This window comes from Nocardia sp. NPDC059236 (genome assembly GCF_042754085.1).
Lineage (GTDB): Bacteria > Actinomycetota > Actinomycetes > Mycobacteriales > Mycobacteriaceae > Nocardia.
This window is the reverse complement of the sequence record NZ_JBHZAF010000007.1, coordinates 374,894-461,693: the sequence shown is the minus strand read 5'-3', so window position 1 is coordinate 461,693 and position 86,800 is coordinate 374,894. Positions and strand designations below refer to the sequence as shown.

Annotated in this window: 77 protein-coding genes, 4 pseudogenes and 1 riboswitch (1 of these 82 only partly in view); of the genes and pseudogenes, 33 read left to right on the top strand and 48 right to left on the bottom strand. The window is 68.4% G+C overall.

Features of this window, described 5'->3' with window-relative positions; all coding sequences use genetic code 11:
• The 3 genes and pseudogenes from ACFXIV_RS21450 to ACFXIV_RS21440 all read right to left on the bottom strand — a co-directional run.
• Window positions 1-202: pseudogene (locus ACFXIV_RS21450) on the bottom strand (long-chain fatty acid--CoA ligase); the annotation flags it as partial.
• 58 nt (window positions 203-260) lie between these two features.
• Window positions 261-1,409, bottom strand: coding sequence for a serine hydrolase domain-containing protein (locus ACFXIV_RS21445; protein ID WP_379394327.1), 1,149 nt, complete (start codon window positions 1,407-1,409; stop codon window positions 261-263).
• A 15-nt stretch (window positions 1,410-1,424) separates the two neighbouring features.
• Window positions 1,425-2,777, bottom strand: coding sequence for a flavin-containing monooxygenase (locus ACFXIV_RS21440; RefSeq protein ID WP_379394325.1), 1,353 nt, complete (start codon window positions 2,775-2,777; stop codon window positions 1,425-1,427).
• 146 nt (window positions 2,778-2,923) lie between these two features.
• On the opposite strand from ACFXIV_RS21440, the gene ACFXIV_RS21435 reads away from it, so the two are divergent.
• The gene (locus tag ACFXIV_RS21435) at window positions 2,924-3,580 is read left to right on the top strand and encodes a TetR/AcrR family transcriptional regulator (RefSeq protein WP_379379487.1); all 657 of its coding nucleotides are present in this window, start codon (window positions 2,924-2,926) and stop codon (window positions 3,578-3,580) included.
• Window positions 3,581-3,593: 13 nt separating this feature from the next.
• Here ACFXIV_RS21435 and ACFXIV_RS21430 read toward each other — a convergent pair whose 3' ends face one another.
• From ACFXIV_RS21430 to ACFXIV_RS21395, 8 genes and pseudogenes are all read right to left on the bottom strand, one after another.
• Window positions 3,594-4,001, bottom strand: coding sequence for a nuclear transport factor 2 family protein (locus ACFXIV_RS21430; protein ID WP_379394323.1), 408 nt, complete (start codon window positions 3,999-4,001; stop codon window positions 3,594-3,596).
• A gap of 201 nt (window positions 4,002-4,202) precedes the next feature.
• Complete coding sequence (locus ACFXIV_RS21425; RefSeq protein WP_379379491.1) at window positions 4,203-4,415, bottom strand: hypothetical protein; 213 nt, start codon at window positions 4,413-4,415, stop codon at window positions 4,203-4,205.
• Between the two features lie 155 nt (window positions 4,416-4,570).
• The gene (locus tag ACFXIV_RS21420) at window positions 4,571-5,383 is read right to left on the bottom strand and encodes a CbiX/SirB N-terminal domain-containing protein (protein WP_354834034.1); all 813 of its coding nucleotides are present in this window, start codon (window positions 5,381-5,383) and stop codon (window positions 4,571-4,573) included.
• Window positions 5,384-5,640: 257 nt separating this feature from the next.
• Window positions 5,641-6,786: pseudogene (locus ACFXIV_RS21415) on the bottom strand (uroporphyrinogen-III synthase); the annotation flags it as partial.
• Window positions 6,783-7,178, bottom strand: coding sequence for a nitrite reductase small subunit NirD (gene nirD / locus ACFXIV_RS21410; protein ID WP_379394321.1), 396 nt, complete (start codon window positions 7,176-7,178; stop codon window positions 6,783-6,785). The gene nirD and the pseudogene ACFXIV_RS21415, both read right to left, overlap by 4 nt.
• Window positions 7,179-7,242: 64 nt before the next feature.
• Window positions 7,243-9,807: a nitrite reductase large subunit NirB gene (nirB, locus tag ACFXIV_RS21405; protein WP_379394319.1), complete on the bottom strand. Its 2,565-nt coding sequence runs from the start codon at window positions 9,805-9,807 to the stop codon at window positions 7,243-7,245.
• A gap of 24 nt (window positions 9,808-9,831) precedes the next feature.
• Window positions 9,832-11,322, bottom strand: a complete 1,491-nt coding sequence (locus ACFXIV_RS21400; protein WP_379394317.1) for a nitrate/nitrite transporter — start codon at window positions 11,320-11,322, stop codon at window positions 9,832-9,834.
• Window positions 11,323-11,591: 269 nt separating this feature from the next.
• Window positions 11,592-12,881: an MFS transporter gene (locus ACFXIV_RS21395; RefSeq protein WP_379394315.1), complete on the bottom strand. Its 1,290-nt coding sequence runs from the start codon at window positions 12,879-12,881 to the stop codon at window positions 11,592-11,594.
• Window positions 12,882-12,946: 65 nt separating this feature from the next.
• Between ACFXIV_RS21395 and ACFXIV_RS21390 the strand changes: the two genes are divergently transcribed.
• Together ACFXIV_RS21390 and ACFXIV_RS21385 are read left to right on the top strand one after the other, a co-directional pair.
• Window positions 12,947-13,630 (top strand): FadR/GntR family transcriptional regulator, encoded by a 684-nt coding sequence (locus ACFXIV_RS21390; protein WP_354834026.1) that lies wholly within the window; start codon window positions 12,947-12,949, stop codon window positions 13,628-13,630.
• Between the two features lie 305 nt (window positions 13,631-13,935).
• Window positions 13,936-15,264, top strand: a complete 1,329-nt coding sequence (locus ACFXIV_RS21385; protein ID WP_379394313.1) for an MFS transporter — start codon at window positions 13,936-13,938, stop codon at window positions 15,262-15,264.
• Between the two features lie 122 nt (window positions 15,265-15,386).
• Here ACFXIV_RS21385 and ACFXIV_RS21380 read toward each other — a convergent pair whose 3' ends face one another.
• From ACFXIV_RS21380 to ACFXIV_RS21370, 3 genes are all read right to left on the bottom strand, one after another.
• The gene (locus tag ACFXIV_RS21380; protein ID WP_379394383.1) at window positions 15,387-16,238 is read right to left on the bottom strand and encodes a TIGR02569 family protein; all 852 of its coding nucleotides are present in this window, start codon (window positions 16,236-16,238) and stop codon (window positions 15,387-15,389) included.
• Window positions 16,239-16,416: 178 nt separating this feature from the next.
• Window positions 16,417-17,601, bottom strand: coding sequence for an adenylyltransferase/sulfurtransferase MoeZ (gene moeZ / locus ACFXIV_RS21375; protein WP_379379507.1), 1,185 nt, complete (start codon window positions 17,599-17,601; stop codon window positions 16,417-16,419).
• A gap of 96 nt (window positions 17,602-17,697) precedes the next feature.
• Complete coding sequence (locus tag ACFXIV_RS21370) at window positions 17,698-18,648, bottom strand: sigma-70 family RNA polymerase sigma factor (protein ID WP_379394309.1); 951 nt, start codon at window positions 18,646-18,648, stop codon at window positions 17,698-17,700.
• Window positions 18,649-18,775: 127 nt separating this feature from the next.
• Between ACFXIV_RS21370 and ACFXIV_RS21365 the strand changes: the two genes are divergently transcribed.
• The gene (locus tag ACFXIV_RS21365) at window positions 18,776-20,194 is read left to right on the top strand and encodes a DHA2 family efflux MFS transporter permease subunit (RefSeq protein WP_379394307.1); all 1,419 of its coding nucleotides are present in this window, start codon (window positions 18,776-18,778) and stop codon (window positions 20,192-20,194) included.
• Here ACFXIV_RS21365 and ACFXIV_RS21360 read toward each other — a convergent pair.
• Window positions 20,179-21,138: a DUF3152 domain-containing protein gene (locus ACFXIV_RS21360; RefSeq protein ID WP_379394381.1), complete on the bottom strand. Its 960-nt coding sequence runs from the start codon at window positions 21,136-21,138 to the stop codon at window positions 20,179-20,181. The genes ACFXIV_RS21365 and ACFXIV_RS21360 overlap by 16 nt on opposite strands.
• A gap of 532 nt (window positions 21,139-21,670) precedes the next feature.
• Between ACFXIV_RS21360 and ACFXIV_RS21355 the strand changes: the two genes are divergently transcribed.
• Window positions 21,671-22,336, top strand: a complete 666-nt coding sequence (locus tag ACFXIV_RS21355) for a TetR/AcrR family transcriptional regulator (protein ID WP_379394305.1) — start codon at window positions 21,671-21,673, stop codon at window positions 22,334-22,336.
• Between the two features lie 103 nt (window positions 22,337-22,439).
• Here ACFXIV_RS21355 and ACFXIV_RS21350 read toward each other — a convergent pair whose 3' ends face one another.
• The 3 genes from ACFXIV_RS21350 to ACFXIV_RS21340 all read right to left on the bottom strand — a co-directional run bounded on the left by ACFXIV_RS21350 (window position 22,440) and on the right by ACFXIV_RS21340 (window position 24,680).
• The gene (locus tag ACFXIV_RS21350; protein WP_379379513.1) at window positions 22,440-22,667 is read right to left on the bottom strand and encodes a DUF3107 domain-containing protein; all 228 of its coding nucleotides are present in this window, start codon (window positions 22,665-22,667) and stop codon (window positions 22,440-22,442) included.
• A 148-nt stretch (window positions 22,668-22,815) separates the two neighbouring features.
• On the bottom strand, window positions 22,816-23,541 hold the full coding sequence (locus ACFXIV_RS21345) for a ferritin-like fold-containing protein (RefSeq protein ID WP_379394303.1): 726 nt from the start codon (window positions 23,539-23,541) through the stop codon (window positions 22,816-22,818).
• Window positions 23,542-23,645: 104 nt separating this feature from the next.
• Window positions 23,646-24,680, bottom strand: a complete 1,035-nt coding sequence (locus ACFXIV_RS21340; protein ID WP_379394301.1) for an alpha/beta fold hydrolase — start codon at window positions 24,678-24,680, stop codon at window positions 23,646-23,648.
• 480 nt (window positions 24,681-25,160) lie between these two features.
• On the opposite strand from ACFXIV_RS21340, the pseudogene ACFXIV_RS21335 reads away from it, so the two are divergent.
• The 4 genes and pseudogenes from ACFXIV_RS21335 to ACFXIV_RS21320 all read left to right on the top strand — a co-directional run.
• Window positions 25,161-26,660 (top strand): annotated as a pseudogene (locus tag ACFXIV_RS21335) (DEAD/DEAH box helicase); the annotation flags it as partial.
• A 1,119-nt stretch (window positions 26,661-27,779) separates the two neighbouring features.
• On the top strand, window positions 27,780-29,003 hold the full coding sequence (locus ACFXIV_RS21330) for a hypothetical protein (protein WP_379394299.1): 1,224 nt from the start codon (window positions 27,780-27,782) through the stop codon (window positions 29,001-29,003).
• A 72-nt stretch (window positions 29,004-29,075) separates the two neighbouring features.
• On the top strand, window positions 29,076-29,687 hold the full coding sequence (locus ACFXIV_RS21325) for an acid phosphatase (RefSeq protein ID WP_379394297.1): 612 nt from the start codon (window positions 29,076-29,078) through the stop codon (window positions 29,685-29,687).
• A 14-nt stretch (window positions 29,688-29,701) separates the two neighbouring features.
• Complete coding sequence (locus ACFXIV_RS21320) at window positions 29,702-30,181, top strand: GNAT family N-acetyltransferase (RefSeq protein ID WP_364607563.1); 480 nt, start codon at window positions 29,702-29,704, stop codon at window positions 30,179-30,181.
• A 134-nt stretch (window positions 30,182-30,315) separates the two neighbouring features.
• Here the strand turns inward: ACFXIV_RS21320 and ACFXIV_RS21315 are convergent, their stop codons facing one another.
• Window positions 30,316-30,753, bottom strand: a complete 438-nt coding sequence (locus tag ACFXIV_RS21315; protein ID WP_379394295.1) for a hypothetical protein — start codon at window positions 30,751-30,753, stop codon at window positions 30,316-30,318.
• A gap of 198 nt (window positions 30,754-30,951) precedes the next feature.
• Between ACFXIV_RS21315 and ACFXIV_RS21310 the strand changes: the two genes are divergently transcribed.
• Window positions 30,952-31,890 carry a diacylglycerol/lipid kinase family protein gene (locus tag ACFXIV_RS21310; RefSeq protein WP_379394293.1) on the top strand — a complete coding sequence of 313 codons (939 nt, stop codon included), beginning with the start codon at window positions 30,952-30,954 and terminating at the stop codon, window positions 31,888-31,890.
• A 255-nt stretch (window positions 31,891-32,145) separates the two neighbouring features.
• The gene (locus tag ACFXIV_RS21305; protein WP_011211115.1) at window positions 32,146-32,400 is read left to right on the top strand and encodes a WhiB family transcriptional regulator; all 255 of its coding nucleotides are present in this window, start codon (window positions 32,146-32,148) and stop codon (window positions 32,398-32,400) included.
• Between the two features lie 214 nt (window positions 32,401-32,614).
• Here the strand turns inward: ACFXIV_RS21305 and ACFXIV_RS21300 are convergent, their stop codons facing one another.
• Window positions 32,615-34,129, bottom strand: a complete 1,515-nt coding sequence (locus ACFXIV_RS21300; protein ID WP_379379529.1) for a sensor histidine kinase — start codon at window positions 34,127-34,129, stop codon at window positions 32,615-32,617.
• A gap of 88 nt (window positions 34,130-34,217) precedes the next feature.
• A complete protein-coding gene (locus tag ACFXIV_RS21295) occupies window positions 34,218-34,433 on the bottom strand; it encodes a biotin/lipoyl-binding carrier protein (RefSeq protein WP_379394291.1) in 216 nt (71 codons plus the stop codon).
• Between the two features lie 92 nt (window positions 34,434-34,525).
• Between ACFXIV_RS21295 and ACFXIV_RS21290 the strand changes: the two genes are divergently transcribed.
• Entirely contained in the window at window positions 34,526-34,600 is a 75-nt protein-coding gene (locus ACFXIV_RS21290) for a 50S ribosomal protein bL37 (protein ID WP_153805149.1), read from the top strand.
• Between the two features lie 188 nt (window positions 34,601-34,788).
• On the opposite strand, the gene rsrA is transcribed toward ACFXIV_RS21290, so the two are convergent.
• Together rsrA and ACFXIV_RS21280 are read right to left on the bottom strand one after the other, a co-directional pair.
• Window positions 34,789-35,064, bottom strand: a complete 276-nt coding sequence (gene rsrA / locus ACFXIV_RS21285) for a mycothiol system anti-sigma-R factor (RefSeq protein WP_379394379.1) — start codon at window positions 35,062-35,064, stop codon at window positions 34,789-34,791.
• Window positions 35,065-35,072: 8 nt separating this feature from the next.
• Window positions 35,073-35,780 (bottom strand): sigma-70 family RNA polymerase sigma factor, encoded by a 708-nt coding sequence (locus tag ACFXIV_RS21280; RefSeq protein WP_379394377.1) that lies wholly within the window; start codon window positions 35,778-35,780, stop codon window positions 35,073-35,075.
• 314 nt (window positions 35,781-36,094) lie between these two features.
• Here ACFXIV_RS21280 and ybaK point away from each other — a divergent pair, with 314 nt between their 5' ends.
• The 4 genes from ybaK to ACFXIV_RS21260 all read left to right on the top strand — a co-directional run bounded on the left by ybaK (window position 36,095) and on the right by ACFXIV_RS21260 (window position 39,456).
• The gene (gene ybaK, locus ACFXIV_RS21275) at window positions 36,095-36,589 is read left to right on the top strand and encodes a Cys-tRNA(Pro) deacylase (protein ID WP_379379535.1); all 495 of its coding nucleotides are present in this window, start codon (window positions 36,095-36,097) and stop codon (window positions 36,587-36,589) included.
• A 155-nt stretch (window positions 36,590-36,744) separates the two neighbouring features.
• A complete protein-coding gene (locus ACFXIV_RS21270; protein WP_379394289.1) occupies window positions 36,745-37,293 on the top strand; it encodes a MarR family winged helix-turn-helix transcriptional regulator in 549 nt (182 codons plus the stop codon).
• Window positions 37,294-37,364: 71 nt separating this feature from the next.
• Window positions 37,365-38,987 (top strand): MDR family MFS transporter, encoded by a 1,623-nt coding sequence (locus ACFXIV_RS21265; protein WP_379394375.1) that lies wholly within the window; start codon window positions 37,365-37,367, stop codon window positions 38,985-38,987.
• Window positions 38,988-39,159: 172 nt separating this feature from the next.
• Window positions 39,160-39,456: a hypothetical protein gene (locus ACFXIV_RS21260; RefSeq protein ID WP_379394287.1), complete on the top strand. Its 297-nt coding sequence runs from the start codon at window positions 39,160-39,162 to the stop codon at window positions 39,454-39,456.
• A 73-nt stretch (window positions 39,457-39,529) separates the two neighbouring features.
• Here the strand turns inward: ACFXIV_RS21260 and ACFXIV_RS21255 are convergent, their stop codons facing one another.
• Window positions 39,530-40,297: an SOS response-associated peptidase gene (locus ACFXIV_RS21255; protein WP_379394285.1), complete on the bottom strand. Its 768-nt coding sequence runs from the start codon at window positions 40,295-40,297 to the stop codon at window positions 39,530-39,532.
• Between the two features lie 131 nt (window positions 40,298-40,428).
• Between ACFXIV_RS21255 and ACFXIV_RS21250 the strand changes: the two genes are divergently transcribed.
• Window positions 40,429-41,937: an aldehyde dehydrogenase family protein gene (locus ACFXIV_RS21250; RefSeq protein ID WP_379394283.1), complete on the top strand. Its 1,509-nt coding sequence runs from the start codon at window positions 40,429-40,431 to the stop codon at window positions 41,935-41,937.
• Between the two features lie 133 nt (window positions 41,938-42,070).
• Here the strand turns inward: ACFXIV_RS21250 and ACFXIV_RS21245 are convergent, their stop codons facing one another.
• Window positions 42,071-42,364: a hypothetical protein gene (locus ACFXIV_RS21245; RefSeq protein WP_379394281.1), complete on the bottom strand. Its 294-nt coding sequence runs from the start codon at window positions 42,362-42,364 to the stop codon at window positions 42,071-42,073.
• Window positions 42,365-42,481: 117 nt separating this feature from the next.
• Here ACFXIV_RS21245 and aroA point away from each other — a divergent pair, with 117 nt between their 5' ends.
• The 4 genes from aroA to ACFXIV_RS21225 all read left to right on the top strand — a co-directional run bounded on the left by aroA (window position 42,482) and on the right by ACFXIV_RS21225 (window position 45,600).
• Window positions 42,482-43,765 (top strand): 3-phosphoshikimate 1-carboxyvinyltransferase, encoded by a 1,284-nt coding sequence (gene aroA, locus ACFXIV_RS21240; protein ID WP_379394279.1) that lies wholly within the window; start codon window positions 42,482-42,484, stop codon window positions 43,763-43,765.
• Window positions 43,726-44,769: a ribosome small subunit-dependent GTPase A gene (gene rsgA, locus ACFXIV_RS21235; RefSeq protein WP_379394373.1), complete on the top strand. Its 1,044-nt coding sequence runs from the start codon at window positions 43,726-43,728 to the stop codon at window positions 44,767-44,769. Before aroA ends, rsgA begins: the two co-directional genes overlap by 40 nt.
• A 72-nt stretch (window positions 44,770-44,841) precedes the next feature.
• A complete protein-coding gene (locus tag ACFXIV_RS21230; RefSeq protein WP_379394277.1) occupies window positions 44,842-45,060 on the top strand; it encodes a hypothetical protein in 219 nt (72 codons plus the stop codon).
• A gap of 15 nt (window positions 45,061-45,075) precedes the next feature.
• On the top strand, window positions 45,076-45,600 hold the full coding sequence (locus ACFXIV_RS21225; protein WP_379394275.1) for a nitroreductase family deazaflavin-dependent oxidoreductase: 525 nt from the start codon (window positions 45,076-45,078) through the stop codon (window positions 45,598-45,600).
• 57 nt (window positions 45,601-45,657) lie between these two features.
• Here ACFXIV_RS21225 and ACFXIV_RS21220 read toward each other — a convergent pair whose 3' ends face one another.
• Window positions 45,658-48,396, bottom strand: coding sequence for an AAA family ATPase (locus ACFXIV_RS21220; RefSeq protein ID WP_379394273.1), 2,739 nt, complete (start codon window positions 48,394-48,396; stop codon window positions 45,658-45,660).
• 235 nt (window positions 48,397-48,631) lie between these two features.
• On the opposite strand from ACFXIV_RS21220, the gene ACFXIV_RS21215 reads away from it, so the two are divergent.
• Together ACFXIV_RS21215 and ACFXIV_RS21210 are read left to right on the top strand one after the other, a co-directional pair.
• On the top strand, window positions 48,632-48,841 hold the full coding sequence (locus ACFXIV_RS21215) for a hypothetical protein (RefSeq protein ID WP_379394271.1): 210 nt from the start codon (window positions 48,632-48,634) through the stop codon (window positions 48,839-48,841).
• Window positions 48,842-48,942: 101 nt separating this feature from the next.
• On the top strand, window positions 48,943-49,260 hold the full coding sequence (locus ACFXIV_RS21210) for a hypothetical protein (protein ID WP_379394269.1): 318 nt from the start codon (window positions 48,943-48,945) through the stop codon (window positions 49,258-49,260).
• A gap of 31 nt (window positions 49,261-49,291) precedes the next feature.
• Here ACFXIV_RS21210 and ACFXIV_RS21205 read toward each other — a convergent pair whose 3' ends face one another.
• The 3 genes from ACFXIV_RS21205 to secA all read right to left on the bottom strand — a co-directional run bounded on the left by ACFXIV_RS21205 (window position 49,292) and on the right by secA (window position 55,586).
• A complete protein-coding gene (locus ACFXIV_RS21205) occupies window positions 49,292-51,910 on the bottom strand; it encodes an AAA family ATPase (RefSeq protein WP_379394267.1) in 2,619 nt (872 codons plus the stop codon).
• Between the two features lie 419 nt (window positions 51,911-52,329).
• On the bottom strand, window positions 52,330-52,569 hold the full coding sequence (locus ACFXIV_RS21200) for a hypothetical protein (RefSeq protein ID WP_354833969.1): 240 nt from the start codon (window positions 52,567-52,569) through the stop codon (window positions 52,330-52,332).
• A 182-nt stretch (window positions 52,570-52,751) separates the two neighbouring features.
• A complete protein-coding gene (secA, locus tag ACFXIV_RS21195; protein ID WP_379394265.1) occupies window positions 52,752-55,586 on the bottom strand; it encodes a preprotein translocase subunit SecA in 2,835 nt (944 codons plus the stop codon).
• Window positions 55,587-56,069: 483 nt separating this feature from the next.
• On the opposite strand from secA, the gene ACFXIV_RS21190 reads away from it, so the two are divergent.
• The 7 genes from ACFXIV_RS21190 (at window position 56,070) to ACFXIV_RS21160 (ending at window position 63,760) form a co-directional block, all read left to right on the top strand.
• Entirely contained in the window at window positions 56,070-57,491 is a 1,422-nt protein-coding gene (locus ACFXIV_RS21190; protein ID WP_379394263.1) for a wax ester/triacylglycerol synthase family O-acyltransferase, read from the top strand.
• 52 nt (window positions 57,492-57,543) lie between these two features.
• The gene (locus ACFXIV_RS21185) at window positions 57,544-58,074 is read left to right on the top strand and encodes a DUF6912 family protein (RefSeq protein ID WP_379394371.1); all 531 of its coding nucleotides are present in this window, start codon (window positions 57,544-57,546) and stop codon (window positions 58,072-58,074) included.
• Between the two features lie 208 nt (window positions 58,075-58,282).
• Window positions 58,283-59,446 carry a ferredoxin reductase gene (locus ACFXIV_RS21180; protein WP_379394261.1) on the top strand — a complete coding sequence of 388 codons (1,164 nt, stop codon included), beginning with the start codon at window positions 58,283-58,285 and terminating at the stop codon, window positions 59,444-59,446.
• A gap of 131 nt (window positions 59,447-59,577) precedes the next feature.
• A complete protein-coding gene (locus ACFXIV_RS21175; RefSeq protein ID WP_379394259.1) occupies window positions 59,578-61,032 on the top strand; it encodes a fatty acid desaturase family protein in 1,455 nt (484 codons plus the stop codon).
• A 95-nt stretch (window positions 61,033-61,127) separates the two neighbouring features.
• Window positions 61,128-62,378: a fatty acid desaturase family protein gene (locus ACFXIV_RS21170; RefSeq protein ID WP_379394257.1), complete on the top strand. Its 1,251-nt coding sequence runs from the start codon at window positions 61,128-61,130 to the stop codon at window positions 62,376-62,378.
• A gap of 107 nt (window positions 62,379-62,485) precedes the next feature.
• Window positions 62,486-63,154, top strand: coding sequence for a 5,6-dimethylbenzimidazole synthase (gene bluB / locus ACFXIV_RS21165; RefSeq protein ID WP_379394255.1), 669 nt, complete (start codon window positions 62,486-62,488; stop codon window positions 63,152-63,154).
• A gap of 69 nt (window positions 63,155-63,223) precedes the next feature.
• A complete protein-coding gene (locus ACFXIV_RS21160) occupies window positions 63,224-63,760 on the top strand; it encodes a YceI family protein (protein ID WP_379394253.1) in 537 nt (178 codons plus the stop codon).
• Between the two features lie 5 nt (window positions 63,761-63,765).
• On the opposite strand, the gene ACFXIV_RS21155 is transcribed toward ACFXIV_RS21160, so the two are convergent.
• The 11 genes and pseudogenes from ACFXIV_RS21155 to ACFXIV_RS21105 all read right to left on the bottom strand — a co-directional run bounded on the left by ACFXIV_RS21155 (window position 63,766) and on the right by ACFXIV_RS21105 (window position 74,987).
• Window positions 63,766-64,530: a type 1 glutamine amidotransferase domain-containing protein gene (locus tag ACFXIV_RS21155; protein ID WP_379394251.1), complete on the bottom strand. Its 765-nt coding sequence runs from the start codon at window positions 64,528-64,530 to the stop codon at window positions 63,766-63,768.
• 63 nt (window positions 64,531-64,593) lie between these two features.
• Window positions 64,594-64,911, bottom strand: coding sequence for a YciI family protein (locus ACFXIV_RS21150; protein WP_379394249.1), 318 nt, complete (start codon window positions 64,909-64,911; stop codon window positions 64,594-64,596).
• Window positions 64,890-65,612 (bottom strand): hypothetical protein, encoded by a 723-nt coding sequence (locus tag ACFXIV_RS21145; RefSeq protein WP_379394247.1) that lies wholly within the window; start codon window positions 65,610-65,612, stop codon window positions 64,890-64,892. The genes ACFXIV_RS21150 and ACFXIV_RS21145 overlap by 22 nt, the downstream gene beginning before the upstream one ends.
• 292 nt (window positions 65,613-65,904) lie before the next feature.
• A complete protein-coding gene (locus ACFXIV_RS21140; protein ID WP_379394245.1) occupies window positions 65,905-66,357 on the bottom strand; it encodes a hypothetical protein in 453 nt (150 codons plus the stop codon).
• A 389-nt stretch (window positions 66,358-66,746) separates the two neighbouring features.
• On the bottom strand, window positions 66,747-68,039 hold the full coding sequence (locus tag ACFXIV_RS21135) for an acetyl-CoA C-acyltransferase (RefSeq protein ID WP_379394243.1): 1,293 nt from the start codon (window positions 68,037-68,039) through the stop codon (window positions 66,747-66,749).
• Window positions 68,040-68,151: 112 nt separating this feature from the next.
• Window positions 68,152-68,868, bottom strand: coding sequence for a ribosome hibernation-promoting factor, HPF/YfiA family (hpf, locus tag ACFXIV_RS21130; protein ID WP_379379580.1), 717 nt, complete (start codon window positions 68,866-68,868; stop codon window positions 68,152-68,154).
• A 183-nt stretch (window positions 68,869-69,051) separates the two neighbouring features.
• Entirely contained in the window at window positions 69,052-69,696 is a 645-nt protein-coding gene (locus tag ACFXIV_RS21125; RefSeq protein ID WP_379394241.1) for a ComF family protein, read from the bottom strand.
• Between the two features lie 16 nt (window positions 69,697-69,712).
• Entirely contained in the window at window positions 69,713-71,512 is a 1,800-nt protein-coding gene (gene lpqB / locus ACFXIV_RS21120; protein WP_379394239.1) for an MtrAB system accessory lipoprotein LpqB, read from the bottom strand.
• A gap of 407 nt (window positions 71,513-71,919) precedes the next feature.
• Window positions 71,920-73,587 (bottom strand): annotated as a pseudogene (mtrB, locus tag ACFXIV_RS21115) (MtrAB system histidine kinase MtrB); the annotation flags it as partial.
• The gene (gene mtrA, locus ACFXIV_RS21110) at window positions 73,584-74,261 is read right to left on the bottom strand and encodes an MtrAB system response regulator MtrA (protein WP_033090495.1); all 678 of its coding nucleotides are present in this window, start codon (window positions 74,259-74,261) and stop codon (window positions 73,584-73,586) included. The gene mtrA and the pseudogene mtrB, both read right to left, overlap by 4 nt.
• Window positions 74,262-74,339: 78 nt before the next feature.
• Window positions 74,340-74,987 (bottom strand): dTMP kinase, encoded by a 648-nt coding sequence (locus tag ACFXIV_RS21105; RefSeq protein ID WP_379394237.1) that lies wholly within the window; start codon window positions 74,985-74,987, stop codon window positions 74,340-74,342.
• Between the two features lie 117 nt (window positions 74,988-75,104).
• Between ACFXIV_RS21105 and ACFXIV_RS21100 the strand changes: the two genes are divergently transcribed.
• Both ACFXIV_RS21100 and ACFXIV_RS21095 read left to right on the top strand, forming a co-directional pair.
• Window positions 75,105-76,175, top strand: a complete 1,071-nt coding sequence (locus ACFXIV_RS21100; RefSeq protein WP_379421305.1) for a glycerophosphodiester phosphodiesterase — start codon at window positions 75,105-75,107, stop codon at window positions 76,173-76,175.
• 80 nt (window positions 76,176-76,255) lie between these two features.
• Window positions 76,256-76,552, top strand: coding sequence for a hypothetical protein (locus tag ACFXIV_RS21095; RefSeq protein WP_379394234.1), 297 nt, complete (start codon window positions 76,256-76,258; stop codon window positions 76,550-76,552).
• Window positions 76,553-76,635: 83 nt separating this feature from the next.
• Here ACFXIV_RS21095 and ahcY read toward each other — a convergent pair whose 3' ends face one another.
• The 4 genes from ahcY to ACFXIV_RS21075 form a co-directional block, all read right to left on the bottom strand.
• A complete protein-coding gene (gene ahcY / locus ACFXIV_RS21090; RefSeq protein ID WP_379394232.1) occupies window positions 76,636-78,111 on the bottom strand; it encodes an adenosylhomocysteinase in 1,476 nt (491 codons plus the stop codon).
• Between the two features lie 33 nt (window positions 78,112-78,144).
• Entirely contained in the window at window positions 78,145-79,302 is a 1,158-nt protein-coding gene (locus ACFXIV_RS21085) for an alkane 1-monooxygenase (protein WP_379394230.1), read from the bottom strand.
• 192 nt (window positions 79,303-79,494) lie between these two features.
• Entirely contained in the window at window positions 79,495-80,208 is a 714-nt protein-coding gene (locus ACFXIV_RS21080; protein WP_354833936.1) for a response regulator, read from the bottom strand.
• Window positions 80,205-81,761 carry an ATP-binding protein gene (locus ACFXIV_RS21075; protein WP_379394228.1) on the bottom strand — a complete coding sequence of 519 codons (1,557 nt, stop codon included), beginning with the start codon at window positions 81,759-81,761 and terminating at the stop codon, window positions 80,205-80,207. Before ACFXIV_RS21075 ends, ACFXIV_RS21080 begins: the two co-directional genes overlap by 4 nt.
• Window positions 81,762-81,891: 130 nt before the next feature.
• On the opposite strand from ACFXIV_RS21075, the gene ACFXIV_RS21070 reads away from it, so the two are divergent.
• Complete coding sequence (locus ACFXIV_RS21070; RefSeq protein ID WP_379394226.1) at window positions 81,892-83,256, top strand: cation:dicarboxylate symporter family transporter; 1,365 nt, start codon at window positions 81,892-81,894, stop codon at window positions 83,254-83,256.
• A 123-nt stretch (window positions 83,257-83,379) separates the two neighbouring features.
• On the opposite strand, the gene ACFXIV_RS21065 is transcribed toward ACFXIV_RS21070, so the two are convergent.
• The 4 genes from ACFXIV_RS21065 to cofD all read right to left on the bottom strand — a co-directional run.
• Complete coding sequence (locus ACFXIV_RS21065) at window positions 83,380-83,826, bottom strand: 6,7-dimethyl-8-ribityllumazine synthase (protein WP_379394224.1); 447 nt, start codon at window positions 83,824-83,826, stop codon at window positions 83,380-83,382.
• Between the two features lie 76 nt (window positions 83,827-83,902).
• A riboswitch (FMN riboswitch) is annotated at window positions 83,903-84,073 on the bottom strand.
• A 76-nt stretch (window positions 84,074-84,149) separates the two neighbouring features.
• Complete coding sequence (locus tag ACFXIV_RS21060) at window positions 84,150-84,668, bottom strand: NUDIX domain-containing protein (RefSeq protein WP_354833929.1); 519 nt, start codon at window positions 84,666-84,668, stop codon at window positions 84,150-84,152.
• Window positions 84,665-86,029 (bottom strand): coenzyme F420-0:L-glutamate ligase, encoded by a 1,365-nt coding sequence (locus ACFXIV_RS21055; RefSeq protein WP_379394222.1) that lies wholly within the window; start codon window positions 86,027-86,029, stop codon window positions 84,665-84,667. The genes ACFXIV_RS21060 and ACFXIV_RS21055 overlap by 4 nt, the downstream gene beginning before the upstream one ends.
• Window positions 86,026-86,800 carry the 3' portion of a 2-phospho-L-lactate transferase gene (gene cofD, locus ACFXIV_RS21050; RefSeq protein ID WP_379394370.1) on the bottom strand. 185 nt of this gene lie beyond the right edge of the window, so only the last 775 of its 960 coding nucleotides appear in the window; its start codon lies off the right edge, out of view; it ends in the stop codon at window positions 86,026-86,028. The genes ACFXIV_RS21055 and cofD overlap by 4 nt, the downstream gene beginning before the upstream one ends.

The following is an 86,800-nucleotide window of genomic DNA, read 5'->3' as shown; positions in this document are numbered from 1 at the left end:
TCCGCGCCGACACCAGATACTCGCGATCACCCAGCTCCCTGGAAGCTTCCAGCAACTCCAGCAGCGATCGGTGCCGGTTCTTGAACACCGGCAGCAGCACTCCGAGCACCGGCTCGACCGTCATCTCGAACGGCCCACCCGGCCCGGTCAGCTTCCCGGCCACCTGCGCGGCCAGAGCCTGCAGATCAACAGCGTTGGTCATGAATCAAGTCCTCGAATCCGATTGCGCGAACCTTCGCAGCTTGCCCGAGTGAGGCCCGTCACGCACGTCCCCTCACTGTGTCGAAGGTCGCCTTCATATAGGCGTCGGCCCGCTCGGAGCCGATCAGGCCGGGGGCCATGCGGTTCATGGCGTAGGCGAACGTGACGCGGTGGTCCAGGTCGTTGACGACGTGCGCGCCACCCAGTCCGTTCCACCAGCAGACGCGGCCGTCCGGCACCTGCGGGGCGGTCTGCGCGTGCGGCAGGCCGTAGCCGATGCCGAAGCGCAGCGGCAGCAGGATGGCCAGGTCCACCCCATCGGACTGCTGCTCGAAGATCAGGTCGATAGTCTTGTCCGACAGGAACTTCCGGCCGGCCAGCTCGCCGCCATTGCTGATCACCGACTGCAGCCGGGCGATGGAGCGGGCATTGCCGTGGCCGCCCATGCCGCCCAGCTCCGCCTGCCGCCAGCCCGGGGTCGCGCATTCGGCGAAGTCGAGCAGGGGCTGGAACAGCGTCTTGAACATAACGCTGTCCTGCGGCAGCAGCGACTGATCGAACTCGGGGAGATCCGGCGGCACCAGGGTGGCGATGCGGTCGAAATCGGCTGCGGGCGTGCCGATGTGGAAGTCCGCGCCCAGCGGCCGCGCCAGCTCCTCCGCGAAGAAGCTGCCCAGCGGGCGGCCGGTGACGCGCTTGATCACCGCGCCCAGCAGGTGGCCGTAGTTCATGGCGTGATAGCCCGAGACGGTGCCCGGCTCCCACCAGGGTGCCTGCGCCGCAAGCCGATCCGAGGCCGCGTCGATGTCGTAGATGTCCGACAATACGATCGGGGCCTCCCAGCCGGAGACGCCCGAGGTGTGCGAAAGCAGGTGCCGCACTTCGATATCGGCCTTGCCGTTCGCCGCAAACTCCGGCCAGTAGTGGGCCACCTTCTGGTGCACGTCCAGCTCACCGCGGTCGACCAGCAGCAGCACGCTCAGCGCGACCATGGTCTTGGTGATGGAGAAGGTGTTCACCAGGGTGTCCGCGGTCCACGGCCTGGTCTGCTCCGGATCGGCCCAGCCGCCCCAGAGATCCACCACCGTTTCGCCGTCCACGGTCACGCACACCGAGGCGCCCAGCTCCGCGCCCGACTCCACCTGCTCGGTGAAAGCCGCACGGACAGCCTCGAATTCGTCGGCACAGAATCCAGCCACATTGCTCATCCTGACCACTCCCCTCTACGCCCGCACCAGCGCGCGACTGCGCACCGGCAGCGTGTTGCCCGCGGCGGCGGCCCGGCGCGCGCCCTCCACCAGTTCCTTCTTCAGCTCGCGGACATAGATGTCGAAGTCGATCTGAATGGTGTGCCGCGGCGAGTTGTAATAGCGCTCGGCGCGTTCGGCCTCCGCCTTCGCCACCGCCGCCGTCATATCCGCCTGCGACGGGAACCGGTAGTTGCCCGACAGGTACGCCGCTACCAGCTTGGACTGCTGCTCGGCGAAGTTCACCAGGGTCGGCATCGGCTGGGCCAGGCCGAGATAGAAGAGATTGTCGATCTCGGGCTTCATCATCTGGCGGTACAGCGGCAGCTTGTTGTTGTCGTCGGGCCGCAGCGCCGGATCGGTGAAGAACGGGAAGCTGATGTGATAGCCGGTGGCGCACACCACCGCATCCACCTCTTCGGACGAGCCGTCCGCGAAATGCACGGTCTTGCCGTCCAGCTTGGTGATCGCGGGCTTGAAATCGATATCGCCGCAGCCGACCCGGTGCAGGAACTCCTCGCTCGCCGACGGATGCGCCTCGAACGGCAGGTGATCCGGCTTGGGCAGGCCGTAATCCTCCATGCGGCCGCGGTTCTTGACCACGAAACGCTGCTTGAGCTTGAGCGCCACCTTCGACGGCATCCACGCCGGCACCACCTGGGTGTCACCGACCTTGCCGTTGACGTACTTGGGCAGCACCCACACGCCGCGGCGGGCCGAGACCCACAGCTTCGAGGCGATGAACTTCTGCGACAGCTCCGAGGCGATGTCCAGGCCCGAATTGCCCATGCCCACCACCACGACGCGCTTGCCGCGCATATCGATCGGGTCGAACGGGTCGTTGTAGGCGTGCGAGTGGATCAGCGTGCCCTCGAATTCACCCGGGTAGTCGGGCGTCCGCGGATCCCAGTGGTGGCCATTGGCCACGATCAGCGCGTCGTAGGTCTCGACGCGGCCCTGATCGGTGGTCACCGTCCACAGGCCGTCGCTGCCGCGCTCGGCCGAAATCACCTTGTTGCCGAAGACGATTCGATCGCGGATGTCGAAATGGTCGACGTAATCCTTGAAGTACTGGTGCAACTGGCTGTGGTGCGGGAAGTCCGGCCATTCCTCGGGCGCCGGGAAGTCCTCGAACTGCAGCCGGAACTTCGAGGTGTCGATGTGCAGGCTCTGGTAGCAGGCCGACATGCCGTTCGGGTTCTTGTAGTACCAGTTGCCGCCCACCTCATCGGAGGCTTCGTAGCAGTCGAACGGGATGCCGTACTCGGCGAGCCGCTTCGCGGCGGTGATGCCCGACGGGCCCGCGCCGATGACGCAGACCCTGGGCAATTCACGATTGTGTGCAGATAGCGCAGCCAATTCACTCTCCTGGTTCGGCGACGGGTCACAGAGCCCTGCCGGACGTGATGTGCCACACACGCTAACACTCGCTAGACAGTGTGTCTAGTGAGTGAACTTGCGTCTATCATTCAGTCGTGACCCGATCCGACGTAGACCACCCCGAGACACCTGGCCAGAGCGACACGCCCCGGCGCACATCGCTGCGCGACGAACAGAAACGGCTGACCCGCAGCCGGCTCATCGACGCGGCCAAACAGCTGTTCACCACGCAGGGGTACGCGCCGGTCCGCGTCGACGACATCGCCGCCGCCGTCGGCTGCAGCCGCGCCACCTTCTACCTGCACTTCACCGGCAAACCGGATGTGCTGCGCGCGATCGCCGAACAGGGCACACTGCCCAGCGTCCAGCACTTCTACGAGGACCTCGACCACGTGCTCGACACCGGCTCGCGGGAGGAATTCGCCGCCTGGATGCGGCGCGCCATCGACTGGTTCCAGGAATACAAGGACCTACTGCCCGCCTGGGACGAGGCCACGACGCTGGAACCCGAATTCCGGGAAGTGGCCCGAGAGGGCATCATGGCCCTCCCCAATGTCATGAGCTCCTACCTCTCCCGCTGGCCCGCCGACCGCCAGGACGAAGCCCGCCTGCGCGTGGAACTCCTTGTCGCCCAACTGGAACGTTTCTTCACCCGCTGGGCCATGCAGGGCACCATCGACGTCTCCGCCGAGGAAGCCGCGAGTGTGCTGACCGACATCTGGTTCCCGGCCCTGCAGACCCCGAAGGGCTGATCCCCCCGGAGGGCTACTCCGAAATCGGCGTGACGCGGGCGCGGTCCAGCTCCCAGAACGCGCGCAGCGCAACGATTTTCCCGTCCGCATCCACCCGGTAGACGGCGACGAGATCAACCTCGACGACCACCTCGGGGCGTGCGCTGCGAATGGTCCCGGTGAAGGCCGCTTCATCGCCGCACGCGAACGAATCGGCCCACTCGAATTCGATTCGGCTGGGCTCGATCGCTTTGTCCCAGAACGCCGCAATGGCCTCGTGGCCCGCGTGCCCCTCGCCCACCGGGTCATACGGGGAGATGCCGACCGGATCCTCGACACGCGCGTCCGCCGCGAAGAGGGCGAGCCACTCGGCCTTGCGCTTGGCGCGCACCGCCGCCTGCGAGGCGAGTCCGGCGCGGCGGGCGGGATATTCGAGCGGCATCCCGCCATCCTGATCGCCGCCGAACCGAAGGGAACCGGCGAATACCGGTGAGCGAGACGGATCAGGCTGCAAGACGGCACATAAGCGGAGCGCCTTAACCACTGTTGAGGAGTAGCTACTGTGGTGCGGATCACGCGGACACGACTCGGGCCGACGCTATTCAGCGTCGGCCCGGAATCTGAAATTAAATTGTTTTGGAATTCAGTGGCCGGCGGCGGAACCGGTCCAGCCGAAACCCGCGCCCTGATCCGTCGGCTGGGTGTTGTTGACCAGCGCCTGGCACTGGTCGTAGGTCTGGCCCGACTGGATGCACGCCGTCCACGGGTCGTAGATCGTGGGGAAATCGGCGGCGGCGGTGGCGGCCGGGCCGGCGATACCGCCCGCGATCACAGCGGCGACGACAAACTTCTTCACGTGGGGATCCTCCAGGGTCTTTACCGAATTGCGGTAAAGGTTGCCATGCGAATCGAAAATCACCAAGTGATAGGGGAATTGGGCGATTCGGATCGGGCCGGGCCCCTAACGGATCGGGGCGAGCCCCTAATCCGACCGGGCCCGGACCCTGCCGATCAGGCGACCCGGACGGCCGTCAGCGAATCTATTGCCGCGAAGTAGCGATCGGTCAGCAAGCGCACCACGGCCGGGTGCACACCGATCGGCTCGGCGACACCGTCCGCACCCGCCTCGTGCAGGCGCTGGTGGAACAGCCCGTGGGCGAGCAGATAGGAGGCCACGAAGACCCGGCGCGCGCCCGAAGCCCGCACCGCCGCAACCACTTCCGGCACCTTGGGCTCACCGGTCGCGATATAGGCCAGGTGGGCGGTCGTGCCGACACGCTCCGAGAGCAGGCGCGCCGCGCGCTGCACATCCCGGCGCGCCCGCGCGTCCGAGGAACCCGCGGCGGCGAACACCACCGCGTCCCCGGGCCGCCAGCCCGCAGCCCGCAGCCGCAGGTGCATCACCTCGGCCAGCGCCGGATCCGGACCCATCGCCTGGGTGACCGCGACCGCGTCATGAGCACTCGCGGCCACCTCTCGCGGCACGTCCTGATACACGTGGTAGCCCGAGGCCAGGAAGGCCGGAACCACCACGGCGGGAACCGGATCCAGATCCCGCAACACCTCGGCTGGGGAGGGCCCCAGCACATCCACGAACGCGGTGCGCACCCGCGGGGTACCGGCGATCGCGATCTCACGCAACGATGCCGATGCGGCCCCGAAATCGGCACCGGCACCTGTCTCGGCGATCCCGCCGCGGACACCGTGTGCGAGCGCCGACGCACCCAGCTCCCGCGCAACAGCTCCCGCCAGTTCGGCGATCATCTCCACACCCCGGGCGCTCCGGGTGCCGTGCGCGACGAGCACCAGCGCCGGCGCGCTCACCACGCACTCCCGGCCGGACGGCCGGGGCGCGCGGCCACCGCGGGGCGGGCGGCGGACTGCGCCGGGAAGCCAACCGGACGGCCCGTCCCGTTCACCGGGGCGATCGGGCGGCGGGCTGCCGCGGCGGGCGGCGGGACCTCCGCGTGCGGCGCACGGGTGCCGGGGATGCGCGGCGGCAGGTCGCGGCGCGCGCCCAGACCCTGGGTGTGCGCCGGAACCGGCTGGCGCGCAGCCTGATTCGGGCCCTCCGGGTGCGGATTGTCGGTGCACTCGGCGGGGTCGAGAGCCAGCCGGTAGCCGCGCTTGACGACGGTCTGGATGGCCTTGGGGGTGCCGAGGCCCGCGCGGAGACGGGCGATGGCGGTCTCCACGGCGTGGGTGTCGTCGCCGCCCCCCGGCAGGGCGGCGAGCAGGTCCTCACGGGAGACGACCCGGCCCGGCTGGCGGGCCAGGGAACGCATGAGCGCCATGGGCGCGGGGGCCAGCTGGCGCACCTGACCGTCCACGACGACGCAACCGCCGCGGACGCTGAGCAGGTGCCCGGCGGCCTGAATCCGGTTGGCGCGCCGGGGAAGTTCCTCGGCGACGTGGCGGGCCAGCGCGCCCAGACGGGCGCGGCCGGGCATGGACGTCGTGACGCCCAGCTCCTCCAGCGGCGCGGCCGTGATGGGGCCGACGCAGGCCGGCAGCACCCGGGTGCGGAAGGCGTGCAGGACGGCCTCCAGCAGCCCGGTCTCCTTGGCGCGCATGAGAAGTGACGCCACGGCCGGAGCGCTGGTGAAGGTCACGCAATCCAGTCCGGCGGTGACGATGCCCTCGATGAGGCGGTCCATGGGAGTACGGTCCTCCGGCGGAATCCACCGGTAGACCGGGACCGGAACCACATCGGCTCCGGCGCAGCGCAATACCTCGCAGAAGTCCGGCACCGGCTCCCACTCGGTGGTGGCGCCGTGCAGCTGCACCGCGATCCGGACCCCCTCGACCCCCTGGGCCAGCAGGTGATCCAGCACCTCGGCGCTGGACTCCGAAGCGGGAGACCATTCTTCGCGCAGCTCGGCGGCGCGGATGGCGCCCTTGGCCTTGGGGCCGCGGGCCAGCATGCGGGTCGAGCCCAGGGTGGCGCGCAGCTCCTCGGCCAGGCCCCAGCCCTCCGCGGCCTCCATCCAGCCGCGGAAGCCGATGCCGGTGGTGGCCACGGTGATCTGCGGCGGGGCCGCGACCAGCTGCCGCGTCACCCGCTCCAGCTCGGTGTCGTCGGCCAGCGGAATGATCCGGATGGCCGGGGCGGAAACAACATTCGCGCCCCGGCGGGCCAGCAGGGTGCCGAGTTCCTCGGCGCGCCGGGCGGCCGTGATGCCGACCGTGAAGCCGGCCAGCGGGGTACCGCTGTCAACCTCGGTCATGCCGTACCGCCGATGAATTGGACCGGGTCGTTGGACACCGAGACCACGCTGTCCGCGACACGGACCGCGTACACCGGCAAGGAAATGGAGTCATCGTCCAGGCAGCGCCCATCGATCAGCGAGAAGGCCTGCTTGAGCAGCGGCGACGCCACCACCGGCACACCGCCGCGGTCGCCCACCAGGCCGCGCGACATGACCGCCGCGCGCCCGAAGGGATCGATATTGCCGACGGCGAACAGCGTCCCGTCGGCGGTGAGGAACAGCGCCGCCTGGCGGCCGCCCTTCAGCAGGACCGCCACGCCGCGGCCGGGAATCAAATAGTCCTGCCGGCAGGCCTGAGTCCAACCGGAAACGGTCGTCACTGCGGTGCCGGGTGTGTCGATCACGGTCATCGGTACTCTCCTCCGAACGCCCTACCTATTGGTACCGGCGCCCTGTTTCCTCGCGGTTAAGCAGTCATTTCCCGTGCGTGGCGGTCTCTGTGGTGTGGGTCGCATTGACAGGGATGTCCGGGATTCCGAGCAGGACCGGCACCTTGCGCTCGCCGGTCTCGTCGAAACCGATGGTCGGGTCCGACTCCTCCGGCGCGTTCACGAAGGACACGAAGCGCGACAGCTTGCCCTCGTCCTCGAGCACCGCGGCCCACTCGTCCTTGTAGCCCTCGACGTGCTTGGCCATGGCCGCTTCCAGATCCGCGGCGATGCCCAGGCTGTCCTCGCAGACGACCTGCTTGAGGTAGTCGATGCCGCCCTCCAGGGCCTCCTGCCACGGCGCGGTGCGCTGCAGCCGGTCGGCGGTGCGGATGTAGAACATCAGGTAGCGGTCGATGTACTTGATCAGCGTCTCGTCGTCGAGCTCGCCCGCCAGCAGTACCGCGTGCTTCGGGGTCAGACCACCGTTGCCGCCCACATACAGGTTCCAGCCGTGCTCGGTGGCGATGACGCCGACGTCCTTGCCGCGCGCCTCCGCGCACTCGCGGGCGCAACCCGACACCGCCAGCTTCAGCTTGTGCGGGGAACGCAAACCGCGGTAACGCTTTTCGAGCAGCACGGCCATGCCGACCGAGTCCTGCTGGCCGTAACGGCACCAGGTCGAACCCACGCAGGACTTCACCGTGCGCAGCGACTTCCCGTACGCGTGGCCGGATTCCATGCCCGCGTCCACCAGGCGCTTCCAGATCAGCGGCAGCTGCTCGACGCGGGCGCCGAACAGGTCGATGCGCTGACCACCGGTGACCTTCACGTACAGGTCGAACTCCTTGGCCACCTCACCGATGGTGATGAGCTGCTCGGCGGTCACCTCACCGCCGGGCATGCGCGGCACCACCGAGTAGGTGCCGTTCTTCTGCAGGTTGGCCAGGAAGTGGTCGTTGGTGTCCTGCAGCGAGGCCTGCTCGCCGTCGAGGATGTGGTCGCTCGAGGTGGACGCCAGGATGGAGGCGACGGTCGGCTTGCAGATGTCGCAGCCGGTTCCGGTGCCGTACTTGGCGATCAGACCCGAGAAGGTACGGATGCCGGTCGACTGGATGATGTGGAACAGCTCCGCGCGCGACTGCGTGAAGTGCTCGCACAGCGACTTGGAGACCTGCACACCCGACTGCTCCAGCAGCTTCTTGAGCATGGGAACGCAACCGCCGCAGGAGGTTCCGGCATTGGTGCAGCTCTTGATGGCCGGCACGTCGCAGGCGCCGTCGGCGATGGCGCCGCAGATCGAGCCCTTGGACACGTTGTTGCAGGAGCAGATCTGGGCGTCGTCGGGCAGCGCGTCCGCGCCCAGTTCCGCACCCGCCGGGGAGATCAGCGCGGCCGGATCGGCCGGCAGCGGGCGGCCGACCAGCGGGCGCAGCGCCGAGTACTGGGTGGCGTCACCGACCAGCACACCGCCGAGCAGGGTCTGGGCGTCATCGGAGACGACCAGCTTGGCGTAGGTGCCCTTGGCCGCGTCGTGCAGCACCACCGACAGCGCGCCCTCGGTCCGGGCGTGCGCGTCACCGAAGGAGGCCACGTCCACACCCAGCAGCTTCAGCTTGGTGGACAGGTCCGCGCCCGGGAACTCGCCCGCGCCGCCGAGCAGGCGGTCGGCGACCACCTCGGCGGTGTTGTAGCCGGGGGCGACCAGGCCGTAGCAGACGCCCTCCACCGCGGCGACCTCACCGATCGCGTAGATGTTCGGGTCCGAGGTGCGCAGGCTCAGGTCGGTGAGGACACCGCCGCGCTCGCCGACGTCCAGCCCGGAGGTACGGGCGATTTCGTCACGGGGACGCACACCGGCCGCGAAAACCACGACCGCGGCGCGCAATTCGCTCTCGTCGGAGAATTTGACCGACAGCCGCTCGGCGACCGGCGCGCCCTCGACGGTCTCGATCGAGGAGGTGCCGACACCGGTGTGCACGGCCAGGCCCAGCTCGGTCACCAGCTTCTCGAGGATGGCGCCGCCGCCCTCGTCGATCTGGGCCGGCATCAGCCACTTGTTGAACTCGACCACGTGCGGGGTCATGCCCAGCAGGCGCAGCGCGTTGGCCGCCTCCAGGCCGAGCAGACCGCCGCCGACCACGATGCCGGCCGCGCCCGGACCGGCCGCCTCGGCCGCAGCCCGGATGCCGTCCAGGTCCTCGAGCGTGCGGTAGACGAAGCAGCCCTCGGCGTCGTGGCCCGGCACCGGCGGCACGAAGGCGTAGGAGCCGGTCGCGAGAACCAGTGCGTCGTAACCGATCACCTCACCGGTGGAGGTGGTGACCTTGCGGGCGATGCGGTCGATGGCGTCGGCCTTCACGCCGAGCCGGACGTCGACCAGGGTGTCGCCCTCGTAGTCGTTGCCGGGCAGCGCCAGCGCGGACGCCTCCCAGATGCCGACGTAGGAGGACAGGCCGACGCGGTCGTAGGCGGCCAGCTTCTCCTCGCTGAGGACGATGACCTGCCAGGTTCCGGCCTCGTCACGGGAGCGCAGCGCCTCCACGAAGCGGTGCCCGACCATGCCGTGGCCGACCACCACAACGGTTTTGCGTTCGATGCTGTGGGTCATGACAGTCCCTTTCGCGAATGGACGTCAGGCGCGAGCCGACGAGGTGGACGAGGAATCGGTTGCGGCGGAGCCGGTTTCGGCTTCGAGGACCAGAGCCTCGGCCTCGACGACGACATCGGCGTCGGTGGTTTCGGAGGTCAGCGAGCGCAGGCTCGGGCGGCGCATGAAGACCGCCCAGCAGACCACGGCGCACACCACGTAGAAGGCCATGAAGACCCAGAACGCGGTGGTCGCGGACTTGGTGGAGGCGTAGGAGGAGCGCAGCACCAGGTTGATGCCGACACCGCCCAGCGCGCCGATGGCGCCGACGAAGCCGATGAGCGCACCGGAGGTGTTACGGGCCCAGGCCGCCCGGGTGGCCGAATCACCGTCCAGGGAGCGGGATTTGGCCTCGAACACCGACGGGATGATCTTGGTGACGGCCCCGTTGCCGAAGCCCGAGATGACGAACAGCGCGGTGAAGCCGACGATCATGGCCACCAGCACGCCGCCCTGCGGGTGTCCGGCGCGATCACCCAGGGTCGAGGCCACCGTGACCAGCAGGGCCGCCATCGTCATGGCGGCGAAGGTGAGCAGCGTGACCTTGCTGCCGCCGATGCGGTCGGCCCACTTGCCGCCGTAGGGGCGGGCCAGCGAACCCAGCAGCGGGCCGATGAAGGCGATCTGCGCGGCGTGCAGGGTGGCCGCGGCGACGCTCGCGCCGCCGGCCTTGAAGCTGATCTGCAGCACCTGGCCGAAGGCGAAGCTGTAGCCGATGAAGGAACCGAAGGTGCCGATGTAGAGGAAGGCGATGGCCCAGGACTGCGGCACCCGCAGCGCCTTGAGCATGTAGGACAGGTCGGCCTTCTGGTTCTTGACGTTGTCCATGTAGAGGGCCGCGCCCAGCGCCGCCACCACGATCAGGACCAGGTAGACCGCGCACACCACCGAGGCATTGCCGTAGTGGTTGCCCAGGGTGGCGATCACCGCCAGGCCGACCAGCTGCACCACCGGCACGCCGATATTGCCGCCGCCCGCATTGACGCCCAGCGCCCAGCCCTTGAGCCGCTGCGGGAAGAAGACGTTGATGTTGGACATCGACGAGGAGAAGTTGCCGCCGCCGAAGCCCGCGAAGGCAGCCACGACCAGGAAGGTCGTGTAGGAGGTGCCCGGCTGGTTGATGAAATACAGCGTCAGCAGCGTCGGGATCAGCAGCAGCAGCGCGCTCACGATGGTCCAGTTACGACCGCCGAACTTGGCGGTGGCCACGGTGTACGGAATCCGCATGAAGCCGCCGACCAGGGTCGGCATCGCGCCCAGGAAGAACTTGCCGGCCGGGTCGATGCCGAACTTGTCGGTCGGCATGAACAGCACCATGACCGACCAGATCGACCACACCGAGAACCCGACGTGCTCGGCGAACACCGACCAGATCAGGTTGCGGCGAGCGATGTCCTTACCACCGGCTTCCCAAGCCACGACATCCTCGGCATCCCAATGCTCGATGTCGCGCTTGCGGGTCAGCGTCGTCAACAAGAGGCCCTCCTGAAATCTGGATGGCCCCAAGGTAGGAAATCGGTATTGCGTCGATGCTGCGCGAAATGACCGGCAAATCAACGGTTGCTCACGAATATCGGGCAACCGGCGTGAGAAGTGTCCTTATGTTTCAACCATGTGACACAAGGGTTTCCGGCGGCCACAAATCGCGAGGAAACGCGAAGAAACGCGTAACCGAGCCGGAAGTTGAGAGCCTTGCCACAAAATCATGGCCCCAACCTCACGGCTCGGCAACTCGAACGGTGAATTTATTTCCAGGTGTCTTCCAGCATCTGCGGCTTGCACGCCACCCAGGCGCCCGCCATCAGGATCAGGACCGCCACCACCAGGAAGCCGAACGGCGCCAGCCAACTCCCGGTCATCGTGTGAAGCGCGCCGAACAGCAGCGGGCCCACGCATGCCACCGAGTAGCCGACACCCTGGGTGAAGCCGGACAGCGCGGCCGATCCGGCGCCGGTGCGGGTCCGCAGGTTGATCAGGGTCAGCGCCATCGGGAAGGTCGACGGGCCCAGGCCCACCGCCAGCACCCACAGCAGCGGGGCGCTCATCGGCGCGAGCAGCAGACCGGCGAAGCCGATGAAGAAGAACACCGCGCAACCGATGACGACCGGGAACGGATTGGCCATGCGGCCCACCACGATCGGCGCGCTCAACGCCGCCACCAGGCCGATGAGGGCGAAGATGCCGACCATGCTGCCGCCGAAGGAGGCGCTGGCGCCGGCGTCGCTGAAGATCGTCGGCATCCAGGTGAACAGCGAGTAGGTGATCAGCGAGGTCATGCCGAACATGAAGGCCATGCCCCAGGCCACCGGCGAACGCCACACCTTGCCGGTGGATTCGACCGCCTCCGAAGGCAATTCGGTGGTGTCGGAGCGGGCGTGGTCACGCCGCACCCGCAGCACCGCGATCCACGGCAGCGCGGCAGCGAAGGCCAGCGCGGCCCACATGCCCAGCGACAGCCGCCAGCCGTGCGCGTCCGCGACCGGCACCGCGATCAGGGCCGGGAAGACGGTGCCCAGCTGCACCATCACGATGTAGACCGAGCTGAGCGCGGCCAGCCGATCCGAGAAGTACCGCTTGACCAGGGGCGGGATCACCACATTGCCGATGCCCATGCCGGCCAGGGCCAGCGCGGAGAAGGCCAGCAGCTCCCAGGTGGCGGGCACCAGGGCGCGGATCACCGAGCCGACACCGGTCATGAGCATGGCCACCAGGGCGGTCGTCTCCAGGCCCAGGCGGCGCGACAGCACCGGGGTCAGCAGCCCGCCGAGGGCGAACATGGCGGTCGGCAGCATGCCGAACACGCCGACCACCGCGGTGGAGTAGCCGATGTCCTGCCCGATGCGGGCGGCGAGCGGAGTGAATGCGGTGACGGCGACGCGAAGGGTGAGAGCGGACATGACGATGGCGACGAGCACGAGCAGGCGGCCCTCGAACAGGGCGCGCTTCGACATTTCGGGGCGGATCCCGGTCGTCTCGCTCGGGGCATTGGAAAGGCCCCGCACCGGGGCCATCGTCTCATCCATCGTCGCAGTCACCCGGAAATCATAGGATGACCCGATGATGTGATGCAACGAATGTGAGGCAAGGTACGCTGTCACCCGTGCAACCAGTCCGGCGCACGAGCCTCATCGCCCAGGTGACCGAGCAGCTTCGTGCCGAAATCCGTTCCGGCCGTTGGGCCGTCGGCTCGCGTATCCCCACCGAACCCGAGCTCACCGAACTCACCGGCACCGGCCGCAATACCGTGCGCGAGGCCGTCCAGGCCCTCGTGCACGCCGGCATGCTCGAGCGCAGACAGGGCTCGGGCACCTACGTCATCTCCACCTCCACCCTCGGCGGCACCCTCACCGAGTACCTGGCCGACGCCCAGCAGCGCGATGTCCTGGAACTGCGGCGGGCCCTCGACACCACCGCCGCCCGGCTGGCCGCCGAACGCCGCGACGACACCGACATCGCGACCCTGCGACGCGTGCTCGAAGAACGAAACCGCTACTGGGACACCGACTTCGACGCCGCCATCGAGGCCGACGTGCAACTGCACCGCGCCATCGTGGTCGCCAGCCACAATGCGGTATACCTGGAGTTCTACGACTCGCTGCTGCCCGTCATCGCGGCCGGCATCCGCTTCCGGTCCGAGCGCGAGGGCGAGACGTACCACGACGAGCACGCCGAACTGGTGCAGGCGGTCATCGACGGCGATCCGGAACGGGCGGCCCGCACCGCCAACTGCTTCCTCGACTCGCTCATGGCCGAATATCGGACGCTTGATACGAAATTCGAGTAACCGAAAGGTCACCACGCGACACGCCGCCGGGTGAGGTCGAATTACCGTCTCCGTCACGGAAAAACACTCGGACGTAAAAAGCGCTTCCTACGGTTGGACGCGACCGCAGCGGTTCCCCGATGACCGGGAACCCATGATGAGGGCGGTCGCGACAGCCGAGAGGACAGCTGCTCATGGCAACCGTAGTAGAGGCACCGGAAACGACCCTCGCCTTCCAAAGACGCGGACGGTGGATCGACCGCTGGGAACCGGATAACAGTGAATTCTGGGAAAACGGGGGTAAACAAACCGCCCGGAAAAATCTGATGTTCTCCGTTTTCGCGGAGAACCTCGGATTCAGCGTCTGGGTGCTGTGGGCCAGCGTGGTTACCGCCATGGGCTCGGCCGGATTCGCCTTCCTGAGCGCGAAGAATCCCGACTCGGTCAACAACGCGCTGCTGCTCACCTCCACCCCGACCCTGGTCGGCGCGGCCCTGCGCGTGCCTTACACCTTCGCCATCCCGCGCTTCGGCGGCCGCGCCTTCACCGCCTTCAGCGCGGCCATGCTGCTGATCCCCACGCTGGGTCTGGCGTATTTCATCAACCAGCCGAGCACACCCATGTGGGTGTTCATGGTGCTGGCCGCACTCGCGGGTGTCGGCGGCGGCAACTTCTCGTCGTCGATGGCCAATATCAACTTCTTCTTCCCCGAGGGTAAGAAGGGCGCGGCGCTGGGCATCAATGCCGCGGGCGGCAATCTCGGTGTGGCACAGACACAATTGTTCGTGCCGCTCATCATCACGCTGGGCACCCACATCATGGCCAAGAACCCGGGCGGCTACCGGTTCGGCATCACTCTCGCTGTGCTGATGTGGATTCCGTTCATCCTCGTCGCCCTGTTCGGCGCGCTGCGCTACATGGACTCGCTGTCCGGCGCGAAATCCGATGGCAAGTCCTACAAACTGGCCCTGAAGAACCGGCACACCTGGGTGATGGCCATCCTCTACATCGGCACCTTCGGCTCCTTCATCGGCTTCTCCTTCGCCTTCCCCACCCTGCTCAAGGCCAACTTCCCGAGCCTGGCCAAGATCGGCTGGATGGGCACCCTGGGCAACCTGGCCTTCCTCGGCGCGCTCGTGGGTTCCATGAGCCGGCCCTTCGGCGGATGGATCGCCGACAAGCTCAGCGGCGCGAAGATCACGCTGTACGTCTTCGGTGGCATGGCGGTCGCCGCCGCGCTCATCGTGGCGTCGCTGTCGGCCAAGAACTTTCCGCTGTACCTGATCTCGTTCCTGCTGCTGTTCGTGTTCAGCGGCATCGGCAACGGGTCGACCTACCGGATGATCCCGATGATCTTCACCGCTGAAGCGCGGCGGCACGCCTCGGAGACCGGTCAGGACATCGGGGCGGCGCTGATCTCCGCGAAACGGCAGGCGGGTGCGGCGATCGGCGTCATCGGCGCGATCGGCGCGGCGGGCGGCTGGATCCTGCAGCAGGCCCTGCGACTGTCGAACACCCACTACCACAGCATGAATCCGGCCTTCTGGGGCTACGTGGTGGCCTACCTCGCCATGGGCGCGATCTGCTGGTGGTTCTATCTGCGCTCGTCCTTCGCGGTCGGACGCGCACCCTCCCTGGCCCACGCCAACGTCTGAGGAGGCCCAACTCTCAGGCAATGACTTTGGAAGCGCGCCCTTCCAGAGATCCCCATCCTCAGGGGAACAGAAAGGCCGCGCCGGATTCGTCGCCCGGCGCGGCCTTTCGGTCTGTTCATCCCCTACAGCAGCAGGCGGATCATGTCGGCGGTGCGGGCCAGGCCCGGGAACGCCTCGGGGGTGGATCGCGGGTGCAGGGCATGCACGGCGAGGCGGAACATGACCGCGCGCACCAGCATCTGCGGCCATTCGGGGAGATCGCCCCAGCGTTCCAGCAGGCCGTCGTCGGCGCCGCCCCAGGACAGGGCATCGACCACGATGACCGCCGCCGCCCAGGGGGCCGGCCGCCAGTACGGGGTGATGTCGGTGAGACCGGGCGCGAAACCGCCCGAGAACAGGACGGTTCCGAACAGATCGCCGTGCACCAGCTGCGCGGGAGTGGTCACCGGTTTGCGCAGTGTGGACAGCTGCGTGATCAGGATCTGGCTGCGGTCGCCGTCCGGGGAGGTGGCCTGCAGCATGCCGCCCAGCTTGAGACTGCGCAGCGGAACCGCTTCCCACGCAGCGCGATCAGCGGCCGCGAAGACATCCACATCCACCCACGGCGCGACCGGCTGCGCGGCCAGGAAACGCGGACGCTCCAGCCGCGCGGTCACCTGGTGCAGGCGCAAGGACAGCGACACCACTTCGTCGTGCCGCGGCTCCGGCATGCCCTCGAGGAAGGTGTCGGCGCGCCAACCGGATACGACATACCGTCCATCGGTGGCGCGCACCGGCCGCGCCATGCGCAGCCCGTCCACCCGCAGGGTCTCGCGCACCTTCGCCGACCACGCCGCTCGCGCGTGATCGGTCACCGGGCTCAGGACCACATCACCACAACGCCAGCCGCCGTCCCAGTTCCCCAGCGGAACCGGCACTTCCTCGCGCAACCCGAAGGTCGAGCGCACATGCTCGGGAGGTTCCACAGGAGTCATGGTCACGCGCGTACGGTACCGCTGTACCGCCTCCCCGCGACTTAAGGCCAGACTGGGAGCCGTCGGAGTGTCGTCGGCGACCGGCGGTCGGGCGCGTCACCGATTTCGGACGTACCCGGTGAGTTACCCGGATCCTTCCGAAATCAGTTGTCACGTCCCGATAAATCAACGCTTTCGGTCAGTAGACCGGTAGCGACGGGTCGACCTGGTTGGCCCAGGCGATGATTCCGCCCTGGAGGTGGGTGGCGTCCGAGAAACCGGCGTTCTTGAGCGCCGCGAGCGCCTCGGCGGAGCGGATTCCGGTCTTGCAGTGCAGGACGATCGGGGTGTTCTGGGGCAGTTCGGCCAGGGCCTCGCCGGAGAGGATGCGGTCCTTGGGGATCAGGGTCGCGCCCTCGATGCGGACGATGTCCCATTCGACGGGCTCGCGCACGTCGATGATGGCGACGTCCTTGCCGGCGTCGAGCATCTCCTTCAGGTCCCGGGCGGTGATGGTGGAGCCGATGGCCGCGGCCTGGCCCTCCTCCGACACCACGCCGCAGAACGCGTCGTAGTCGATGAGCTCGGTGATGGGCTGACGCTCCGGATCGCGGCGCAGCTTGATGGTGCGGTAGCTCATGTCCAGTGCGTCGTACACCATGAGCCGGCCCAGCAGCGGGTCGCCGATACCGGTGATCAGCTTGATCGCCTCGGTCACCATGATGGAGCCGATGGAGGCGCACAGCACGCCCAGCACGCCGCCCTCGGCGCAGGACGGGACCATGCCCGGCGGCGGAGCCTCCGGGTAGAGGTCGCGGTAGTTGATGCCGCGGCCGTCGGGGGCGTCCTCCCAGAACACCGAGACCTGGCCCTCGAACCGGTAGATCGAACCCCACACGTAGGGCTTGCCGGCCAGGACCGCGGCGTCGTTGACGAGGTAGCGGGTGGCGAAGTTGTCGGTGCCGTCGACGATCAGGTCGTAACGGCTGAACAGCTCGACCGCATTGTCGGGTTCGAGGCGAATCTTGTGCAGCTCCACGGTGATTCCGGAGTTGATCTCCAGAATCGAATCGCGGGCGCTGTCCGCCTTGGAACGGCCGATATCGGACTCGCCGTGGATGATCTGACGCTGCAGGTTGGAGGCATCGACCTCGTCGAACTCCACGATGCCGAGCGTGCCGACACCGGCGGCCGCCAGGTACAGCAGCGCCGGGGAGCCCAGCCCGCCGGCGCCGATCACCAGCACCTTGGCGTTCTTCAAGCGTTTCTGACCGTCCACCCCGAGGTCCGGGATGATCAGGTGGCGGCTGTAGCGGGCGACCTCGTCCCGGGTCAGCTCCGCCGCCGGCTCCACCAGGGGCGGCAGGGAGGGATGCGATGACACGTCTTCGGACTCCTCAATCGAATTCGCCGGATACTCGCGGCCATTGCTGCAACACCGCAGGGCGGGGCGTTCTTCCCCAAGCCTACGGATGTCACGTCACAGCCGGGCGGGGAGGTCGAACAGCCGGAAGAGGTCCGGGGAGTGGAACAGGTCCAGGCGGGCGAAGCCGTCGCGGTCGAGGGTGAGGACGTGGAGGTTGGCGGCCTCGAAGACATCGCCGTGCTTGACGTAGGCGGCCAGGGCCGGGCGGTTGTTGGCGCGGGTGGGTAGCAGGCGGAAGACCTCGCCGCGGGCGAAGACCCGGCCCAGGAAGGCGGTGACGGCGTCGCGGCCCTGGAACCAGGCCAGGAACGGCGGCATCTGGAGCATGGCGTCGTCGCGCAGGATGCGCTTGAGGGCGTCGATGTCCATGGCCTCGAACGCTTCGACGTAGCGCTTCAGCAGTTCACGCTGCTCGTCGTCGCCCAGTTCGGCGGGACCCGCCTGGATGCCGGACAGCTGCGCGTGCGCCCGCTGCAGGGCGCTGTTGACGGCGGCGGTGCTGGTGTCGAGCAGCCCGGCCACCTCGGCCGACCGCAGCGCCAGCACATCCCGCAGAATCAGCACCGCGCGCTGCAACGGCGGAAGGTGTTGCAGCGCGGCCACGAACGCCAGCCGCACACTCTCCCGGGCCGCCACCACCGCCGCCGGATCGCCGTCCCCGAGCAGTGCGTCCGGGAACGGCTCCAGCCACGGCAGTTCGGGCGAAGGATCGAGACGCTCCGCCCCAACCACCGGATTCGGCTGTGCCAGATCGACCGGCAGCGCTCGCCGCTGCGCGCTCTTCAACGCGGTCAGGCAGACATTGGTGGCGATCCGATACAGCCAGGTGCGCAGCGAAGCCCGTTGCGGGTCATAGGAATCCGCCGACCGCCAGGCGCGAACCAGGATCTCCTGCACCAGATCCTCGGCATCGTGCAGCGAGCCGGTCATCCGGTAGCAGTAGGCGAGCAGTTCGGGGCGGTGCGAATCGGCGACGGCGACCACGTCGTCGACGGTGGCGGTCATCCCACCTTGCTAGCACGGCGTCGCCGAGCCGTCGAGCGCTAGGCCGCCGACCAGCGGCCGATGAGTTTTCGCGAGCCGGTGAGTACGTACCCGTGACACCCGAACCGACCCGAAAGGTCACTCCCCCATGACCACTCACCAGCGCTGGACGCTCGCCCTCACCTCGGTGGCGTCACTCATGGTGGGGCTCGACGCACTCGTCGTCACCACCGCGCTCAACACCATCCGGGTCCAGCTCGGCGCGTCGCTCGAGGCGCTCGGCTGGACCTTCAACTCCTACACGCTCGCACTCGCGGTGTTCCTGCTGACCGCCGCGGTGATCGGCGACCGCATCGGCCGCCGCCGCCTGCTCATCGCCGGGCTCACGCTGTTCACCGTCTCCTCCGCCGCCTGCGCGCTGGCCACCGGCATCGGCGCGCTGATCGCCGCCCGCGCGGTGCAGGGCGTCGGTGCGGCCATGATCATGCCGGCCGCCTTCGCCCTGCTCGGGGTGGCCTTCCCGCCCGCCCAGCGCGGACGGGCCATGGGCATCTTCGCCGGGGTCACCGGGCTGGCCATCCTGGGCGGACCCGTCGTCGGCGGGGCAGTGGTGCAGGGCCTGACCTGGCAGTGGATCTTCTGGCTCAATGTGCCCATCGGCGCGGCCCTGATTCCGGCCGTCCGCCGCTGGGTCACGGAGAGCACCGGGCCCGCGGCCCAGGTCGACACCGTCGGCGTGCTGCTGTCCGGGCTCGGCGTGCTCGGGCTGGTGCTCGGACTGGTGCGCGGCAATGCGATCGGCTGGACCAGCGCCGAGATCCTGGGCGCGCTGCTCGGCGGCGGTGCGCTGCTGGCGGCCTTCGTCGGCTGGGAGCTGCGCACGCCGCAGCCCATGGTGCCCATGCGGCTGTTCACCCGCCCCGGCTTCGGCGCCGCCAATCTGGCGGGGCTCCTGATGACCGCCGCGATCTTCGGCACCGCGTTCTTCTTCGCCCAGTACCTGCAGGCCGGGCTGCACAACACCCCGCTCGGCTCCGGGCTGCGCCTGCTGCCCTGGACCGCAACGCTTTTCGTGGTCGCGCCGCTGGCGGGCGCGCGCATGAGCCGGATCGGCGAACGCCGGTTGATCGTGGCCGGACTGCTGCTGGCGGGGATCGGCCTGCTCTGGATCGCCCTGGCCGCCGGGGCCGGGGCCGGATACCCGGCGCTGATCGGGCCGATGCTGCTGACCGGTATCGGCATCTCGGCGGCCATGCCCGCGGTGCAGAACGCGGCGATCAGCTCGGTCGGACCGGAGTCCATCGGTACCGCGTCGGGGATCTACAACGCCCTGCGCCAGCTCGGCGGCAGCTTCGGAATCGCGGTCACCTCAGCGGTTTTCACCGTCACCGGCGGCTACACCTCGACGGCGGCCGTTCAGCACGGCTTCCGCGCGGCGCTGCTCACCGCGGCCGCGGCGGCGACCCTGGGCGCCCTGGCGGGTCTGGGCGTCGCCCGGCACCGGCCTTCGGCCGCAACGGAATCCGTGCCCGCCGTCGCGGTGGAGGGCGCTCAGGCCCGCGGGTAGGGCCACGGGTTGAAGCGGCAGGTCTTGCCGTCCATCGGCACCACGCCTTCGGGATCGAGCTTCGCGATGTCGTTGTTCCTGGTCCCGAAGGTCTGCTGCATCATGACCGGCGCCAGCCCGCCGTCGACCTCGCACGGCTGGTGCTCGTGGTAGCCGATGGCATGTCCCACTTCGTGATTGATCTGGTACTGCCGGTAGGAGCCGACATCGCCCTCGAAGGCCAGCGCCCCGCGCACCCAGCGCACCTCCGAGAGCACCACGCGGCCCAGATCGGCGTTGTAGCAGGAGGAGTCGACCGGGATCTCGAAACCGCAGGACTTGCGGGTGGTGTCGCGTGAGGTCAGCGAGATGCGGAAATCCGGAGTGCCGGTGTCCACGCGCCGGAAGCCGAAACGCGGATCATGGGTCCAGGATTTGGGATTCGCGAGCGTGGCGTCGACCATCTGGCCGATGGCCGGATCACCGCCGAGGCTGGCGGTGTCCACGCCGTCCTCGATCTCCACGGTGTAGGTGAACACGTGCTGGGAGCCGGTGCCGACCTGCGCGGTATTGCCGGGCACCACGTGCCAGTTGCCGGTGCCGGTGTCGGTGTAGCCCCCGCCGGGCGGGACCGCGCCGGTGGGCAGATCGGCCGCGTACTTGCCGTCGCCCTTGGGGGCGCCGCCGATGATGCCGCTGGGCTTGTCGGTGTGCTCGCTGAGGCGGCCGAAGCCGGGGAGTCCGGTGCTGTCGTCGCCGGTGTGGCGCAGGGCGTCCACGGCGACCAGGACGGTGATGACCAGCAGCACGGGCAGGGCGTAGGCGCGCCAGCCGTAGGTGCTCACGAAGCGGCCCAGCGGACTCTGCTTCTTGGTCTCGCGCTCGGGACGCTGCCGGTTGCGGGTGTCGGCGGGCGGGGCGGTGGGATCCCAGCGGGCGCGCAGCGGCTGGTGCGGCAGCGGCAGGTGATCACCGGCGGGCTGACTTGGATCGGGTGCGGGTTCGGGCGGTGTGATGAGCCCGGAAGCTACCGAGGGGCCGGTCTGCGATGCGCTGGCGCCGGTGTACAAACCGAGCGGATCGTAGACCGGCCCGCTGGGTCTTCCTCGGCGCTTGTTACCGACGGTCTTCGGCACACCTGCCCCCACGGGGCGGCCCGAATCAGGCCCGCCGGAACTACTGCCCCCATGGTCGGTCACGACTGACAGACTCTCATAGCCCGCCCCCACGCACGGAAGGGCCGTCGCCGCGCGCTGCCATTGCTGCGAGATATCTCACGCCAATGCGGCAGAGCTCACAAATCAGAACATGTGCTACACAGTTGTGATCGGCCTCGCATAATCGATGCGAGTCCCACTCGACCATCACAGGTGCTGATCGACAACAACCAGCACACCAAAATTCGGAACCTGGATCGGCACGGGCCCCATGAGCGAGTATCGTTCGTGGGATACCGGTGACATCCTTCCCACCGGGAATCAACTGGGAGAAAAGGCAATGACTGACCTCGTGGACCGGATGACGTCGCACCGCATGTCATCCGAGGCCATGGCGGGGAGCAAGCGCGGAACCCGCCTGCCCCGTGAGGCGCGCCGGGCGCAGCTACTCGCGGCCGCCAGCGAGGTCTTCGTGCTACGCGGCTATCACGCCTCGGGCATGGATGAGATCTCGCAGTGCGCCGGCGTCAGCAAACCGGTGCTCTACCAGCACTTCTCGAGCAAGCTCGAACTGTATCTGGCGGTCCTGCAGAACTACGTCGACGCCCTGGTGTCGAGCGTGCGCCAGGCGCTGCGCTCCACCACCGACAACAAGCAGCGCGTGCGCGCCGCCGTGCAGGCCTACTTCGACTTCGTCGATCACGAAACCCAGGGCTTCCGACTGGTTTTCGAATCCGATCTGACCAATGAGCCGCAGGTGCAGCGCCGTGTCGAGCAGGCCACCGAGGCCTGCGTGGACGCGGTCTTCGACCTGGTCGCCCACGACTCCGGCCTGGAGCCCTACCGCGCCCGGGTGCTCGCCGTCGGCCTGGTCGGCGCCAGCCAGCTGAGCGCGCGCTACTGGCTCGAGGCGGACCGGCCGATCAGCAAGGACGACGCGGTCGACACCACTGTCGCATTGTGCTGGGGCGGCCTGAAGCACGTGCCGCTGCACCCGATGGATTGAAACCTGAATCCGCGACAACAACAAAAGAATTGCCCCGCCGAGCTGCTCGGCGGGGCAATTCTTTTATGCCACTAGGGGTTTCAGGAAGTCCCCGAGAGTTCGGCTAGACGGCCGCGAAGCCGACGCGACCCGAGGAGGGGGTGCCGATCTCGACATAGGCGACCTTCGAGGCCTGGATCAGGAACTTGCGGCCCTTCTCGTCGGTCAGCGTGACGACGCCACCCTCACCCTGGAGCGCGCCGGTGACGGCCGCCTCGACCTCGGCGGGGGTCTGCGAGCTGTTGATGACGAGCTCACGCGGGCTATCCGAAATGCCGATCTTGACCTCCACGGCCAACCTCCGAACCTAGAGTCCTTGTGCTGTCCTGATCACGCTAGCGCAGCCGGGACAGCGTCCGGCCGCGACCGCCTGCGCTGTCAGCGAACAGCACCCACGGCACTGTCGGGGAACAGCGCAGACGGCAGGAAGAACGGGAGCGTCAGCTCAGGCCGAGTACGCGCATGCGCTCGGCGTGACTGTTCTGCATGTGCTCGAACAGCGTGGCGACGCCGTTCAGATCGCCGGTGGCGGTGAGCACCAGCTCGGTGAGCCCGTCGCGCTGCGCCATCACGTACTGCGCCTGGGTGATGGCCTCGCCCAGCAGGCGGCGGCCCCACAGCGCCAGCCGGTCCCGCTCGGACCGGTTCAGGGCGACCGCGGTGCGCACCTCCTCGATGACGAACTCGGAGTGGCTGGTCTCGGCCAGCACGTCGCGCACCACGTCGGCGACCTCGGGAGCCAGGGCGCCGGCGATCTCGGTGTAGAAGTCGGCGGCGATGCCGTCGCCGACGTAGAACTTGACCATCGACTCCAGCCAGGTGGAGGGGTCGGTGGAGGCGTGATAGGCGTCCAGGGCGCGCACGAACGGGGCCATGGCGTCGAAGATGTCGACGCCGCGGTCGGCCAGCGCCTGCTCCAGGGTCTTGAAGTGTTCCATCTCGTTGCCGGCCATCTTGGCGACGGCCACCCGGCCGCGCAGCGTGGGCGACAGCTTGGCCTCTTCGGCGAGACGGTAGAAGGCGGAGATCTCACCGTAGGCGAGGACCGCGAAGAGGTCGGTGGCTCCAGGATGTTCGGCGGAGATGCGGCCGTCGGAAGACGAAGGAATACGGCCGTCGGAAGACTCCGAGGCAGCGCCGAGCGCAGTGGACGAGTTTGCTCCCATGGGACCCCACCCTAGCGGCCGGAAACGACGCACATTCACCCATCGGCGACGACACCCGGAGCGTACCCTCGATACGTTCGTAAGGCCTTGCGACACAACGCAATTCATGGCTGGTTGCGCAGGAACTTGTCCAGATGGGTCCACGTGGTGTCACGGGCGATGAGAATGCCGAGGTGAGAGCCGGGTGCGGTCTCGTACCGCACCTCCGGCGAGCCGGTCAGCGTCGTCGTCCCGTGCTCCACTGCGGCGGCCGGGGTGATCACGTCGTTCGGTCCGCCGACGAGCAGCACCGGCTGGGTGATGTCGGCCAGCGCGATCTGCTGCTCGCCCAGGTGCACCACGCCCTTGCCGATGTCGTTGTTGAGGATGAAGCGGCCCCACAGCTGGTTGTAGAAACGCCCCGGATAGCCGGGCAGCGAATTCTGGAACCGGTCGATGGTCTCCATCCGGGCCAGGGTCGCGGTGTCCGCGAGATTGCTCGCAATGAAGAACGGCCGCTTGAGTTCCCGATCCCAGGCGGTGGCGCGGTAGGCGATCCGGGTCAGCTGCGCCGAGACCCCGCCGGCGGCGCGAATGGCCGCGGTGGCGGTGCGGCCGCCGTCGATGCGGGCCAGGGTGCGCAGTTCGCGTGCACCGATCATGTGGTCGTAGCTCAGCGGCGCACCGACGGCCGTGATGGACCGGATGGGCAGCGCCTGATCGGCCGCGGCGGTCAGCAGGGCCAGGACGCCACCGATGGACCAGCCCACCAGATCCACCGGACGGCCGCCGCGATCGGCCGAGACCTCGCGGATGGCCTCGGGCAGGATGTCGTCGATCCAGGTCTCGAAGCCCATGCGCCGGTCCTCGAAGGTGATGTCGCCGTAGTCGACCAGGTAGGGCGCGCGGCCGGTCTCCAGCAGGAAGCGGGCCAGGCTCTGATCGGGGCGCAGGTCGAAGCAGAAGGCGGGCGCGGCCAGCGGCGGGACCAGCAGCACGGCCGGATCGTCGGGGCCGGCGCCGTCGTAGCGGCGCAGTTCGCGATGCGGCGCGTCGGACAGCACCGTCGACGGGGTGGGTTCGGGGGCCTCGATGCCGTCGCCGAAGGTCAGCGACCACATGTTGCGGGCGGCGGTGCTCACGGTGTCTGCCAAGCTCACAGCAATACCTTCGCAGATAGTGCTACACGGCGTATCACCTATGTGAGCAACCCAACTGTCCGCGCGGTGGCCGACACGGTTGCCCCCGGACGAATTATGGTGCGCCACAATCATTAACGGCAATGCGAAACCCCGGATCAGACCGTCTTTCGCTACCGATAAGCGCGCCGACCAGCGCAATAACGCCACACATTAGCGGTGGCGGAAATCAGGGCGAAGGCCGTATCACGCTACAATCTCCGCGGACGGCGGAATTCATACCCGTAGTCCATGGAAAATGTGCGCGCACTCCGATCCGCAGCACTGCACCGCCGCGCCAGGTCGACGCCCATCCACCGGAGAGGCATCCCGCAGCGGCGAGAACGGATCAAGTGGTCGTCGCGGACCGACCGGGTCCGCCCCACGCCTCGTGCGCGCGAGACGCGATAAACGAGGAAAGGCAAGAACCTGAGCAAGATCACCGTAGAGCAGGAACCGGGTGTGGCGGACACGCTGCTGACCGCGGAACTCGACGACACCCACCTCGCTCCCACTTTCGCCGAATTGGGCGTGCGGCCGGAAATCGTCCGGGCCCTCGCCGAGATCGGCATCGAACGCACTTTCGCCATTCAGGAACTCACCCTGCCGCTCGCGCTGGCCGGTGAGGATCTCATCGGCCAAGCCCGCACCGGTATGGGTAAGACCTTCGGCTTCGGCGTGCCGCTGCTGCACCGCATCGCCACCGGCGACTCCGGCACCAAGGCCCTCGACGGCACCCCGCGTGCGCTGGTCATCGTGCCGACCCGCGAGCTGTGCATCCAGGTCACCCAGGATCTGGAGAACGCCGCCAAGTATCTCGACGACAGCACCGGAACCAAGGTGCGCATCACGTCGATCTACGGCGGCCGCCCCTACGAGTCGCAGATCGAGGCGCTGCGCACCGGTGTCGACGTGGTCGTCGGCACCCCGGGCCGCCTGCTGGATCTGGCCGAGCAGCAGCACCTGATCCTGGGCAAGGTGCAGGTGCTGGTCCTCGACGAGGCCGACGAAATGCTCGACCTGGGCTTCCTGCCCGATATCGAACGCATTCTCAATATGGTTCCCGAGCAGCGCCAGACCATGCTGTTCTCGGCCACCATGCCGGGTCCGATCATCACCCTGGCCCGCACCTTCCTGAACCGGCCGACGCACATCCGCGCCGAGGAGCACCATGAGTCCGCGGTGCACGACCGGATCACCCAGCTGGTCTACCGCGCCCACGCGCTGGACAAGAGCGAGCTGGTGGCTCGCATCCTGCAGGCCGAAACCCGCGGCGCGACAATGATTTTCGCGCGCACCAAGCGGACCGCGCAGAAGGTCGCCGACGATCTGGCCGAGCGCGGCTTCGCCGTCGGCGCGGTGCACGGCGACCTGGGGCAGATCGCCCGTGAGAAGGCGCTCAAGAAGTTCCGCGAGGGCAAGATCGACGTGCTGGTCGCCACCGATGTGGCCGCCCGCGGCATCGACATCGACGACGTCACCCACGTCGTCAACTACCAGTGCCCGGAGGACGAGAAGACCTACGTGCACCGCATCGGCCGCACCGGCCGCGCGGGCAAGACCGGTGTCGCGGTCACCCTGGTGGACTGGGACGAGCTGAACCGCTGGGGCCTCATCGACAAGGCCCTCGACCTCGGCATCCCGGAACCGGTCGAAACGTATTCCCGCTCCCCCCACCTGTACGAGGAGCTCGGCATCCCGGAGGGCGTCACCGGCGTCATCCGTAAGCGCAAGCCCGAGCGCGACGAGGATGCCGTCGTGGTGGAGCGCGAACGCCGCGGCACCCGCAGCCGCAGCCGCCGTCGTACCCGCGGCGGCCACCCGGTCGAGGGCGACGCGGCCGTGGTGACCACCGAAACCCCCGCCGCCGAGGCCGATTCGGCCACCGGTGATCCGGAGAAGTCCGGCCGCCGTCGCCGCCGTCGCCGCCGTGGCAAGGGCGGCAACACCCCGGCCGACGCCATCGTCGCGACCACGGTCGAGACCGAACTCGACACCGACGGCCCCGCCGAGATTGCCGACGTCGTCTCCGAGGATGCCGGGGACGGCGCCCGCCGGGGACGCAAGCGCACCCGTCGCGGAGGCAAGGGTTCCGCCGAGGGCACCGGCGTGACCGAGGCCGCCGACGTCGTCTCGGAGGCCGCGGTCGCCGAGACGCCCGCGCCGGTCGAGGCGAGCGGGGCCACCACGACGGTCGAGCCGGTCGCCGACGCCGACGCGGTCGTGGCCGACGCGCCCCGCAAGCGCACCCGCCGGACCAAGGCAGCCGCCGAGGCCACGGTCACTGCCGCCGAGGCCCCGATCGCTGCCGCCGAGGCCCCGATCGCTGCCGCCGAGGCACCGGTCGCCACGGAGTCGGCCGTCGTCGCCGAGACCGATGTCGCGGCAGCGGCTCCCGTGACCGCCGAAGCGGACGCGCCCCGCAAGCGCACCCGCCGCACCAAGGCCGCCGTGGCCGAATCCGGCACCGGCGCAGAGGGTTCCGCCGTCGCGGTGGAATCGGCTGCCACCGATGGCGACTCGGCCGGACCCGCCCTGCGGGCGCCGCGCAAGCGCACGAGCCGCGCCGCGAGCACCGCGCCGACCGCCGATGAGACCGCCACCGGCGCCGACGCCGAGGTCGCCGCGGAGGCTCCGAAGAGCGCGCCGCGCAAGCGGACTCGCAAGGCCGCGGCTGCGACCGTCGAGGCCAACGGCGCCGCCGAGGCCACCGCCGGAGCGGCGGACGGTGCGGAAGCGCCGAAGGCCGCGCCCCGCAAGCGGACTCGTAAGGCGGCCGCGGCGACCGTGGACGCCAACGGTGCGGCCGAGGTGGTCGCGGAGGCGGCGGACGGTGCCGAGGTGGTCGCGGAGGCGCCGAAGGCCGCGCCGCGCAAGCGGGCCCGCAAGGCCGTCAAGGCGGAGGTCGAAGCGGTCGAGTCGGGTACTGCGGCAAGCGGTTCCGACGAGCCCGCGCCGGCGGCTCCGGTGCGGCGGACGCGGCGGAAGAAGGCCGACGTGGACGCCGAGGCCGCCGTGGTGGTGACCGATACCGCGGTCGCGGCCTCGGCCTAGCCGCCCGGATCGGTTACTCTCGCTGTCGTGCTCGCACCCGAGCGGCGGACGCGCGCCGATATTCTCACCGCTGTCGCGATCGCCGCCCTGGTGGCGATCGCGGCAGCGGTCGTGGCGCTGACCAGCGATGTGCGCGGCACCCACGCGCAGTCCGCGAACCACACCCTCACCCCGCCACCGGCGGCCGACTCGGTGCCTGCGCAGGTCAAGGAGCTGTGGCAGGCACCGGACGGCGCGGCCATGCGCTCGCTGACGGTGGGCGCGGTGGCCGTCACCGCCGACGACGGCACCGTCACCGGGCGGGATGCCCGCACCGGCGACGAGGTCTGGAAGTACCAGCGGGACATGCCGTTGTGCGCGGTGGAGGTCCAGTTCGGGACGGTCATCGCCACCTACCGGGATCAGCGCGGCTGCAGTCAGACCACCCTGCTCAACGCCGAGACCGGGACCCGGGTTGCGGCGCGGTCCAGCTACATGGACCAGCGGATCACCCTGGCCCCGGACGGCACCTATGTGCTCGCGCTGGGCGACGACCGCCTGGAGATGTGGCGCTCGGATCTGGTCCGCACCCTCGAATACGGCTATGTGGACGCCCCGGTGAATCCGCACACCCAGCCGCGCACCGACTGCCGGCTGCTCTCGGCGGGCTCGGCGCCCAGCCGGGTCGCGGTGCTGGAACGCTGCCCCAAGGATTCCGCCGACCGGCTGTCCATCCTCAATCCCGCGCCCAAGGACGGCACGGTGCCGGAGGAGTACAGCACGCACGTGCTCAACGAGCCCGGCGGCGCGGTGGACGGGGCGCGCGTGATCGCGGTGTCCGACACCCGGACCGCGCTCTACCTCCCCGCCACCCCGACCACCCCGCCGGTGCTGACCATCTATGACGTCAGCGGCAATCTGCTTGCCACCCACCAGGTTCCGGCCTTCACGGACACCGCCATGGTGGCGCGCCTGTCCACCGGTTTCTTCGTCTTCACCGGCGACAGCCTGATCGCCCTCAACCCCACCACCCTCGACCCCCAGTGGGGCGCCCAGCACGTGCTCGGCACCCCGGCGCTGATGGCCGGCCAGCTGGTGGCCCCGGTCCCGGACGGCCTGGCCGTCCTGGATCCCGGCACCGGCGCGCAGGTCTCGCGAATCCCGCTGCAGCGCAGCGACTATCACAACGAGCCCATCGGGCTGAGCGTCTCGGGCACCGTCTTCCTGGAGCGCCGGGGCACCCAGGTGTACGGCGTCGGCGCGGCCTCCTGACCCGGCCGCCCACGGGTGCCCGATTCCGACGGGTCTCTGCCGCCCGCTAGGTATTCGGGGAGGCGGTGGAGCATGATCGAATTCATGAGTGGTGGCGAATTCCGGTTGGTAGTGCTGCGACACGGGGAGACGGCCTGGTCGGCCGCGCGCCGCCACACCGGCCGCACCGATGTGCCCCTCACCGAGATCGGCGAGGCGCAGGCCCGGGCCGCCGGAAAACTGCTGTACGACATGGAATTGCGGAATCCGCTGGTGCTGTGCAGCCCCCGGCAGCGCGCGCTGCGCACCGCGGCGCTGGCCGGGCTCCCCGGCGTCGTCGTCGACGACGACCTGGTGGAGTGGGACTACGGCGAATACGAGGGCCTCACCACACCCGAGATCCAGCAGATGTCCCCCGGCTGGACCATCTGGACCGGCGAGGCCCCCGAGGGCGAGACCGCCGAGCACGTCCGCAAGCGGGCCGACCACGTGCTGGCCACCGTCATCCCCGAGCTCGCCACCCGCGATGTGGTGCTGGTCGGCCACGGCCACTTCTCCCGCGCGCTCATCGCCCGCTGGGCCGAGTTCGAGGTGATCGAAGGCCGCCGATTCTTCCTGTCCACCGCCGCGGTTACGGTGCTGGGACACGATCACCAGGCTCGAACCGTGCTCGCGCACAATCTGGTTCCGCCGCTCAACCCGTAGGAAGGGGCCGCCGAATGATTCGCCGCGCCACCCCCGCCGACATCCCGGCGCTCGTCCAGCTCGTCCACGATCTGGCCGAGTACGAGAAGGCCGCCGACGAGTGCACCCTCACCGCGGCCCAGCTCGAAACGGCCCTGTTCGGGCCGCAGCCCGCGCTGTACGCCCACGTGGCCGAGACCGATCACGGCGTGGTGGGCTGCGCCATCTGGTTCCTGAACTTCTCCACCTGGAAGGGCGTGCACGGGGTCTATCTGGAGGATCTCTACGTCAAGCCGGAGGTCCGCGGCCGCGGGCTGGGCAAGAGCCTGCTCGCGACGCTGGCCCGCGAGGCCGTCGAGCAGGGGTACGCCCGCGTCGACTGGTCGGTGCTCACCTGGAACACCCCGAGCATCGACTTCTACGAATCCATCGGGGCCGAGCACCAGCACGAGTGGACCGGCTACCGCCTGCGCGGCGCGGCCCTGGCCCGCCTGGCGACGCACGCCGACGACTGAATTCGCCGCGGCATCCGAATTCGCCGCAGCATCGCTGGAAAGCGCTCGCTCACCCGAGTGGTGGGCGAGCGTCCGAAAACTCGCTCACGGGCCACTGAGCAACGATTACGGCGACTCTGCGCAAACCGCTGCGGCTATTCCTCGACGGAGCCGTAGCCCGCGGCCATCCACCGATTCGAGGCCGGAGCGAACAGCGCACCCAGCGCACCCAGCGCCAGCAATCCCAGCGGCGCCCCGAACTCGGGCCGGTCCGAGGTGAACATGTAGTACGCGACACCCAGCAGCAGCAGCTGGGTCAGCGTGGCGATGGCCCGCCCCCACCGCTTCCCGCGCATCAGCCCGATCCCCGCGGCCAGCACCGCGCCGCCCAGGACGGCCGCGTACCCGGCGGTGAGATAGCTGTTCTTGGGGCTCTGCGCCGACCCGTTCACGCCGACGATGATCAGCACGACCATCGCCACCAGGCCCAGCGCGCCCTCCAGGGCGACCAGCGCGCCCGCCACGCGCACCGTCGCGGGCACCACGTCGCTCTCGCCCGCGGGCTTGTTCTCGCCGTTGTTCTGCTCAGCCACCCGCCCAGCCTACGACCGAGCGTCGTTGCGCAGTGCACCCGTCCGGCCGAAATCAGTTCGGAACTGGCACTTCAAGGTTCGCGGCCGTCTCGTTCTGGACTGACGGAGCGGGGGAGCGAAGCGGAGGAGCGGAGGAGGGAAGAACGAGACTTCGGGGCCGCGAACCCGCCGGAGCGAAGCGGAGGCAAAATAGGCACCGTGCGGACCTTGCTTATCGTGAACCCGAATGCCACTTCGACCACTCGGTCCACTCGCGATCTGCTCGCTCACGCACTGGAGAGCCGCACCCAGCTGACCGTTCGCCACACCGAGCACCGGGGGCACGCCGCCGAGCTGGCGCGCTGGGCCGCCGACACCCGGATGGACCTGATCGTGGTGCACGGCGGGGACGGCACGGTGAACGAGACCGTCAACGGTTTCCTCCCGCTGCCGGGTGAGCCGCAGCGGGAGTGGCTGCCGCGACTCGGCGTCATCCCGGGCGGTTCGGCGAATGTGTTCGCGCGCTCGCTGGGCATCGAACCGGATCCGGTGACCGCCACCAATCAGCTCATCGATCTGGTGGCCGATGACGCGGACCGCCGCATCGGGCTCGGCGTCGCCGACGATCGCTGGTTTCTCTTCAGCGCCGGTGTCGGGCTCGACGCGGATGTGTGCGAGGCCATCGACGCCAAGCGCGCGGATGGCAAAATCGCGACGCCCGCTCGCTATCTGCGCACTACGATCCGGCAGTTCTTTCGCGCCAAACGGCATACCCCGCAAGTGCGTCTCGACATTCCAGGTAACGAACCGGTCACGGATGTGCATTACGCATTCGTGACGAATGCCAGTCCCTGGACTTATCTCGACAACACGCCCGTGGTCACCAACCCGGGGACCACATTCGAATCGGGTCTCGGAGTGTTTGCCATGCGCACCATGGGCGTTCTGCCCACCCTGCTGGTCGCCCGGCAGTTGCTGGCAACCCATGGAGATCCCAAGAGCCGCACCTTGTTTCGCGATGACGACGTGCCGGCCGTGACCGTCACCGCGGCCGAACCGATCGGCTTGCAAATCGACGGCGACTTCATCGGACGCCGCAACATGGTGAATTTCACAGCCGTCCCGGATATCCTCGATGTGGTCGCGCCGAAGCCCTAGCCGGTTCGACACGCCCTAGAAACATCGCGGTTGCGCTGCGAAAACTGGCTCAACCGAGTACAAATGACACGGCGGATCCCCATGTAGGGGTCTTACAGCGTGAGCTTCCCCACGGTGCACCGGGTATCTATTGACATCTACGGTGTTCGTGAAAGCATTCACAAGCAACCGTGCGGAAACATTCGAGTCGCACAAGTGAACGGACCACAAACCCGAGGGGCAGCGCCGTGCGCGCCCTAGCAAAGGAGCAGAGGAATGGACTGGCGCCACAAGGCCATCTGTCGCGACGAGGACCCCGAGCTGTTCTTCCCGGTGGGAAACAGTGGTCCGGCGCTCGCGCAGATTGCCGATGCCAAGCTGGTCTGCGCTCGCTGCCCCGTCACCGCTGACTGCCTTTCCTGGGCCCTGAAGTCGGGCCAGGATGCCGGCGTGTGGGGTGGTATGAGCGAAGACGAGCGTCGCGCGCTGAAGCGCCGCAACGCGCGTACGCGTACCCGCACCGTCGTCTAACCAGCTAGGCGACAGGCGTTACGGCCGGCCCCAGCCTCGCGGCCGCAACGCAATTCGGCCCGGCACCAATTCAGGTGCCGGGCTTCAGTGTGTAAAGGGGCCGGCCCGACTCCGATCACGAGAGGAATTCCCGTTCAACGGGATTGACTCTTCGAACGAAAGTTCGGGCGCAGATTTTTCACTACGCCCGAACTTGTCCGCCGCGCAATATGTTTCAGCGAGCGGAGCGACGGCCGAGGGGAACTCGCAGGACCGCGTCGGTGCCGACATCGGCGCCGGGATGAAGTCCGATGGACCCGCCCAATTCCGCCGTCACGAGAGTGCGGACGATTTGCAGGCCCAACCGGTCGGAGGCTTCCAGGCTGAATCCGTCGGGCAGGCCGCGGCCGTCGTCGCTGATGATGACGTCGAGCCAGCGGGCCGAACGCTCGGAACGGATTGTGACAGTACCGTTCTCGCCGGCGTCGAAGGCGTGCTCGATGGCGTTCTGCACCAGCTCGGTCAGCACCATGACCAGCGGCGTCGCCCGTTCGGCGGAGAAGACGCCGAGCGATCCGGCGCGGCGCACCTTGATGCGGGCGGTGTGCACGGTCGCCACATCGGCCATGATCGGCAGCAGGCGATCCACCACCTCGTCCAGATCGACTTCTTCGTCAACCGACATGGACAGCATTTCGTGCACCGAGGCGATCGAGGTGACCCGGCGGACCGATTCGGTCAGGGCCAGGCGGGCCTCCTCGTTCTCGGTGCGGCGGGCCTGCAGTCGCAACAGCGCGGCCACCGTCTGGAGGTTGTTCTTCACCCGGTGGTGGATCTCGCGAATCGTCGCGTCCTTGGACAGCAGCGCGCGGTCGCGCCGCTTCACCTCGGTGACATCGCGGACCAGTACCGCGGCCCCGCCGAGTTCCCCGTGCGGGCGCAGCACCAGGGTGCGCAGCAGCACGGTCGCCCCGCGCGCCTCGACTTCCATTCGGCGCCCGGCCTTTCCGGCCAGGGCCGCCTGGATGTCGCCGACGACTTCCTGCGCGTCGAACGGATCGGTGATCAGCGAGCGGGTGGTCAGCGCCAGATCCTGGCCGACCAGGTCGTTCTGCAAACCCATGCGGTGATAGGCCGACAGGGCATTGGGGCTGGCGTAGACGACGGTGCCCTCGGTGTCGAGGCGGATGAAACCGTCGCCCGCGCGGGGGCTGGAGTGCGCGCCGGTGCGGTCCTCGAGCGCCGGCCAGGTGCCGTCGGCGACCATCTGGCACAGGTCGTCCGCGCAGGACATGTAGGCGATCTCGAGGCTGGAGCGCATCTTGCGACGCTGGGTATCGGTGTCGCGGCCGAGCACGGCAATGATGTCGTCACCGACCCGCACCGGAATCGCCTCGCGCATGGCGTGCACGGGATGCGGGTGATAGACGCCGGTCAGGGCGGTATCGGTTTCGGTACGAGCGATATCGGCGGTCAGCAGGGCCTCGAACACCTGCGGATTCGCCTCCTTGGTGGCGAGAGTGCCGACCAGATCCTCGAGGTGCACGGTGGGCGCGGTGGTGGGGCGGCACTGGGCGACGCACACCACCTCCGCGCCCGCACTGATCGGGCCCGTGCCCACCCAGAGCAGCAGATCCGCGAAGGACAGATCCGCCAGCAACTGCCAGTCCCCCACCACCCGCTGCAAATGGTCGACGGCCGCACCCGGTAGATCGGTGTGCTCGGCCAGTAACTCACTCAGTGTCGACATTCACCCACGCTCCTCTGTTCCCACGTCGCGTGTATGTTCCCACGCGACACGGCAAGGGCGCGTCAGGAGCAGGTCAGGGGCTCGTTGCTCAGGAGATGACGGCGATCAGGTCACCCTGCTGCAGCACCTGGCCGGGGCTGACGTGGATGGAGGCGACGGTGCCCTCGATCTCGGCGATGACGGGGATCTCCATCTTCATCGACTCCAGCAGGACCAGGGTCTGGTCGACGTTGACCTTGTCGCCGACAGCGACCTCGATGTTCAGCACAGTCGACACCATCTCGGCCTTCACTTCCTCAGCCATGTACACCTCTCACGTTCGAGTTGACCCGTAGCCCCTGAAGGTACAGCCAACCACACATGAAAGAATGGCGGCCGACTGAAGGGAGATTACCTATGGGTAAGCGTGGACGTAAGAAGCGTGGCCGCAAGAAGAATGCCGCCAACCACGGCAAGCGGCCGAACGCCTGAGCCGTAGCGAAAAGCTCGAAAACTGCTGAGCGGCACCACTTCCCAGTGGGAAGTGGTGCCGCTCAGTTCCGCCTCTCCGGGACTTCAGCGGGCAGCCGGTTGCCGTTCCGACTCTCGCACCCGTGCCGGCGGCCAAGTACCGAACCTATTTTGGACGTACCCGGTGAGTTACCCGGGTCGCCACCAAATCAGTTCTCCGGCTCCGTAACGACACGCGTTTCAACGCTCGTGTAGCTGGTCCGGATCTCCAGCGTCAGGCGCTGGCGCAGCGAATCGGGTGCGCGGTCGCCGCCGCATTTGCGATTCAGCAGCGACTTCAGCTTCTCCTCCAGGCCGTAGGCCTCGATGCACGGCGAGCAACGGTCGATGTGCTCACGCAACCGTGCCTTCACGGTGTCGTCGCACTCGTTGTCCAGGAGCAGCCAGACATCGGCGAGCACCGCCGAGCAGTCCAGTTCTTCCATCTCGTCGCTCACTGGGTTACCTCCTCACGCGCCGCATCGCTGCCCGACCGATTGAATCCACGTTCCCGCGCCACGTCGGCGAGCAGGCCCTTGAGCTGCTTGCGGCCACGGTGCAGACGGGACATCACGGTACCGATGGGAGTTCCCATGATCTCGGCGATTTCCTTGTAGGGGAAGCCCTCCACGTCGGCGTAGTACACCGCCATCCGGAACTCCTCGGGAAGCGACTGCAGAGCGGCCTTGATGTCGTCGTCCGGCAGCGCCTCGAGGGCTTCCATCTCCGCGGAGCGCAGACCGGTGGAGGTGTGCTCGGCGGTGGAGGCCAGCTGCCAGTCGGTGATCTCGTCGGTCGGATACTGCGCGGGCTGGCGCTGCTTCTTCCGATACGAGTTGATGTAGGTATTGGTGAGGATGCGGTACAGCCACGCCCGCAGGTTGGTGCCCTCGCGGAACGAGCGGAACCCCTGGTAGGCCTTGGCAAAGGTCTCCTGCACCAGATCCTCGGCATCGGCCGGGTTGCGAGTCATGCGCAACGCCGCCCCGTAGAGCTGGTCCAGCAGCGGGAGCGCGTCACGCTCGAATCGCGCGGCCAGTTCCGCCGCGGATTCGGTACTCCTGGCACCGGGTTCGCTCACCTCGTCATAGTCGACCGCTTGATCGTCGCCGGCGTCGATGCGCTCGCTGTCCGCGTCGTCATCACGCTGGCGATCGACCATGTCGTCGTCGCTCGTCACGCTAATCCCTTCGATCGCCGTAGCAATTGAATCTACCGCGAACAGGGATTCGGCCAGGAAACCGGCCGGGGGCGCGACGTCGGCGGCTCCCCTGCGGAACAGCAGCGGCCCGGTCCGCACCGGGGGCTCTTCGACCAGAACGGTCACCGACTCCTCCTTGGATGAATGGGATGCGTGCGCCCGCGAACCGTGGGCCCTGCGGTTGCTGCGAAGCGCGTATCGCGTGCAACAGGTGTGGCGCTCACCCTGTTCCCAGCACCGGAAATCCGGTTGCGCCGGCTGGTTAGGGTGAGCCCATGGCTGCAGCTCCAACCCCGGCGATCAAGGCTCTGATGCAGGCGAAGGTGGACCACCGGGTGCACTCGTATACCCATGACCCGCGCAGTGATTCGTACGGGGCGGAGGCGGTGGAGGCGCTCGCGGGCGAGCTCGGGGTTACCGCCGGGCAGATCTTCAAGACGCTGGTGATCGAGCTGGGGTCGGGCGGGCTGGCGGTGGCGGTATTGCCGGTGCCGACCACGCTGTCGCTGAAGGCGGCGGCCGCGGCGCTGGGCGGCGGCAAGGCCGCCATGGCCGACAAGGCCAAGGCGGAGCGGACGACCGGGTATGTGCTGGGCGGGATTTCGCCGCTGGGGCAGAAGAAGCGGCTGCCGACCGTCGTCGACGAGTCGGCGCTGGAGTGGGATCGGGTGCTGTGCAGCGCGGGTAAGCGCGGGCTGGAGATCGAGCTCGCCCCGGCGGATCTGGTCCGGCTCACGGGAGCGGTGACGGCCGCGGTCGCGGTGGCCTGACCTGCCCAAGAAGGGCGAATTGTCCGATTCTCCCGTGAGCGGAGACACAACCTCCGGAAAAAACTTGCGAAGGGACAACTATGTCGGAATACTTGCGCCGTACAACTAGTTGACGCATACAAGCAGTTGACCGACGCAAGGAGGTGAGACCGACCGTGACCGACGATGACCCGGCGATTACCCCCACCGACATCGACGACGGCCTTGTCGACGCCATCGCCTACGAGATCGCCCGGCTCACCAAACTGCGCGACCGCACCAATGCGCAGGTCGCGTCCATGACCCAGGGCGAGATCGAACCGGCCGCGTTCAGCATCCTGTTCCAGCTGATCCACGACGGCCCGAAACGCTCGGGCGCGCTGGCCGAGGCCCTCTATTCCGACGCCTCGACCATCAGCCGGCAGGTCGCGAGCCTGGTCAAGCGCGGACTCATCGAGCGCCGCGCGGATCCGGCCGACGGCCGGGTCAGCGTCCTCGACGTGACCGACACCGGCCGCACCGTGGCCGCCCAGATCCGGGCCCGCCGCAACGACTCGCTGCGCCACATGCTGGTCGGCTGGGATCCCGATGAACGGGAAACCTTCGCCGCCCTGCTGCGGCGCTTCGTCGACGGCTACGAGGAGACCCGGCAGCGCATGCTGGCCGATATCGCGGCCCACAAAGACCTTCAGTCCTATTACGCACCCGCGGAGAGCAATTCGTGACTACACAAACGGAAGTGGCGGAGCCGGAACTCAATTCGGCCGGCTTCACCCACAAGCAGATCCTGGTCATCATGAGCGGCCTGATCATGGGCATGCTGCTGGCGGCCCTGGATCAGACCATCGTGTCGACCTCCATCCGCACCATCGCCGATGAGCTGCACGGCTATTCGGCGCAGGCATGGGTGACCACCGCCTACCTGATCACCTCGACCCTGGCGACGCCGCTCTACGGCAAGCTCTCGGACATGTACGGCCGCAAGCCGTTCTACCTGGCCGCCATCTCCATCTTCGTGGTCGGCTCACTGGCCTGTTCCATGGCGACCTCCATGTACGAGCTGGCCGCCTTCCGGGCCTTCCAGGGCCTGGGCGCGGGTGGTCTGATGTCACTGGCGCTGACCATCATGGGCGACATCGTGTCCCCGCGGGAGCGCGCCCGCTACCAGGGCTACTTTCTGGCCGTGTTCGGCACCTCCAGCGTGGTCGGCCCGGTCGTCGGCGGCATCCTGTCGGGCACCGACCAGATCCTGGGCGTCACCGGCTGGCGCTGGGTGTTCCTGGTGAACGTGCCGGTCGGCATCATCGCGCTGGCCGTGGTGACCCGCGTGCTCAAGCTGCCCAAGCGCCCCGTCACCAAGGTGCCGATCGACTGGATGGGCATCTCGGCGCTGATCGTCGGCCTGGTGCCGCTGCTGGTGGTCGCCGAGCAGGGCCGCGAATGGGGCTGGACCAGCAGCCATGCGATCCTCTGCTACGCACTGGGCACGATCGGCGTGCTGTCCTTCATCGCGGTCGAGGCCAAGCAGGGCGACGCGGCGCTGATCCCGCTGCGCATGTTCAAGAACTCCACTTTCGCCCTCGGCGTGGTCATCTCGGTGGTGGTCGGTGCGGCCATGTTCGGCGGCATCACCCTGCTGCCGCAGTACCTGCAGGTGGTGCAGGGCGCGAGCCCGACCAAGGCGGGTCTGCTGATGCTGCCGCTGGTGGCGGGCATGATGACCGGCTCCATACTGGCCGGCCAGCTGATCGCCCGGACCGGACGGTACAAGTACTTCCCGCCGGTGGGCGCGGCGCTGCTGACCTCGGGCCTGTTCCTGCTGCACCTGGTGTCGGCCGACACCGAGCTGTGGGTCGTCATGATCTTCATGGCCATCACCGGCTTCGGCCTCGGCAACCTGATGCAGCCGCTGACCCTGGCGCTGCAGAACGCACTGCCGCCCAAGGACATGGGCGTGTCCACCGCGGCCGCGACCTTCTTCCGGCAGATCGGCGGCACCCTGGGTGTGGCGGTGTTCCTGTCGGTGCTGTTCACCCAGCTGGCTCCGAACATCACCACCTCGCTGGAGAGTGTCCGGAGCGACCAGGCCTACACGCAGGCCGCCACGGACGCGGTGAAGGGCCCCGACTCGGTCGACAAGAAGGTCGTCCTCGGCCTGTCGAACCCGGAGACCGCCCCGACGGTCGTGGGCCAGGTGCTCAACGACAGCTCGGTGATCCAGCAGCTGAACCCGACGCTGGCGCACCCCTTCAAGGAGGGCTTCGCCAAGTCCATGGACCGGGTGTTCCTGTCGGCCACCTTCGTGGCGCTGCTCGGATTCATCCTGGTGCTGTTCTGGAAGGAGGTGCCGCTGCGCAGCGCAGGTGGCATCCAGGCCAGAAAGGAAGCCGTCGAGGCGGCGGACGCCGCCGCGGTCTGATCGGCCGGACGACAATCGAATCGGCAATGCCCCCGACGCGAAGACGCGGCGGGGGCATTGCCCTTTCACAATTCGGCCATATTTCTGTGAGTTACTTGGGAGCGCGCAGTGAGCTTGTTGTGAACCTTTTGTCCGCAAGGTCCTATACGAACCCGAGGATGTGATGCGGTTTATGTCTCACCATCGGCGAATTCGCACGGCCGTCGCCGCCGGAGCGCTGGTACTGGCACTGGGATCCGCCCCGCTGACGATCGCGCTCGCGACGGCCGCGCCGGTGCACGCCGCTCCGGTCAATCCGAGCTACCCCGACCCGGGCGCCCCGGGCGGCGGGCAGCAGCAGAAGAAGGACGAGCGCGTCGACAAGGCGGAGAAGCTCGGCGGCAACATCATCACCAGGATGATCGACTCGATGGCCGACACCCTGAAGTGCACGCTCAATATCGGGCTGCCGACCGTGAAGTGCGGTTGAGACGAATTCCAAGCTCCCGTGCCCCGCTGCATTCCGCAGCGGGGCACAGTGTTGGAAGAGGAAGTGAAGACGTTCAGATCAGGCTGATCTGACCGGCCTGTTCGTCCACCTGCGCCAGCAGTTCGGGGCCGTTGTTCCTGACGCTGTTGACCAGCGACGGCACTTCGCGCACCAGAATGTCCGAAACCGCTGCGGGGTAAGGCGTTTCCAGCAGCGATTCGGGAGCGGGGTGGTCGGGGTCCAGCCACGCGTCCCAGTGCTCGCGCGGCATCGGCAGGGGCATGCGGTCGTGGACCTTGGTCAGATCACCGACCGCATCGGTGGTCAGGATCGTGCAGGACAGCAGGGGCTGCGCCCCGTCGCCCTGGCTGCGGTCACGCCAGACCGACCAGAGACCCGCCATGTAGAGGCGTCCCCCGTCGGCGCGCGACATGAAATACGGCCGCTTGACGGCCTTTCCGAGCGCATCGGCCTCGGTGACCCACTCGTACCAGCCATCCATGGGCACCAGGCAGCGGCGCTTCTTCACCGCATCACGGAAGGAGGCGGTGGTGGCGGCCTTGTCGGCGCGGGCATTGAACAGCGGTTTGCCCTTCACCGGCATCCCGGGTTCGGCGGCCTTGGTCCAGGGCGGGATCAGACCCCAGCGCATCGCCCGGATGCGCAGGGTGGCCGGGTCCTCCGGATGGTCGCGGTCATGGCGTTCGACGACCGTGAGCACCTGATTGGTCGGGGCCACGTTGTAATTCGGATCGAAGCCCTTGTCGCCGGTCTCGTCGATAGCATCGAGCTCGACGGCCAGCTTCGCGGGATTCGTCGTGGTCGCGTATCTACCGCACATGACGACCATGCTGCCATCGCGTACCGACAGTCACCAGAAGTGAATCGCCCGCGATGTGATGGCAATTGACATCACTTGGACGGTATGAGACGTTCGTCTCATCACACTCTCATCAAGGGACGCCGCCAATCATGACTGCAACCGAAACCGCCCCGCTCGATCAGGCCGACACGCTGACTTCGGTCAACCCTGCCACCGGCGAGGCCCTCGCCACCTACAAGATCGATGATGAGGCGGCGGTGCGCGCGGCCGTCGCCAAGGCCCGGACCGCCGCCACCACCTGGGGCGCGCTGACCTACGCCGAGCGCAAGAAGCACATCCTGCGCTGGGGCAGCAAGCTGGTCGAGAAGTCCGACGAGCTCAGTGAACTCATCCACGCCGAGAACGGCAAACCCCTCGACGACGCCTTCCTCGAGCTCATGCTGGCCCTCGAGCACATCAAGTGGGCTGCCTCCAATGCCGAGAAGGTGCTCAAGCCCAAGAAGGTCGCGCCCGGCGCGTTCATGGCCAATTTCGCCGCCCACCTGGAGTACCGCCCGCTCGGCGTGGTCGGCGTGATCGGACCGTGGAACTACCCGATCTACACCCCGAACGGCTCCATCGCCTACGCACTGGCCGCCGGCAACTGCGTGGTCTTCAAGCCGAGCGAATTCTCCACCGGCATCGGCAATTTCGTGGCCAAGGCGTTCGCCGAGGCGAATCCGGAACTGCCGGACGGTGTCTTCATCACCATCAACGGCTACGGCGCGACCGGTGCGGCGCTGGTCGAGTCCGGCGTCGACAAGCTGGCCTTCACCGGGTCCACCGCGACCGGCAAGAAGATCATGGCCTCCGCCGCCGAGACCCTCACGCCGGTGCTGCTGGAGTGCGGCGGCAAGGACGCGGTGATCGTGGCCGCGGACGCCGACGTCAAGGCCGCCGCCGACGCGGTCGCCTGGGGCGCCACCGCCAACTCCGGCCAGACCTGCGCGGGCGTGGAGCGGGTGTACGTGGACAAGGCGGTCGCCGACGAGTTCGTCGCCGAGGTCAAGCGCATCCTCACCGACATCAAGCCGGGTTCTGACGCCAAGGCCTCCTACGGGCCGATGACCATGCCCAGCCAGGTCGACATCGTGCGGCGGCACATCGACGACGCGCTGAAGAACGGCGGCAAGGCCGTGCTGGGCGGGCCCGAATCGGTCAAGGGGCCCTTCATCGAACCGGTCGTGCTGGTCGACGTGGACGAGTCCTCGGATGCGGTGTGCGAGGAGACCTTCGGGCCGACCGTCACCATCCGCACCGTCAACGGCGTGGACGAGGCCGTGGAGCTGACCAACAAGAGCAAGTACGGGCTCGGGTCGGCGGTGTACTCGAAGAATCAGGGTATGGAGATCGCCCGGCGCCTCCAGGTCGGCTGCACCTCGGTGAACTCGGTGCTGTCCTACGCGGCGATCTCGGGGCTGCCGTTCGGTGGCGTGCGCGACTCCGGCATCGGCCGCATCCACGGTGCGCCGGGCCTGCTGGAATTCTCGCGTCCGCACTCGATCGCGGTGCAGCGCTTCGCGATTCCCGGCATGGCGCTGCTGTCCTACACCCGTACCGACCGCACCATGAAGCTGCTGCGCAAGATCGTGCCGCTGATTCACGGGCGCGCCAAGTAGGGAGAGCCGACCCTCGGGACTCTCAGGGGTGAAACCCCGACCACCACAGGAACAGCGCTCAGCGGTTCCCTGAAATGCCGAGCGTCACAGGCAGTTGATGCCGGTCTCCACCATGGAGACCGGCATCGCGCGTTCACTGAGCCGGTGGCAGGGGCGTGGGGGCGAAGAACTCTTCGAGCGGGGTGGGACCGGTGTAGCGCTGACAGTTGCAGCGTGCCCAGGCCTTGATACCGACGCCAGTTTTACGGAAGGTCTCGGCGTGGCAATGACCCGCTTCGCGGTCGTGCAGGGCGAGGTCGTGGCCGCAGCCGCAGACGGCCGGGCCGGCCGCGGTGCCGGGTTTGCTGCGGCGGGAGCCAAATCGGCCCGCGAGCCAGCCGCCGCCGACGAGCGCGCCACCGATTACGAGGCTGAATGGATCGATCACAGACTCAGTATACGTACTCATATACGTATACGTCTAGGCTTGTCCATGCTCGACGGAACAACCATCTGGTGAGTTCGGGGTAACTCATCGGGGACGCGGGAGTGCGAAGATGGCCATGTGACTTTCTGGCCCGCGCCCCACGTCCGAGTTCCCGTCCACGCGACCGTGACCCTGCCCGGCTCCAAATCCATTACCAATCGGGCGCTGATCCTCGCCGCGCTGGCGGATCGGCCGTCCACCATCACCGGCGCGCTGCGCAGCCGGGACACCAACCTCATGATCGCGGCGTTGCGGGCCATGGGCACCGGCATCGAGGGCGAGGGCGAGACGCTCACCGTCACCCCGCCCGCCGAATTCACCAGCGCCATGGTCGATTGCGGGCTCGCGGGCACCGTCATGCGCTTCCTGCCGCCGGTCGCGGCGCTGGCGCGCGGCGATGTCGCCTTCGACGGCGACGAGCAGGCGCGGATGCGGCCGCTCGGCACGATCCTGGACGCGCTGCGTGCACTGGGCCTCGACATCGACGGCAACCAGCTGCCCTTCGTGGTGCACGGCATGGGCGCGCTGCGCGGCGGTCCGGTCACCATCGACGCCTCGGGCTCCTCGCAGTTCGTGTCCGGTCTGCTGCTGTCGGCGGCGCGGTTCGAGCAGGGCGTCACCGTGAACCACGACGGCGCGGCGCTGCCGTCCATGCCGCACATCGAGATGACCGTGGAGATGCTGCGGCGGGCCGATGTCCGAGTGGACGCGCCCAACGATCCGCGCAAGGCGCAGACCTGGACCGTGGCCCCCGGCCCGATCCGGGCGGTGGACTGGGAGGTCGAGCCGGACCTGTCCAATGCCACCCCGTTCCTGGCGGCGGCGGCCGTCACCGGCGGCGAGGTGAGCATTCCGCACTGGCCGCGGCTCACCACCCAGCCGGGCGACGTGATCCGGGAGATCCTGGTGCGCATGGGCGCCGAGGCGCGCTTCTTCGACAGCGTGCTCACCGTGCGCGGGCCCGAGCGCCTGGCCGGCATCGACATCGACCTGCACGACGTGGGTGAGCTGACCCCGACCGTGGCCGCCCTTGCGGCACTGGCGGATTCGCCGTCCCGGCTGCGCGGCATCGCGCACCTGCGCGGGCACGAGACCGACCGGCTGGCGGCGCTCGCCACCGAGATCAACCGGCTGGGCGGCAAGGTCACCGAGACCGAGGACGGGCTGGCCATCGTGCCCAACCCGCTCACCGGCGGGCAGTGGCGCTCCTACGCCGACCACCGGATGGCCACCGCCGGCGCGATCATCGGCCTGGTGACACCGGGTGTGGAGATCGAGGACATCGGCACCACCGCCAAGACGCTGCCGAACTTCGTCGAACTCTGGGACAGCATGCTCGGCTCGTCGGGAGCAGACCACTGAGGCGGCGCGAGTACGACGAGTCCGATGTCCGGGTACGCCCGGGCAAGGGCTCGCGTCCGCGCACCAAGACCCGGCCGCAGCACCTGGATGCCGAAGCGGCCATGGTGGTTGCGGTGGACCGCGGACGCTGGGGGTGCGTGCTGGACGGGGATCCCGACCGGCCGCTGACGGCCATGCGGGCACGCGAGCTCGGCCGCACGCCGATCGTGGTCGGCGATCAGGTGGACGTGGTCGGCGACCTGTCCGGCAAGCCCGACACCCTGGCCCGCATCGTGCGGGTGGTCGATCGGCGAACCGTGTTGCGCCGCACCGCCGATGACACCGATCCGTTCGAGCGCGTGGTGGTGGCCAATGCCGAGCAGCTGTTCATCGTGGTGGCGCTCGCCGATCCGCCACCGCGCACCGGATTCGTGGAGCGGGCCATGGTGGCGGCGTATGTCGGTGGGCTGCAACCGATTCTGTGCCTGACCAAGCACGATCTGGCCGCCGACTCCGAATTCGCCTCGGCCTTCGAGGATTTGGATCTGACCATCGTCTACGGCGGCATCGAGGATCCGCTGGAGCCGGTGCTGGACCTGCTGGACGACAAGCTGACCGCGTTCATCGGGCACTCCGGGGTGGGCAAGTCGACCCTGGTGAACCGGCTGGTTCCGGAGGCGGAGCGCGCCGTCGGCGAGGTGTCCGGGGTCGGCAAGGGGCGGCACACCTCGACCCAGTCGGTGGCGCTGCCGCTGCCCGACGGCGGCTGGGTCGTCGACACGCCCGGCGTGCGCTCGTTCGGCCTGGCGCACATCACCCCCGACGACGTCATCCAGGCGTTCTCCGATCTGGCCGACGCCATCGAGAACTGCCCGCGCGGCTGCACCCACCTGGGCCCGCCCGCCGACCCGGAGTGCGCGCTCGACGAACTGCCCGGCAAGGAGCTCCGGGTCGCGGCCATCCGCCGCCTGCTCACCGCCCTCAATTCGAACGATCCGTGGTTCCGGGGCAGCAGCGACACCTGAAGCTAGCCCTGAGTTAGCTGGGAAATCGCCCATTCGATACCTTTTGTGCATAACCGGCACGAAGGGATGGTCATGAGCGAAGAACTTCCCGAGTTGCAGCACGCCAATGGGCGGCGGCACAGCGATGTCCGGCCCGCACCCGACGAGGCTGGTCGATCGGGGCGGGAACAGGACGATTCCGGGCCACAGGACCAGGACGAGACCCCGCCGCCCGCGCATCCGGACGACCGGTCCCCGGCCGACGCGCACGATTGGCAGGACGACTGGGATCGGGCGCGCTGGGCGCCCTAGCAACATAATCGGGGCATGGCATTCGCTGAATGGCGGCGCCGGCCCGAGGCGCCCGCCCGCTGGAATCCGCTCCCGCGGCTGGGCCGCGGCCTGGCCCGCCGCCGGACCGTCATGCGCATCGCGCCGGCGGTGTTCGCGCTCGAACGCTTCACCCGGCGAGTAACGCACGGCCGCAAGGGAATACTCGATGTCGCGGGCCTGCCCGCGCTGCAGCTCACGGTGGCCGGCCGCCGCACCGGCCTGCCGCGCACGGTCAGCCTGCTCTATGTCCCGGACCCGTACGACGAGAAGCGCTTCCTGATCGTCTCGTCGAACTGGGGCCTGCCCGAACAGCCGTCCTGGTCGGCCAATCTGCGCGGCGCCGAACAGGCCGAACTGCTGGTCCGCGGGGAACGGTTCCCGGTCGAGGTGCGGCAGCTGACGGGCGCCGAGCGGGATCGCGCGTGGCGGCGGGCGCTGGAGTTCTGGCCGGGTTACGCCATGGAGCAGCGGCTCGCGGGCACTCGCCGTTTCCGGCTGTTCGAGCTCACCCGGACCTGATCCGAAAATTGCTGCTGGGCGTTAGCTATCAGCGTTCGCGGCGGCCGGAACCACGCCTCAGTGCGGGCGCGTCAGGCGCATGCCATTGTCGAAGTCGATGCCCCGCAGCTCGGAACGGCTGGTGAGGCCGAGCTTCTCGAGAATCCGGGACATATGGTGCCCGACCGTGCGCGGGCTGACGAACAGTTCCGCGCCGATCTCCCGGTTGGTGAGCCCCTGGGCGGCCAGCCGGGCCACCTGGGACTCCTGCGCGGTGAGCGGTGTCGAGCCGGCGCCGGGCTTGGCGCCGGTGCCGGTGAGGTCCAGCTCGGAGCGGGTGCGGGTGGCCCAGGCGGTGGCGCCGATGAGGTCGAAAGCGTCGGCGGCGGCGCGCAATTGCTCGGCGGCGTCCCGGCGGCGGCGGACCCGGCGCAGCCACTTGCCGTAGAGCAGCTGGGTACGGGCGCGGCCGAAGCTGGTATGCCGGGTGTCGCCGACCGCCAGGGCGCGGCGGTAGTAGTGCTCGGCGCGATTCTCGTCGGCCAGCAGCGCCCGGCAGGAATAGGCGGTCGTCAGCGCCCAGCGAGCTCGCGTGCGCCGCGTCCAGGCCGCGATCAGCTCCGCGTACTCGGCCGCCTCGTCGAAACGGCCCACGCGGCACGCGGCCTCGACCGTGTCGAGGGTCGCCAGCCGGGCCAGCGTGGGATGCGCGGCCTCGTGGCCGGGCAGGTACAGCGCGCGCAGGCGGCGATAGGCCGACTCGGCATCCCCGGCGGTCAGCGAGTGGAAGCCGTGATGCCAGTACGCGCCGCCGATCAGCGCCGACACCGCGTGCGGGCGAGCCAGGGCCAGCGCGCGATCCACGCTCTCGGCCACCGTGTCCGCGTCGCCCCGCTGGGCGGCCAGCCGGGCCCGCAGGTTCCAGCACTGGGCCAGGATATTGGCCGCGCCCGCGCCGGCGGCCAGGTCGAACGCCTCGGCCAGGGTGCTCTCCCCCGCCTCCCAGTGACCGGTGGCAAACTGCACCACGGCCAGTTGCGGCAGCACGCCGAGCGCGGCCGACCGGCCGCCCGAATTGCGCAGGCCCCCGGCCACTCTGAGGTACGGCTCCAGCGCCCGCTCGGCCAGACCCCACTCGAGCAACTGCCCGGCCGGCGGCAGCAGACGTGCGGCCGCGATGGGCGAGGGCGCGGCCCCGGCCGCCTCGAGCTGACCGTCCAGCGGCAGGTCCGCCGCGCGGCCCACCGACCAGGCCGCCCGGTCGGCGAGCAGCCGCAGGCCGGCCGCGAGGTCGCCGCCCTGCCATGGCGAATCCGGGCTCACGGCAGCGGTTTCCGGCATCGCGGCGGATGCGCGGATGGCCTCGGCATCACGCAGCAGCAGGATGTGCGCCTGGGCCGGGTCGCCGGTGGCGAATTCCAGCAGGCCGGGTAGCCCGCCGCTGGCCGCGGCGATCGCGGCGGGCGTGGTGCGGGTCTCGGCGAGGGCGAGCAGACGCCGGGCCGACTCGATATCACCGCCCTCCCAGGCGAATCGGGCCGCACCGGCCAGCCGCACCCCGGCGGTGTCCGGGTCCGGGGTGATGGCCGCGGCACGGCGCAGCACCGCGGCCGCGGCCAGCGTTCCGGCGCGAGCCCGCACCCGCTCGACACCGTCGGCGAGCGACTGTGCCAGCGTGGGATTCGGGCCGTCGAGGACGGCGGCCAGCTGCCAGGTACGCAGGTCGCCGTTCTCGGGGCCGGGCAGGGCATCGGCCAGGGCCAGGTGGACGGTGCGGCGCTCGGCCGTGGACGCGGCGTCGTAGGCCGCGCCGCAGAACAGACGGTGCCGCATTTCGACGCGCCCGTCGGTGACCGTGAGCAGCCCGGCCGCCACCGCCGACTCCCAATCCGCCGCGGTGACACCGAGTTCGGTCGCGGCCGTCGCGACCGGGCACAGCGTGCCCCGATCCTCCGCGGCCACCACGGTCAGCAGGGTGCGCACCCGCGGCTCCAGGGCGGCCAGCCGATCGGCGAAGGCGGCACGCAGCCGCGGGCCGAAAGGCGCCGGTCCGCAGCCGATTCCGGCGCCGTCCTCGGAGTCGATGGGAAATTCCTGCAGCGCCAGCGGATTCCCGTCGGCCAGCCGCAGCATGCGCGTCGCGCGGGGCTCGCCGATGCCGCCGGAGCGCAGGGCCAGCAGCCGTCGCGCGTGCGCCTCGGTCAGCGGTGTGACGGGCAGCACGGGCAGCGGCTCCCACACCGTGGTGGCCGGGCATTCGCGCATCGCGGCCAGCAGCGCCACCCGGGCGGCGCCCAGGCGGCGCAGCGCGAAGGTGAGCGCCTGCCCGGTCGCGGCATCCACCCACTGGGCGTCGTCGACGATGAGCAGCAACGGCCGTTCCCGGGCGACCGTCGCCAGCAGTGTCACCAGGGCCGCGCCCACCAGGAAGCGGTCGGCCGGCCCGGCGTCCCGGCCGAGGGCCGCGGCCAGGGCCCGCGCCTGCGGGACGGGCAGCGCGGCGACCCGATCGATCAGCGAGAGCAGCAGTTCGTGCAGCGCGCCGAAATCCAGCTCCGATTCGGCGGGAAATCCACGACAGGTCACCACTCGAAAATCGGTGGCACGCAGTTCGGCATCGCGTAACAGTGCGGTTTTTCCGATTCCCGGTTCACCCCACAAGAGCAATCCCCCACCGCGACCCGCGCGTGCCTCGCTCGATACACGAGACAACTCGGCCTGTTCTCGTTCCCTCCCCTGGAGCAACCGGATATCGCGCACATTGCAAGCTACCTCGCCCCCGAGAACCGGACAAACTCGACTTCGCCGCCGTCCCATCGACTGAGATCACCTGGGAGATATGCGATTCCGAGTCCTTCATCGATGACCGATACGATGACCGATACAGCGACCGATTTTGATTCGCATACCGTCGGCTAAAATGCTGCGCGAATTCGATCCAAAATCGGGCGACTCGCCCAATTCGATATCCATTGCATTCCCAGAAGAATGCGTGCTAAACATTCGCCATCAGCTGAATTTCCGCTGATTCGATTGATTCCAAGGAGATTTCATGCGCAAGATCCGTGTTCTGGGTGTGGCCGCCGCTGCCACCGGTCTGCTGTTCGCCGGTGCGGGCCTGGCTTCCGCCGACGGCACCGCCCCGACCACCCCCGCCACGCCGACCACCGGATCGGCCGAGATCCTCACCAACGTCATCAAGTCGCTGATCACCGGTAGCGCCTCCACCCCGGGCACGACCCCGCCCGCCACCGGAAACTGATCCGACAAGCTCCCACGCCGTCCCGGATCGACGCCGAAGGGGGGTCGCCGATCCCGGCGGCCCGGGGTGCGGACACCGCCGGAAATAGTTAGCCTGCCGAGGTGGAAGACCGTGAGCGCAAGGAATTTTCGCCGCTCCTCGACGACGCCCTCGGGCCCGGCGCGCCCGTCACCCCGGAAGTCCGGATAGGGCGCAACGATCCGGAAGGCGGGCTGCCGGAATGCGTGCGCTGTGGAAAGCCCGCCGCCCTGCACCTGCGGGCGGTGTGGCTTTCCACCCGCGCCGTGCTCGCCGGAGACACCGATGTGGACAACCTGATCCAGGTACACGCCTGCGGCGGCTGTGCGGGCAGCGTGGCCGGGATGATCCTCATCAACTGGGACCCGCGTTACTGGGGCGAGTCGGTCCACCTGGAATGACGCCCGGGAGTATCACTCCGATACGAGAACTTCAGCGCGGCCGCACGATTCGCATGCCATTGTCGAAATCCACGTCGACCAGATCGGCCCGGCCGCTGAGCCCGAGCTTCCCGAACACCCGCGACAGGTGATGGCCCACCGTACGCGGGCTCAGGAACAGGTCGGTCCCGATCTCCCGATTGGTCAGGCCCTGCGCCGCCAGCCGCGCGACCCGCAGCTCCTGCGCCGTCAGCACCGAGGTCTCGCCGTGCGCGGTGACCGGTGCGGCCCGGCGGCCGGTCAGCTCCAGCTCTTGCCGGGCGCGCAGCACCCACTGGGCCGCGCCCATGCCCTCGAACGCCTCGGCGGCCGTGCGCAATTGCTCGGCCGCGTCGGCGCGCCGGCGGGCCCGGCGCAGCCACTTGCCGTAGAGCAGCTGGGTGCGGACATGATTCAGATCGTGGCGGGTGCGCCGGACGGCCAGCGCACGCCGGAAGTAGTGGTCGGCCCGATCGCCGGAGCACAGCAGGGCCCGGCAGGTGTAGGCGGCCGAGAGCGCCCAATCCGCGCGGGACCGCACCGCCCAATCCCGGATCTCCCCGTAATATTCGAGCGCGTCGGCCTGCCGGCCGACCCGGGTGGCGGCCTCCACCAGCTCCACCGCGGCCAGCCGCGCGTAGGTCGGATGCCGGGCGTCGTGGCCCGGCTGGGCCAGGGTCCGCAGCCGCAGGTACGCGGTCTCCGGATCTCCGAGGCTCAGCGCGTGGAAGCCCAGATGCCAGTGCGCCGACGCGATGAGCGCATGCGACCGGCGCGGCCGCGCCAGCGCCAGCGCCCGGTCCGCGCTGTCCAGCACCGTATCCGAATCACCGTGCAGCGCGGCGATCTTCGCGCGCAGGGCCCAGCAGTGGGCGAGCAGGTTCTCCACCCCGCCCGCCGCGGCCAGCTCGAACGCCTCGGCCAGGGTCTGCTCGGCGGCCGCGAACCGGCCATTGGCGAACTGGATGATCGCCAGCTGCGGTAGTAGCGACACCGCGGCGGGCGCCGAACTGCCCCGCAGGTACGCCGCCGCCTGGGTGTACGGCTCCAGGGCCGCGCCCGCCAGCCCCCACATCAGCACCAGCGGCGCCGGCGGCAGCGGACGGACCATGGTGTGGAAGCGCGAACCTTCCTGCACAGTAATTTCCGCCGGATCCAGATCGAGGACGCCGTGCCCGGCCACCCAGCGCGCGCGTTCGGCGTCGATCCGCAGGAGCACGGCCGTCTCGGGATCCACCAGCTCGGCATCACGCAGCAGCAGCCGGCTCGCCCGCTCCGGTTCTCCCGCAACGAATTCCAGCAGCCCGGCCAGCCCGCGCCCGGCCACCGCGGCCTGCTCCGGCCCGAGCCGGGCGGTGGCGCGATCGAGCAGGCCGCGCGCGGAGGCGATATCGCCGCCCGCCCAGGCGGATCGACCGGCCGCGGCCAGCCGCTCCCCCGCCCGCTCCGGATCCGGCGTGATGGCGGCGGCCTGCCGCAGCATGGCCGCGGCGGTCATGTGCCCGTGATCCGAGCCGGCGGCCGCCGCGATCAAGGCCGCGGCCAGCTCCTCGTCGGGGCACTCGGCGGCCATGGCCCGGTGCCAGATACGCAGATCCGCAGGGCCCGGTCCGGTCAGCGCGTCCGCCACGGCCAGCTGCGCGGCGCGGCGCTCGGCGGCCGTGGCGGCATCGTGAACGGCCGCGCACAGCAGGGCGTGGGTGCGTTCCACCCGGCCGTCGCCGACCGTGAGCAGGCCTGCGGCCGTGGCGAATTCCCACGCGGCGGCATCGACGCCGAGAGCCGCCGCGGCGGTGGTCACGATACCCAGCACACCGCGGGTCTCGGTGGCAGCGACGGTCAGCAGCACGCGCACCCCGGCGGGCAGCGCGGCGACGCGATCACGGAAGGCCGCGCGCAGTCCGGGCCCCAGCGCCATCGGCTCGGGCGCGGTGCCCGCGAGATCACCGACGACATCCGGCAATTCGTGCAGGGCCAGCGGATTGCCGCCGGCCACGGCGAGGATCCGGGCCAGCCGCAGCGCGCCCAGCGGGCCGTGCCGCTCGGCGACGAGGCGGCGGGCGTCGGCCTCGGGCAGGCCGGTGACCGGCAGCGCGGGCAGTTCCCGCCAGAGCGTGTCGGCCGGATCGTCGCGCAGCGCCACCAGCAGCGTCACCGGCGCCGCGGCCAGCCGGCGGATGGCGAACACCAGCGCCTGCGCCGACTCCGGATCCACCAGCCGGGCCTGGTCCACGACCAGCAGCAGCGGGCCCTCGGCCGCGAGCGCCGACAGCAGCCGCACCAGGGCGGTGCCGACCAGAAAGGCGTCGGCCGCACCGGCGTGCAGGCCGAGCACCACGCCCAGGGCCCGGGACTGGGCGGTGGGCAGCGTCGGCAGCCGGTCGGCCACCGGCAGCAGAAGTTCGTGCAGGGCAGCGAAATTCAGTTCGGATTCGGTGCTCATGCCCTGACAGCGCAGCACCCGGAAGTCGGCGGCGCGATCGACGGCGGCGCGCAGCAGCGCGGTCTTGCCGATGGCCGGATCGCCGTACAGCACCAGCGCCGATCCCCGCCCCGCCCGGGCCGCCGCGAGAGCGCGATCCAACTGGCTCCGTTCGCGTTCCCGCCCGTAAAACTTCAGGTCCTCCCACACATCCCGGAATTTACTCAGCTAATAGAGCGCAACCAAGCTACCGTCGAGTAAATGGCACAAATTGTCTCGAATGACGCACATCACAAATTTGAGGGGAGTAATTCAATTAACGCGCAACCCCGTTCGCGCGATAAAAGTGCCCTTGTTTGCGAGCCCAGCGAAGTGAAAAGGGTACGAATGGGATTCGGATCGGCGGCGGGCAGCAACGATCGCACCCATAGACCGAGTACCCCTTGCTGGGCCGCCGAAACACCTGAGCGGCAGGAAATTTCACCGAAAGCCAGCCCGGACAGCCCTGTGGTCGCTGGAATTGGATGCTCTTTCAGGATCAGCCGTGCGGTTCATTCCCGAAAATGCCAGTGCCCCCGGCGATTTCGCCGAGGGCACGGTTTCCGCTCGAGCCGGGGACCGGCATTCGATCAACGGAAGATGGTCATGTACCACAGGCCGTCGGCGCCCTGATCGCACCGCCACTGCCAGCCGTCCTCACCGCGCAGCTGCACGCCGCCCGCCTGGAACTGGCCGCCATTGCCGTCGGCGGCGCAGGCGTCGACGGTGGCGTAGTTGCCGTCGACCGTCAGGGTCTCCGCGTGCGCGGTCGCGGCGCCCAGCCCGGCGATGCCCAGGGCCATGGCGGTGAGGGCAAAAGTCTTGCGCATGATCGTGATTCCTTCCTGCTCGGCCGCCCCACGGCGACCGGACTGGAACCCATTTCAGCGAACCGATCGTGACTGTTTCATGACCACGCGAAAACCGCTGGTCCAGACCGGAAAACACGACGCCCCGGGTGTGAACACCCGGGGCGCAGTGCGTTTCGATTCGCGCGGTGGCGGAGCCTGGCTCAGTGACGGCGCTTGGAGCGCGGGGCGCGGTCGGCCTTGCCCTGGGCGCGGGCCGCCTCACGGCGCTCGCGGCGGGTGCCGCCCTGACCGTCCTCGAGGCCGTACTCGTCACGGTCGCTGCGGATGGCGGCGTGACCGCCCTCGTCCGGACCGGAGTAGGACAGGCCGCGCGGACCGGACTCGTCGATGCCCTTGGCGCGCAGGGCCGCCGGAACGCCATTGCCGTTGGCGGCCGCGTCCTCCTCGGTGGGCAGCGGGCGGTTGCCGACCGGCGACTGCAGGCCCGCGGCCACGTTCACGCCGACCGGCTGCGGCTGCTGCACCTCGACCTGGAGGTTGAACAGGAAGCCGACCGACTCCTCCTTGAGGCCCTCGAGCATGGCCGCGAACATGTCGAAGCCTTCGCGCTGGTACTCGACCAGCGGGTCGCGCTGCGCCATGGCGCGCAGGCCGATGCCCTCCTTGAGGTAGTCCATCTCGTAGAGGTGCTCACGCCACTTGCGGTCCAGGACGCTCAGCAGGATCTGGCGCTCCAGATTGCGCATGCTGCCCTCGCCCGCGAGGCCGTCGATCTCCGACTCGCGGTTGTCGTAGGCGGCGTGCGCGTCCTCGAGCACCGCGTCCAGCAGCTCCTCGCGGGTCAGCTCGCCCACCTCGCCGCCGTCGCTCTCGCCGGTGAGGTCCTTGTAGTCGATGCCGATGGGGTACAGCGTCTTCAGCGCGCCCCACAGCTTCTCCAGATCCCAGTCCTCGACATAGCCCTCGGCCGTGGCGCCATTGACGTAGGCGGTGATCACGTCGGTGATCATCTCCTGCACCTGGCCCTCCATGTCCTCGCCCTCGAGGATGCGGGCGCGCTCGGCGTAGATCACCTTGCGCTGCTGGTTCATGACCTCGTCGTACTTGAGGACGTTCTTGCGGATCTCGAAGTTCTGCTGCTCGACCTGGGTCTGCGCGGACTTGATGGCACGCGAGACCATCTTGGCCTCGATCGGCACATCGTCGGGCAGGTTCAGCCGGGTCATGATCGACTCGAGCGCGGCGCCGTTGAAGCGCCGCATCAGCTCGTCACCCAGCGACAGGTAGAACCGGGACTCGCCCGGGTCGCCCTGACGGCCGGAACGACCGCGCAGCTGGTTGTCGATGCGCCGCGACTCGTGCCGCTCGGTGCCCAGCACGTAGAGGCCACCCGCGTCGCGGACCGCCTCGGCGTCCTCGTCCACCTGCTCCTTGACCCGCTCCAGGGTCGGGTGCCAGTGGGCCTCGTACTCGTCCGGGGTCTCCACCGGGTCCAGGCCCTGCCGGCGCAGCAGGATGTCGGCGATGATGTCCGGGTTGCCGCCCAGCACGATGTCGGTACCACGGCCGGCCATATTGGTGGCGACGGTGACCGCGCCCGGGCGACCCGCCTCGGCGACGATCTGCGCTTCCTGCTCGTGGAACTTGGCGTTCAGCACGTTGTGCGGGATACCGCGCTTGGTCAGCAGCTTGGACAGGTACTCCGAGCGCTCGACCGAGGTGGTGCCGACCAGGACCGGCTGACCCAGCTCGTGCTTCTCCTGGATGTCGTCGGCGACCGCGGCGAACTTGGCCTCTTCGGTCTTGTAGATCAGGTCGGACTGATCCTGGCGGACCATCGGCTTGTTGGTGGGGATCGGCACCACACCCAGGCCGTAGGTCTGGTGCAGCTCGGCCGCCTCGGTCTCGGCGGTACCGGTCATGCCCGAGAGCTTGTCGTAGAGACGGAAGTAGTTCTGCAGCGTGATGGTGGCCAGCGTCTGGTTCTCCGGCTGGATCTCCACGCCCTCCTTGGCCTCGATGGCCTGGTGCATGCCCTCGTTGTAGCGGCGGCCCACCAGGATTCGGCCGGTGAACTCGTCGACGATGATGACCTCGCCGCTGCGGACGATGTAGTCCTTGTCCTTGGCGTAGAGCTCCTTCGCCTTGATGGCGTTGTTCAGGTAGCTCACCAGCGGCGAGTTGGCCGCCTCGTACAGGTTGTCGATGCCCAGCTGGTCCTCGACGAATTCGACGCCCGCCTCGTGCACACCGATGGTGCGCTTCTTGATGTCGACCTCGTAGTGCAGGTCCTTCTTCAGCAGCGGCGCGATGCGCGCGAACTCCGCGTACCACTTCGAGGAGGCGTCGGCCGGGCCCGAGATGATGAGCGGGGTGCGGGCCTCGTCGATCAGGATGGAGTCGACCTCGTCGACGATGGCGAAGTTGTGCCCGCGCTGGACCAGATCGTCCAGCGAGTGGGTCATGTTGTCGCGCAGGTAGTCGAAGCCGAACTCGTTGTTGGTGCCGTAGGTGATGTCCGCGGCGTACGCGTCGCGGCGCTCGGCCGGGCTCATGCCACCCAGGATCACGCCGACCTCGAGACCGAGGAAGCGGTGCACGCGGCCCATCCACTCGGCGTCGCGCTTGGCCAGGTAGTCGTTGACGGTGACGACGTGCACGCCCTCGCGGGAGATGGCGTTGAGGTAGGCGGGCAGCACACAGGTCAGGGTCTTGCCCTCACCGGTCTTCATCTCCGCCACATTGCCGATGTGCAGGGCGCCGCCGCCCATGATCTGCACCTTGTAGTGCTTCTGGTTCAGCACTCGCCAGGACGCTTCCCGCGCGGTCGCGAAGGCTTCCAGCAGCAGCTCGTCGAGGCTCTCGCCGTCGGCGTAGCGCTGCTGGAACTCCGCGGTCTTGGCCTGCAGCTCGGCGTCGGTGAGGGCCGTGTACTCCTCGTCGAGGGCGATGACCTCGTCCGCCAGACTTGCCAGCCGCTTGACCGTGCGACCTTCACCAATCCGTAGCAACCTTGAAAAACTCAGCGCAGGCACGGGTCTTGTAGTCCTCTGGTCGGTGTTGTCGGTAGCCCCCACCATGGCGGGAAGCCTGCGCGCGGGCGCGCAATCACTAGCCATGGTAATCCGGTGCCCATCGTAGGTGCTGAACTGCGCGGGCGAGGGCGTGCGTGCTGAGGGAAAGCTGTGAAACCGGGCCGCCCGCACGGTTGCCCGGGAGCCGATCGGGGGCGCCAGCGACCGTTCAGCGAATGATCTTGCGTCCGAGGCTGATTCGTTACCCCTGACGTAGGATGTAGGGGGTCCGGCGTGCGGAGGCCTGCGCCCGCGCACCCGGAGCAGGGGACACCGCTGACGGTGTGTGATCTCGGGCAGTGCCGCCCATCCATTCCCCCAGGTGATCGGATTGCGATAGCTTGCCTTCGAAGAATGCCACGGCAACATTTGATGGAAGAACCGCCGGCGCCTAGGCAGGGGGACACTGCGGGCGCAGGCAGGGACTAGGGAGTAGCGGGCAGCGTGATCACCAGACTGACGCCGCAGGACGCGTCGTTCTACCGGCTGGAATCCAGCAGCAACCCCATGCACATCGGTTCCCTGGCCATCCTGCGCAATCCCGCGCCGGCCGGAAACTCGGGGCACGGGCCGCTGGACTATGACCGCCTGGCAACCCTGGTCGAGTCGCGGCTGCCGCTGGTGCCGCTGTACCGCCGCAAGGTGCGGGAGATCCCGTTCACGCTGGGCCGCCCGGTGTGGGTGGACGACAGCCACTTCGACATCACCTATCACATCCGCCGCTCCGCCCTGCCCGAGCCGGGCACCGACGAGCAGCTGCTGGACCTGGTGGCGCGGCTGGCGTCACGCCCCCTCGACCCTTCCCGGCCGCTGTGGGAGATGTACCTGGTCGAGGGCCTGTCCGAGGGCCGCTGCGCCATCTTCACCAAGACCCATTCGGCCCTGGTCGACGGGGACAGCGCGCTCGAGATCGGGCATGTGATCCTGGACACCTCGACCGCGCCCCGCGAGGTCGCCGACGACGCCTGGATCGCCCATCGCGAGCCCGCCGACCTCGAACTGCTGCTCGGCGCGGTGCTGCACCTGGCCACCCAGCCGCGCGAGGGCCTGGAGGTGGCCCGCCACCACGTGGCCGAGGCCTTCGCCATGGTCGACGCCACCGGCAAGGCGGTGCAGAAGCTGGTGTCCATGGTCCGGGCCGCGGCCATCGGCGCGCCCGACAGTCCCCTGAACACCCGCACCTCGCGCAATCGCCGGTTCGAGGTGGTGCGCACCGAGCTCGAGGACTACCGGAAGATCCGCAAGCGGTTCGACTGCTCCATCAACGACGTGATCCTCGCGGTGGTGACGGGCGCGCTGCGCAACTGGCTGCTCTCGCGCGGGCAGGTGCTGACCGAGGCCGACGCGCTGCGGGCGGTCGTACCCATGTCGGTGTACGCCGACGGACCGAACGGCGAGCTCAAACCCGCGGGCGAGGTCACCTCGCTGCTGGTGGATCTGCCGGTGGGCGAACCGAATCCGGTGATCCGCATGGAGCACATCAAGCACGCGACCGAGCCCCATTCCCGGCATCAGCTCGGGGTCCGCGCCCGCACGCTGATGCACATGGCCGGATTCGCTCCGGCGAGCCTGCATGCCATGAGCGTGCGGTCGGCGAGTACTTTTGCAGAACACACGTTCAATCTGGTGATCACCAACGCGCCGGGTCCGCAGCAGCCCATGTACATCGGCGGTGCGCGGATGCTGGAGATGTACCCGGTGTCGCCGCTGCTGCGCTTTCAGGCTCTGAGCATCGGGCTCACGTCCTACGACGGACGGGTGTTCTACGGACTCACCGCCGATCGCGACGCCATGGCGGACATCGCGGTGCTGACCGCTTCGGTGCACGAGTCGATGGAGGAGATGCTCGGTGCCTGCGTCCAGTGAGTCGTCCCGCGTCTCGAAGAAACTACGGGTCTACGTCCCGGCCACGGTGCCGATGCTGCGGGAACTGGTCGCCGACCGCGAGATTCGCGCGCTCAACGACACCGCCTTCGCGGTGACGCCGGCGCTGCGCGAGGCCTATGCCTCCGGCGACGACGAGGAGCTGGCCGAGGTCGCCATGGCCGAGGCCGCACGCGCCTCGCTGCGGCTGCTCGCCGAGGAACAGGCCGCCGCGGAGGTGCGCGGCGATCGTGCGGGCGACGAATCCGGCGACGAATCCGATCCCGCCCCGGCCGGACCGGTCTTCCGCCGCGCGGTCATCGCCGCCGATGTGGACGGGGCGACCCTGCGCCCGGATCTGGACGACGCCGTGGTGCGGCTGTCCGGCCCGATCGCCTACGACCGCATCGCGTCCATCCACGTGGACCTGGCCGAGGCCGAGTCCGAGGTCGCCAAGGCCGTCGAGGTCATCGACGCCGCCGACATGGGCGACGCCGACGCCGAATTCGTGCTCGGCGACGCCGAGGACCACCAGCTGGCCTGGTACGCCGGTCAGGAACTCCCGTTCCTCCTCGACCTGCTGTAACCGGAAGGGTTCGCGGCCGTCTCGATGCTGGACTGCGGCTTGATAGACCTCCGCCTTGGAGCGGGGGAGCGAAGCGGAGGGGCAATCCAACACCGCCCCCGTAACCTACGATGCCGTAACCTGGCTGTGATGGTTGCTCATCACATGGGCGACAGGCGTACGACGACGCGCTGACCAGCGCGCACGACGACAGGAAGCGTTCCCGGATATGGCATCGAAGAGTGGTGGGTTCTCCGTGCGAGGACTGCGGGACTGGCTGGAAGCCCCCGTGGCCGAAGGCGGCACCGGCGGACGGACTCCCCTCGATACGCTGCGCGGCGCCGCGGCGCGCATCACCACTCCCCTGCTGCCCGACGACTACCTGCACCTGGTGAACCCGCTGTGGTCGGCGCGCGAGCTGCGCGGCCGCATCGTGGAGGTGCGCATGGAGACCGCGGATTCGGCCACCCTGGTGATCAAGCCGGGCTGGGGTTTCGACTTCAAATTCGAGCCGGGCCAGTACATCGGCATCGGCGTGCTGGTGGACGGCCGCTGGCACTGGCGCTCGTATTCGCTGACCTGCCCCCCGGATTGGACCGGCGACAGCGCGCACAGGGGCAGGCGGCTCATCTCCATCGCGGTGAAGGCGATGCCGGAGGGCTTCCTGTCCAGCCACATCGTCTCCGGGGTGCCGGCCGGGACCGTCGTGCGGCTGGCCGCGCCGCAGGGCGGGTTCGTGCTGCCGGATCCGGCGCCGTCCAAGGTGCTGTTCCTGACCGCAGGCTCGGGCATCACGCCCGTCATGGCCATGCTGCGCACCATGGATCGCCGCAATGCGGTCCCGGATGTCATGCATATCCACTCGGCCCGCACCCCCGACGACGTGATGTTCGGCGACGAGCTGCGCGACATGCACGACCGGCACCCGGGTTTCACCGCGCACCTGCACCTCACCGGCGAGCAGGGCAAGTTCGCGCTCGCCGATCTGGACGAGGTGGTGCCGGACTGGCGCGAACGCGAGGTCTGGGCCTGCGGACCGCTGCCCATGCTGGACGAGATCGAGAAGCATTGGGCCGCCGCCGGTCTGGAGTCCAAGCTGCACGTGGAGCGCTTCGAGATCGAGCGCAACGCCACCGCTGAGGGCGGCACCGTCACCTTCGCCAAGGCCGGCCGCTCCGCCGAGGTGGACGGCGCGACCACACTGTTGCAGGCCGGTGAGGGCGCGGGCGTGCAGATGCCGTTCGGCTGCCGCATGGGCATCTGCCAGACCTGCGTGGTCACGGTCACCGAGGGCCATGTGCGCGATCTGCGCAACGGCAAGGAGCACCGCGCCGGGGACAAGATCCAGACCTGCATCTCGGCCGCCGCGGGTGACTGCACCCTCGAAGTATGACGCGCACACCGTGTGAGACGGCCCCGCCCGAGAACGGCTACCCTCGATAGCAATCGAGCCTGAACACGGTCCCATCGGGACCGACCACCCGCGCAGCGGTGCGAGGCAGATCAACCACGGAAGGACTGCCGGTGGCCATCACCGACATCAAGGCATTCGCTCATCTGACGGCGGCCGATATCGAGACCCTGGGTCAGGAGCTCGACACCGTTCGGCGCGATATCGAGTACTCGCTCGGTGAACGCGATGCCCGCTACATCCGGCGCACCATTGCGGCGCAACGGATTCTGGAGGCCGCCGGCCGCGCCACGCTCTTCGCGTCGAAGAAGCGCTGGGCGTGGCTGACCGGCACCGCCCTGCTGTCGGTCGCCAAGATCATCGAGAACATGGAGCTCGGGCACAACATCAGCCACGGGCAATGGGATTGGATGAACGACCCGGAGATCCACTCCACCACCTGGGAGTGGGATATGACGGGCACCTCGGCGCAGTGGAAAGCCGCGCACAACTATTCGCACCACATGTACACCAACATCCTCGACATGGATGACGATCTGGGCTTCGGCATCCTGCGCATGACGCGCGACGAGGAATGGAAGCCGATCAATCTGGCACAGCCGGTCGCGAATCTGTTTCTGGCCGCGCTGTTCGAGTGGGGCATCGCGCTGCACGATCTGGCGGCCACCAAGGAGCAGATGGGTGTGCCCCCGAGTCGGCTGTTCCCCCCGCGTCACATCATCAACGAACCGAACAAGGCGTTCTGGCGCAAGGCCGGTAAACAGGCCGCCAAGGATTTCGTGATCTATCCGGCGCTCACCGGTCGTGCCTGGAAATCGACACTGAAGGCGAATGCCACCGCGAACCTGATTCGCAATCTGTGGGCGTACGCGGTCATCTTCTGCGGCCATTTCCCGGACGGCGCCGAGAAGTTCACCGTGGACCAGTTCGAGAACGAGACGCAGGGCGAGTGGTACCTGCGCCAGATGCTGGGCAGCGCCAATTTCGATGCCGGCCCGGTGATGGCGTTCATGAGCGGCAATCTCAGCTACCAGATCGAGCACCACCTGTTCCCGGATATTCCGAGCAATCGGTATCCCGAGGTCTCGGTGAAGGTGCAGGAGCTGTGCGACAAGTACGACCTGCCGTACACCACCGGCTCGCTGGGCAAGCAATACCTGTTGGCATTCCGCACGATTCACAAGCTGGCGCTGCCGGACCAGTGGCTCAAGCGGACCTCCGACGACGCGCCGGAGACCTCCTCGGAGCGCAAGTTCGCGGGCATCTCGCTGCCGTCCATGCCGACGTGGAACGGCAGTGAATGGCTGGCCGAGCACAGCGCTGGCGAGTGGCTGGCCGAGCACCAGCCGCGCTGGGGCCTGGACCCCGAGACCGGCGAGCGGCGCGGGCTGCGGTCGGCCATGCAGGAGGCCAAGGTGGCGCTCAAGGAGAAGGCCGCGCACGAGAAGCAGGTGTTGCGCGAGGCCAAGGCCGCACTGCAGGAAAAGGCCCGGACGGAAAAGGCCGCGTTGGCCGATAAAGCACAACGCGGAGGCTGGTTCTCGCGTAAACTCCGACGGAATCGCTAGCAGAGTCGAGTCACGAAAACAATGCGGTATTCGACACGTTGGAGATTCGATCTTCGCCAACCTACGGGACCGTAACCTACGGTAGTGTAACCGCCATGGCGATCTCGGATGTCAAGGAATACGCGCACCTCACCCCGGAGGACGTCGAAGCGATCGGGGCGGAGCTAGACGCCATCCGCCGTGAGGTCGAATCGTCCCTGGGCGAGAAGGATGCCCGTTACATCCGCAATGTGATCCGTCTCCAGCGCGGCCTCGAAATCAGTGGCCGCGCAGTGCTTTTCGCGAGTCTCTTCCCGCCCGCGTGGCTGGCCGGCGTGGCCCTGCTGGGTACCGCCAAGATCATCGAGAACATGGAGATCGGCCACAATGTGATGCACGGGCAGTGGGACTGGATGAACGATCCGGAAATCCACTCCACCAAATGGGAATGGGACAACGCGGGCCCGTCCGAACACTGGAAGATCACCCACAACTTCCTGCACCACAAGTACACCAATGTGCTGGGCATGGATGACGACATCGGCTACGGCCTGCTGCGCGTCACCCGCGATCAGCGCTGGTCGCCGTTCTATCTCGGACAGCCGGTCTACAACCTGCTGCTGCAGATGTTCTTCGAATACGGTGTCGCCATCCAGCATTTGGAGCTGGGCAAGGTCGCCAAGAAGAAGTGGGCCCCGGGTTCGCCCGAGCGCATCCAGTTCGAGGAGGACCGCAAGACCGTTCTGAAGAAGATCGGCAAGCAGGCCGCCAAGGACTACCTGATCTTCCCGCTGCTCACCGGCCCGGCCTTCCTGGGCACGCTGACCGCCAATCTGGCCGCGAACATCGTCCGCAATGTGTGGACCAATGCGGTCATCTTCTGCGGCCACTTCCCCGACGGCGCCGAGAAGTTCACCAGGTTCGACTGCGACAACGAGACGCAGGGCGAGTGGTACCTGCGCCAGATGCTGGGTTCGGCCAATATCTCCGGTGGCCCGGTCATGCACTTCATGACCGGCAACCTCTCGCACCAGATCGAGCACCACCTCTACCCGGACATTCCGTCCAACCACCTGTCGACCATCGCGGTGCGGGTGCGGGCGCTGTGCGAGAAGTACGACCTGCCCTACACCACCGGTTCGCTGCCGGTGCAGTACGCCAAGTCGTGGCGCACCATCATGAAGCTGTCGCTGCCCAACAAGTACCTGCGCCGCTCCACCGACGACGCTCCGGAAACCAAGTCGGAGAAGATCTTCGGCGGCGAGTCCAGCATCGACCCGATGACCGGACGCCGCCGCGGCCTGCGCACCGCGCTGCGGGAGGGCCGCCGCAAGCTGTCCCGGCGCGAGCCGGCCCTGGTCGGCTGAGCGACCCGGCATCCCGAAACGCCCCCCGCCGAGTTTTCGGCGGGGGGCGTTTTCGCGGGAATGGGCCGATGAGCCCCGTCGACCTCCGGCCTGGTTCACTGGACGCCGTGTGTTCCGAAGGTCCTGTCAGCGCCACCGAATGTCTGAGCGTCTACGACGCCATCAAACTGCGTCGGGATGTCCGCGCCGAATTCACCGGCGAGGTGGTCGACGACACCACGCTGCTCCGGATTCTCGAGGCGGCTCATCGCGCGCCCAGCGTCGGCAATTCGATGCCGTGGGATTTCGTGGTGCTGCGAGATCCGGCCACGCTGACGAAGTTCGCCGATCATGTGGCCGAGAAGCGGCAGCAGTTCCACGACTCGCTGCCGTCCGATCGCGCCGAGACCTTCAATCCGATCAAGATCGAAGGAATTGTGGAGAGCGGCACCGGCATCGTGGTGACCCACAATCAGGCGCGCGGCGGCACCCACGTGCTGGGTCGCGCGACCGTGCCGGAGACCGGTATCTACTCCACCATCCTGGCCATCCAGAACCTGTGGCTGGCCGCCACTGCCGAGGGCGTGGGCGTGGGCTGGGTGAGCTTCTACGACGAGCCGTTCCTCACCGACCTGCTCTCGCTGCCGCCGGGCGTGAAACCGGTCGCCTGGCTCTGTGTCGGCCCGGTTAACGAGTTCCAGCAGGTCCCGGACCTCGAGCGCTTCGGCTGGCGCAATCGGCGGCCCCTCGAATCGGCCGTGCACTGGGAACGATTCACGCCACGCACGGACGATTAGCCACGGACCGGCAGTCCCTGGACCAAGCCGGTCTGGTTACGCTCCCGCGACCGGACGACAGTCGAGGCCATGACGACTTCGACCGGTATCGCCCTCACCCCCGGCCTCTGGACCCTGGACGCCGCGAACTCCACCGTCGGCTTCTCGCTGCGCAGCTTCGGACTGCTGCGCGTGCGCGGTGAATTCCGGCGCTTCGACACCGGATTCGTGGTGGACGACGCCGGGTCGGCGGCCGTCGAGGCCACCATCCATCTGGATTCCTTCCACACCGGCAATGCCAAACGCGACGACCACGTCCGCCACGCCGACTTCCTGGATGTGGAGCGCCGGCCGACCATGACCTTCCGGACGCCCGGCCCGATCCGGATCGGCGAATCCTTCGACGTGAACGGCGAAGTCACCTTCGGCGAGCTGACGCGGCCGCTGGCCCTGACCGTGTCCTGGAACGGACAGCGGCCGCATCCGGTGACCGGCCGCCCGTCCATCGGCTTCACCGCCACCGGCAGCCTGGACCGCGGCGACTTCGGTGTCGGCCCGTCCTTCGGCGGCATGATCGGCCGCATCCTCACCGTCGACCTCGGCATCCAGTTGAACGCACCGGCCTGATCCGTTCAGATTCCCAGCGACTCGATCACCATCTGAGCGACTTTCGCGCCGGAGTACTGCTGTTGACCGGTGATGAGGTTGCCGTCGCGGACGGCGAAGGCGCGGAACAGGCCACCGCTGACGAAGTTGGCGCCCAGCGCGATGGCCTCGTCCTGGATTCGGAACGGCATCACGGTACGACCCAGGGCTTGATCCGAGAAGTCCTCCTCGACATTGGCGAAGCCGGTCATGGTCTTGCCCGTGATGAACGGCGTGCCGTCGTCGGCGACAACGTCCAGCAGCGCGCAGGTACCGTGACACAGCACCGCAGTGGGCTTCTCGGCGGCGTGGAATGCCCCGATCGTGGTGGCCAGATCCTTACGGCCCCGGAAGGTGAACATCGGCGACTGACCGCCACAGACCACGATGGCGTCGAAGTCGTCGTGGTCCAGATCAGCCAATACGGCGGTATCGTCCAGCAGAGCAGCCAATTCGGGGGTGTTGACGAAGCCCATGGTGATCAGATCGTCTGCCGACCACTTGCTCTCGTCGCGCGGGTCGGACATGGCGTCCATCTCGACTCGCCCGCCGTCGGGGCTGGCTATGGTGATCTCATAACGGGCTCTGGTGAATTCGTAATAGGGATGTGTGAGTTCGGCGGCCCAGAAGCCCACCGGGATGTTCAGCGTCGTCGAGGTCGCCGGGTTGGCGACCACCATCAGCACTCGTGGACGCTGGGCGCGGGTCACATCGATGATCTCGTGATGCTCGGTCGGCTGCGCGATGGCCATTGTCGGTCCTCGGATGGTAGGGAAGGACTTCTGACTGCGCACGCCATCCTTCTGGCGCGACGATCAGGTGACGGGTTCGCTCTCGGTGCGGGGGTTGAGGTAGCCGAGCTGGATCGGCCGCAGATCGCCATGCATGAAGCCTGCGCTGGTGACAGGCTCATCGGCGATGATGCGCCGCGCGGCGGCCTCGTCATCGGCGGTGAAGATCCCGACGCCGGTATTGACACTGCCCAGGGTAGGCCCGGCCACCAGCAGCACACCGGCGGTGTCCAGGCGCGCCAGCCATTCCCGGTGCGCCGCGAATGCCGATCTTTCGTCTGCGGTCATGGTGGCGATGAAATTGTCGCGGGGCGGATGCATCAAAAAGATCCACTCGGCCATTTGCCGAGTATACGTTCGCGGTGACAGTTGCCAGGTCGTTGCTTGCGCCGCAGATCCGACAACCCCAGACCCGCCCCGGCCAGCAGTACGAGCGTGTCCAACGGCAGCCGTAGCTGCCAGAACGTGTCCGCGAATCCATCCGGGTCGGCGGTCGCCGCACCGCGCAGCCCCGCGAGCCCGATCCAGGCCAGAGCCGAAGCGGCGAACCAGAATTGGCTGCGGGTGACCGGGCGCGCCAGCGCCACCGTGATCAGCGGAGCGACGTTCACCGCGATCAGCAGGCCCGACAGCACGATCCCGTAGACCGTTGCGGGACCGCTCAATTGACCGGTGTATCCGCGGCGCGCGCCCGCGTGCTCGGCGATCGCGTGGACGACGACGAGCGCGAGACCCCCGGCGACCGCGATGACCAGCGCCGCCCGGTGGAGCCACTCGTTGTCCCACACCCGCGCGACGTGCGCGCACAGCAGGCAGACCGCCACCAGCAGCACCACATCCGAGACGAGGCCCGCCAGACCACGGGTGACGAAGACGGAATCGACGCCGTCACGCCACTGCGGTTCGATGAAGATCGCGCCGACCGCCAGCAGCGACAGCACCACGGTGATGGGGCGGGTCCGCGGCGCGTCACACCACAGGGCGATCCGGGCCAACGCTACGGCGGCCGTGATCGCGAGGGCGATCGCGAAGACACTCTCCATCCGCTCCTCCAGCGGCCGGGCGCGATTCGTCCAGCAATCCACGCCCGCGCCGTTCGCATCGTGTTGTCTTGGATTGGTATTCGTATCGCTGCTCCGCGCAGGGGCCGGCCGCCGGGCCGCCTTCGGCACGGCGGCGCGCGGTACATCCCGCGGGTCGGAAATCAGGCCGCGATCAAACCGTCGATCGGACTCACACCATAGGTGCGGCTGACGGCGATGACCCGTTTCCGCGATCGGCGAGTCGCTGCTCGGATGACGGGATACCCGCGCACCGCCACGGTCCGTCCGTGTGTCAGCGCAGCGCCTCGGCCGGGCGATGGCCGATGACCGCGACATCCTCGAGGGTCACCACCGGATCCCCGGAGTCGCGCTTGCCGGTGATCGTGATGGTCCCGGTGAACACGTCGCCCTGCACCACAGTGCGGCCCGTCGGTGCGGCGAGCTCCACCCGGGCGCCGTCGATGGTGTAGTAGTCGGTCGGCCCGCCGCTCACGAACGCCAGAGTCCACACCGCCGCATCCGAATACACCAGCCCGTACACGGGATGCCGTTCCCCCGCGTGCTGTTCGGCATTGCGCAGCCGCAGATACAGGTCGTGGTCCGCCACCGGTTGCCCGCCCTCGGACCCGGTCACCGGAAGTGGCAGCGCCCCAGCGCTTCCCGTGCCGACCGCAGCGCTGCCCACGCCACAGCCGCCCGCCGCGACCACGAGTGCCGCGGCGCTGATCATCGTCCTCGCGACCATGACCTACCTCCGCTCATCTCGGTCACCCCGGGAATACCCAATCGACATCACCTCACCACCAACCATTTCCGCGCAGCACGCAAAAGACCCCGGCCCGCATCCGCGGGCCGGGGTCTCACCTGCACGAAGTCGTGTTCGCGCCGATCCTCACTGCGACGGCGCATTCGGGTAATCGCCGATGGCACCGATGGCACCGCCCACACCGCGCCGACCAGCGCACCGCCCCGGAAATCTCCACCCGCGCGGTTCAGGGAGTCGATCGGGATGCCGGTCAAGCGGTCGCGGGGCGCGTCCCTGCCGATGCCGATCGAGCCGGTTCGGATCCTCCTGACCGGCGGAAACAGGCTGGGCGACGGCCGCCGAAAACCGTTGGCACAGATGCGTGTCGGCTAGACCCGCTCCAGTACCGCCGAGGCCCCGATGCCGCCGGCGGCGCAGATGCCGAGCAGGGCGGTGGACTTGCCGGTCAGGGCGAGTTCGTTGGCCATGGTGGTGACCATGCGCGCGCCGGTCGCGCCGAAGGGGTGGCCGAGGGAGACCGAGCCCCCGTGCACATTGAGCTTGGCCGGATCGATCTCGCCCACCGCGGCGTCGCGGTCGAGGCGGGTCTTGGCCCATTCGTGGCTGGCCAGCGCCGAGACCACGGACAGGGTCTGGGCGGCGAAGGCCTCGTGGATATCTACGAAATCGATGTCCGCGAGCGACATTCCGGCCCGGTCGAGGGCTCGTGGCATGGAGACGGCCGGGCCGATCAGCACCTGGTCGCGCGGGTCGACGCTGACGAAGCTCCAGGAGCGGAAGGCGGCGAGGGGCTCGTAGCCGAGCGCGCGCGCCTTCTCCTCGCTCATCAGCAGCACCGCCGAGGCGCCGTCGGTGAGCGGGCTGGAATTGCCGGCGGTGACGGTGCCGTTCTCGGCGAAAACCGGTGCCAGCTTGGAGAGTTTGGCCAGGCTGGTGTCCGGCCGCACCAGTCCGTCCCGCGACACCGCGGTCCCGTCGGGCGTGTGGACCGGCACCACCTCGCGGTCGAAGCGGCCGGAGGCGATGGCCGCGGCGGCCCGGTGATGCGAGGTGGCGGCGAAGTGGTCCTGTGCGCCGCGCGAAATGCCGTGGATGCGTGCCATTTTCTCGGCCGACTCGCCCATGACCTCGCCGGTGGTGCGCTCGGCGATCTGGGGCCGGCGCGGCATCAGGTCGAAGAACGGGGCCAATTGGGTTGCGGCGGTGAGGTAGTCCTTGGCCTTGGGCTTGCCCAGCGCCAGCGGCGCGGCGGCGTGCACCAGCTTCTGCGGCAGCTTGATCTCGGCACTGCTGGTGGAGTCGCTGCCGCCGGCGACCATGATGTCGTACTCGCCGCGTTCGATGGCGGCCGCCGCCGACACCACCGCCTGCAGCCCGGACGCACAGGCGCGCGTCACGGTGTAGCCCTCGCAGCCCGTGTCCAGTTCCAGATCGAGCGCGATCTCCCGCGCGATGTTCGGCGCGCCGCTGGGCAGGATCACCCCGCCCCACACGATGGCCTGGACGTCCTGCTTGGCCAGCCCGGTCCGTTCCAGCAGCCCGCGCACAGCGCTATCGGCGAGGTCGATGGAGTCCATCCGCGTGAATTCGCTGAATGCCCGCACGAACGGGGTCCGAGCCCCGGCGACGATGACAGCACGGCGAGCGCCCTTGGTAGCCATGGCACAGTTTTAACTGATACACGCCGTAACAGCAAGAGGCCCCCGGACACAACAGGCGACCGGGGTCCTGTTCGTGACCCCGGTCGAAAGGTGGATGTTCCCCAGCCGCTGGTTACGCGAGCCTGATGAGCCCGTAGTCGAAGGCGTGGCGGCGGTAGACGACCGACGGTCGGTCGGTCTCCTTGTCCTGGAACAGGAAGAAATCGTGGCCTACCAGCTCCATCTGGTAGAGGGCGTCGTCAACCGTCATGGGGATCGCGGAGTGCTGCTTGGTGCGCACCACATGGCCGGGGCCGGCGGCTTCGTCCATCTCGTCGGCCGCGTGATCGTGCGCGATGGATCCATTGGCGGAGAACAGGGATTCGTCGATGAGATCGGCGGTCGCCTCCGACACCGAGATCGGTGTCTTGTCCCCGTGGTGGACGCGACGGCGGTCCTTGAGCCGGCGCAGCCGGCTCTCCAGCTTCTCGACCGCGAACTCCAGGGCCGCGTAGAAGCTGTCCGCGCGCGCTTCGGCGCGGACGACCGGGCCTTTGCCGCGGGCGGTGATCTCTATCCGCTGGCAGTTCTTGCGTTGACGACGGTTGCGTTCGTGGGTGAGTTCCACGTCGAAGAGGTAGATGGTGGGGTCGAACCGCTCGAGCCGAGAGAGCTTGTCCGCCACGTGAATTCGGAAATGGTCGGGCACTCCGCCCTCACCGAGGGTCCTGCCCTTGACCACGACATCCGCGATGGTGGCCCGAGTGGATGAATCGTCTGAGATGACCTCGTCATCGAGCAGCACCGTGGTGTCTGCGTTCTTCGCTGAGAGTCGTGAAGTAGTCGTCACGCGTACCTCCCGGATCTGGCCGCACAAGCCGCTCGTGCGGCGGGATTGAAACGTGTGCCGATCGATGAACTCGCTCGGCACATATGTCCGAGGCGCCACCTCCAAACTTGCGGTTCGGGTGTCTGATCGCCAACCTAGTGCGCCAGCGACCCGTCCGCCAGTGTTCACGCAAATTTCGGAGAATCAAGCCGCGCAAGTAACCAGCACGGCACGAACCGCCACTCTCGCAGCAGCCAGCGCACGCACCGATTCCCGCACCGTGACACCCGTGGTCAAAACGTCATCGATCACCACCACCTCGGCATTTGCCGGAAACAGGGCACTCGGCGGGCGGGTGGTGGCTACTATGATCCGCCCGTGCAGATTGTGCTGGCGATCGCGGTGTCCCAGGCCCACCGAGTCGCGCACACCTGGCCGCATGCGCAACAGACGGACCAGCCGGCAACCGGGTAGCGAACTCGCCGCGACGTTCGCGGCACGCACCACCGGATCTCCCCCGCGCCGCCGGGCGGCGGACCCGCGACTGGGCGCCGGCACCAGCACCAGCGGGCGGGCGGTGTCCCGCAAATGATCCAGCCCCCTGGCCAATCCGGCGCCGAGCGGCCGCGCCAGGTCCCGACGGCACTGCTCCTTGATCGCCAGCACGGCCCGCCGCGGCGGGCCCGCGTAGCCGGCCAGCGCCCAGCACGGCACCCCGGGATCGGCGCGCGGACGGATCCGGATGGGCGGACCCGACAGCGCGGCGGCGCAGTCCGCGCACCACCCCGTCCCGGCCCGCCCGCACCCACCGCAGGCGCGCGGCAGGATCAGATCCAGCAGTTCCCCCATGCCCCTCAGTGTGCGCCTAGCCGGGCAGCACCGGAACCGCGTTGGCCCCCAGACCCGGAACTTCGCGCCAGTAGTCCTCGCGCCCTTCGGGATTGCGGGTCAGCTCCAGCACCGCGCGGGAGTCGGCCACGTACTCCTGGTCCGGCGAGGCGCTCAGCACGCGGACCGGCGGGGTGAGGTTCTGGGAGGTCTGGGCGCGGAACTCGGAGCCGTCCACCAGCACCCCGGCCACCGGATCCACATTGCCGTCGCGGCCCACCACGACCTTCTCGTCGCTGAGCCAGTCGATGGACACCGCGGGCGTGCTCAGCCCGATGGCCAGCGGCAGCGGCGAGGACAGCGAGAACTTCCCGTTCGGCTGCGGCACCACCACCGCTACATACACCTTGCCGTTGGCGATGAGGGCCGCCCGCGCCCCGGACGGCGAGATGCGCAGCTCGGTGATGGGCGCGCGCGGCGAGGTCGAATTGGCCGCCGCCGCGGTCAGTTCCGCGATGTCGACGTCCTGCACCGAGACATTGCCGGTGGTGCGGTCGTGCACGGCCCGGATCACCCGGTCGCCGTCCACCACCGACCAGGCCGAGCTGCCGTCGGCGGGCCAGGTGGGCCGGGTGAAGGTGCCGCCGGTGGCGACCGGGAAGCCCTGACCGTCATAGGTTCCGATGATCAGCGTGCGCTCGGGCTCGGGGTCCGGGCGGCCGGACTTGGCGACCGCGGCGACCAGCTGCCCGTCCGGCGACAGTCCCACCGACTGCAGGGTGTGGGTGGCGCCGAAGAAGCCCGGGGCAGCGGTGATTCCGTTGTCGGTGATCGCCACCAGCGACCCGTCGCGCACGGCGTGCATGCCGGCCCGGTTGCGGGCGATGGTGTCGGGGCTGCGGGCATCCACGTCGCCGCGCTGCCAGCCGCCGGCGTACTTGTCGTCGAGCGGCTTGCCGTCGGCGTTGAGCAGGTAGGGGCCGAGCACGTCGGCGCCGGAGAGGGTGAGCACGATCTGGGCAGCCATCACGTCGCGGGTGGGCGGGTCGAGGGTGGTGGCGCCGGAGAAGTCGACGCTCAGCCCGCCGCCGCCGATGCCGACATTGTCGACATCGCCATTGGCCCTGGTGATCGGCCCGCGCAGCGTGACCGGCGCGCCCATGGGGTTGCGCACGGCGGGCGCGAGCGCGGACTGGGGTCCCTGGGCGAGCAGGCCGAGCAGCCGCTGCGCCAGCTGGTCCTTACGGGCGGAGATCCAGCGCAGGTCGGGCACCATGGCCTGCCCTGCCAGGTTCGGGAAGAACAGCGAATAGCGATGGTAGGACTTGGCGAAGGCGGCCTGTTCGACGATCACGCCGGGCGGCAGATCCTTGATCCGCCACTCGCCGTCGATCTTCTCCATGTCGACCTTGGTCTCCAGGGTGCCGTCACCGGGCCGGTAGGAGCCGTCCGACGCCAGCTCGGCGATCTTGCGCGCCCGGATCACGTAGGTGGCGGAGTCGCCGTTGCGGGACTCCCGCAGCGTATTGGGCTGCGAGTCCACGATGCTGGTGGACGCCGCGTCGTCCCACTGCGCATTCGCCGCGGGCGAGAGGAACTGCCGGGCCGCCTGATGCCGGTCGGACGGATCGGCCGTGGCGGCCATGAAGTCCAGCAGCAGCTGCTCGGGTTCCCGCCCGGCGACGGGCGGCAGCGGCGAGGCGCTGGTGGGCTGGTGGTCCAGGCTGCCCAACGCCTGCGGTGCCGAGGAGTCCGGCAGGCTCGCGCACGCGCTGACACTGAGCAGGCAGCCGAACACCACCAGGGCCCGGCGCAGGCCCGCGGACGGCCTCCTCATGATTGGCCGTCCCCCTGGGCGGCCGACACCGAGCCGCCGGAGTTGTCACGGCCGGAACCGGTTCCGCCGGAACCGGCGGAATCATTGTCGGCGGCATGGTTTTCCCCATTGGCGGTGGCCTCGGCGGTGCCGTTGTCGGCCCCACCGACAGTGCCGTTTGCGTGCCCAGCAGCGGTGCCGTTTTCGGACCCAGCGGCAGTGCCGTTTTCGGTCCCGGCGGTGGTTCCGTCACCAGTCCCGGTGGTGGAGGGGAATTCCGGGGCGATGGCCTCGAATCCCGGTTCCTCGTCCCCGGTTTCCCCGGTCGGCGTTTCGGGGCCGGGTTCGGCCCCGAGGTCGTCCGGGCCCGTGGTGCCCGGTTCCACTGCGCCGGGCCCGGATTCGAGCACCGCCGCGACGGAGGCGATGGCCGCCGGGCCGGCGTCCGAGCCCGCGATGTCCAGGGCCAGCTGCTCGGGTGAGACCGCGCCGCGAATCTTGGGCGGCTCCAACGAGAGTGGGCTGGTGCCGACTTTGCGGCCGCGGACCAGTGGCAGGGTGAGCCGGAAGCTCGCGCCCACACCGATCTCGCCCCACGCCTCGAGCTTGCCCTCGTGCAGGTTGGCGTCCTCGACGCTGATGGACAGGCCGAGGCCGGTGCCGCCGGAGCGGCGCATGCGTGAGGGGTCCGAGCGCCAGAAGCGGTTGAACACCAGCTTCTCCTCGCCCGGCCGCAGGCCCACGCCCTGGTCGCGCACCACGATGGCGACGGCATTGGCGTCCGCGTCGCCGCGCATGCGCATGAGCACGGGCTTGCCCTCGCTGTGGTCGATGGCATTGGCGAGCAGGTTGCGCAGCACGCGTTCGACGCGGCGCGGATCCACCTCGGCCACCAGCGGTTCCTCGGGCATGTCCACCACCAGTTCGACGCCGGACTCCTTGGCCAGGTGCCGCACCGTGGAGACCGCGGCCCGCGCGCACATGCGCACGTCCAGCGATTCCACCTGCAGCTCGGCCACGCCCGCGTCGTGGCGGCTGATCTCGAGCAGGTCGTTGAGCAGTCCCTCGAAGCGGTCGAGTTCGTTGACGAGCAGTTCGGCCGAGCGCGCCAGCGCCGGGTCCAGGTCGTCGCTGGATCCGTGGATGAGGTCGGCCGCCATGCGCACCGTGGTCAACGGCGTGCGCAGTTCGTGGCTGACGTCGGAGGTGAAGCGGCGCTGCAGATTTCCGAATTCCTCGAGTTGGGTGATCTGGTTGGACAGGCTCTCGGCCATCTCGTTGAACGACATGGCGAGCCGCGCCATGTCGTCCTCACCGCGCACCAGCATGCGCTCCTTGAGCCGTCCGTCGGCGAACCGACTCGCGATCCGCGCCGCGGATCTGATGGGCAGCACCACCTGTCGCGTCACCAGCGCCGTGATGGCGGCCAGCAGCACCAGCAGCACGATGCCACCGATGAGCATGGTCCCGCGCATGAGCGACAGACTTCGTTGCTCATTGGTGAGCGGGAAGATCAGATAGATCTCCAGCGAGTCGATATCGGCCGAGGGGCTGCCGATGATCAGCGCCGAGCCCTTGTACCCGTCCGGGCTGGAGACCGTGGCGAACTGATAGGAGACCTGCCGCTGCTTGACGAATTGGCGTAGCTCGGCGGGGATCTCCTGGATGGCGCCCGAGGTGATCTCCTGCCCGCTGCCGCCCGTCATGGCCAGGGCCGCCTCGTAACTGCCTGCGGCGCCGCCGGTCTGGGTCCCGCCGGCGCTGCTGAACAGCGCGCGGCGGGCGTCGTCCAGGCGACTCTGCTGAGTACCCGAATCGTGCACACCGGTCAGTTGATTCTGAACGGTGTTGCGGGCGCGGCCCATTTCCTCGACGGCCGCGTTGATCTTCGCGTCCAACAACCGGTCGGTGATCTGACTCGTGAGCACGACGCCCAGAATCGTGATGACGATCAGCGACAGGGTGAGCGTGGACACGACAACACGCAACTGCAGCGAACGCCGCCAGACGTGGCCCAGTTGCTCGCCCAGATTGCGGAACCAGGCCACCGCTACCGCCAGCCACCGCTGAACGCGGTTTCTGGAGCCAGCGATCACGGCGGTCCGGCCTTGTAGCCCACACCTCGGACGGTCAGCACGATCTCGGGGTTCTCCGGATCCTTCTCCACCTTGGCGCGCAACCGCTGGACGTGCACGTTGACCAGGCGGGTGTCGGCGGCGTGCCGATAGCCCCAGACCTGTTCCAGCAGCACCTCACGGGTGAACACCTGGCGCGGCTTGCGGGCCAGCGCCACCAGCAGATCGAACTCCAGTGGAGTCAGCGAGATCTGCGCCCCGCCGCGAGTCACCTTGTGCGCGGGCACATCGATGACGATGTCGGCGATGGACAGCAGCTCCTGCGGCTCCTCCTCGGTGCGGCGCAGGCGGGCCCGCACCCGGGCCACGAGTTCTTTCGGCTTGAACGGCTTGACGATGTAGTCGTCCGCGCCACTTTCCAAACCCAGGACGACGTCGACCGTGTCGGTCTTCGCCGTCAGCATCACGATGGGCACTCCCGAATCGGCTCGCAGCACCCGGCACACGTCGATGCCGTTCATGCCGGGCAGCATGAGATCCAGCAACACGAGATCCGGACGCAGCTCCCGGACCGCGGTCAGCGCCTGCGTGCCGTCTCCGACGACGTGGGGGTCGAAACCCTCACCCCGCAAGACGATCGTGAGCATCTCCGCGAGAGCCATATCGTCGTCGACGACCAGAATCTTCGGCTTCATAACGTCTAGTTTGTCACCTCTCCGGCTCTGATTCGGCCGCCACGCCAACACTCGTGACCTGTCGGCGCACATCCAACCCTATCCAGCAATAATTTCCGCGAGGCGCGCGGCCAGTGTTGCCGGATCGTCACCGGTCCGATGCACCCACCACGGCCCGTGCCAGTTGATTTCGGCCAGCTCACGGTAGACAGTACCGGTGCGACGCTGCAGTCCCCCGTCTTTCTCGTAAGCGTCCAAAGCCCGTGCGGCATCGGCTTCGCCGCGCAGGCGCGCGCGTTCCTCGGCCACATCGACCGGAACATCCAGCAGAATCTGGACATCCGGGGCGGGCAATCCGAAGCGCTCGAACTCCAATTCCTCGATCCAGGCCACGATTTCGCCGTGCGCGTCCTGTTCCAGGCGGGCCGCGGAGTACGCGGCATTGGAGGCGACATAGCGGTCCAGTAGCACGATGTCGTTGTCCGCCAGCAGTTTCGAGAGCTCGTCGCGCGCGTCGGCGCGGTCGAGCGCGAACAGCAGCGCCATGGCATTCACAGACCGAGCGGTATCTCCATGACCGCCGCGCAGCGCCTCGGCGGCGAGGTCGGCATGCACGGAGACGCCGTAGCGCGGGAAGGCCAGGGTGGCGACCCGCAGCCCGCGGGCGCGCAGGACGGTGACAACGGCGTCGGTGAGCGTGCGTTTGCCCGCGCCGTCGAGCCCTTCCACCGGAACCAGTGCACCCATGCCGCGAGAGTACCGAATCGGCCGCGGTCCGCCCCGGCGGGATCCCGTTTGTTCGAAAGGCCCAGATTTTTGTAGCCATTTGATTGCTATAGTCCGGCAATGACTGCTGGACACGTGATGTCAACGCAGCTCAATAGAGCTTTTGCGATCCTCGCGATAGCGATTGCTGCTATCGGGCCTGCGGCCTGCGGCAGCAACTCCGGCGGCACGAACCCGGTCGCCGTGGCCGATCCACTCCGCCCCTTCGATCTGCAGGCCCACCGCGGCGGCCGCGGCATGACCATCGAGGAGTCGCTGCCCGGCTTCGCCAAGGCCATCGAACTGGGCGTCACCACCCTGGAACTCGACATCGTGCTCACCGCCGACAAGACGCCGCTCATCTGGCACGACCCGGTCATCCAGGCCGAGAAGTGCGCCGACACCGCCCCGGCCTTCCCCGGCGATCCGCGGTTCCCCTACGTCGGCAAGCTGGTCCACGACCTGACCCACGACCAGGTCCACACCCTCGACTGCGGCAGGAAGCTCGCGGGATTCCCAGCGGCACAGGAGCTTCCGGGCAACAGGATCGCGACGCTGCCGGAACTGTTCGATCTGGTGAAGAGCCACCCGGGCGCGTTCGGCACCGTGCGCTACAACGTGGAGACCAAAATCGAGGCCGCCCACCCCGAACAGTCCGCCACCCCCAGGGAATTCGTCGACGTCATTCTGGGCGCCGTCGAACAGGCCGGGGCCATCGGCAAGGTCGAGATCCAGAGCTTCGACTGGAGCAGTCTGCCGCTGGTGAAGGCCCAGAACGCGAACATCCCCACGGTCGCGCTGTACGACGAGACCACCTTCGCACCGAACAGCCCGTGGCTGGGCCCGATTCGATACGAGGAACACGCCGGGGATCCGCTGGACGCGATCAAGGCCCTGGGCGCGGACATCTCCTCCCCCGCCTACGTCGACCCCTGGAACATCGACGCGAAGGTCGGCGACAAGTACTTCAAGCTCACCACGACCGCCGAGTACGTCCGCGAAGCGCACGGCTTCGGCATCCGGGTGATCCCCTGGACCGTGAACGACAAGGCCACCATCGGACTGGCGCTCGACCAGGGCGTGGACGGCCTGATCACCGACTATCCGAACCGCGCGCGCGACGTCATGCAGGAGAAGGGCTACCCCCTCCCGAGGTCCTTCCGCAAATAAGCCACGCAAATCCGAAACGTGCGCCCTTCAACTCTTGTAGGGTCCCGGGCAACACTCCCCCTGCAAGGAGCGCAACCCTGATGAAGTCCCATCTCGCACACCACGGTCCGCGTGCCGCCCTGGCCGCCGTAGCGATCACCGCCGCCGCTCTTTCCGCGGCCGGTACCGCCACCGCCGCCCCCGTCACCCTCGAACCCGCCACCGCCGATCAGGCCGCCCCCGTGGCCGACTCCGGCTCGGCGTCCTCCCTGTCGAGCAACTCCGGCTCCAGCAATGTCGCCGGCACCGGCTCCAGCGCCAATGAACTCCTCAGCGCCGCCATCTGCACCATCCAGGGCGGCAAGTGGGTCCCCCTGATCGACATCTGCCTCAAGTAGCGGACGCACGGCGCCAACGAGATTCGGCCGGTCACCCTCTCGGGTGACCGGCCGAATCTTCATGCGCTACAGGCGGTTTCCGCTCAGTAGCGGTAGTGGTCCGGCTTGTACGGGCCCTCCACGTCCACGCCGATGTATTCGGCCTGGTCCTTGGTGAGCTTGGTCAGCGTGCCACCCAGCGCCTCCACGTGGATGCGGGCGACCTTCTCGTCGAGGTGCTTGGGCAGGCGGTAGACCTCGTTGTCGTACTCGTCGGGCTTGGTCCACAGCTCGATCTGCGCGATGACCTGGTTGGAGAAGCTGTTCGACATCACGAACGACGGGTGCCCGGTCGCGTTGCCCAGGTTCAGCAGGCGGCCCTCGGAGAGCACGATGATCGACTTGCCGGACTCCTTGAACGTCCACAGGTCGACCTGGGGCTTGATGTTGAGCCGGTCCGCGCCCGAACGCTCCAGGGCGGCCATGTCGATCTCGTTGTCGAAGTGGCCGATATTGCCCAGGATGGCCTGGTCCTTCATCGCCTTCATGTGGTCGAGCAGGATGATGTCCTTGTTGCCCGTGGAGGTGATGACGATGTCGGCCTCACCGATGGCCTGTTCCACGGTGACGACGTCGAAGCCGTCCATCAGCGCCTGCAGTGCGTTGATCGGGTCGATCTCGGTGACCTGCACGCGCGCGCCCTGCCCGGCCATCGACTCCGCGCAGCCCTTGCCGACATCGCCGTAGCCGCAGATCAGGACCTTCTTGCCGCCGATCAGCACGTCGGTACCGCGGTTGATGCCGTCGATGAGGGAGTGGCGGGTGCCGTACTTGTTGTCGAACTTCGACTTGGTGACCGAGTCGTTGACATTGATCGCCGGGAACACCAGCTCACCCGCGGCCGCGAACTGGTACAGCCGCAGCACACCGGTGGTGGTCTCCTCGGTGACACCCTGCACGCTCTCGGCGATCTTGCCCCACTTGCCCTTGTCGGTCTCGAGGGTGGCGCGCAGCAGGTTCAGGAACACCTTGTATTCGGCGGAGTGGGTGTCGTCCTCAGGCGGAACCACGCCGGCCTTCTCGAACTGCGCGCCGCGCAGCACGAGCATGGTGGCGTCACCACCGTCGTCGAGGATCATGTTGGCGGGCTCGCCGGGCCAGGTCAGCATCTGATCGGCGGCCCACCAATACTCCTCCAGGGTCTCGCCCTTCCAGGCGAAAACGGGAGTGCCCTTGGGCTCGTCGACGGTGCCGTGCGGGCCGACCACGACCGCGGCGGCCGCGTGGTCCTGGGTGGAGAAGATGTTGCAGGAGGCCCAGCGGACCTCGGCGCCGAGGGCGACCAGGGTCTCGATCAGCACCGCGGTCTGCACGGTCATGTGCAGCGAGCCGGAGATGCGGGCGCCCTGCAGCGGCTGCACGTCGTGGTACTCACGACGCAGCGCCATCAGGCCCGGCATCTCGTGCTCGGCCAGGCGAATCTCTTTGCGGCCGAACTCGGCCAGTGACAGGTCCGCCACCTTGTAGTCGATCCCATTGCGGACGTCAGGCGTCATCTTGCTGGACACTGCGGTCGTCATCTGCCTCTCCTGGTCGGCTGCTTCCCCCAAACCCTACGCGGCGGCTTGGTACTCGTACTCGGCGAGGATGCGCTCCCGCTTACGGGGTTGGATATTGGCCCGGCTCACGTCGCCCGCGTAGTGGGCGAGCAGGCGCGGATCCATGACGTGGCGCCACAGCGACGGGACCAATGCCAGCAGGATCATGGTGGCGTACCCCGCTGGAAGCTGCGGCGCCTCCTCGGAGGTGCGCAGTGTCTGGTACCGCCGCCCCGGATTGGCATGGTGGTCGCTGTGCCGCTGCAGGTGGAACATGAAGATATTGGTGACCAGCCGGTCGCTGTTCCAGCTGTCGCTCGGCGAGCAGCGGGCCCAGTTGCCATTGGGCCGCTTGCGTCGCAGCAGGCCGTAATGCTCGACGTAGTTGACGGTTTCGAGCAGGCCCGCGCCGATCACCGCCTGCAGCAGCAGATACGGCAGCACCCGCCAGCCGTAGACCGCGAGCAACCCGCCGAACAGCACGACGGTCATAGCCCAGGCCTGCAGGATGTGGTTGTGGATACTGAACCAGCGGTGTCCTTTACGGCGCAGGCGCTCACCTTCGAGGTGGATTGCCGACCGGAAGCCACCGATCACGCTGCGGGGCAGGAACTCCCACAGCGACTCACCCATGCGGGCACTGGCCGGATCGTCGGGCGTCGCGACCCGGGCGTGGTGGCCCTTGTTGTGCTCGACGAAGAAGTGCCCGTAGGCCGACTGCGCCAGCGCCATTTTCGACAGCCAGCGCTCCAATCGCTCGACCCGGTGGCCGAGCTCGTGGGCGGCGTTGATGCCGATGCCGCTGACGAACCCGAGAGTCGCCGCCAGCCCGAGCTTGTCGACGACGGACAGAGCGTCGCCGGCCCACATGTAGGCGGCGATGATCAGGCCGACCACCTGGATCGGCAGGAACATATAGGTGCACCACCGGTAGTACCGGTCATTGGAGAGTAATTCGTAATCCTCGTCGCGCGGATTGGTGCCGTCTTCCCCGACGACCCAGTCCAGGAAGGGAATCGCGATCAGAATGATGATCGGTCCGATCCACCAGAACACCTCCAGCTTGGTGTGCAACACCAGCTGCGAGGGCAGTAACGCACACCCGGGCGCGATCAACCCCAGCACCCACAGGTGTCGTTTCGGATCCGGCGAACCCAACCGTTTGCCGACCATTTGCACGTTTGCCCCGCTAATCAATACCTCGAAGAACTTCGCAGCTACATATCTTGAAACCTAGTCTCTGTTACAGCACCCGGCCGGACCGAAAGGTGGCCACCGTTACATCATGAGCAGTCGGTTCCGCCGCAACCGACCGCGTGGTTCCCGACACCGGGCCTCGAGCGCAAACCGGGAGCGAAACCGGGCTCAGCGAAACCACACATATCGAACCTGCGGGCGCCCGGTCCGACCGTAGTCGGTGCGCCGTTCCACCACGCCGTCTTCGGCCATCCGCTCCAGATACCGCCACGCCGTCACCCGGGACACCCCCACCGCGCGCCCCGCCTCGCCCGCGGACAGCCCGTCCGGCGCGGCCCGCACCGCCCGCGACACCTCGTCCATCGTCTGCGGCGCAATGCCTTTCGGCGAGGTGGGTCGCTGATCCGGAGTGCGCAGCACACCGAAGGCGCGATCGATGTCCTGCTGCGACACTGCCGTCTCCCCGGCCGGCAGCGCCGCCCGGTATTCGACGTAGCGGTCGAGCTTCTCGCGGAAGGCCGCAAAGGTGAAGGGCTTCAGCAGATACAGCACCACGCCGTGCGACACGGCCGACCGCACCATGGCCAGATCCCGCGCCGAGGTGACGGCGATGACGTCCGGCCGCGGCCGCAGTCCCGCCAGCGCCGCGGCGACGGCGAGCCCGCTCATATCCGGCAACCCGATATCCATCAACACCAGATCAATGGGGACGCCGGAAGATTGTGACCTTTTCGCGATCGAGATGGCGTCGCGACCGGTGTGCGCCACCGCGACCACCGTGAAACCCGGCACCCGCTCCACGTAAGAGCGATGTGCCGCAGCGATTTTCGGCTCGTCCTCGACAATCAGCACGCGGATCGCCGATGCCGGCGCGGCGTTCATAGCGGAAACCTCACGATCACTGCGGATTCCGGTTCCCGCCGCGCCCGCAGCTCGCCGGCGTGCCTGGCGACCAACCGGCGTACCAACGCCAGGCCCAGCCCGTGGTGGTCGGTCTTGGTGGAATAGCCGCGTTCGGTGGCACGGGTGAACAACTCCTCCGACATGCCCGGGCCGCTGTCGGCCACCCGGACGTACAGCTCCGGCTCGTCCCGCCGGACCGTCACCTCCACCCACGCGTCCTCGTCGTGCCCGACCGCGTCCAGGGCGTTGTCGATGAGATTGCCCAGCAGTGTGACCATCTCGTGCGGCGTCAGCGGGTCGGTGGTGTCGAGCAGCGTGTCGCCGGTGACGGTCAGCTCCACCCCGTTCTCGGCGGCCTGCTCCACCTTGCCCAGCAGCAGCGCCACCACCGCGGGTTCGGCCACCGCGCCGGTGAGCCGGTCGATGAGGGCCTGGGACAGTTCGAGTTCCGCGGTCGCGAAGTTCACCGCTTCTCGCGGGCGGCCCAGCTCCACCATGGTGACCACGGTGTGCAGCCGGTTGGCGGCCTCGTGCGCCTGAGCGCGCAGCGATTCGGCGAAGCCGCGCACCGAATCCAATTCGCCCAGCACATCCCGCAATTCGGTGTGGTCGCGCAGGGTGAGTACCGTGCCGATGCGGCGGCCGGCGTGCTCGACCACGTCCTGGTTGACGACCAGCACCCGGTCCGGGGTCACGTGCATCTCGTCACGGACCACGCCGGTTCCCAAGCGCTGCAGCGACACCGGCAGATCCGCGCGCGTGATCGGCCCGTCCGGCAGATCGAGCAGCAGCCGCGCCTGATCGTTGACCACCTCGGCGCGCTCATCGGATCTGTCGAACACCAGCAGCCCCTCGTGGATGGAGTGCAGCACCGCGTCGTGATGCTCGTACATGGCCCGCAGTTCGGCGGGCCCGAGGCCGTGCGTCTGCCGTAACAGCCTGCGCCGCAGCAACAGCGAACTCATCATGGCCAGCGCCAGGCCGCCCGCCGCGGCGGCCAGGATGAGCGGCAGCTGGGCGCGCACCTGTTCGCCGATGTGGGTGCGGGTGACGCCCGCCGACACCAGCGCGACGATGCGGCCGTCGGCATCGCGCACCGGGGTGACCGCGCGAATCGACGGGCCCAGCGTGCCGGTGAAGGTCTCGGTGAAGGTCTCCCCGGCCAGGGCGCGATCGATGTTGCCGCTGAAGGGTTTCCCGATCCGGTCGGTCTCGGTGTGGGTGTAGCGGGTCCGATCCGGGGCCATCACCACGATGAAGTCCATACCCGTCGCCTTGCGGATGGCCTCGGTCACCGGCTGCAGTGCGGCGGTCGGATTCGGGCTCTGCACCCCGGCCAGCGTCGAGGGCGACTGCGCCACCGCGATCGAGGTATCGATGACCTCCGCACGGGTGGCGTCGTCCTGCACCCGGCGGGTCTGCAGGAACGCCAGCATCGACGCGGCGCTGATCACCACCGCCAGTACCAGCACCTGCACCACGAACACCTGCCCGGCCAGCGTACGGCGGGCCCGGGTTCTTCGACGTCTCACGATTCCTCCGGGTACTTCATGAACATAATTTACGAAACAGTGACCCGCGTCACTCGCCGGATCATGATTCTCTCCGAACACCCGCGTGGAGCAAACGTCATGCGGGCACTTACCCGGAGGCACCAGCGAGATGAGCGACACGACAACCCGGCAGCGCCGAGACCGTACCCACTGGCTCTACCTGGCCGTCATCGTGGCCGTCATCTCGGGCGTCCTGGTCGGCTGGCTGGCCCCGGGCGTCGGCAAGAGCGTCGGCGAGCTCGGCACGATCTTCGTGAACCTCATCAAGATGATGATCGCCCCGGTCATCTTCTGCACCATCGTGCTCGGCATCGGCTCGGTGCGGGCGGCCGCCAAGGTCGGCAAGGTCGGCGGCCTGGCCATCGGCTACTTCCTGATCATGTCCACGGTGGCGCTGGCCATCGGCCTGCTGGTCGGCAATCTGCTGCACCCGGGCTCGGGGCTGAACGTGGCCGCCCACGCGAAGGAGATCACCAAGTACGCCACCGACGCCAAGGCGGCGGGCGGCACCTGGCAGTTCCTCGAGGACATCGTGCCGACCACCCTGGCGTCGTCGCTCACCTCGGGCAAGGTGCTGCAGGCGCTGTTCGTGGCGCTGCTGGTGGGCTTCGGCATCCAGGCCATGGGCACCGCGGGCGAGCCGATCCTGCGCGGGGTCGCGTCGGTGCAGAAGCTGGTGTTCCGGATTCTCACCATGATCCTGTGGCTGGCCCCGATCGGCGCGTTCGGCGCCATGGCGAATGTGGTGGCGCGCACCGGACTCGACGCGGTCAAGCAGCTGGCGCTGCTGATGGTGGCCTTCTATCTCACCTGCGTTCTGTTCATCTTCGGCGTGCTGGGCCTGCTGCTGCGGCTGGTGGCCGGGAACTCCATCTTCAAGCTGGTGCGCTACCTGGCGCGGGAGTACCTGCTGATCTTCGCCACCTCGTCCTCGGAGTCGGCGCTGCCGCGGCTCATCGCGAAAATGGAGCACGTCGGCGTGGATCGCACCACCGTGGGTGTGGTTGTCCCGACCGGGTACTCGTTCAACCTGGACGGCACCGCCATCTACCTGACCATGGCCACCCTGTTCGTGGCCGACGCCATGGGCAAGCCGCTGTCCTGGCACGAGCAGATCGGCCTGCTGCTGTTCATGATCGTGGCCTCCAAGGGCGCGGCGGGTGTCACCGGCGCGGGCCTGGCCACGCTGGCCGGCGGCCTGCAGAGCCATCGCCCGGAACTACTGGACGGCGTCGGCCTGATCGTCGGCATCGACCGGTTCATGTCGGAAGCCCGTGCGCTGACCAACTTCTCGGGCAATGCGGTCGCCACGCTGCTGATCGGCACCTGGACCAAGACCATCGACCCGGCCCGCGTCCGCGCGGTGCTGGATCGCGAGATCCCCTTCGACGAGCAGGCCATGGTGGAGGACCACCCGGCCCCCGCCGCCCCGGAAGCACCGGGCCCGCAAGAGAAAGACCTGGTTCCGGCCTGAACCCAACCCCCAGGCCGAACCCGGACCGTCGGTGTGTTCTCCCCCCGTACGCGCCGGCGGAACCCGCACCCTGCCCGCACGACCAGCCGCCTCCGGCTCGTGCGGGCAGGGTTTCCCTTTTGTCTAGGCGCCGACCGTGTCCAGGGCCAGGGTGGCGGCGATGGCATTGGCCAGCTCCGCGCCCTTCACCTCGAAATGCCGCGCGAAATAGGCCAGGTGCTCGCCGTGCTCGTGGAAGTGGTGCGGGGTCAGCACGGCCGAGAACACCGGCACATCGGTCTCGAGCTGCACCCGCATGAGCGCGTCGACGACGGTCGAGGCCACGAAGTCGTGCCGGTAGATGCCGCCGTCCACGACGAGCGCGCAGCCCGCGACCGCGGCGTAGGTACCGCGGGTGGCCAAACGCTTGACCTGCAACGGGATTTCGAACGCACCGGGCACCTCGATCACGTCGACCTCGGTGTAGCCGCGCTCGAGCAGCCCGGCCCGGCAGGATGCGACGGCCTTGTCGACGATGTCGCTGTGCCAGCGCGCGGCGACGAGGGCGATGCGAGTGGAAGTGGGTGACATGGGGATTCCTCCTGTTCGCGATGTCACCCAGGGCAAGACGCGAACAGGCCCGTCCAGCGGTGCGGACGTGCCGGTGCCGCGTTCTCTTTCATCCGGACTGTGACCGTCGGCTCCGGGATCACACCGGAATCTGCTCGACCCACACTGCCGATGAGAGACACTGTGGCGCTCGCGGGCTCGTGCACTCCGGATCGGCCCGGATGCCATTACCGCCGGTGGGGAATTCCACCCCGCCCTGAGAACGTGTACGTAGCGGACAGTAACACGGGGATTCCGGCATCCGGAACCCCGTGTACCGCACAGCGCAACCGCACGGCCGGGTGTCAGCGCACCAGCACGTCGGAATCGGCGGGCAGCCCGTCCACCGGCCACCAGCGCAGGTCGGTCGACTCCGAACTGCGCACCGGCACAGCGCCTTCCGGTGCCTTGATCTTGAACAGCAGGTCCAGGTGCCGGGTCGGCACGCCCAGCGAGCAGGTGATGGGGTGCGCCTGCGCGCCGTAGAGGCCGGGCTCGAGCACCAGCCCGTCGATGCCGGACTCCTCGGTCGCCTCACGGAAGGCGGCCGCCGCGACCGAATCGTCGGATTCCTCACAGTGCCCGCCCAATTGGATCCAGCGGCCCACCCGCGGGTGCAGGGTCAGCAGCACCTCGCGCTCGTCGTGGGAGAACACGATGGCCGAGGCGGTGATGTGCCCGGCCGCGTGCTCGCGCAGGCAGCCGCGCGGCGCGGAACCCAGGAAGGCCAGCATGGCCTCCCGGATGGAGCACTCCGGACCCGTTGCCGGGGACCAGGTCTCCAGCAGCTCGGTCGCCGATTTGTGCAGCGACTCCGCGCTCACAGCTCGACCAGCCCGAGGCCGGGCTCGCGCGCCTCGCGCGGCTCGATCTCGTCGAGCGGGTACCCGATGGCGATGGCGCCCAGCGGATTCCAGTCCGCCTCCAGACCCAGCACGTCGCGGGTGACCTCGGGCGCGAAGATGGTCGACCCGATCCAGCAGCTGCCCACGCCCCGCACGGCCAGCGAGACCAGCAGGCCCTGCACGGCCGCGCCCACCGCGACGGTGAACATGGTCTGCTCGGCGGCGCGGCGGCGCTCGTCCGGATAGTCGTGCGCGCCGTCGGGCACGCAGAACGGGATGATCATCTCGGGGGCGTCGAAGAGGATGCGCCCGCGCGCGATCCGCTTCTCCACGCTCTCCGGGGTGCGGCCGTCACCGGTCAGGTCGGTGCGCCACTTCTCGGCCATGGCCTCGAGCAGCTGCTCGCGCAGGCCACGCTTGCGGACCCAGACGAAGCGGACCGGACGGGTGTGATGCGGCGCGGGCGCGGTGAGCCCGGCGGCCACGGCCTCGCGAATGAGCTCCGGCGGCACCGGCGTCTCCGCGAACCGGCGCACCGAACGCCGCAGCGGCACCGCCTGTTTGCGGCCGAGCTCGACGGATTCCCCGGTGCCCAGCCAGAACAGATCGTCCTCGCCGCGCCGCAGCAGATCCCCGGCGGTGGATCCGTCGTCGGTGTAGTCGAGCCCGCGCACCACCGCGACCGGGACGCCGCCCAGCTTGCCCTTCACCAGGTCCGCGGCCGCGGCCAGCTCGTCGGCCACCGCGACCAGGGTGACGTGCAGTTCATTGCCCTGCCCGTCGACCGCGCCGTCGTAGTCGTGCAGCACCCGGATGCCCGCCGACCCGATGGCGGCGTCGATCTGGCCGTTGCGCCAGGCCCGGCCCATGGTGTCGGTGATGACCACGGCCACCTGCACGCCCAGGCGGTCGGCCAGCGCGGTGCGCAGCGCCTTCGCGCTGGCGTCCGGATCCTCCGGCAGCAGGACCAGTTCGCCCTGTTCCACATTGGAGCCGTCGACTCCGGAGGCGGCCTGCACGATGCCGAGCCGGTTCTCGGTGATGAGGGTGCGGTTCTTGCGCGCCAGCACCCGCACCGACTCGTCGAGCACCAGTTGCCGGCGTGCCGCGTCGCGTTCCTCGGGGTCGCTGGGCACGGTCACGATGCGGCCCTCGGCCTTGGCGACGATCTTGCTGGTCACCACCAGCACGTCACCGTCCTGGAGCCAGGGCGCCTGTGCCGCGATGGCATTGGCGACATCGTCGCCCGGGCGGAATTCCGGCAGGCCCGGGATGGGCAGGATGCGCAGTTCGCCGCCGGACGCGTGATCGCCCAGCGCTTCGATGGAATCCGTTGTCACGGTTTGACTCCCGCGATGTCGAGGGCTTCGCGAACCATCTCGGCGGTCGCGGCCGGGTCGGTCATGAGCAGTGGCACGCTCCGGACTTCGACGCCCGGAATGTCGGCGGTGTCGCCGGTGTGCACGAGCCAGCCGTCGAGAATGCCGGTGCTCGAGCGCGCGCCGTAGTAGGTGCCGACGGCCTCGGCGGAGGTTTCGACGCCGATCACCGACAGGCACTCATCGGCCATGCCGCGCAACGGTTTTCCGCCGATCACCGGGGACAGTCCGATCACCTTGGCATCGGTGGTCCGCAGTGCGCCCCGAATGCCCGGAACCGAGAGGATGGCGCCCACGCTCACGACGGGGTTCGACGGAGCGAGCAGGATCACATCCGCTGAACCTATGATTTCGATCACACCAGGGGCTGGTTTCGCAGCATCTGCCCCAATAGTCACGAATCCATGGGTCTCTACGTTCGCCCGGTATCGAACCCACCACTCCTGGAAATGGATCGCGCGGCGTTCGCCAGGGTTCTCCGGGTCACCGATTACGACATGTGTTTCGCATCGGTCGTCGGTTGCCGGAAGCAGTTTCACACCCGGTTGCCACCGATTGCAGAGCGCCTCGGTGACCGCCGAGAGCGGGTATCCCTGACGCAGCATTTCGGTGCGAATGAGATGCGTGGCGATATCCCGGTCGCCCAGCCCGAACCAATCGGGCTGAGCCTTGTATTTCGCCAGCTCCTCCTTGGCGCTCCAGGTCTCGTTCGCGTGCCCCCAGCCCCGTTCG

Bases quoted from the DNA above. Each gene is read 5' to 3' on its own strand.
- ACFXIV_RS21355 (WP_379394305.1), top strand. From the start codon at position 21,671: ATGACTGACCTCGTGGACCGGATGACGTCGCACCGCATGTCATCCGAG.
- ACFXIV_RS21265 (WP_379394375.1), top strand. From the start codon at position 37,365: ATGAGCGGCCTGATCATGGGCATGCTGCTGGCGGCCCTGGATCAGACC.
- ybaK (WP_379379535.1), top strand. From the start codon at position 36,095: ATGGCTGCAGCTCCAACCCCGGCGATCAAGGCTCTGATGCAGGCGAAG.
- ACFXIV_RS21380 (WP_379394383.1), bottom strand. From the start codon at position 16,238: ATGACTCCTGTGGAACCTCCCGAGCATGTGCGCTCGACCTTCGGGTTG.
- ACFXIV_RS21260 (WP_379394287.1), top strand. From the start codon at position 39,160: ATGTCTCACCATCGGCGAATTCGCACGGCCGTCGCCGCCGGAGCGCTG.
- nirB (WP_379394319.1), bottom strand. From the start codon at position 9,807: ATGACCCACAGCATCGAACGCAAAACCGTTGTGGTGGTCGGCCACGGC.
- ACFXIV_RS21220 (WP_379394273.1), bottom strand. From the start codon at position 48,396: ATGGGACGGCGGCGAAGTCGAGTTTGTCCGGTTCTCGGGGGCGAGGTA.
- ACFXIV_RS21385 (WP_379394313.1), top strand. From the start codon at position 13,936: ATGTTCTCCGTTTTCGCGGAGAACCTCGGATTCAGCGTCTGGGTGCTG.
- ACFXIV_RS21300 (WP_379379529.1), bottom strand. From the start codon at position 34,129: ATGTCGACACTGAGTGAGTTACTGGCCGAGCACACCGATCTACCGGGT.
- ACFXIV_RS21430 (WP_379394323.1), bottom strand. From the start codon at position 4,001: ATGCCGCTCGAATATCCCGCCCGCCGCGCCGGACTCGCCTCGCAGGCG.
- ACFXIV_RS21250 (WP_379394283.1), top strand. From the start codon at position 40,429: ATGACTGCAACCGAAACCGCCCCGCTCGATCAGGCCGACACGCTGACT.
- ACFXIV_RS21140 (WP_379394245.1), bottom strand. From the start codon at position 66,357: ATGGTCGCGAGGACGATGATCAGCGCCGCGGCACTCGTGGTCGCGGCG.
- ACFXIV_RS21225 (WP_379394275.1), top strand. From the start codon at position 45,076: ATGGCATTCGCTGAATGGCGGCGCCGGCCCGAGGCGCCCGCCCGCTGG.
- ACFXIV_RS21100 (WP_379421305.1), top strand. From the start codon at position 75,105: ATGTCAACGCAGCTCAATAGAGCTTTTGCGATCCTCGCGATAGCGATT.
- ACFXIV_RS21325 (WP_379394297.1), top strand. From the start codon at position 29,076: ATGATCGAATTCATGAGTGGTGGCGAATTCCGGTTGGTAGTGCTGCGA.
- ACFXIV_RS21070 (WP_379394226.1), top strand. From the start codon at position 81,892: ATGAGCGACACGACAACCCGGCAGCGCCGAGACCGTACCCACTGGCTC.
- ACFXIV_RS21345 (WP_379394303.1), bottom strand. From the start codon at position 23,541: ATGGGAGCAAACTCGTCCACTGCGCTCGGCGCTGCCTCGGAGTCTTCC.
- rsrA (WP_379394379.1), bottom strand. From the start codon at position 35,064: ATGGAAGAACTGGACTGCTCGGCGGTGCTCGCCGATGTCTGGCTGCTC.
- ACFXIV_RS21085 (WP_379394230.1), bottom strand. From the start codon at position 79,302: ATGGTCGGCAAACGGTTGGGTTCGCCGGATCCGAAACGACACCTGTGG.
- ACFXIV_RS21230 (WP_379394277.1), top strand. From the start codon at position 44,842: ATGAGCGAAGAACTTCCCGAGTTGCAGCACGCCAATGGGCGGCGGCAC.
- ACFXIV_RS21295 (WP_379394291.1), bottom strand. From the start codon at position 34,433: ATGGCTGAGGAAGTGAAGGCCGAGATGGTGTCGACTGTGCTGAACATC.
- nirD (WP_379394321.1), bottom strand. From the start codon at position 7,178: ATGACCGTGATCGACACACCCGGCACCGCAGTGACGACCGTTTCCGGT.
- ACFXIV_RS21255 (WP_379394285.1), bottom strand. From the start codon at position 40,297: ATGTGCGGTAGATACGCGACCACGACGAATCCCGCGAAGCTGGCCGTC.
- ACFXIV_RS21105 (WP_379394237.1), bottom strand. From the start codon at position 74,987: ATGGGTGCACTGGTTCCGGTGGAAGGGCTCGACGGCGCGGGCAAACGC.
- ACFXIV_RS21445 (WP_379394327.1), bottom strand. From the start codon at position 1,409: ATGAGCAATGTGGCTGGATTCTGTGCCGACGAATTCGAGGCTGTCCGT.
- ACFXIV_RS21065 (WP_379394224.1), bottom strand. From the start codon at position 83,826: ATGTCACCCACTTCCACTCGCATCGCCCTCGTCGCCGCGCGCTGGCAC.
- ACFXIV_RS21365 (WP_379394307.1), top strand. From the start codon at position 18,776: ATGACCACTCACCAGCGCTGGACGCTCGCCCTCACCTCGGTGGCGTCA.
- ACFXIV_RS21170 (WP_379394257.1), top strand. From the start codon at position 61,128: ATGGCGATCTCGGATGTCAAGGAATACGCGCACCTCACCCCGGAGGAC.
- ACFXIV_RS21145 (WP_379394247.1), bottom strand. From the start codon at position 65,612: ATGGAGAGTGTCTTCGCGATCGCCCTCGCGATCACGGCCGCCGTAGCG.
- ACFXIV_RS21155 (WP_379394251.1), bottom strand. From the start codon at position 64,530: ATGGCCATCGCGCAGCCGACCGAGCATCACGAGATCATCGATGTGACC.
- ACFXIV_RS21185 (WP_379394371.1), top strand. From the start codon at position 57,544: ATGCTGCGGGAACTGGTCGCCGACCGCGAGATTCGCGCGCTCAACGAC.
- ACFXIV_RS21180 (WP_379394261.1), top strand. From the start codon at position 58,283: ATGGCATCGAAGAGTGGTGGGTTCTCCGTGCGAGGACTGCGGGACTGG.
- ACFXIV_RS21215 (WP_379394271.1), top strand. From the start codon at position 48,632: ATGCGCAAGATCCGTGTTCTGGGTGTGGCCGCCGCTGCCACCGGTCTG.
- ahcY (WP_379394232.1), bottom strand. From the start codon at position 78,111: ATGACGACCGCAGTGTCCAGCAAGATGACGCCTGACGTCCGCAATGGG.
- ACFXIV_RS21095 (WP_379394234.1), top strand. From the start codon at position 76,256: ATGAAGTCCCATCTCGCACACCACGGTCCGCGTGCCGCCCTGGCCGCC.
- lpqB (WP_379394239.1), bottom strand. From the start codon at position 71,512: ATGAGGAGGCCGTCCGCGGGCCTGCGCCGGGCCCTGGTGGTGTTCGGC.
- ACFXIV_RS21150 (WP_379394249.1), bottom strand. From the start codon at position 64,911: ATGGCCGAGTGGATCTTTTTGATGCATCCGCCCCGCGACAATTTCATC.
- mtrA (WP_033090495.1), bottom strand. From the start codon at position 74,261: ATGAAGCCGAAGATTCTGGTCGTCGACGACGATATGGCTCTCGCGGAG.
- ACFXIV_RS21320 (WP_364607563.1), top strand. From the start codon at position 29,702: ATGATTCGCCGCGCCACCCCCGCCGACATCCCGGCGCTCGTCCAGCTC.
- ACFXIV_RS21125 (WP_379394241.1), bottom strand. From the start codon at position 69,696: ATGGGGGAACTGCTGGATCTGATCCTGCCGCGCGCCTGCGGTGGGTGC.
- ACFXIV_RS21370 (WP_379394309.1), bottom strand. From the start codon at position 18,648: ATGACCGCCACCGTCGACGACGTGGTCGCCGTCGCCGATTCGCACCGC.
- ACFXIV_RS21200 (WP_354833969.1), bottom strand. From the start codon at position 52,569: ATGCGCAAGACTTTTGCCCTCACCGCCATGGCCCTGGGCATCGCCGGG.
- ACFXIV_RS21135 (WP_379394243.1), bottom strand. From the start codon at position 68,039: ATGGCTACCAAGGGCGCTCGCCGTGCTGTCATCGTCGCCGGGGCTCGG.
- ACFXIV_RS21080 (WP_354833936.1), bottom strand. From the start codon at position 80,208: ATGAACGCCGCGCCGGCATCGGCGATCCGCGTGCTGATTGTCGAGGAC.
- ACFXIV_RS21160 (WP_379394253.1), top strand. From the start codon at position 63,224: ATGACGACTTCGACCGGTATCGCCCTCACCCCCGGCCTCTGGACCCTG.
- ACFXIV_RS21305 (WP_011211115.1), top strand. From the start codon at position 32,146: ATGGACTGGCGCCACAAGGCCATCTGTCGCGACGAGGACCCCGAGCTG.
- ACFXIV_RS21280 (WP_379394377.1), bottom strand. From the start codon at position 35,780: ATGGTCGATCGCCAGCGTGATGACGACGCGGACAGCGAGCGCATCGAC.